This is a genomic window from Corynebacterium pyruviciproducens ATCC BAA-1742, from assembly GCF_000411375.1.
GTDB lineage: Bacteria > Actinomycetota > Actinomycetes > Mycobacteriales > Mycobacteriaceae > Corynebacterium > Corynebacterium pyruviciproducens.
The window spans coordinates 894,584-1,009,926 of the sequence record NZ_KE150446.1 but is presented as its reverse complement, the minus strand read 5'-3'; the positions used below and the strand labels follow the sequence as shown (position 1 = coordinate 1,009,926).

Here is a 115,343-nt window from a genome sequence, read left to right as displayed (position 1 = left end):
TGCCATCGGCCATCGTCTGGATGGGATGGGGACGCGAATGTATTGGAGACATGCCCCCTATACTAATTGGCTACAGTTGACGGTATGGCCACCATCACCTTCGACGTGTACATGCCGGCTGGGCAAGCACCCACGCTGCGCTCCGCATTCCTCCACACTGCCCGGGACCTGCCCGGTGTTGCGGGTACGCGGTTGAGCGTCAACGTTCTGCCTAAACCGGTGTTGCCGGAGGGGGCGGAGGAGCTGTTGGCCGCCACGTACGCCACCACGCGCCACAACCCCGCGGTGGACGAGGGGGAAAGCCCGACGGTGGTGCGCTTTGTCATCCTCGCGCCGGATTTCACGGGGTCGGTCAACCAGCTGGCGATGCGGCTGTCCCGGGTCCTCACCCCGGCGGTCAACCTGCCGGCGGACCGGGTGCTTTTGGAAAACGAGCAGGAATTTGAGGTGGCCGCTATTTATCCGTGGATGGTTGTGGCAGAGCGGTAGTCACCCACTCGGCCAGCGCCGTTGGTGTCCACTCGCGGCTGGTGCCCGCGCCGGTGAGCTCGATAACCTCGGCCCCAGTGCCTGCTGCCTTGCGTACCGCCCGGGTCAGCTGCGTGGGGTTGTCCTCCGGCGTGGCGGTGAGGACCGTCGCTCCCGCGGTGGATTCCACGGCGTTGCGGAGGGCCTGGTACGGCTCGGACACGGTGAGGGGGTTGAATACGACCACCTTGCCGGTTCCGGCGATCCCGGTGAGGTAGGTAAGCGCCAGGGGGAGTCCTCCGCCGGTGCCGGACGTCGCCGTCGGTTTCACACCTGTCATCTCACACAGCTTGTCGACGCTCCCCTGCACCTGGGCTAGGCTTTCCACGCCACTCACCGTGGGTGCGTAGACGATCCACGTGGGGCCGAGTGCCTGGGTGTTGAGGCCGGTGAGATCGATGCTGGCGAGCTTTTCCACGGGCCGTGCGCCGGGGCTGAGCCGGGAGCCGTGCTCGTCCTGGAGGAGCACGCCCAGCGCGGTGAGGATGCCGGCACCCAGGTCGTGGGCGCCGCTGTCGCCGGCCGCAAGGACGATGGTGGTGGCCCCGCGTGCCAGAGCATCGGCGATGAGGACGCCGGTGCCGTACGAATCCCCGTCCAGTGGATCGATGCCGTCGACCGGCCCGCTGGCCGCCGCGACATCGATGAACGCGGTGGTAATCGCCTCGTTATAGGTGTAGCTGGCCTCCGTCAGCCGGCCGGAGACCCCCGTGGTGGGCAAAGTGATGCGTGAGCCTTCGAAGTGCTGGGACGTGCCCAGGCGGGCGTCGAGAAGCGGGAAAGAAACCCCACCCACCGCGGCGGCGATGGCTGAGGCGGCCTCGGCGGGGGACAGTGGGGGGAAACGGTCGGGGGAGACGATGATCATGGGGTACACAGTAGTCGAACCAAAAACCGTACGAGCGTTACGCATTGTGCTACGATTTTCGTGGCGTCACAAGCGCGCACATCCCGCCGTTCGAGCCGACTGGCCACTCAGCGGAGCCGGAACCCCGGCACCTGCCGGTAAGAGCCGATGAAAGCCCCACGGCGAAAGGTAGTAAACACAATGGACTACCGCAAAAGCGAACTGTGATAAATGCAACAAACACAATTGCTTGCATATATACACCGTCGATTGGAAAATTATAACGTTCGAAACGCGACCTAGAAGGGCCTTACATGAGCAACGTCGACGAGAAAATCGCCAACTATTACGACCAGATTAAAAAGCGCAACCCCGGTGAGACCGAGTTCCACCAGGCTGTTGAGGAGATCCTCGGCTCCCTCAAGTTCGTCCTGCAGAAGGACCCCAGCTACGCAGATAACGCCCTCATCGAGCGCCTCGTGGAGCCAGAGCGGCAGATCATGTTCCGTGTTCCGTGGATCGATGACCGCGGCCAGGTGCAGGTCAACCGCGGCTTCCGCGTCCAGTTCAACTCCGCCCTCGGCCCCTACAAGGGTGGCCTGCGGTTCCATCCCTCGGTGAACCTCGGCATTATCAAGTTCCTGGGCTTCGAGCAGATCTTTAAGAACTCTCTCACCGGCCTGCCCATCGGCGGCGGCAAGGGCGGCAGTGACTTCGATCCCAAGGGCAAGTCTGATGCCGAAGTCATGCGTTTTTGCCAGTCCTTCATGACGGAGCTGTTCCGCCATATCGGCGAATACACCGACGTCCCCGCCGGTGATATCGGCGTCGGCGGCCGTGAGATTGGTTACCTGTTTGGCCAGTACAAGCGCCTCACCGCCCGCAACGAGGCCGGCGTGCTCACCGGCAAGGGGCTGACGTGGGGCGGCTCGCTTGTTCGCACGGAGGCCACCGGCTACGGCCTCGTCTACTTCACCGAGGAGATGCTCAAGTCCCACGGTGCCTCCTTCGACGGCGCCAAGGTGATCGTCTCCGGATCCGGCAACGTTGCCATTTACGCCATCGAAAAGGCGCAGGCGCTCGGAGCCACGGTCATCGGCTTCTCCGATTCCTCAGGCTGGGTGGAGTGCCCGAACGGTGTCGATCTTGAACTGCTCAAGGACGTGAAGGAGGTGCGCCGTGGCCGAGTGGCCGATTACGTCAAGGAGACCGACGGTGCCACCCTCCACACCGACGGCACCATCTGGTCGCTGCCGGCCGACATCGCACTTCCGTGCGCGACGCAAAACGAAATCACTGGGGCACACGCCCGCCTGCTGGTGGACAACGGCGTGAAGTTCGTGTGTGAGGGCGCCAACATGCCCTCCACCAATGAGGCGATCTCCATCTATCAGGAGTCCGGAATCAACTACGCGCCGGGCAAGGCTTCCAACGCCGGTGGCGTTGCCACCTCCGCACTGGAGATGCAGCAAAACGCCGGCCGTGACCACTGGACCTTTGAGGATACCGACGAGCGCCTCAAGCGGATCATGAAGAACATTTTCCGCACCGCGTCCGAGACGGCCGCCGAGTTCGGCCACGAGGGTGACTACGTCATCGGCGCGAACATCGCCGGCTTCAAGAAGGTTGCCGATGCCATGATCGCCCACGGCGTGGTGTAAAAACCAGGCATAAGCGACGAACCCGTGCACAGTAACCGTGCACGGGTTTCTTTCTGCATAGCCACAGTCAAAGCGACCATGCTGCCCCTTTCTCACAATGTGGGGCAGTATCAGTAACTCGCACGGGGTGATGCTGGTACGGCTGGGGGGCGATTGAGACACAGCTGGCGGGGCGACACTGGCGCGGCTGGCGGGGCGACACTGGCGCGGCCCGCGGGGTTTTAGCCCCATCAGCGAGAGTTTTTTCGTTCGCAGGGGGTGTTGTCATCAGTGCCACGTAATTTCCCGGTAACCTGGGAGCATGTTCAAAGTATTTGATTCGCTGGACAAGCTCGTTGACACCGTTGACCGCGCCTACGGCGTGCCCATGACTGCTAACTGCATGGTTCCCCGCGCCGAGATGCAGCAGTGGCTCGACGATCTCCGCGACGCTATACCACGAGAAATGGATGAAGCCCAAGACGTTCTCGATGAATCCGACCGCATCATCCACGATGCAGAGGAAAAGGCCTACCAGCTAGAAACGCAATCGGCTGCGGAGGCTGACAGGATTTTGGACGAAGCCCACGCGGAGGCAGAACGCCTCGTGCGCGAGGCCAACGAGAAGGCCCAGCGAACGCTCGACGATGCCTACCAGAAGGCAGACGATGTTACCGAGCGTGCCTCGCAGGAGGCCGATACTACCGTGCAGCGTGCCCGCGAGGAATCGGATGCGCTCATCCGCAAGGGCAACGATGCCTACCAGCGCAGCGTAGACGAAGGTCTTGCCGAGCAATCTCGCCTCGTTTCCGAGGCCGAGGTCGTACGCGTAGCAAAGGAAGAAGCACACCGGGTGGTGGACGAGGCCCACACCGAATCCAACCGGCTGCGTCGCGAATGCGACGAGTTCGTCGATTCCAAGCTCGCCGATTTCGAGGCTTCGCTGGAAACCACACTGCGCGCAGTCTCCCGTGACCGTTCCGCACTGCGCCGCGGGGCAGGAGCCTCCGGCGCGGCTGGCCGAGGCGACCGGTAACAGGAGTTCGCCATGACAAACCCACTGATTGTTGACTGCACCCGCTTCATGCGCGGGGTCACCGATCCCGAGCACGTCACCGTGACAGGCTCCAGCCCCGACCATATCGGGCTGGAGATGATGGCGATCAATAAGGGCGATGACATCACCCTCGACGTCGACCTCCTCCCGCTGGGCGAGGGCATTCACGCGCACGGCACTGTAACGGGCGTGGCCCATGCGCAGTGCTCCCGGTGCCTCACCGAGCACTCCGTCGACGTGAGCATCGCCGTTGACCAGATCTACGCGCTCACCGACACGTTCATCACCTCCCACGATGAGGATGACGATGAAGAGTCGGACGAGGACGAGGTGCCACGCGTGGAAAACAACATGATGGACCTCACCCAGGTGGTCATCGACGAGGCGGGGACAACGTTCCCGTTCAACCCCACGTGCGAATCGTTGACCGGCACGCCGTGCCCCGAAGACTCCGACGTGCCAGAATCACAAGACCCGGAAAATCTCATCGACCCGCGTTGGGCTGGACTGGAGAAATTTAAATGACCAAGAAGAAGCGTCTCACCGGCGAAGCCGCGCTAGAGGAGGCCTTCACCGCAATCGACCACAAGCCGCTGCTGGAAAAGCTCGGCACCACGCTCACCGACGAGCACCTGTGCTTGGCGCTCACGCACCGGTCGTTCGCCAACGAGAACGGCGGTCTGCCGAACAACGAGCGCCTCGAGTTCCTCGGCGATTCCGTGCTCGGCTGCTCGGTGGCGTACAAACTGTTTGAGACGTATCCCTCGTCTCCGGAGTCCGTCATCTCCAAGATGCGGGCCCGCATCGTGTCCCGCTACGGGCTGGCAGACATCGCCCGCGAGATCGGGCTTGGTGAGCATATCCTGCTCGGTCACGGCGAGATTCTCACCGACGGACGCAACAAGGATTCCATCCTCGCAGATACAACGGAGGCCCTGTTTGGGGCCATCTTCCTCGAGCACGGCTTTGAAACGGCACGCCACACAATCCTCACTCTGTTTAACGAGAAGATTGTGCACGCTTCCTCCGATTCGCTGCACACGGACTGGAAGACACTCCTGCAGGAGCGCGCAGCGGAACGCAAGCTTCCCATGCCCGAGTACCAGTCGAGCTTCACCGGGCCTGATCACGACCGCTTCTTTACCGCCACCGCCGTCATTGACGGCCAGGTTGTGGGAACCGGCCAGGGGCATAACAAGAAGTCCGCGGAGCAGCTGGCTGCCAAGCAGGCGGTGTCCATTTTGAGGGAACAAAACATTGCCCGAACTGCCGGAAGTTGAGTCGGTCCGCAGAGGGCTTGATTCTCACCTCGTCGGACGCACGTTCGGCGAGGTCACAGTCCTGCATCCGCGGGCCAGTAGGGACACCCCGAACCTAGCTGAGAGGCTCGCGGGCAGACGCATCGAGGGGACCGGGAGGCGCGGGAAGTTCCTCTGGCTTGTCCTCGACGATGCGGAGGCACTCGTCATTCACCTGCGCATGAGTGGGCAGGTGCGGATCACCGAGACCACCGTGCCCATCTCGCCGCACACCCGCATTGTGGCGCAGCTGGACGGCACTGTCGCCCAGTTTGTCGATCAGCGCACCTTCGGGTCGTGGTCGCTCAGCGATATCGACGAGCAGGGAATACCGGTGAGCCTTTCCCACATCGCACCCGATCTGCTAGACGCAGGGCTGGACCACAGGGGCGTCGCCAAGCGACTCAAAATGAGACGTGGGGAGCTCAAGCCGGCGCTGCTCGACCAGGGGCTGGTGAGCGGAATTGGAAACATTTACGCCGACGAGATGCTGTGGCGCGCGTGCCTCCACCCGCGGCAGCAGCCACGCCGGGTGAGTATCGCCCGGTTGACTGAGCTTCTGCACCGCGGTGAAGAAGTTATGCGGGAAGCACTCGCCCAGGGAGGCACGTCCTTTGACAGCTTGTACGTGCACGTCAACGGAGAGTCCGGGTACTTCGACCGGTCTCTTCACGCCTACGGGCAGGGGGGGGGCGAGCCATGCGACAGGTGCGGCGAACTGATGGTGAAGACGAAGGTGGGGGGACGAGGAACTACTTTTTGTCCGCGGTGTCAGCGGCGCTACTGACGTGGAGTGGCCACGTACACGATGATGGCGAGCATGATCGCTGTGCCGATGAGCAGCGTGGTGATGAGCCCCGCCCAGCCGTGATCCTGGTAGACAAGCCCCAGGGTGGAGCCGAGAATGGACGAGCCCATGTAGTAGCTAAAGACGTAGCTGGAGGAGGCCTCGGCGCGTCCCTTTTTAGCCAGGATTCCAACAGTCGCCGATGCCGTGGAATGGATGGCGAAGAACGAGGCAGTGAAGATGAGCAGCCCGATGATGAGCACGGGCAGGGACGGAATGTAGGCGAGGAAAAGCCCCGTTGCGGAGAGGATTCCTGAAAGAACCAAGACCTTGCCTGGCCCGATCTTGGAGGAGAGCTTGCCTGCCTGGGTGGAGGAGTAGGTACCGGAGAGGTAGAGCACGAAGAGGAACCCGACGAGTGCGGGCGGGAAGCCGAAATTCTCCGTCAGGTGGTAGCCGACGAAGTTGTACATCGTGACGAAGAGACCCAGGGCGAGGAACGGGACGGCGAAAAGTGCGACGAGTACGGGCCTGCGCCAGTGGACGAGGATCGCGCGGAACTCGCTGCCAAAAGTGATGGCGCGAGACACAAAGCGTCGCTGCTTGGGGAGCGCTCGCAGCGCGATAAGAGCCAGCACGACGGAAACCACGCCGTTGACTATCAGTGCCCACCGCCAGCCGAAGGCGTTGCTCACGAAGGCCGGGATGAGCCTGCCGGAGAGGCCACCAATTGAATCGGAGGCGATGTACCAGCCCATGACGATGGGCACATAGCCGGGGTCGATCTCCTCGGAAATCCACGCCATCGCTACCGCCGGCACACCGGAAATGGCTATTCCCTGTAGTGCACGGAGTGCGATGAGCATGCCCATGCTGTGAGATAACGGAAGGAGGAGGCCAACGAGGGTGGCGACGAACAAGGAAATACTCAGCACTTTGCCGCGCCCGAAGTGCTCGGAGAGGATGGACACGGGGATCACGCCAATTGCGATGGCACCAGTTGTGGCGGATACGGTGAGAGCCGCGGTGGACGGCGGGGCGGAGAATGCGTCTGACAGCTGGGGGAGGAGGGCCTGAGTGCAGTACATCGCGTTGAAAGCCGCGAACCCTACGAGGACCATCGCCAGCGTCGCCTGTTTGAACTGTTTATCGCCACGCTTGAGTCCACTTACCATGCGACCAATGTTTCTCCCCGGCTTTGTAGAATGCAACCTATGTCAGATGTCCAACTTTTAGCATTTGTCCACGGCCGAGTCCAAGGCGTGGGCTTTAGGTGGTGGGTGAAATCCCAGGCCTTGGAGCTAAAGCTGGCAGGTGAAGCCCGCAATAAGTGGGACGGGCGCGTGGAGATTGTTGCAGAAGGTGGCAGATCTCAATGTGAGGAGCTTCTTAGTCGCCTGCGGGAGTCGCCCTCGACACACAGGCGCCCGGGCAGGGTGGATGCAGTTGTAGAGCAGTGGAAGACGCCTCGCGGATTCGAGGGGTTCTACGAGGCGTAGCCCACTGAATGCAATCGCTTCTTAGGGGCGCTGCCGATGCTAACTTTGGCAAATTAACAAATTAACTCAGTAGGAACCTGAAGACGGCAGCCGCTGAAAACACCGGGCGGCTGCGGAATACGTGGGAATAGCGAACGGCCCGCACACCGAAAGTGGATGTGCGGGCCGTTTGGTGTAGGTGTTCTAGCCACCCACCGTGGCTATTCCACGGTGACGGACTTGGCCAGGTTACGCGGCTGGTCGATATCGAGCCCCTTGGCGCCTGCCAGGGCGCACGCGAAGATCTGCAGCGGCACTGTGGCCAAGAGAGGCTGCATGAGGGTAGCGCACTGCGGGATCCAGATGACGTGGTCAGCGTGCTCGAGGACGGCCTCGTCGCCTTCCTCTGCGATGACCGTGGTGATCGCGCCACGGGCCTTGATCTCCTGAATGTTGGAAACCACCTTGGCGTGGAGCTCGTTGCGCCCGCGCGGGGAGGGCACGATGACGAACACGGGCTGGCCGGGCTCGATGAGCGCGATCGGGCCGTGCTTGAGCTCGCCGGCGGCAAAGCCCTCGGCGTGGATGTAGGCGATCTCCTTGAGCTTGAGCGCACCCTCGAGGGCGACGGGGAAGCCCACGTGACGGCCCAGGAAGAGGACGCTCGTGGAGCCCGACAGGTCCCGGCCGAGCTTCTTGATCTCCTCCTCGCCGTCGATGACCTTCTGCACCTTTTCCGGCATCTCGGTGAGCGAATCGAGGATGTCCTTGATCTCGTCGGCGTACATGTTGCCGCGCAGCTGCGCCAGGTACAGGCCGAGGAGGTAGGCAGCGGTGATCTGCGCGAGGAACGCCTTGGTAGAGGCGACGGCGATCTCTGGGCCGGCGTGGGTGTACAGGTTGGCATCCGCCTCGCGGGGGATGGAGGAACCGTTGGTGTTGCAGATGGCGACCACCTTGGCGCCCTGCTCCTTGGCGTGGCGCACGGCCATGAGCGTATCCATGGTCTCGCCGGACTGGCTCAGCGCCACAACGAGGGTCTTCTCGTTGACGATGGGATCGCGGTAGCGGAACTCGTGGGCGAGCTCCACCTCGGTGGGGATGCGGCACCAGTGCTCGATGGCGTAGCGAGCCACCTGGCCGGCGTAGGAGGCCGTGCCACAGGCGATGACCACGATCTTGTCCACGCTGCGCAGCACGGACTCATCGATGTTGAGCTCGTCAAGCTGGATGTGGCCTTGCTCGTCGAGGCGTCCCATGAGCGTGTCGCGGACGGCGGCGGGCTGGTCGTGGATCTCCTTATCCATGAAGGAATCAAAGCCACCCTTTTCGGCCGCGGCCGCATCCCACTTCACTTCGAAGGGCTTGCCCTCAGCGGGGTTGCCCAGGAAGTCTGTGATCTCGTAGGAGTCAGCGGTGATGGTGACGATCTGATCGTTGCCCATCTCCACGCAGTGCTTCGTGTGGTCGATGAAGGCGGTGACGTCGGAACCGAGGAAGTTTTCGCCCTCGCCCAGGCCAATAACGAGCGGGGAGTTGCGACGTGCGGCGACGATCCGGTCCGGGTGGTCCGCGTGGATCGCCAGCAGCGTGAAGGCCCCCTCGAGCCTGCCGACGGCGAGCTGCATAGCGCGGGTGAGGTCGCCGTTGGCATCGTTGTTGTAATAGAAGGCGATGAGGTTGGCGGCAACCTCGGTGTCCGTATCGGAGTAGAAGTAAATGCCTGCCGCGCTGAGCTCGCGCTTGAGCTCCGCGAAGTTTTCAATAATGCCGTTGTGCACGACGGCGAGGCGGTTATGATCCACCACGTGCGGGTGGGCGTTGTTATCGGTGGGGCCACCGTGGGTGGCCCAGCGGGTGTGACCAATGCCGATGGGGGAAACCGGCAGCGGCGATGCGTCGAGCGCCTTCTCCAGCTCCGCTACTTTGCCCGCCTTCTTCCGGTAGGAGATGGCGTGGTCGGAGATAACTGCGACGCCCGCGGAATCGTATCCACGGTACTCGAGGCGGCGAAGGCCTTCGAGGCATACTTGGAGGGCGTCGTTGACTAAGTTTGAGTTCTCGGGATTACCGACGTATCCAACAATTCCACACATAAGCGAAAGAGTACACGGCACCGCCATGTGAACACAGTTTTACTCGCCGTATGTGCACTGAATTCGCTGCCCCGTGGGCGACAGCAAGAATTTGCGTTCCTCATCTGGTTGGACAACCACTGTTCTGTCAGGCGGGCACAAGCGTTACGAAATGCTCTTCCCGTTTGTTTTTGTTCCCCCCTTTGATCTCTGCCTACTTTTCCATGCACCCCGTGGCACCTAACACGAAAAGGTTTCATTAGGGCACGCCTCTGGCCGCTCGACGGTGCACTTCTCAGCCCAGCTTCCGGCTGCGTGGACTTTAAGAGTGATGACGGGGTGGGATAAAGTACGTGACGTGTATTTGAAATCCCTCACGCTCAAAGGCTTTAAGTCGTTTGCCTCGGCCACGACGATGAAGTTCGAGCCAGGGATTTGTGCCGTGGTGGGGCCTAACGGTTCCGGGAAATCCAACGTGGTTGACGCGTTGGCCTGGGTGATGGGGGAACAGGGCGCCAAGCAACTACGCGGCGGGAAGATGGAAGATGTCATCTTCGCCGGTGCCGGGGGCCGCAAGCCGCTCGGCCGAGCGGAGGTCACCCTTACTATTAATAACGATGACGGCGCGTTGCCCATCGAGTACTCGGAAGTGTCCATCACCCGGCGCATGTTCCGCGACGGTGCAAGCGAGTACGAGATCAACGGCTCCAAGGCGCGCCTCATGGATATCCAGGAGCTGCTCAGCGATTCCGGCATCGGTCGGGAGATGCACGTTATCGTGGGGCAGGGCAAAATCACCGAGATCCTCGAATCCCGCCCCGAGGATCGGCGTGCCTATATAGAAGAAGCCGCCGGCGTGTTGAAGCATAAACGCCGCAAGGAGAAGGCGCAGCGCAAGCTCACCGGCATGCAGGCCAACCTCGATCGCCTCACCGACCTCACCGAGGAGCTGAAAAGACAGCTCAAGCCACTGGCACGGCAGGCGGAGGCCGCCAAGCGAGCCCAAACCGTCCAAGCGGAGGTCCGTGAATCCCGCAGCCTCATCGCGGGCTACGAGCTCACGCGCCTGTTTACCGCCAAGATGGAGCACGAGGAAGCGCAGAAGGCCGCCAACGTGGAGCTCACGGCCGCAACTGCCGGCGTGCAGGAGGCGGAGCAGCAGCACCAGGACGCGGACGAGATTCTTGTGGCCGCCCAGCCCGTGGCGGCGGAGGCCAACCGCATCTGGTTCGAGCTCAGTGCGCTGAAGGAAAAGGTAGACGCGACGGTGCGGATTGCCTCCGATCGCGCCTCCCACGTGGAGGATTCGCGCTACCAGGGGCCGGACCCGGAGGTGACGCTTGCCCAGGCCGAGGATGCCGAGGCCCAGGTGGAGGCGCTGGAGGAGCGCGCGGAGGTGACCGAGGAGCGCCTGGAAACCATCCTTGACCAGGTGGAGGACGCAAAGGAGAAGGCCCGCGAGGCCGACGACGAGCACATGCGCCGGGTGCGCGCCATCGCCGATCGTCGCGAGGGAATCGTGCGTCTCGTTTCGGCAGATGAGCAGGCTCGCGCCGCCGTCGAGCGCGCGGAGGCCCGCGTACAGGAAGCGGCCGCGGAGTGCGACGCATCGCGGGAGCGCGCGAGAAAGGTCGATGCCGAGGCGCGAGAGGCGCGTAGAAAAGCCGAAGAACACGAGCAGCAGCGAGGGCCGTTGGAGGTGGCGCGCGTGCGCGCGGTGGCCGAGTCCGAGGCCGCCGAGTCCCGGCTGAAACAACTGCGCGACGAGGAGCGCGCGGGAGAACAGCAGGTGGCATCGCTCACGTCCCGCATCGAGACCCTCGAGGCGACCCGCGTGGACACCCTGCCGGACACTTCTCTCCAGCCGCTGGCCACCACTCTGCGCGTGGACAAAGGCATGGAAAAGGCCGTCGCCGCAACTCTGGGCAGGTTTTCTGAGGCCGTCATCGGCGCCCCCGCGGAGCACACAGGTGAGGGCTGGCCACGCACCGTGGTGGTGGACGATACGGCAGGCGATGCCTGGCACGTGGAGGTATCCGCGCTGCCCAGCGGCACCTCGTGGCTTACCGACCACGTTGCCGCGCCCCGTGCGGTGCGGCGGATCCTTGCGGATACCGTCGTCGTGGCCTCCGTGGAGCAGGCCTTCGACGTGGTCGCCCAGGACCCGCGCCTGCGCGCCGTGACCACGGACGGAACGCTCGTGGGCGAGGGCTGGGCCGAGGTGGGCGAGGGCACCCGGAGCCCGGTGGAGGTTTCCTCGCTTATCGACGACGCCACCGCCGCGCTTGCCACGGCCCGCGCGACCGTAGAGGAGATGGCGGGCACCGTCGCCGGAGCCGAGGACGCAGCAGAACAGGCGCGAGTGGAGGCCGCCTCGGCCACAGCCGCCATGCGCGAATTCCAGGCGGAGCACTCCGCCTTCGAACGCGAGGCAAGGAGCGCCGCCGCCCGCTCCGAAAACGAGCGGCACCAGCACAAAGCCAACGCGGACAAGCTCGCAGCCGCAGAACAGCGCGTGCAAAAGGCGAAAGAGGAAGCCGCAGAGGCGGCTGACAGGCTCGCCCGGGTGGAGGACACCGACGAGGGCGAGGACGTCTCCACGGAGGACAAGGATCGCGCCGCCGAGCGACTGGCACAGGTACAGGCCATGGAGATGGAGGCGAAAATCGCCGCGCGGTCAACCCGCGATGAGGTGGAACGCGCCACGCAGCGCGCTCAGGGCCTGCGCAGAAAAGCGGCAGCAGATGCGGAGAACAAGAAACGCTTCGAAGAACAACAAGAAAAGCGCCGCCGCGAGGTGGAAAAGGCCATCGCCGTGCGCGATGCAGCCGCCACAGTAGCCGCCCGCGTGGAAGATGCCCTCACGCGGGCCCACGACCAGCGTGAAGCTACCCGCCAGGAGGTGGCACGTGCCGAGGCCACGGTGAAAGAGAAGTCCGTCGCCGTTCACGATGCCCGGCAGCGCCTCTCCCGCGCCCAGACCGCCTACCACGAGGTGGAGATGAAAGCTGCGCAGTCGGCCGTCCGGTTGGAGGAAGCGGAGCGACGCGCCACAGGTGAGACGGGTGTTCCCGCCACTACCCTGCGTGAACAGTTCCACGAGCCCGAGGGGTTCTCCATCACCGAGGAGCGCAAGAAGCTGAAGAGCGCGGAAAAGGCGCTGGCCTCGCTGGGCAAGGTCAACCCTCTGGCTCTGGAGGAATACGCGGCCCTGGAGGATCGCTACTCGTTCCTTACCACGCAGCTCGACGATGTTATTCGGGCCCGTAAGGATCTCCACCAGGTGATTGAGGAGGTAGATGACAAGATCCTCACCCTCTTCACCGATGCCTGGCACGACGTTGAGCGGGAGTTCCCCGAGGTGTTTTCCACGCTGTTCCCCGGCGGCGAGGGCAAACTCCTGCTCACCGATCCCACAGACATGCTCACCACCGGCATCGAGGTGGAGGCCCGCCCGCCGGGAAAGAAGGTCAAGCGCTTGAGCTTGCTCTCCGGTGGGGAGAAAACGCTCACCGCCCTGGCCATGCTCGTAGCGATTTTCAAGGCTCGACCCAGCCCGTTCTACGTCATGGACGAGGTGGAAGCGGCCCTCGATGATGTCAACCTGCGACGCCTCATCGCCCTGTTTGAAAAGCTGCGCGCGACGAGCCAGCTCATCGTCATCACCCACCAGAAACCGACGATGGATGTGGCCAACGTTCTCTACGGCGTGACGATGCAGGGCGACGGCGTCACCCGCGTCATTAGCCAGCGCCTCCACCGGGTTGAGCAGTAGGCCGGCAGATGGCGCGCACCAGCATGCACGTAGAGCAGCAATTCATCGGCGCGACCCCATAGCCGTGGAATTACAAAGAAAGGTACTCCACTCACTAGCTTCTCCCCATATACTCAGTGGTAACAGCTTAAATGTTAGAGCCCAGGAGGTCCGACCAGTGAAACTTCGTGCGCTTTCCGTAGCAATGTGTTGCGCCCTCGCCAGTGTCATCGTTCCTGCGGGTGGCACAGGGGTGGTGCCTGGTGACGGGGCAGGCTCCCTCGTTGCCGTTGCCAGTGCGCAAAGTTTTGGCGGATTGGCCGATGCGACCTTATCTCCAGGGCAGGCGTTGAAGTACACGATTTCTGATACCGTCACCGACTTACGCGTGACAGCGGGGAACCAGTACGCGAAGTTTGTACAAGAAGATGCAAATGACGGTAAGCGTACCTGGCTCTTGAGATTTGCTGAAGGCATCCAACCTGGCACGTACACGCTGGGGTACAGCTGGACCGAGGCTGGGGAAACGAACTCCGGCTCGATGCGGGTGACTGTGACTAACTACTCGCTCAGCTACAAGCTAGAGGAGCCGCTGATCTTGTTGCCAGGGGAGGGGGTAACCGTCACTCCGACAGGGTACGCGCCGGCTGGAACGAAAATTCAGATTCACAGCACACCGTTGAAAGTGACCAGCACAAAGAAACCTGGAGGGGTTCATATTCAGGTACTCGCTGAGGCACACCCGGGCGAGTACACCGTGGGGCTCACCCTTACGTACTCCAATCACACCACACAGGAAGCGGAAATCCACCTCACGGTTGCACCACGGAAGATCACTTTCCCCGCGAGCGTCAACCTTGCCCGTAGTCAAACAGTGTGGGTGAACGCCAGCGGGGATGTACCACCGTGGCCGGATGGGGGAAGCATCCGGGCCGTGCCGTCTTCCTCGGCCAGGGGGCTCATCTCCACTGAGGTGGAGGGCCCCAAAGTTATGGTCAAGGCTGATCCCCAGACACCGCTGGGTGAACACACCGTCACTCTGATTGTGGATTTGCCTGGCCAGCAGCCGATCGTGCGTGAGATGAAGGTGAATATCACTCCTCACGAGTTCTTTACATTCGAGGAATGCTACGAGGCACGTCCAGGAGCCCTGCTCAACCTGGATACAATCGTTCTTCCTGAAGGCGCAGTGATGAAAGTCAATGCCGGCTCGAATAAGTATCTTCGCGTGATTCAGCTACCAGGAAGGCTGGAAATCCAAATCGCGAAGACGATTCCCGCAGGGGATCACAATGTCTACTTCCACATCACGTACCCGGGCCAGCCGGAAACGACGAAGGTTTTCCTGCTCCGTGTTGGGGGAAAATGCGTCAAAGAAACGACTACGCCAGAAACAACTACGCCGAGCTCGCCGGAGACCACCACTCCAGCAGAGCCGACGGTAACGACGGAGCCGACGGTAACGACGGACCCCACGGAGCCGACGAAGCCGACGGAACCTACGACCCCGGAGACACCGGACCCCACGGAGCCGACGAAGCCCACGACGCCGGAGACGCCGGGTAGTGAGAATCCACCAGCACTGGAAAGCGCTGTCTTCCCCAGCTCCGTGAGTATCAGCAGTTCCGGGACATCCGTGATTCGCCCTGTTCGCGGCACTCTGCGCGATTCCACTAGGCCAAAGATCACCGCGCCCGAAGGCTGGACAGTGACTGTGAAAGACGGTGCGCTCAACGTCACGCCCGTGCAGGGTGCAACGCAGGGCATCATCGGTGTCGAAGTAGGAGGTAAAGCACAGTACATCACCGTCACCGTGACCACAGATGACCCGGCCAACCCGGGAGGGAACACACCTGGTGGAACCAGCGGTGCCTGTGTCGAGCCACCCGCCGGCTATGCGGTTCCCCTTGCGTGGGTGATTCCGCTGCTCGGCCTGGCAGCCGTGCATTTCCCGTTACCCGGACTTCCACAGCCCCTCGCTAGCTACCAAGAGGGATTAGGCACGAACGTGTCCATGGGGATTGGTGCTGTGCTCAGCGTCATCGCTATCGCCTCCGCCATCGGATACGGAGTGTCCTGCTACGGCACCTCCACCGGGCAGGAGCCGTAGCGGCGCCATTAAGTCACGGTGCGCATCGCCTTAGTGGCACGTGGCGCTCACCTCATCAGACCCGTGGCACTAACATGGTGGCGTTACCAAACCGTGCGCTGGGTGAAAGTCGCGGTAGGCTAACTATCCACGGGCCACGATATTTTGACTAACAAGGGTTCTTACAAGAAAGGCGAATTTGGTGTCCACGGGCGTTCCTCAATCCCCAATCGCAGATCCGAACGATTCCCTCCTCGGATGGGCGTCACAAACAGAGCTTCAGCTCGCCGGCAGGCTCAAGGACATCGGCTGGTTCACCGATAGTGGCTTAGGGCACGACGAGTGCGAGGCGATTGAGAAGTTCTACGGCACATTCCTTGGGCGACAACTCGATTTCGGAGCCGATTTCGCAACCCTCATCTCCTCCACACCTGCGCTAACATCGACCACCCTGGTCTACCGCGCCTCCCGCATGGTGGAGCCAGACAACCTCTTCACCGAATACTTCGGTGGACTGGGCATTGGTGGCACGGAGGGGGCCAACGAGGACTTCCTCCGCGAAAACATCGCGGAACTCATGGCCAAGGTGGGCCTCACGGTAGCCGACGGGGCAGACCCGATCACCTTGCTTACCCTCCATGCGGGAATCACCAGCAGCGAGGTTCCCGCACTGTTGGAAGAACTCGATTTCGGTTCGTCCGACGATCCATTCGAGGCCTGTCCGCTTCTTCACTCCGGACACGACGTGGCACCCGAGAGGGCAACAGCCATCGTCGAGTCTGTGCGCAGGCTCCGGCAGCACACAGTGGACAACTCGGCAACGTGGCAGTTTGAGGATGACATTGAAGCACCGCAACTGGTGAAAGAGAAAGTCTTTGCAGAACTCGCCGAGCGGCCCGCCGGGACCGAAAACCGCCGCGATGCGGTGGGTGCGGGCCACCGCGAGGAACGCCCACGCCTCGTCCTCAACCTTAGGCAAGGAAAGGTGTGTGTGCGCCTGCCTGAGCAGATCCTCGACGAGGGCGAGGATGTCATCGACTGGCGCGTCTCCGTCGGCGGCACCACCGAGGTCTTCCGAACCAACCGCCCGTGGGGGAGCACCCGCAATTTGACCGAGTCTCTCGACCTCACACTGCGGCACCAGGTGAAAGACCTTCAGGTAGCGGATGTTACCAACCAACACACCTGGGTGGTACCCGTGGTGCGCAACGATGACCCGCTCCTCGTGTTTTCCACCCGTGGGCAAAACCTGACGGAGAAGCATTCGCTCCACCACGGTGAGCTCGCCGTCGTGTGCCCAGCTGACAGTCAGCTTATCGACGTTGTCACGGGCAAGGCCCTGCCCATCGTTGAGACTTTTGAGGTTGAGGGTTGGAACGGCTGGGTCGGTCACGTTCTGGACTGCTCTAGTGCCGATTCCATCCAGCTCCTGCGCGCCGGGGAGACCCCCAGCCCGATGAAAGCAGTGCGCAGCATCGACCCCCGCCAACGTGTGGTGTTCACCGAACCTGACAACGTTCTTCCCGATGTCCACTCGTCCATGGACCTTCCCGTTCACACCGAGTCCCTCGTGGTGGAATTCCCGCCCACGCAGTCGGGCACCACCGAAGAGTGGTACCTGACAATTTCCTCCTACGCGGGCGTTGACCAGCAGGGTACAGAAATCGCTCCGACGGAACCATTGGAAGTTCCCGCAGAAGGCGGGGTATTTGACGTGTTCGACCCGGAGGCCTACGACGCACCGTGGGTGGGGGAGTTCCTCGTCCGGATCCGTGGACCACGCGGGGAGAGCTTCCGCCACGAGTTTGCCCTCGTGGAGGGCGCGACCGCGGTTGTGGAAGGTTCCGGTCCCTCGCTGCGCATCCCGGCCCAGGGTGGGTTGTCTACCGCGAGCTTGCACCTGCGCCCCGGCGAAAAAGAGTTTGAGGTGGCCCCACGCGTGGTGGATGTTGCCCCCGAGGAGGCTGGCGCATACTTCACGGTAGAAACGGACGAGGGAACCTCTATGCCGATGCGGTTCTTCCCCTCACGCCTACGTTTCCAGCTTCCCATCAAGGAGTGTGGACCCATTTGGAGGACGACGCGCATTGTCACTCCGGCGACGGATATCGATCTAGCAGGGCGTTTCCGTGTCCGCGCGACGGGCGAGATTGGTAAGCCCCAGATGACGGTGCGTAACCGTACGGGCGCCCCGGTGCGAACCCTCAACCTCAAGCAGGAAGACTCGCGCACCTACTCGGTGGAGCTCGCTTCCCTCGGCACCGGACTCGTCGGGGTCAACGGAGGTCGCGTTGAATTTGCGTGGACCGACCCCGGCACCGACCGCAGGGTATCCGTCAACATTGCCATCCTGGATTCCACGCCCGTGGCTACTGGCGCGACCATCGAGGGTTCGACGATGAGCTTCACCGATCTTGCAACAACCACAGCTAACGGCTCACCGCGCACGCTCGCCGCATGGATCTGGCCGGACACAGCCCCGTGGGAAAATGCCATCTCCCTTCCTGTGGAGGATGGGACAGTGGAGCTCCCCGAGCGTTATGTGGGCACCGGCCAACTCTCCGTCTACCTGTACACCCCGGATCCCTTCAACACGGTTCGGCCACCGCTCAATCCACCGTCGACAAGCCTCAGCGCGGAACAGGAAGGCCACTTCCCCTCGTCGAGTCAGGGCTTTGACGAGCTGTCCGCCTTCCTTGCAGGCGAGACGGAAAACCCGCCCGCTGATCCGTCCATCATGCCGGTTTTGTGGGACAGTGCCATCACCGAGGGCGTATCCCGCAAGGCGATCGTCGCCGTGTTCACCGCGCACCCATCGGCCGCGCTGTCGGGCCTATCCGCCTCCCTCATCCCGGCGGAGAAGCAGCCTGCCAGGATCATCAGTTCGGGGCTCATCGGCTCGCTGTTCAATACCGGCGAAGAAGTGACCGATACGCACCGCGCGCCGTGGATCGGTGCGCTGCAGCTCATCGGGCAGCTCCGTGCAGGGATGGACGTTGATGATGACGAAGCAGCAGACAGTGCCACGGCGTCCGAAAACACCACTCCCGACGAGCCGTTTCCCGCGGTGCTTGACCCCAAGGAACGCAAACACCTCATCCGGCGCCTGACCGATGTGGGTGGCAAGCGCCTGGTGGAGACCCTCGCCACGGGACGTGATGCAACTCTTGACACCGCGTGCGTGGACAAGGGAATCGTGCAGATTTCGCACATGGACCCGGCGCAGCAGGAGACGCTGCTGAGCATGTTCTTCTCCTCCGCGGAGATTGTGCCGGGGTCCATCCTCGATGATTCGAGCCGTCTCCTGGCGGTGTACGAGACCTTCCAGCACCGCGCTGAGCTCAACGTGCTTCTTGCGGATCAGCAAATGATCAAGGCTGCAGTGGCGCTGTTGCGTGGCCTGCGTGGTGCGAACCGTCAGCTGTACACCTCGGCGCGCATCCGCTTTGACAAGCTCGATGGTGTAGATACCGAAAACCATGAGAACGTGTGGGCTCTCGCACCGGTGGTCTCACTGGTGTTTGCGCTGGCTGCCCGCATGCACGCGTACGGGCTCATCGGAAAGTCCAAGCAGCTCACGCAGGCTTCCCGTGGTTGGGCGAAGCTCGCCACCATCGTTCCCGAGCTCGTCACCGGCGACATTGTGTCTGCCGAGGCGATGGTGTGCGCGGTGACCTCTCCCGGAATTGTGGGATAAGGAGGTCAAATTGGTCATCAAATAGGTCTCTGTATCCCGGGGACCTCGTTGCAGTTCGTGTGGCAGAAGGCACCTGGCTACATGCCGTGTAGACGGCAGTGGCTGGTGGCCCCAGCGCGGGAAGCGATGGGACGAGTGGTGGAAGCGGAGTCTGCGCGGACGCTAGTAGGCGAACCTGTGTCATTAGTGTCAACGCTTTGCTGAGACCACCAGTAGCCCGCGTAATCTCGCGCGCAGTCGCACGTTGCGGGCGCGAGCCGGTAACGTGGGTTCCATGATTGATTCCACAACGTTGCCCTACTGGATCATTGGCCTCGTCATTGCGGTCATCGTCATCGCACTGATTATCTACTTTGGCCTCAAGAGGGGGAAGTCTAAGCAGGTCTCCTTTGAAAAGAAGGAGGAGAAAAAGGAGCTTACCCAGGCCGAAAAGTCGGGGAATTACCACGCCAAGAGTGGCTTCAACTTCGCGGCGGGAAATTCCGCAGAGAAGGAACCTGTGCTTCGCGATGGGCAGAAACTCTCGCCTGCGCAGTCTTCCTCGCCACAGCCTGCAGCGTCAGGTACTCCAACCACGCAGCGTGATTCTTCTACCGACACTCAACCCACATCCACCGCTGCGGATACCACGGCGGGTGCGTCCGCTGCAGAGCGCAGCACCTCCACCGCTGCCACGAAGGCGGGGGCGAGCATTGCAGGAGCTGCTGTGGCAGCGGCAGCTGGGGCAGGAGTAGCGAAGACAACCGGCGCGGACAAGAAGAATGAGACCGCGCAGGCTGGCGATGAGGCAACGGATCAGTCTCTCGAAACCGATTCGCGCGCCAACGCTGAGGCGGAACAGCCGGTTGGGGGCGAGGCGGAGCACACCGCCACAGTGGGCGGCGAAGAGCAAGCCACAGTGGCAGAACCTGTCACGCCGTCCGCGGACGGTGCTCAGTATGCGGAAACTGCACCGGCTGCCGAACCGTCCCACGAAGTGTTCCAGGTGGAGGAGCCCGAGGTTTCGCCCACCGTCGTTGACAGCGACGCCCACCCGGAGCCTGACGTGGTCGTCGAAAAGCCGGATACGGAAGAAAACGCAGCCAAGCCGGGCAGCGTTGACCAGGTGACCGACCCCGATGCCCCGCAACCCACTGCCACCAATATGCCGGCAACTGTCCCCACGCCGGGTGAGAAGGAAGATCACGGTGCGCAGGCCGTGCACACCGACGAGCCGGCGGAAGCAGCGGCACCGGAGGCTACCGAGCCACCGACGCAGGAAGAAATCGACGAGTCGGCGGCCGCTGCGGCCCAGCAGGTAGAGGCCGCCGAGGCCGCGCGTGCGCAGGAAGCGCCGCAGGCCTCAGAGCAGACCGTGACAGCCGAGCCCGAGCCTGCCGAGGTTCAAACTGAAGACATTGCTCCCGCGGAAGGTCGCTTGGGGCGCCTACGCGGCAGGCTGTCCAAGTCGAACAACGTCATCGGCCAAGGTGTGCTGGGGATTCTCTCCGCAGGCGACCTGGACGAGGACGCGTGGGAGGAGATCGAGGACACGCTCATCATGGCGGACCTCGGTGCCACCACAACTATGAAGGTGGTTGATTCTCTGCGTGAGAAGATCGCTGCCCGCGGCGTGAGCAACGAGGAGGAAGCACGCGCCATGCTGCGCGAAACCCTCATCGGGGCAGGCAAGCCAGAGCTTGACCGCTCCATCAAGGCGATGCCCTACGACAACAAGCCCGCCGTCGTCCTCGTTGTGGGCGTGAACGGCACGGGCAAGACCACCACCGTGGGCAAGCTCGGGCGCGTGCTCGTGTCCATGGGGCATTCGGTCATGTTCGGTGCAGCGGACACGTTCCGTGCAGCGGCCGCCGACCAGCTTGAGGCGTGGGGTCGCCGCGTGGGTGCCTCCACTGTTCGCGGCAAGGAGGGGGCGGACCCCGCGTCGGTGGCATTTGATGCGGTGGCCAAGGGTACCGAGGAGCACGTCGACGTGGTGCTCGTCGATACCGCCGGACGCCTCCACACCTCGACGGGCCTCATGGATCAGCTCGGCAAGGTCAAGCGCGTGGTGGAAAAGAAGGCCAAGGTGGACGAGGTGCTCCTCGTTCTTGACGCGACCGTTGGCCAAAACGGCATCATCCAGGCCCGCACGTTCCGCGACGTGGTGGACATCACGGGCGTGGTGCTCACCAAGCTGGACGGCACTGCCAAGGGTGGCATCGTGTTCCAGGTTCAGGAGGAGCTTGGTGTGCCGGTGAAGCTCGTGGGCCTCGGTGAGGGTGCCGACGACCTCGCACCGTTTGAGGTGGAGAGCTTTGTCGACGCTCTCCTGTACTAGCGTGCGGTAACCGCGACACTCGCGCTCGCGTACTGAGTTCTCGCCACCCCGTGCCCGCCCCATCCACCTGCGTGGAAAGGGCGGGCAACGTCATCTGCGCCTACAATGGCACCATGGCTGCAGAGCAGATGAAACGAATTCAGGTCAACGACGAGCGTCTGACACAGATCACGAGATTCAACAACGCCCACGAGAACTTCCCCGAGGACCTAGCTCAGGCGTGGGACACCCTCAAACCACTCATTGCGTACTACGAAGGTCAGTGGTCGCGCGACCTCGCCGAAACCGACGCCGCCTACGGGGTGCTCAGTGAGGACGGCGTGTGGAACGAGATGGGCAACTTCTACGATTTGCTCAAAGAGCTATCCCAGGTGAGCACGCGTATCATCGAGGAATACGAGGGAGAAAACGCTGTGGAGTAGCACCGCGTTCGGTGGAATATTCTGCGCCGATGACCGAATAAAAGCGCCGTTCGCGCCGTTGGCTACCATGTAAGAAGCTGTGTTACCGTACTGTCTCGACCACAGTAAGAAGGGATGTAAGTCGAGTGTTTGAATCACTGTCAGACCGCTTGAGCGATGCGCTCACCGGGCTTAGAGGAAAAGGCAAGCTCAGCGAGGCTGACATTAACGCCACAGCGAGGGAGATTCGCCTCGCTCTCCTTGAGGCCGACGTGTCCCTTCCCGTCGTGCGTGGGTTCATTAAGCGGATCAAGGAGCGTGCCGGTGGTCAGGATGTTTCCCAGGCGTTAAATCCCGCCCAGCAGGTGGTGAAGATCGTCAATGAGGAGCTGGTTCAGATCCTCGGCGGCGAGACCCGCCACCTCCAGCTGGCCAAGACCCCTCCGACGGTCATCATGCTCGCGGGCCTGCAAGGTGCCGGTAAGACGACACTGGCCGGCAAACTGGCCAAGCACCTGGCGTCCCAGGGACACACCCCGATGCTGGTTGCCTGTGACCTCCAGCGTCCCGGTGCCGTTCAGCAGCTGCAAATTGTTGGCGAGCGCGCCGGCGTTCCCACCTTCGCGCCGGACCCCGGCACCACGCTGGACACCACCGAGCACGAGATGGGCACGTCCCACGGTGACCCCGTGGCCGTGGCCAGGCAGGGTGTCGAGGAGGCCAAGCGCCAGCAGCGCGACGTGGTCATCGTCGATACCGCCGGTCGCCTGGGCATCGATGAAGAGCTCATGCGCCAGGCTTCCAACATTCGCGATGCCATCAACCCTGATGAGGTGCTCTTCGTCATCGACGCGATGATCGGCCAGGATGCGGTGCAAACCGCGCAGGCCTTCCGCGATGGTGTCGATTTCACCGGCGTGGTGCTCACCAAGCTCGACGGCGATGCCCGTGGTGGTGCGGCCCTGTCCATCCGTGAGGTGACCGGCAAGCCGATCATGTTCGCCTCCACCGGCGAGAAGCTCGACGATTTTGACGTTTTCCACCCCGAGCGCATGGCCTCCCGCATCCTCGGCATGGGCGATATCCTCTCCCTCATTGAGCAGGCCGAGGCGAACCTTGACCAGGAGAAAGCCTTTGAAGCTGCCACCCGGCTTGGCTCCGGAGAGCTGACGCTGGAGGATTTCCTCGATCAGATGCTCATGGTTCGGCGCATGGGGCCGATCTCCAACATCTTGAAGATGCTGCCCGGCGGCAAGCAGATGAACCAGATGGCGGACATGGTGGACGAGAAGCAGCTCGACCGCATCCAGGCCATCATTCGTGGTATGACTCCTCAGGAGCGGGCCGATCCGAAGATCCTCAACGCGTCGCGCCGTAAGCGCATCGCCAACGGCTCCGGTGTCACGGTGCAGGATGTCAACCAGCTGGTGGAGCGCTTCAACGAGGCCAAGAAGATGATGGGCAAGATGGCAGGCCAGATGGGTATGCCGGGCCTGGGTGGCTTCAACCGTTCTGCTACCAAGAAGCAGAAGAACAAGCGCAAGGGCAAGAAGGGGAAGAAGGGCAAGAACAGGCGCCAGTTTGGTTCCATGGCCCAACAGAACCAGCAGCCTACTGCACCGAAGATGCCGTCCATGGAGGAGCTGCAGAAACTGCAGAAGGAAATGGAAGAAAACGGCGGCATGCCGGACCTGAGCAACCTGGGCAAGGGCTTCCCCGGCATGGGTGGAAAGGGCTTCCCGGGCATGGGCGGTATCGATCCGACGAAGTTCGGCTTCCCTAAATAGAGGCTCCACACAGTAGTTGAACAACTCACCGTGTCGCCAATGCTGCGGCGGCATGGTGGGTTTTTCTGCAGTGCGGTTGGATCGGCTCGTGGGCCACGTTGTTTGCGCTGGCCGGCGCTCGCCTTAGCGCGTCATGCGATTTGAGCTGCTGACCGCCGAACGTGTATAGTACTTCAAGTTGTCTATGGCAACACTCAGTTTTCGCGTGAAAAGCGGGAATCGACGCTGTCCACGGCATGGCTCACAAGTATCTGCCACCGCTGGCTGCAACCGGCCCGCTGTCACCACGTGAAAACTGTGGAACTGTACATTTTGAAGGGTTGAAACCGGCCTGCCACGTTGTAGGCGCTGTACTGCCCAGTGACATACAAAGGAAGTTTTCACCATGGCTGTGAAGATCAAGCTCGCCCGTATCGGACGTCTGCACAACCCCCAGTACCGTATCGTCGTCCAGGATTCCCGTGGTCGCCGCAACGGTCGCGTCATCGAGAACCTCGGCATTTACCAGCCGAAGAATGACCCGTCCATCATCGAGGTCAACTCCGAGCGCGCACAGTACTGGCTGGGTGTCGGTGCACAGCCGACCGAGCCCGTGCTCGCCATCCTCAAGGTGACCGGCGACTGGCAGAAGTTCAAGGGCATCGAGGGCGCCGAGGGCACCCTCAAGGTTGCCGAGCCGAAGCGCTCCAAGCTGGACATCTTCAACGAGGCTCTCGAGGAGGCCAACAACGGCCCGACCGCCGAGGCCATCACCGAAAAGAAGAAGAAGGCTAAGGAAGAGAAGGAAGCCGCTGAGGCTGCTGCCAAGAAGAAAGCCGAGGAAGAGGCCAAGGCTGAGTCCGACGCTGAGGAGACCACCGAGGCTCCCGCTGAAGAGGCTGCAGAAGAGGCTAAGGACGAGGAGAAGTCCGAGTAGTCTTCGCGATTAGCTCATACAAGGCACCCGCCGCACGGTGGGTGCCTTTTTGCTGCTGCAAGTAACGGCGAAGAGGTCGCGCACACTGGTTTTTCCGATTCCTGCTGCAGCTCGCCGTGACTTTCAGGAAACCCAAATTTTTTCAACCCCAGCTATGTGGACTCACGTATTGGGGTTGTGGCGAAAGCCCTGCCATGTTCTCGTCGGCGTGGTTAACAGTAGAATGTCACGCATGGAGTACCGAATCGGACATGTGGTGAAAACCCACGGCATCAAAGGCGAGGTAGTGGTTCAACCGACCACCGACGAGGTGGAGAAGCGTTTCTTCGTGGGTGCCGTTCTTCACGGCCGTGCCGGTGGCGGGCGCGAGCGGGACCTTACCATCGAGTCCTTCCGTCCACACCAGGGGCGTCTGCTGGTGAAGTTTGAGGAGATCCCGGATCGCACGGCGGGGGAGTCCCTGCGTGGCACGCAGTTCTTTGCCCCGCCGCTGGAGCACGACCCTGCAGAGGACGGCTACTACGATCATGAGCTTGAGGGACTCACCGTTATCCACGAGGGGAAGGCGATCGGTGCGGTCACCGATGTCACCCACGGCCCAGCCGCAACGCTCCTTACCGTCACCCTCGACGAGGACTCCCGGGAGGTCCTCATTCCGCTTGTTAACGCCATCGTCCCGGCCATCGACCTCGACGAGCGCACCGCGACGATCACGCCTCCCGACGGCCTGTTGGATCTGTAGTCTCCTTTCTCACCCCTGCTCTGCCATCTTTGCCACGAAAGGTCTGTTTTACGCCGTGAAAATTGACGTCATCACCATCTTCCCTGAATACCTCGACCCGTTGCGCCACGCGCTGCTGGGCAAGGCGATCGAGGACGGGCAGCTGAGCGTGGACGTGCACAACCTCCGCGACTGGGCATCTGGCGTGCATCAGTCCGTGGACGATTCTCCTTACGGAGGCGGGCCCGGCATGGTCATGTTGCCCACGGTGTGGGGCGACGCCCTTGAGGATGTCGTTGCGGGTAAAGCGACAGGAATGGAACTCGATTCGGCGGAGCTCCACCGTGGTCAGCCACGGCACGATGAGGTGCACGATATTCAGTCGCGTGGTTACGATAGCCTGGCCAGCACGAGCGGTGACCACCGTCCGCTGCTTATTGTTCCCACTCCCTCCGGGACGCCGTTCACGCAGGACATGGCGCGGGAATGGTCCAACGAGGACCACGTGATCTTCGCCTGCGGGCGCTACGAGGGGATCGATCAGCGAGTTATCGACGATGCTCAGCGCTACGCCCGCGTGAAGGAGGTCTCCATTGGCGATTACGTCCTCATCGGCGGCGAGGTTGCCGTGCTCGTCATGACGGAGGCGATGGTCCGTCTCATCCCCGGCGTGTTGGGCAACAGCGAGTCCCACGAGGACGATTCGTTCTCGCACGGTCTTCTCGAAGGCCCGAGTTACACCAAGCCACGGGTGTGGCGGGGCATGGAAGTGCCAGAGCCGCTGACAAGTGGCAACCACAAGCGTATTGCCCAGTTCCACCACGAGGAGGCGGTGAAGAAGACGGCGCGCGTGCGCCCCGATATCTTCGCTGACCTCATCGAGCATGGCAAGCTCAGCAAGGAGGACATCCGCCTAGGCGCGGCGCAGTACCCGCTGCGCACCCGGATGCAGGTGCTCGTCCGCCAGCGGGACTTGGATGCGGCGCTCGCGAAGTTGGAAGGCTCACTGGAGCGCCATAACGTGTTCGTCTCCGATGTTCAGACCGCCCCGATGAATCTCGCGTGCGACCCGAGCCACGCGCTCATCGACGAATTTGAGCGCACCCACGATCGCCCTGCCACCAGTGAGGAAGTGTTCACCCTGGACATCCTCGTGGATTCGCTTGCTCCTGCCAAGGAGATCACCGGCTACGTCATGGAGCTCTTCCCCGCGGGAACCCCGTGGATGGGCACCACTATGCCAGCACTCGTCTCCGCCCCGCTCAACGTCGCCTCGGACGGCTGCACACCCCAGGCCTAACACCCGTGCCCCCAGCTCAATGAAGACTGCCCACAAGACAGCGCGTACGCGTCGACACGGTCCGGGGAATCCCGTTCTATGAGGCAACCAGGGGATGGATCGCAGGTGAGGTAGGTACGTTCAAAGCCACTGCAGCCGGTTCAGTGTGAGGATCCTGTAGTGCGGTAGCCGGCTAGATCCTGCGCTGAGTGTGTGTTCCTGCGATGAGTATGTGTGATTTTTGTCATGTTGTTGGGGGGAAAAGTGGTTTTAGGCTGTAAATGACAGGCAGTTTTACTGAAGGAGACTTCTTATGCGAAGGGTTTTGTGTGTTTGTGTGGTGGCATGTTTGACCTTTGCAGGGACTTCAGGGGCTGGTGCTGAGGAGTCGCATGTCGGTGCGTTTTCTTCTGCTGTGGAGGAGAGTGCAGTTCTCGGTTCAGATGACGCGGTTGTGGGTGAGGCAACAGCGGTTGGTGGAGGGGCGGGGTATGTGGCGTTCGTACGACGCTGCTACTCCCTCGATTGATCTGGATTCCAACGGAGGATCGAGTGTGTTTCCTTTCGATATTGTGAGTAGTCCGTTGTTACAGGAGTATTAAGTCGTGGTCAGTAATGGTAAAAAACACCGTGATGGTGTATTTCGTTGGACTCGCCGGTTGGGCTGTGGGTGCGGCGCTGTTTTCTTAGTGCTGCTTCTTATTGTCGCGATCATTATTGTCGTTGATTCAATTCCGTCTGAACGACATGACATGCCTGCATCTGCATGGCAGGGGCCGCCTCTGTTAGTTACCCTGCGTGAGAATAACTCGGGGATCCACAATGAAATTGCAGATATACGGCTTCTCAAGGATGGTGTGCTGACTCCTCTTGCACTTGTGCCCACTGATGGTGAGGAGTTCACAGCTGTTCCAGTTGATGGTGGATTCGTTGTTGTTACTGGACGTGCGTTGCGGACTTACAACTGGGAGGGGAAATTGCAGGAAAAACGTGATTTCCCCGGTTTTGATGGGGTGAAGTCGGCTGTGATTGAAGGCTTTGGCTATGCGGTGACGAGCATTCCTCACACTCGTGAGGATAAGAATGGGTGGTGGGTTGATTACGCCTTTATCGGACGACGCGGAGACATCCATATTGTCAGTATTTCTGGTAATTCTTCAGCGGTAGCGTTCTGTGGTGACAAGCGTTACATTGCGACCACCGTGTTGTCCAAGGACGATGCTCTTCCGAATGAGATTGCTGTGTATGAGCTATCACATGATTGGGTGATCGGCGAACCGCTGTTTAAGTCTGGTATTCCAGGGACCATAGACAGCGAAGCCGGGGTGACAGTTTTTACAGATCTCATCGTTCACTTGATGGGGTGTGGTCCGGGTGAAAGTCTTGTCGCTTTGATAGATGCCCCGGAAACCGATCCGACGGAGTTTTGGGAAAATCGTGAAAATATTTCGGTGACAATCGATATTGCGAATAAAACAGCTTCGTACGCACCAGCACCAGCCAAGTTATTGGAGTTCTCAAAGGGACAGTTTTCCCGAGGGAAAACCAGGATGGAAGGGGTCTCAAGTGAGGGAAAGACGCTGGACTATGATTTCGTCTCCGGAAAGTTTGAATCGCCATGGAGTGCCGAAATTATCCCGGATGGTAACAACTATGTGTATTCGATAACTCCCGAAATGGTTGTGGTCGCACCCTGGTATGACCCGAACGACCCAGATATGCTTCCATTCACGGCATACGATCGGCAGACCGGCCGTATGTTGACAAGGGTCGAAATTAAGTCAGATAACAGCCTTAGACAATCTGTGCAGGAAATTGAGATCATCCCGCCGGGGAGCGGAATCTAGAACCCGAGTGGGGATCTGTCTGGCTCGTTGTATCGAAAATGATATTTTGCACTCCGTTATTTGTGTGTGGGCTGCGAGAATCGCAGCGGACTTGACCAGGCCTCTTAGTGAGGCGAAGAACTCGGTTGCGGAGAATGGTAGCTAGAGGCATCTGGTGAGGACGCACCCGCAGACACAACTGGGTGAGGGAAGCAGTACATTTTCTTAGTACGAGTGGCCCGACGGGAAAATCCGAAATGGTAGTCACTACAATTGGGCGAATGATTGCAGCGACTATCGCACACGAACTGGGGGTGGACGTTGCCAAGGTAGAGGCGACAATTCGGCTCCTCGACGAAGGTAACACCGTCCCGTTTATCGCCCGTTACCGCAAGGAAATAACCGGCGGGCTCGACGACACACAGCTTCGCACGTTGGAGGAACGCCTTCACTACCTGCGCGAGCTGGAAGACAGGAAGCAGACGATCCTCGCGTCGATCGAAGAACAAGGAAAGCTCACCGATGAGCTGCGCGCCCTCATCCTCGAGTGCGATTCCAAGGCTCGCCTCGAGGATCTGTACCTGCCGTTTAAGAAGCGTCGCAAAACCAAAGCGGATAAAGCCCGCGAGGCCGGAATTGGCGCGGCGCTGGAGGAGATCGTCGACAAGCCAGGAGCAGACCCGGAGGAAATCGCGGCGCGGTATGTCACCGAGGGGTACGAGGACATCAAAGCGGTGTTTGACGGGGCGCGCGCCATCCTGGCCGCCGACCTGTCCGTCAACGCCGACCTCGTGGGCGACCTGCGCGACGAGCTCGCCAAGGAAGCCACGGCAGTCGTCGGAGTGGTTGAGGGCAAGGAAGCGGAAGGAGCCAAATACCAGGACTACTTCGAGTTCTCCCAACCCGCTAAGGACATGCCCTCCCACCGGGTGCTGGCCATCCTGCGCGGTGAAAAGGAAGGCGTTCTGCGGATGGAGCTGGACGGGGGAGACGATTCGCTCTATGAATCCATGGTGTTTGACCACGCCGGCTATCCGCACTCCGAGTGGCTCGACAACGCCGTGCATCGTGCGTGGAAGACCAAGCTTGAGGTGTCTGCGGCGCTCGACGTGCGGATGCGGATGAGCGAAAAAGCGGAGAAGGATGCCCTCGCCATTTTCGCGGTCAACCTCCGCGACGTGTTGCTTGCCGCGCCTGCAGGGCAGAAGTCCGTGCTCGGGCTCGACCCCGGCTATCGCAACGGCGTGAAGTGCGCCACCGTCGACGCCACGGGCAAGGTGCTGTCAACCACCATCGTGTACCCGCACCAGCCACAAAACCAGTGGAACAAGGCCGTCATGGAGCTCGCCTCCATCGTGGCGGAGCACCACGTGCAGCTCATCGCCATTGGCAACGGCACCGCCTCGCGGGAGACAACCAAGCTTGCGCGTGAGGTGGCGGACATGATTGGCAAGGCCGGGGGAGAAAAACCCGTCCCCGTGGTCGTCAGCGAGTCCGGCGCCTCCGTGTACTCGGCATCGGATCTGGCCGCCAAGGAGTTCCCAAACATGGACGTCTCGCTGCGCGGCGCGGTGTCCATCGCCCGCAGGCTGCAGGACCCGCTGGCGGAGCTGGTGAAGATCGATCCGAAGTCCATCGGCGTGGGGCAGTACCAGCACGACGTGAACCAGACGGAGCTTGCCCACACCCTGGACGCGGTGGTAGAGGATGCCGTGAACTCCGTCGGGGTGGACTTGAATTCCGCCTCGGTGCCGCTCCTCAACCGGGTGGCGGGCATTACCCCGACGCTAGCAAAGAACATCGTCACATACCGAGAGGAGAAGGGGGCCTTTGGCGCCCGGAAGGATCTTCTTTCCGTGCCTCGGCTCGGGCCCAAGGCCTACGAACAGTGCGCCGGCTTCCTCCGTATCCGCGGCGGGGACAATCCGCTCGACGCCTCTGCGGTGCACCCGGAGGCCTATTCGGTGGTGGAGGACATCGCCAAGAGTAGCGGCGTGGGCGTGCAGGAGCTCATTGGAAACACCCGTGTGCTGCACAAACTCAACCCCGCGGACTTCGCCACTGAGACCTTCGGCGTGCCCACTGTCAAGGACATCCTTGATGAGCTGGACAAGCCGGGCCGGGATCCGCGCCCCGATTTCCACACCGCCACCTTCAAGGAGGGCGTGGAGTCCGTCTCCGACCTCACCCCGGGGATGATCCTCGAGGGCACCGTCACCAACGTGGCGGCCTTTGGCGCGTTCGTGGACGTGGGAGTGCACCAGGACGGGCTCGTCCACGTCTCGGCGATGAGCCACAGCTTCGTGTCCGACCCGCACGACGTGGTGAAAAACGGCGACACGGTCAAGGTCAAGGTGCTTGATGTGGATGTGCCCCGCAAGCGCATTTCGCTCACCCTCAGGCTTGACGACGAACCGGGCGCGGGCGACAAGCAGCGGCGCGGAGGCGCGGACAAGCGCAAGACCTCACAGCGCGACCGTCGTGACGCACAGGACCGACGCGACGGACGCGGTGACAGAGGTCGTCGCGGAAACCGTGACCAGGGATCCGTCGGAAAGCGTGGGGCCCGTGGTAACGGTGGTACCGGCGGTTCCATGGCGGACGCGCTGCGCCGGGCAGGATTTGGGAAATAGCCGTTCGTGTGGCACAATCCCAAAGGTTAATGTAACGGATATGAACCAGCCGAGCACCGGGAAGCCGGAAGCGCCGCTAGGTTCCTCTTTCCTAGCAAGTTTGAAAGGGTTCTTTAAATGAACAACATCCTTGACAAGGTTGATGCAGCATCCCTGCGCGACGATATCCCGGAGTTCCGTCCCGGCGACACCGTCAACGTTGGCGTGAAGGTCATCGAGGGTTCCAACACTCGTGTGCAGTACTTCAAGGGCGTCGTCATCCGTCGCCAGAACGGTGGTATCCGTGAGACGTTCACCGTCCGCAAGGTGAGTTTCGGCATCGGTGTCGAGCGTACCTTCCCGGTGCACTCCCCGAACCTCGATTCCATCGAGGTTGTCACCCGCGGTAAGGTCCGTCGCGCCAAGCTGTACTACCTGCGCAACCTGCGCGGCAAGGCGGCCCGCATCAAGGAGCGCCGCTAGTAATCACCGCGCCCCCTCCCGCAGGAACCGCCCGGTACACGGCGTTTTCACACGGTGAAAACGTAGAGAGTGGTCTGCCCTGCAAGGCGGCGTGAGCGATCTGCAAACGTAACCCAGTGTCCCCGCTGTGTGGGGCGCTGGGTTTTTTGCTGGTACTATGTGCCAACGTGAGTAAGCAAGAAAAGCCCCAGCAGCCGTGGTACATCGAAATTCCCATCGTCATTATCACCACGCTGATTATTGTCTTCTTAATCCATACATTTGTGGGGCGCATTTACCTCATCCCCAGCCAGTCGATGGAGCCCACTCTCCACGGCTGCGCGGGCTGCACGGGCGACCGCATCGCGGTAGAAAAGGTCTCCTACGCGTTCACCGACCCCGAGCCCGGCGATGTTGTCGTGTTCAAGGGGACACCCGCGTGGAACACCAACTTCGTGTCCAACCGCTCGGATAATCCCGTGGTGAGGGGGCTCCAGAACGCGGGCTCCCTGGTGGGGCTCGTGGCACCGGATGAAAACGATTTGGTCAAGCGCATCGTGGCAAAGGAGGGGCAGACCATCCAGTGTCTCCCCGGTGACGAGGGTGTCAAGGTTGATGGTGAGCTCATTGATTCCTCCTACACGCTCAACCCGCCGGCGTACCCGGTGGAATCCTCGAGTGGCTCCGATGCGTGCGGCGGCCCGTATTTCGGCCCGGTGACGGTGCCTGAGGATAGTTTCTTCATGATGGGGGATAACCGTACCAACTCGCTGGATTCTCGCTACCATATGAGCGATGCTCTCCAAGGCACGATTCCAAAGGAAAATATTCGTGGGAAGGTGCAGGCGATTATCCTCCCAGTCAACCGCATCGGCGGCGTAGATAATCACCCGATTCAGCCACAGCAGCTCGAGGCCGCGAAGTAGCAAGTGCTCACTACATACGGCGGTCGGCCGGTGCGTCCCCTCAAGGGGATGCGCACCTACGAGGTCGCGCTGGACCGGGCTGGGTTGGGACCGGTTGCCGGAGTAGACGAGGCTGGCCGGGGCGCGTGCGCTGGTCCCATGACAATCGCCGCGTGTGTCCTCCCGCCCCGGTACATTCCGGAGCTGGAGCTTCTCGACGACTCGAAGAAGCTCACCCCGCGCCGTCGCGCGCTGCTCTACCCGCTCATCAAGAAATACGCTACAGCGTGGAGCATCATTCACATTTCGCCTGAGGATATCGATGCTTTCGGGGTGACCGAGGCGAATATTTCCGGGATGCGCAGGGCCGTCGGGTCACTCGCCGTCCATCCGGGGTATGTGCTTACCGATGCCTGGTGGGTCCCCGGGTTCAGTCAGCCCTCGCTGCCCATCATTGGGGGCGATGCCACCGCGCGCTGCATCGCCGCTGCGAGCGTGCTGGCCAAGTATTCCCGGGACTGCATCATGGTGGAATACGATACGGAATACCCCGACTACGGGTTCGCCTCCCACAAGGGGTATGGCACCGCCACACACATGGATGCGGTGCGCCACCACGGTGCAAGCCCCATTCATAGATATAGTTATTCCAACGTTCAACGTGCCCATAGTGACTGGATGGAAGTGCAATCATGAGTTCTGAGGACTTGGAAAACTACGAAGCAGAAGTGGAACTGAGCCTGTACCGCGAGTACCGGGACGTGGTGAGCCAATTCTCCTACGTTGTCGAGACTGAGCGACGTTTCTACCTGGCTAACGGCGTTGAGCTGATCCCGCACACCGAGGGGGGCGAGGTGTACTACGAGGTGCGCATGTCCGACGCCTGGGTGTGGGACATGTACCGCGCCGCCCGCTTCGTGCGTTACGTGCGTGTCATCACCTACAAGGATGTCAACATCGAGGAGCTGGACAAACCCGAAATGGTGATTCCGGACTAATTAGCGGGGCAACCGCAACGGACAGCAAACCCGGACACTAGCGACGGGGGAGCGTCGACAAGCCAGGGGTACGTGAACGTACCCCTTTTTTCTCAGCCAGTGCCTTTGTTGAGCCCTCTTTTAGGGCTTCCGCGAGCGTGGGACTGTGCGGTTGCTTTCGCTGAGGGGCGAAAAAAAACTAAGGCCGGAGGTCTCTTCGGGGAGGAAGGTGAGTCAGGGGAGGGATACTGCTCGCTCGTAGCCGGAACGCGTGACCCACCGCAGATTCCCTCGGCGGGGTGTGGCGAGGAGGCGGAACCTGAGCCTGTGGATAAATTTTTCCTACCAATAGTTCCGAAAGAGGGGGTTATCCACAGGGAACAGTATGGAGGGGTGACGGCGAGGCCGGTGTGCGCAATACTGGCACCACCGGCTGCGCGCCGCGCAACCGGGGAATACCACCACCGCACCGCCACGGCTTGTACCTGTGCCTCACACTGAGCCACGGTCGCCGCAACCGGTGCAACGAGACAAACCGGGGAGACATGAGCACCAAAAATGTGTTAGTGGGCAAACGGGGGGAAACCCGTGCCCGCAGGTACTACCAAGAAAAAGGCTATACGTTCGTAGCCGCCAACGTGAGGTACACGTGCGGCGAGATCGACCTCATCATGCAGCAGGGTGATACCACCGTGTTCGTGGAGGTCAAGACGCGAACGACGGGGGTGATGGGCGGCGCGGAAGCCGTCACACCGACCAAACTGCGGCGGGTGCACCGCGCCGCCATGCGCTGGCTTGAGGGGAAGGCCTACCGGCCGATCCGCTTCGACGTTGTAGAAATCATCGGTGGCACCGTCACCTGCTTCAAGGGGGTCGACCGTGGCGCTTGCTAGAACCGTCACCGTCGCGTTCGAGGGGGCAACAGCCACCATCGTCGATGTGGAGGCCAACGTGGGGCCCGGGCTCCCCGGCACATACATCGTGGGACTGGCGGATAAGTCCGTCGCAGAATCGCGCGACCGCATCAAACTCGCCACCCAGAACTCGGGTCTGGCGTGGCCCAAAACCAAGATCATCGTCAGCCTCTCGCCGGCGGCGCTCAAGAAATCGGGCTCACACTTCGACCTCGCCATGGTCCTATCCATCCTGTTCGCCTCCGACCACGATGCCTACGCCGAGACGATCCTCACCACCACCATGTTCCTCGGCGAGGCGAGCCTCAACGGGCGTATCCGACCGGTCGCCGGGGTGATACCCGCCATCCTCGCGGCCAAGAAGGCGGGCTTTACCAGGGTGGTCATCCCCGCGGAGAACGCCGCCGAGGCCGCCCTCTGCGAGGACATCGACATCTTCTGCGTCGAGTCACTGGCCCAGGTCGTGCGCTGCGTGACCGGGGACGAGGAGTGGGAGCCCATCGACCGAGGTGAGGTTGACCCGCCAATAAACCACAAGCAGTTGCTGGACATGCGCGACGTCGCGGGCCAGCCCGAGGCGCGTAGAGCAGCCGAAATCGCCGCTGCCGGCAAGCACAATTTTCTCATGATCGGCCCACCGGGCAGTGGAAAATCTATGCTCGCCGCGCGGATGCCGGGAATCCTGCCCGAGCTTACGCCGGATGAGAAGCTCGAGGCCACCGCGATTCACTCAGTGGCGGGCAAGGCATTCAACGGTCCCATCATGAGCCCACCGTACGTGGCACCACACCACTCGGTGACTCGGGCCGCTCTCATCGGAGGCGGATCCGGCAACCCCGTTCCCGGTGCGGTGTCTCTGGCGCACAGAGGTGTGTTGTTCCTCGACGAGGTCTCGGAGATCCCCGCAGCAATCCTCGATAGTCTGCGCACCCCGCTGGAACAGGGGTACGTGCGACTCATTAGGTCGCGCCGGGACGTGTATTTTCCCGCCAGGTTCCAGCTCATCATGGCGGCCAACCCGTGCCAGTGCGGGGCGGAGGAACCGTCAGCGTGCAGGTGTTCCGCCAACGCCCGGGCCCGCTACCTCAACAATGTGAGCGGGCCATTGCGTGACCGGTTGGACATGATCGTGTGTACCCACGCCCGGGGTGCGGTCATCCGCAGTGATGTGCAGGAATCCACGGCGATGATCCGAGATCGCGTCATCGAGGCGCGGGGGAGGGCCGGACACCGCTGGGCGCGGGCCGGGCGGCCAACCCTGAGTAACGGGGAGGTGGATGGCGCGTGGCTGCGGCGCGAGTATCCGGCAGATGAGGAAGCGATGGAGTACCTGGCGGTGTACCTGGCCAAGGGGGCGATCAGCCAGCGCGGAGTGGACCGGACGTTGAAAGTCGCCTGGACCATTGCCGATCTCGCCGGAGCCGAGGTGCCTGATATTGACCATGTCGCACAGGCTCTGGAACTGCACGATTACGGCTCGTGGGAGGTGGCAGCATGAGCGATTCCTCGTACCCGACTCAGTGGGATGCCGGCGGACGCTCTGGCGTAGCGGGTTCCGGGGGACGGAAGTCGGCCAACACCATGCCCACCAAGCGCCGTGAAGCGTGGGCGTATCTCTCGCGGGTGGTGGAGGGCCCCAGCCGTAGGCTCAACGAGCTGCTTTCCCAGGGAGTTGATGTGGAGGACATCGCTAGCGGTGTCTTCCACCAGCAAGAGTGGCTCGGCGATCTGTGCAAGCAGACGGCCACGAGACACGAGTGGCTGCGCCCCGCTGAAGACCTGGAAGCCATCGATGCCGTCGGCGGCCGGCTTATCACCCCGGAGGATCCTGAGTGGCCCGCAGATGAGTTGGGAGCAGCCTTTGGGTTTGCCGCCTCGGGGATGAGCGACCACTGTCGCTCCTACCAGGAGGATGCGGTGCCCCCGCACACATTGTGGGTGCGAGGTACAGAGCGCCTCGATGGACTCGTCTCGCGCAGCGTCGCCTTTGTGGGCACCCGCGGCGCGAGCAATTACGGGATTGCTGCCACGCGTATGATCGTCAACGGGCTTGCCGCCCACCAGTGGACAATCGTCTCCGGCGGGGCCAAAGGGGTGGATACCGCCGCGCACACGGAGGCCATCGATTCCGGCGGGAGGACCGTCATGGTTGCCGCCTGCGGGCTCGACGTGAACTATCCTTCGACCAACGCCGAACTGTTTGCTCGCATCGCCACGCACGGCGTACTCGTCAGCGAGTACCCGCCGGGTATTCACCCGGCTCGCCACCGTTTTCTCACTCGCAACAGACTGGTCGCGGCGTTGGCGCAGGGCACTGTCATTGTGGAGGCTGGTTGGCGTTCTGGCGCTCTCAACACGCTGAGCTGGGCGGAGGGGCTGGGCCGGGTGGCGATGGCGGTGCCGGGCCCGGTGACGGCGAACACGTCGCTGGGCTGCCACGCCCGTATCAAGGAGGGGTCTGCGCAGCTGGTGACCTCAGCCGACGATGTCCGTGAGCTCCTCGAGCCACTGGGCACGTGCGACCCGGACGGTCAGCGTGAGCTGGAGTTCCCAGGCTCGCCGGTTACCTCCCTTACCCGCACGGAAATGAGGCTTTATGATGCCTGTTCCACGGTGCCGCGTACCAGTTCCGACATTGCCCGCGACGCGGGGCTTCCCTTAGGGCTTGCGATGCACGTGCTCGTCGATCTTGCCCAGCGGGGAGTCATCGTGCGCAGCGGCAAACTCTGGTCGCGTGCCGGCGACTGCAGCTAGGTAAGCAGAGAGAGCGGATCGCCGGCGGCGGTGCCGGGAGCGCGCTTCATGTGGGTGGGCCATTACACTACGGGTATGGCCACACCTGATTTTGATGAACTCACCGAGGACTTCTGTGACCATCTGCGCTACAACGAGGGGAAGAGCGAGGCAACTATCCGTGGCTACCGCGCCGATCTTCATTCATTCCACCAGTTCGCTGGTGGGCTGGAGAACTTCACTCTCACGGCGCTGCGCTCGTGGCTGGGAGACGCTGTGGACAAGGGACGGGCCCGTGCAACGCTTGCGCGCCGGGGTGCCTCTGTGCGGAAGTTCTCCACGTGGGCTTGTATCCACGGATACCTGGACCGCGACGTTGCGCAGCGCCTGCGGGTTCCGTATCAATCACATCACCTACCCACTGTGCTCACCGGGGCGCAGGCAGCTGAGATGATGGGCAATGCGGGTTCGCATAGTGAACCCGAGTTTCTCAGAGACTCGGCGATTCTCGAATTGCTCTACGCCACGGGGATGCGTGTGGCGGAGTTGTGCAGCATCGATGTCGCCGACGTGTCAGACGGACAAAGCACTGTGCGGGTCACGGGAAAGGGGAACAAGCAGCGGGTGGTGCCGTTTGGTGAACCAGCTCGTGATGCGTTGGATGAGTGGCTTGCCAAGGGGCGTGGGCATTTTGCAACAAAGGAGAGTGGGGATGCACTTTTCCTCGGCGTGCGTGGTGGCCGTATTAACCAGCGGCAGGTGCGCCGTATCGTGGAGAAGGCCGCTGAGATCACCGGTGTTGATGGAATTACCCCGCACTCGCTTCGTCACACTGCGGCAACGCATCTTCTCGAGGGCGGCGCGGACCTGCGGGCCGTGCAGGAATTTCTCGGCCATTCCTCTCTCCAAACCACACAGAAATATACCCACGTTTCCGGTGAGCGTCTAAAGAAGATCTACAACCAGGCCCACCCGCGAGCCTAAAGGAGGCCGGCGACTGGTTAAGACTCCCTTATGTGGGTCGTAACCAATGGTGCTGATAGTACTGGCAATTTTTCATCCGTGATCGCCCATAGAGGTAATCTTCCCCTATGGGGCTCATGAATCCGCTCGGGTATTTGCCGAGGTTAGGGTGCATAGAATTGAGGCGCCTCGATAATCAACGAACGAGCCTAGGTAAACATTCATGCCCTGTGTCAACTATGCCATCTGCACTGGGATCTTCCTCGAAAACGAGGGGAAGCACGATGTTAGCAAAACTAGCCCGGCACATAGCGGGAACGGTGCGCAGTGAGGAGTGGTGGCACGTGTCACGGTGATGTGAGCGGTGACGCACGTCTGGAGTAACTAATCGTGCGCGAAGTTCGGGCCTGCTGGATATCAATGGGGACCGGGAGCAGCCTGATTTTGGGATCGTGCATGAGATCCAACGGGTCCATATACGTCTTCGGTCCGGTCTTGGCGCCCCAGTGGAGGCCTGTATGAGGAGAGGGGACGTTTGCGACCACGCCTATGGGCTGGCCTTTGTGAACGGGTTGACCAGGTGCCACCCATGCAGTAACTGGCTGGTAGGTGGTGATGATGTCCTGCGCATGGTAGATCGAGACCGTTGGTTGCGTGACCACAATACCTGCGAAGCGGACGACACCGTCGCCGGTAGCAAAAACAAGCGCGCCCGGGGCGGTGAGTACGTCGATTCCGCGGTGACCCGGAAGGTAGGGGTTGGGAAGTTCGTCAAAAGGGCGGGTCACTGTGGGCGGAAGGGACGTTCCTGTAGTGGGGCTGACGTATTCCCCCGGGTAGGTGGTTCCGGCAGCCGGGCCGGAAAGACAGGTTAGCGTGACCCCTACCGTGAGGAGAAACGCAAGAACCTTCCACGCCAGTGGTGCAAGAGGTAGTGGACCACGAGGGCGGAGGATTGGACGTTGAACTAGTGCAAACACACCATCAGTTCTTCCACTTCCTAGTGCGTCGCGCCGGGAGAGGGAACATTCTGTGGACAACTCCGCTGTTTCGGAAAGAGCAGGAGGAATTGTTATCCACAAGCGGTTCGGCCACACATAGCGCGCACACCGTGAGCTGACCGTGAACCGTCCCAAGAGAACGTCGAAAAGCCATTATCAAAAAGGTGAATGGAACGCAGACGCTCATTCCTCCGTTAATACGGATATCACAAGAACGCGTGATGCCCCGTGGCGCTGTCACGAGTCGCAATTTTCAGCATCGAAAATGGGGTGGAGGTGACGCATGTGAAAGGATGGAATGGTTGAGGTGAATGCCTAGATTCTTCCGTTGGAAAATTGTGATTTCCAACGAAGAACGTCTATACTCGTCTATCGCAGTGTGCCTATTTTGGGGAACCTTACCGCACAAGAGCGCGACGCGAAAGTCTACCGCGCTCATGTGCAGCACGTTTCCCAACGTAAGTAGCTGACTACGCGCGGCTTTCCGCAAAGTCCGATCACGTGGTCCCCTCGGGGTGTGGTTGGGCGGGAGTCGCTAGGGTGCAGGAAAAACCTGCACGTTGATACATTTTGTAACCACACAAGTAAAGGATCCATCATGGCAGTTGTAACCATGCGAGAGCTCCTCGACGCCGGTGTCCACTTCGGCCACCAGACCCGTCGTTGGAACCCGAAGATGAAGCGTTTCATCTTCACCGACCGTAACGGCATCTACATCATTGACCTGCAGCAGACCCTGACGTACATCGATCAGGCCTACGAGTTTGTCAAGGAGACCGTCGCCCACGGTGGCACCGTTCTCTTCGTTGGCACCAAGAAGCAGGCGCAGGAAGCCATCCAGAACGAGGCCGAGCGCGTCGACATGCCCTACGTCAACCACCGTTGGCTCGGCGGCATGCTGACCAACTTCCAGACCGTGTCCAAGCGCCTTCACCGCATGAAGGAACTGCAGGCCATGGACCAGGCCGAGGACGGCTACGCCGGTCGCGGCAAGAAGGAAATCCTCATGCTCACCCGCGAGCGCACCAAGCTGGAGCGCGTTCTCGGCGGCATTGCCGACATGAACAAGATCCCGTCCGCCATGTGGATTGTTGACACCAACAAGGAGCACATCGCGGTTTCCGAGGCTCACAAGCTGAACATCCCGGTTGTTGCCATCCTCGACACCAACTGCGACCCCGACGAGGTTGACTACCCGGTGCCGGGCAACGACGACGCCATCCGCGCCACCACCGTCCTCACCCGCGTCATCTCCACCGCTGTGGAAGAGGGCCAGAAGCTCCGCAAGGAGCGCGAGCTCGAGGCAGCCAAGAAGGCCGCCGGCGATGACAACAAGGACGAGGCAGCCGCCAAGAGCGAGACCTCCACCGAGGAAGTCGCCCCCAAGGTTGAGGAGACCAAGGAAGAGGTCGCCCCCAAGGTTGAGGAGACCAAGGAAGAGGTTGCTCCCAAGGTTGAAGAGACCAAGGATTCCGACAAGTAATTCTTAGGGTCATTCACACCCGGGAACGTTTAATTCCCCCACGGCCCTCACGTGCTTCGATTGCGTGGGGGCCGTTCCTGGATAACCGCGGTTCAGCCACCCGGCGAAGCCCGCGATTATCAAGTACGCTTTAGCAAGTACGCTTTTAGTAAGCGAAACGATCCACATATTTACACTCAAGGAGGATCGCCCCACAATGGCGAACTACACCGCTGCAGACGTGAAGAAACTGCGTCAGATGACCGGCTCCGGCATGCTCGACTGCAAGAATGCACTGGCAGAGACCGATGGTGACTTTGACAAGGCTGTTGAGCTGCTCCGCATCAAGGGCGCAAAGGACGTGGGCAAGCGCGCCGACCGCGACGCTGCCCAGGGCATCGTTGCTATTTCCGGCAACACCATGGTTGAGGTCAACGCTGAGACCGACTTCGTGGCTAAGACCCCCGAGTTCATCGAGTTTGTTGACAAGGTAGCCGCAGCAGCTGACAAGGCCAAGGCCAACTCCGCTGAGGAGCTCGCCGCCGTCGACGTTGACGGCCGTCCGGCAGCTGACGTGCTGCAGGAAATGTCCGCAAAGATCGGTGAGAAGCTGCAGCTTCGTCGCGCCGTCACCCTCGAGGGTGCCAACGTCGCAACTTACCTGCACCAGCGTTCCGCTGACCTGCCCCCGGCCGTCGGCGTGCTCGTCGCCTACGAGGGTGAGGGCGATGCAGCCAAGGAAGCCGCTCACCAGGTGTGCCTCCAGGTTGCAGCTCTCAAGGCTCAGTACCTCACCCGCGAGGATGTCCCGGCCGAGGTCGTGGAGAAGGAACGTTCCATCGCCGAGCAGATCACTCGCGAAGAGGGCAAGCCGGAGAAGGCTATCCCGAAGATCGTCGAGGGTCGCCTGGGCGGCTTCTACAAGGATGTCGTGCTCGTCGATCAGCCGAGCGTTGCGGATAACAAGAAGACCGTGGGCAAGCTCGCCGAGGAGGCTGGCATCACCCTCACCGGCTTCGTCCGCTACGAGGTTGGCCAGAAGTAACAGCACTTTTCACTCGTTACTTCTCCTGCTTGCTGGCGTAGGGCCTTAAACAGCGAGAGAAACGCGGGTAAATTGCGTAAGGCGCACTACCGGTTCCCATGGGATCGGCAGTGCGCCTTTGTCGTACGGTAAGATAAAGCCGATTGACAAGCTTCAAACGAACCTGGCAAGTGGGTCGACATAAGGAAGGACAGTTTCGTGGACGACGAGGTCGAAAGCGTATCCAACCGCGGCGGTTTCAAGCGCGTGATGCTCAAACTCGGCGGTGAGATGTTTGGCGGAGGCCAAGTAGGCATTGATCCCGATGTGGTGGAAAACGTGGCCAAGCAGATCGCCGAGGTATCCAACAACGGCACCGAGGTGTGTGTTGTCATCGGTGGCGGCAACTTCTTCCGCGGCGCCGAGCTGCAAAAGCGCGGGCTCGACCGGGCTCGAAGCGATTACATGGGCATGCTCGGCACCGTGATGAACTGCCTCGCGCTGCAGGACTTCCTCGAGCAGCAGGGTGTGGAAACGCGAGTACAAACTTCCATCAACATGGCTCAGGTTGCCGAGCCCTACCTCCCGTTGCGCGCCAAGCGACACCTGGAAAAGGGACGCGTTGTGATCTTCGGCTGTGGCATGGGTATGCCGTACTTCTCAACTGATACAACCGCCGCCCAGAGGGCTCTGGAGATCGACTGCGAGGTGCTGCTCATGGCGAAGGCCGTGGACGGCATTTACTCCGACGACCCGCGGACGAACCCCGATGCCGAGCTGTTTGACACGATCACGCCGGATGAGGTCATTCGCCGTGATCTCAAGGTCGCCGATTCCACCGCGTTCTCATTGTGCAAGGACAACGGGATGCCGATTCTCGTTTTCAACCTGCTGACGGAGGGCAACATCCGCCGTGCGGTCAGCGGTGAAAAGATCGGTACCCTCGTACGGAAATAGAAGTGGCCCGCACAGCGCCGGTTGTGGTTGCCAGTGCGGGTGCGCCAAACGCAGAGGCGCCTGTGGCGTGCCGGAGCACCGGTCGGCCCACCGCCCCTGCGTTACGTGTAAGACGAACAAATCTCGCCACCACCGATGCGTCAACGCGTACGATACGTACGTAAGTGGCAAAAACTAAAGGAGAAACGTTAGCTCATGATTAATGAAGTTATTTTGGAAGCCGACGAGCGGATGGAAGCCACGGTGGATCACACCCGTGAGGAGCTGTCCCACATCCGCACCGGCCGGGCCAACCCGTCGATGTTTAACGGCGTCATCGCCGAGTTTTACGGTCAGCCGACCCCCATTAACCAGATGGCTACCATCTCGGTGCCGGAGCCGCGCATGCTGCTCATCAAGCCGTACGACCTCAACTCGATGGATGACATCGAGCGCGCCATCCGCAACTCGGATTTGGGCGTCAACCCCACCAACGATGGCCAGGTGCTCCGTGTCACCGTCCCGCAGCTCACCGAGGAGCGCCGCCGGGAGATGGTGAAGGTGGCAAAGACCAAGGGTGAGGACGGCAAGATCGCCATCCGCAACATCCGCCGCAAGGGCATGGATCAGCTGAAGAAGATCCAAAAGGACGGCGACGCTGGTGAGGACGAGGTCCAGGCAGGCGAGAAGGAGCTGGACAAGGTCACCAAGAAGAACGAGTCCCGCGTGGAAGAGCTCGTTGAGGCCAAGGAAAAGGAGCTCATGGAGGTCTAACCCCTCCCTGTGCACAGTGGCTCGCGCGGGGTCCCAACAATCCCCAGCGAGCCACTAACCTCAGTAACCGGCGCACGGTGCCGTACGGGCACGTCCGGTTCGCGGGTGTTGGTGCGTAGCCCACTCGTTTCATGTCACCACCAAGGAATCACACGATCACAATGTCAGATCACCAGTTTTCCGGGTTTCCGCAGATCAAGCTATCTGAGATGAAGATGCCCCGGCCAAAGAACGACTCGGGACGCAACATGCCGGCCGCTATCGGCACAGGCGTTGTCCTCGGCGCGATCGTGTTGGTGGGAATCTTTGTCGGCCCACTGGCGTGGTACCCCATCGTAGCCCTCGCCATCGGCCTGGCCACGTGGGAGGTTCACCGGCGGCTGACGGAGGGCGGCTACGCCATGAGCCTGTCCATTCTCCTGTTCGGCGGCCAAATCATGGTGTGGGCCTCGTGGCCGTGGGGGCTGTGGGGCCTCATGGCGGGCTACGTGAGCAGCATTTTGCTGGTCATGTTCACCCGCCTGTTCCGCAACGGTGCCCACACCCCGCCGCGCAACTACTGGCGCGACATGTCCATGTCCACGTTCGTACTCACGTGGATTGCGCTATTCGGCTCCTTCATCGCGATGCTTTCCAACATCACGCGCCACGATATCCCGGGGCCGATGTTCATCCTTACCTTTATGCTCTGCGTCATCGCCAGCGATACGGGTGGGTTCCTCGCCGGTGTGGGCTTTGGCTCCCATCCGCTTGCTCCCGCAGTGAGCCCGAACAAATCCTGGGAGGGGTTCGGCGGCTCGCTCGTCGCCGGAATGGCAGTGGGGGCGGTAACCGTCCGTTTCCTCCTTCACGCCCACCCGCTTTTCGGTGTGCTGTTGGGGACGCTGCTTGTGGTGGCAGCCACCCTGGGCGATCTGGTGGAAAGCCAGTTCAAGCGCGAATTGGGGATCAAGGACATGTCGCGCATGCTTCCAGGCCACGGCGGACTGATGGACCGGCTCGACGGGATGCTGCCGGCCGGCGTTGTCACCTGGCTTATCCTGTCGATTCTGCAAACGTAGGAGAGCCGCCGCGCGGTACATAGCGGGGATCCTACGCTGCGCGTTCGACTAAGTTGGGGGAATGCGGGCGGAATCTGGCACAATGAGGGTTATTATGCCCACACCCGTTGTTTTGAACTTCAACCATGCTCGCCGTTCCATGCCGCCGAAGCATTTTGCGGATTACACCAAGCCCGAGAGGATCGAGATCCTCAAGGAGCTGGGGCTGCCCAAATTCCGCGATAACCAAATCGCCCGCCAGTACTACGGGCGTTTTCAGGCGGACCCGAAAAAGATGACGGATCTGCCGGAAAGCGTGCGGGAGAGGATCGCGGAAACCCTGTTTCCGCCGCTGATGGAGCCCGTCCGGGAGACCTCCGCCGACGACGGCAACACCCAAAAGATGTTGTGGCGCCTGCACGATGGCACGCTTTTGGAATCGGTCCTCATGGAGTACCCCGATCGGGCGACGCTGTGCATCTCCTCCCAGGCCGGGTGTGGCATGGCCTGTCCCTTCTGCGCCACGGGCCAGGGCGGCTTAGACCGCAACTTGTCCACTGGTGAGATCGTGGACCAGGTGCGGGCCGCGGCCGCGACGATGCAGGCCAAAGGTGGCCGGCTGTCCAACATCGTGTTCATGGGGATGGGGGAGCCACTTGCGAACTATAACCGGGTGCTCAGCGCCATCCACCAGATCACGCAGCCGTCGCCGGAGGGGTTTGGAATCTCGCAGCGGGGTATCACCCTGTCTACCGTTGGGTTGGCTCCGGCTATTCGACGCTTTGCCAAAGAGGGGTTGTCCTGTCGTCTTGCGGTGAGCCTCCATACGCCTGACGACGAGCTTCGCGATTCCCTCGTGCCCGCGAACAATCGCTGGCCGGTGGAGGAGGTACTCGATGCCGCCAAGGAGTACGCGGATGCCTCCGGTCGCCGTGTTTCTATCGAGTACGCGCTCATCAAAGACATTAACGACCAGCCCTGGCGGGCGGATCTTCTGGGCAAGAAGCTCCACGGCGCGTTGGGTGCCAAAGTGCATGTCAATCTCATTCCGCTCAATCCCACGCCTGGCTCGAAGTGGGACGCGAGCCCCAAGCGGGTGCAAGACGAGTTCCAGCGCCGCGTCATCGCCCGTGGCGTGACGTGCACGGTGCGTGACACGCGTGGGCAGGAGATCGCCGCGGCGTGTGGCCAGCTTGCGGCCGAGGAGCGCTCGGGCGCAGCCGCAGAGCTTGCAGCGAAGAGAACGAGCGAGGCGGCTCGTTCAACGGAGGAGATCCGCTCCCACGAAACACCCGCGCACTAGTCCCGTACGAGGAGGCACTGGGCCGGGACCACCAAGTGGCGATCGGGTTCAGTAGCAAAAAGCCACCTTCCGCGTGAGGCGGAAGGTGGCTTTATCCCTACTACTCCAAAAAGGAGGTCAGTGATGCTGCGTGGCCGTTACTGCTCTTCGATGACAGCGGTGGTCGTGGCTGCAGGTGCCGCGATGTGGCGTGCCTGCTCCTGCTCGCGGGTGCGACGCACGAGCTCAGGATCGTAGTTGAGGCTGCGGAGCTGGGAATCAGAAAGCTCGGTGTAAACACCGGTGAGGTGCTTCTGGTCGTAGTTCCAGTCACGCTCCACGTAGCCCTGGGGCTGGTTATTCGCGGTGACCTTACGAACCTGGTTGAGATCCGGTTTGAGGGCGAAGATGATGAGGCCGAGCGCGATGACAACGGCCAGACCGATGAGCCAGATGGTCTCCACGTGGCCACGGTGGTTACCGAAGTTGAACGCGAGCAGGAGGACAACGCCGAGCCAGCCACAGATCTGGATGACACCATTGCCGATACGGTGCCAGCCCCACTTGGCTGAGGGCTCATCGAGCGTGTTGACGCCGTTGTAAATCTCACCACCCTGGTCTGCCTGGACGGCAGGCTTACGGTTCTTGCGAGCCTTCTTCACTCGTACCTTCTTGCCTGGCTTGGCAGAATCGGCATTCACAGTGTGGGAACCAGCCACGGTAACTCCTTTTAAACGTATTGATGAGCGCTTTTACATCTGCTCGCCGATCTTTTTGGGAACCGGCGTAGCAGACATGCCTAACGCAGCATGTGCACTTTTTCTAGATACGCTAAATCTTTCCACACTTTTCCCACATCGTCGAACAACCGGGCGGGTATCCCCCAAATCTCCGCCTTTCGACGTACCCTATTGGGCTTCATTCGGGTGAAGTAGGGGTGCAGTAGAACCGCAACAGCACCGCAGAGGGACTACATGCACTCCACCGGACGTCGAGTTGCCTGCCGCGTTTCCTCCGAGGCGTTGCACGCGGCGCGATATGCACACGTGTGGCGTTGTACACACGTGTGGTGAAGCGCTAGCTGGGGCGCGAGCCGAGCCACCAGCGGAGCGGAAAGCCACGTAAGATTTGTCGTGGTTGCTTCTTTTCCCCGCGACCAGCCACCGTGCGGCCACGTTTCACGCGGTACAGCTAGTACCAACGGGTCACGCCCATGCGCGCATCGGCAATGCACACCATGCAATGGACGCATCTGCAATGCGCGCATGTGCAATGTGCGCACGGGCACTGCGCGCTATGGGAATTTGGTGGGTCGATGGGAAGAGAAGACAGGTTGTGACAGCTAGACAGGAGAGAACATGGCACGTACGGTCTTGATTCTCGGATCGACAGGGTCGATCGGGACGCAGGCACTCGAGGTGATAGCGGCGAACCCGGACAAGTTCACCGTCGTTGGCATCGCAGCAGGTGGTTCGCACACCGACCTCCTCATTGAGCAGGCAAGAAAGCTGGGCTTGTCACCCGACCGGGTGGCGGTCGCCTCCCACCACGAGGTGGTGGAGGATGCCCTGGGAGGGACAGTGATATCCGGGCCGGACGCGGCAGAGAAGCTGGTACGCGCGGTCCCGGCGGAAACCGTGCTCAACGGCCTCGTGGGTGCCATGGGGCTCGCAGCAACGCTGGCAGTGCTCGAGATGGGGGAAACCCTCGCACTGGCAAACAAGGAATCCCTCGTCGCGGGCGGAGACCTCGTGATGAAGACGGCACAGGCGGGGCAGATTGTCCCCGTCGATTCGGAGCACTCCGCGATGGCCCAGTGCCTTCGTTCCGGCACCCACGCCGAGATCAAATCCCTGGTGCTTACCGCCTCGGGCGGCCCGTTTAGGGGATGGACGCGGGAGCAGATGATGGATGTCACGCCCGAACAGGCGGCGCAGCACCCCACCTGGTCCATGGGACAGATGAACACGCTCAATTCGGCCACCCTGGTAAATAAGGGCCTGGAGCTCATTGAGGCCAGTTTGCTGTTCGGTGTTCCTGCTGAGCGGATCGAGGTAACCGTTCATCCGCAGTCCATCGTCCACTCAGCCATCACGTTCGTCGATGGTGCCACCATCGCGCAGGCATCGCCGCCTTCGATGAAACTGCCCATCTCCCTGGCCCTCAACTGGCCAGATCGCGTCCCCGATGCGGAACCGAGCCTGGACTTCTCCCAAGCGCATTCGTGGACGTTTGAGCCTGTCGACGAGGTCAATTTCCCCGCCGTGCGGCTTGCGCGGCAGGTAGTCACCGCCGGAGGCACGTGGCCTGCGGTGTTCAACGCCGCCAACGAGGAAGCCGCCGCCGAATTTCTCGCCGGCAGGCTTCGGTTCCCCCATATTGTCGACGTGGTGGAGGCCGTGCTAGACAAGGCAGCTGATTTCGCGGGGACGCCACGCGATTTCGATGATGTCATGGCAACTCAAGATGCCGCCCGCACGTGCGCCCACGATGTCTTAAACACGATGAGAAGCTAACTTTTAGCGGTGTGGCCAACGCGTCCGTGCGAGCGGGCGCGCTGGCTTTATTCTTGGTAAAACACGGGTTAGAGTTCGTAGAGATTTCTCACCACGCCTGCGCGCCACGAGCCCTGCAGTAAAAGTGGTGGGGAAACGAAATAACGATGAGAGAAAGAAGGGCCGGCGCCGGATGAGTTACTTTGTGGGAGTCTTCCTCTTCGCCCTCGGCATTGCGGTGACTATTGCGCTGCACGAGTTTGGGCACTTCGCCATCGCGCGTCTGTCCGGCATGCGGGTGCGGAGGTTCTTCGTGGGTTTTGGGCCCACGGTGTGGAAGTTCCGGAGGGGCAACACGGACTACGGGTTCAAAGCCCTCCCGCTCGGCGGGTTCTGCGACATCGCGGGGATGACGGCGCTTGATGAGATGACCCCGGAGGAAGAGCCCCACGCCATGTACAAGAAGCCGGCGTGGCGTCGGATCGCCGTGATGAGTGGCGGAATCGCGATGAATATTCTCGTCGGCACCGTTATCTTGTATGGGCTCGCGGTGACCACCGGGCTGCCAAACCCGAACCCCGATGTCACCCCGGTGGTTGCGGAGACAAAGTGCATCGGTGAGGGGTGCTCCGGAAACGGCCCCGCCTACGAGGCGGGTATCCGCCCCGGAGACGCGATTCGCACGGTCGCAGGCGTGGACACCCCATCTTTCCTGGACGTTCGCAACGAGGTGTTCCTTCACCCAGGCGAGACCGTGGACGTCACGGTCGAGCGCGATAACACGACGCTGACGTTCCCGGTTGCCATCGGTAGCGCCGAGGCAACCTTTCCCGATGACACCACCAAGACGGTGGGTGTCATGGGCGTGTCGAGCGCCCCGATCAAGGACGCGTACCTGACGTACGGCCCGGTTGAGGGGATTGGTGCCACGGCCTCCTACGCGGGTGACCTGTTCGTGGCTACGTGGGACGGTCTCAAGTCATTCCCCGGCAAGATTCCCAGTGTAGTGGCCTCCATTTTCGGCGGCGAACGAGACCAGTCCTCACCCATGAGCGTGGTGGGAGCGTCCCGAGTCGGCGGCGAGCTCGTGGAACGGTCCCTGTGGGCTATGTTCTGGATGCTGTTGTCCAACCTCAACTACTTCCTGGCGCTGTTCAACCTCATCCCGCTGCCCCCGCTCGATGGTGGGCACATCGCCGTGGTCATCTATGAGAAGATTCGCGACGCCATCCGCAGGTTGCGTGGACTTGCCCCCGCGGGCCCCGCGGACTACACCAAACTCATGCCCGTCACCTATGCCGCGAGCCTGGCGCTCCTCCTCATCGGTGGGCTAGTCATTGTGGCCGACGTAGTCAATCCCATCAAGCTGTTTTAGCCAAACGCAGGCGCGATGGGGGCCACCGGGCCCACGGCCAACGGACACCAGTGTGGCAGTGTAAACTGGTGCAACGAAAGTTTTCCCAGCTAGAGAATAGGTTTACGAATGTCAGCACCCATTGGACTTGGAATGCCTGAGGTACCACCAGTTCTTCACCCGCGCCGGAAGACCCGCCAACTCATGGTTGGAAACGTGGGAGTTGGTTCTGATTACCCGGTTTCCGTGCAGTCGATGACCAACACCAAGACGCACGATATCAACGCCACGCTGCAGCAGATCGCTGAGCTCACCGCGTCCGGTTGTGACATCGTCCGCGTTGCCTGCCCGAAGACAGTGGATGCCGAGGCTCTGCCGGCCATCGCGCAGAAATCCCCTATTCCGGTCATCGCTGACATTCACTTCCAGCCCAAGTACATTTTCTCTGCCATCGAGGCCGGCTGTGCCGCCGTTCGCGTGAACCCCGGCAACATCCGTCAGTTCGACGGCCGCGTCAAGGAGGTTGCCAAGGCCGCCGGTGACGCGGGTATCCCAATCCGCATTGGCGTTAACGCTGGGTCCTTGGACAAGCGCATTATGGAAAAGTACGGCAAGGCTACTCCAGAAGCGCTCGTTGAAAGCGCCATCTGGGAGGCCGGGCTGTTTGAGGATTGTGGATACGGCGATATCGCCATTTCCGTCAAACACCACGATCCCGTTGTCATGGTGGAGGCGTACCGCCAGTTGGCAGCCAAGACGGATTACCCGCTGCACCTCGGCGTGACCGAGGCCGGGCCCGCGTTCCAGGGCACGATCAAATCGTCTGTGGCCTTCGGCGCACTGCTTGCCGAGGGCATCGGTGACACCATCCGCGTGTCACTGTCTACAGAGCCCGTGGAGGAGATTCGGGTGGGTGACCAAATTCTGCAGTCGCTCAACCTGCGCCCGCGGAAGTTGGACATCGTCTCCTGCCCGTCCTGTGGTCGGGCCCAGGTGGACGTGTACAAGCTGGCAGAAGAGGTCACCGATTCGCTGCACGGAATGGATATTCCGCTGCGCGTCGCCGTCATGGGCTGCGTTGTCAATGGCCCAGGTGAGGCACGCGACGCCGATCTGGGTGTGGCCTCCGGCAACGGGAAGGGTCAGATCTTCATCAAGGGCGAAGTGATTAAGACCGTGCCCGAGGAGGAGATTGTGGACACCCTCATCGAGGAAGCAAAGAAGCTCGACGCGAAGATGAAGGCGGAAGCCGAGGCGTAACACCGCCGCGCAGCGAGCGTGAGCGCTTACAACAATGATGGCCACAGAGAACACTCTGTGGCCATCGTCGTTAGTACACGTGGGTCTTTAACTAGTAAGCAGTGCTACGGGGCCTGTGGTGAGAGCCCCACGCGATGCTTGCCCGTCACCCCGCGGGTTCGCGGTGGGGTGGCAGCGCTTGCTAAATCCCCCGGAGCAACCGCCACGGGCCTGCGAGCACCGGGCGTGGGTTAACGGGAGAGATTGGCATGGGAGGCGTAGTACTGCAGCCAGGCGTAACCGGGGGTGAAGCCGGAGATACCGCAGCCGGGGAAAAACTGTGTCTCGGTGATGGACGGCGGGCGTGGCGGATCACCCAGGAAGTTCATCTCAGGTGCGAGCCAATAGGACCGTATCGCCTTGTTGTAGCCGTGGATAAAGTCCACGTAGAGTCGCACAAAGCGTGGCGACTCGGTGGCAGCGGAAAGCTCGGCGAGTTGGTGCTTCAGGGCTTGCGTGGAGGCGCGTTGATCCTCCGTGAGGAATTCCTCCAGGTCCCTTTCAAGTAGACCGATGGTGTCCCCGCGAGATCCGGCAAGTCCGAGCTGAAAACCGTAGAGCTGTGTAATGGATTTCTCCGCGTTTTTCCATCCCTCCACCTGGGCAATAAACTCTGGCGCGTGGGCGAGTGCCTTGTGCCAGCGTGGATACGGGTGGTTGGGTGAGTACGTTGTCTCCCCAGTGCTGGATGTCTTTTCCCACACAGGTTCCCACGTCCCGTACTTCAGTTGGTGTTCGGCCTTTGTAAAATCGTCGCGCTCCTGCTGTAGTTGCGTGAGCTTGGAAAAGGAGGACTTCCATTCGCTTTTCACCGCTTCGGTGAGAAGCGGTGGCGTGAGCTTGCGGTATTTCTTGTTGGCTTCCTCATACGCCGCAATCACCTCATCGAGTGTTTCACTGGCATCATTGAGTGACGTTCCTTTTTCGCGGTTGCGGGTGAAAACCCCCATACGCCTGGTGAGAAGGATGACGATACCCACGTTGCAACAGATCACGCCGAGGACCGCGATTACGACGATTGCAATCCCAATCGGATCGGTATCGTTGTGTGGCACCTCCAGCAGTAGGAGGGAAAGAATGATCAGGATGGTACCGATTGTGATGCTCCACTGGGCCGGTCTCTGCAGCCTTTCTGTATCCATAACTTAAGTGTATGGCGATTAGACGTTTTCGCATTTCGGGGAGAATATGCGGAGACTAAGCGGTCGTGACCTCGGTGGGCGTGACCATCCGGGGGTAGCTACTGTTCTCACTGGGAAGCATCTGGGTCACTGTCCCGCGTACGGGCATCGGGCGGAAGTGACAATGTGAGTAGCCAACCGTGGTACGAGCTAGCGCTGGCGAGTAGCCCGCACCTGGTGCGCCGGTCTCACGGGTGAACCGGGGCACATGTACTCGGCGGGGGAACCCCGCTAAGGGGGCGTCACCGACTACATTGCGGGGGTATGAACAGGCGGATCATTGCGACATGCACGGTGTTGTTGGTTACAACTGCGGGGCTGTACAGCTGCACGCCCAAGCCGTCCACTGCAAACCCTGTCGTGGAAGAATTCGCCCAAGCTCTTAGCGACGAAGATTACGAGGCTGCAGCACAGCTCACGGATCAGCCAGAAATTGCGCTGGCCCAGCTCCAGCAATCTGCCCAGGGGTTGCAGGCGGAAGGCATCGAGGCGTCAGTGACCGGTGTGGACAATGCGGATACGCTCGCCACGGGGCATCTCGAAATGACGTGGGAATTGCCCCGCGACCGTGAGTTTTCCTACCAAGGAGAGGTCAGCCTTAACAAGGTGAATAAGAAGTGGGTGATCCGGTGGGTCCCGGCTGCCATTCATCCCACTTTGGGTACCAATCAGCACCTGGAGCTGCGCCCCATCGAGGCTCAGCGGGCCTCTGTTGTCACGCAGGATGGGGTAGAGATCCTCGTGCCGGGGGTGAAGCACCGGATTGTGGTGGATAAGTCCGAGACAACGAGCATTCCCGGGACGGTGACGAAGATTTCCACCGTCCTCACCGAGCTCGGCCAGCCGCCTCTCGCCGTGGCCGAGGTGGCGCGCAACATCGCGGAGACTGACGGAGTGTATTCCGTCGCGACGGTCCCGCAAGAGGTGGGCGAGGCGGTCAAGCAGCAGCTGGCAGGGGTGTCTGGCGTAACAATTAACGATGAGGCTGCGCTTGTGCGCCCCCTGCCGGATTTCGCGCCCGAGCTCGTCAGCGCCGTGGAGAAAGAGGTAACCGAGAAGGTCGAGGGGACCAACGGCTGGAAAGTGGTGACGGCGAACAATGACGGTGCCGTCATCGACACGCTCGATTCGCACGACCCGCAGCTCCAAGCCGCGGTGAGCGTCTCCCTTGACCACAAGGTTCAGGAGGCGGCCCAGGCCGCCGTGGACAGGCGGCCCGAGATGAAGGTCATGCTCGTTGCCATGCGGCCGTCGGACGGGGCGATCCTCGGCATTGCGCAGACCAAGAAGGCCGATGAGGATGGCAACCTGGCCCTCATGGGACTGTTCCCTCCGGGATCGTCGTTCAAGATCATCACCGCGATGACGGGAATGAATAGCCAGGGGCTCGTTCCCGGGTCAACCGTCCCGTGCCCCGGAACGATGGAGTTAGGCACGCGCATTGTCACCAACTACAACTCGTTTTCGCGCGGCATGACGAGCCTCACCGACGCGTTTGCCTCCTCATGCAACACGACCTTTGCGGATATCTCCTACCGCCTTGCCCCCGGCGAGTTGAAGCAGATGGGGCAGCGGTTCGGGCTGGGGGTGGACTACATAGTTCCGGGCCTCCAAACGGTGACAGGTTCGGTACCGGAGGGTGAGGAGCCGCTCGACCGCATCGATGCCGGTTACGGCCAGGGAGATGATTTGGTCAGCCCGTTTGGCATGGCACTCGTGTCCTCCACGGCCGCACACGGCTCCACACCCGTCCCGTGGCTTATCGGTGGGCTAGAAACAGAGGTGAAAAACCCGGCGGAGCCTCCCTCCCCGGAGCAGATCGCCGCTCTCCAGGGCCTCATGCGGGCGGTGGTCACGCAGGGCACGGCACGCGGAATGCAGGCCGGTGGGGAGATTCACGCCAAGACCGGTGAGGCCGAGTTCGCCGGAGGCTCGCACGCCTGGTTCACCGGGTACCGTGATGACCTCGCCTTCGCCACCCTCATCGTCGGTGGCGGTGGGTCTGAATCAGCCACCGCGGTCACCGACGCGTTCTTCACGGAACTCGACCGCCCCTCGTAGCCCCTCACTGCGCAGTCGGTGCTCTTGCACCGACCGCTTGTGCTTGGTCGGCTCCGCTGACTGCGCATGTGGGGCGTCGATAGCGACGGCTCTTTAGACGAGGTTGATGTGGAGGGTGTCCCTCACCCAGGTGACCACAGCATCGGCAGCCGTGCCGAGCAGCGCAGCGATGCCGCCAAGGGTCGCCAGCACGCCGGCGATGAAGCCTCCGATCACCCCGCCGACGATGGCCCCGGTGTCAGTCTGTGAGCTTGTCGACGTCTGGCCCTCGCCGTTTTCTTCACCCGTATCGGTGCCCTTGCCGTCACCGTTGTCGGAGGCGCGGGCGGTGAGCCACTGGTCGGGACCGAGCGGGTGATCGACGATGCGGACCTCGCCGATGGAGCCGAACCAAGGATCGACGGGCTTGCCGTCATCCATGGATGTACCCATGATCCACGTCGATTCACCGCCCAAACCAATGGGCCCGTAGCCATCGCGGAGGATGGGGGCGCCGTCAATGTACATGTTGACGGAGGCGGTCTTCGGATCGTTAACTATCGCCACGTGCATCCACTGGCCTGTGGGAACCTCGTGCGACCAGTTGGAAAAGCCCTCGTTGTTGGCGCCGTGCGACCAGTAACGGATCTCCCGCAGGTTGGACACGCCGAGCATCTGGGCCGGGTCAGTGTCGCCGTTGGAAGGATCCGCGTCCGTGACGCGCCCGCGGCGCATGAGCGCGTTGGACCAACCGTTATCGTCGCCGTTGAAGGCCCCGTCGAGCTTGACAAAGGCCTCCAGCGTGTAGCCCTCGGGGAAGTGCTCAGAGTTGATAGTTGCCCCGGTGGCTGTCTCGAAGAAGTTAACATCCAGCTTGCCAATGGGTTTCTTCCACGCCAGTGAACCGGAGTCGCTGGAAAGCGGGTGCTTGTCCGAGCTGAAAGTGATATCGTCCGTCACTCCGCCCTGCAGGGGTGCCCGGGTCATGTCGTTGGAGCCGGCGATGTCGGGAATGACGGTGCCAACCGGCGCCACCGCACCGTCGGCAAGCTGGGTGCCACGGTAGGTGGCCTTGCCCGGCCGCCAGTGAACCACGGTCCCCTCAACATGGACGTAGTCGTTATCGTTCTTCGGCTTGTCGGCCTCCGTGATGATGTAGGGCGTGTAGCCTGCCGAGACGATGGCGCGGGCCGTGGCTGCGTAGTCGGGGTCATTCTTGTCGCCCTCCTTCCACTTCGGGGCAAAGCCCGCGAACCACTCGGAGAAGTTGAGCGGCACGGTGTAGGAATCACCGGCACCCTCAGGCAACAGGTGATCAAATTGGGTGAGTTTCACCTGGTCCTTCTTTTGCACCCACGGGGAAAGCGCCGTCATATCCAGCTCGTTGCCCGTGAGGTCAAACTGGAGGAGCCCCATGAGGCCATTGCCGCCGAGGTAGGCCATCTGGTAATCCTGCAAGATGGTGACCACATCGTGGCCGTAGTTGTTCTTCAGCACCGAGTAACCTGCGCTGTGGTGGTGGCCCGCGATGGTAAGGAAGATCTGGTCATTGCGGGCGATGAAGCTATCCCACAGGTGCTGGCCGTACTCCGGCGTCAGCCCGATGTTGCCTTCTCCATCGATGTTGGAGATCTCATGCGAGGTGACGATAACCGGCAGCGTGGGGTTCTCGTCGATAACCTTCTGCGCCCACGCGAGGGTTTCATCGGGGGCGCGGAACCCGAGCGCGAAGAGGAGGTAGCGTTGGCCCTCGGCCTCAAAGATGTGGTATTCACTTTCTACGTCCTGGCCGTCCACCTGGCCCACAGTCCGTCCGCCGAAGGTGGAGTTCTCCTTCGCCCGGTCCTCGCCAAAGTGCTGAGTGAACGCGCTCGTCGCACCGTCCATTCTCAGATCGTGGTTGCCCGGCAGAATGGAGTAGTCCATCTTGCCGTCTTCAAGAACCTTCATCGCCTTGTCCGCCACATCCCATTGATCGGCAACGTCGGACTCATCGACCACATCGCCCAAGTGCGAGGTGAACGGGATATTGAGTGCCTTGGCGTTGTCCACAACAAAGTGTGTCTGGAATTCAAACGGGTTGGAACCGTACCTATCGGCAAACATCGAGCCGCCCGAGGGGGCGTCGTACCGTGAATAGAACTGCGTATCCGGAAGGATCGCGAGCGTAAAGCGGGACCCGAGTGCGTCGTCTGCCTGGGCACAGGGAACGAGAGCCAGGGTGAGAGCCGACACCGTGACCGCGGATGCAACGCGGGTGAAGACGCGGTTGCGCATACTTATGACCTCCAATTTTGCCTCATGATGTGTGCGCCGGTGCTTGCGTTCTGGCCCATGGCAGCACCGTGCCTTTCGAAAGGGCAGGAAACGAAGCTGGCCGGAACGTTTCCATCGAGTTACGTACGTATGACCGGCAGGGGAGCAGAACATGAACTTTAAGAAGACCTGCAAGTATCAACATTCGACGCGACCGCGTACCATGAAGCACATGGAAAAACGCGCACAAAAACCAGGAAAAATCGGTCCCATCCGGAAAGTCCCGAAGGACATTGAGCGCCCAGAGTACGTGTGGAAGGACGAGGTTCAAGAGGCCATCGGCGAGCCCTACGTGCAGACACCGGAAGTCATCGAGGCGATGAGGGAATCCTCCAAGATCGCCGCCAACGCCCTCAAGGTCGCCGGCGAAGCGGTCAAGCCCGGTGTCACCACCGACGAGCTGGACCGCATCGCCCACGAGTATATGTGCGATCACGGTGCCTACCCCAGCTGTCTTGGCTACCGCGGCTTTAAAAAGTCCGTGTGCACCTCGGTCAACGAGATCGTCTGCCACGGCATTCCGGACTCCACCGTTTTGCAGGAAGGCGACATTTGTAACATCGACGTCACTGCCTTCAAAAACGGCGTCCACGGCGACACCAACGCCACCTTCCTCGTCGGAGAGGTAGCCCCCGAGGTGAAAGACCTTGTTGAGCGCACCAAGGAAGCTATGATGCGTGGCATCAAGGTGGCCAAGCCAGGCCGTGAGGTCAACGTCATCGGCCGCGTCATTGAGACCTACGCAAAACGCTTCGGCTACTCCGTCGTCACCGACTTCACCGGCCACGGCGTTGGCCCCACCTTTCACAACGGCCTCGTTGTTCTCCACTACGATTCGCAGGTGTACCGCGACATCCTCGAGCCCGGCATGACGCTTACCATTGAGCCGATGCTCAACCTCGGTGGGCTTGACTACCGCATCTGGGACGACGGATGGACGGTGCAGAACACCGACCTCAGCTACTCGGCACAGTTCGAGCACACCCTTGTCATTACCGAGGACGGCAACGAGATCCTCACCATCCCGGACTAAAAACCGGCAGTGAACCCGAGCCGGAAATAACGGCGGGCCGGGGGTACCAACAAGCAAGAAAGGACGACAAGTGAGCGCCGTACTGATCTGTGGAACCACCTCCGATGCCGGGAAATCCGTGCTGGTCGCGGGGCTGTGCCGAGCGATCGCGCGCCGGGGTATCTCGGTGGCCCCGTTCAAGGCGCAAAACATGTCCAACAACTCCGCCGTGTGTCCCACAGGTGGGGAGATTGGGCGTGCGCAAGCCCTCCAGGCCTTCGCCAGTGGGCTGGAGCCAAGCGTGGAATTCAACCCTATCCTGCTCAAACCGGGCTCTGACCGGCGCTCGCAGGTCGTGGTGCTCGGCCACGCCGAAGGCGACGTGGGGGCGAAGGACTACTTTGGCCATCGGACGCGCATGCGCGAGATCGCAGCCGCATCGCTGAAAAACCTGGAAAAGAAGTATGACATCATCGTGTGCGAGGGGGCAGGGTCGCCTGCGGAGACGAATCTTCGTGCCACCGACGTGGCCAACTTCGGCCTCGCTGAGGCCTGTGACCTTGATGTGTACGTGGTTGGGGATATCGACAGGGGAGGAGTGCTCGCGCACCTGTTTGGTACGTACCATATTGTGGACAAGGCAGATCAGCAGCGCATTAAGGGTTTCATCATCAACAAGTTTCGGGGCGATCCCGATATTCTGAAACCGGGGCTCGACGATCTGGAGGCCCGCACCGGCGTGCCCACCATCGGCATCCTGCCGTTCATCCACGGCCTGTGGATCGACGCGGAAGATTCGCTGCAATCTGCAGAAGGGCGCATTGTCGGCAACGCGGCCACAGTGGCGCCAGGGGAACGTGCGCTCAGCGTGGCAGCCGTTCGGCTGCCCCGGGTGAGCAATGCCACCGATGTGGAGGCGCTCGCAGTCGAGCCAGCCACCACCGTGCAGTGGACGAGTGACCCGGGGCTCGTGCGCTCTGCTGACCTCGTCGTGGTGCCCGGATCCAAGGCAACGGTGTCTGATCTGGAATGGATGCGCAGCAACGGCATTGCTGAGGCGCTTTCGCACCGCACAAGTCCTATCCTTGCCATCTGTGGCGGGTACCAGATGCTCGGCACGACGATCAGCGACGATGTGGAGTCCCACAGCGGGGTGGTTAACGGCCTGGGCCTGTTTGATATGGATATCCGCTTCCACCCGGAGAAGACGCTGAAGCGGTGGACGGATGGAACCTATGAGATCCACCACGGTCGGGTTACCCGCAGCGGCGATCCCACCTGGCTTGACGGCGAGGGATCCCATGTCGGTAACGTGTGGGGGACGCACCGCCACGGCATCATGGATAACGACGAGCGCAGGAAGGACTTCCTGGAAGAGGTATTCGAACTTCCTCGGTCCTCCGCTTCGTCTGCCGGAGAGCGGTTAAAGCAGGTGGATCTCCTCGCTGATGCGGTGGAGGAGCACCTTGACGTGGACTCCTTCATCGACCGCTACAGCGGGCGGACCACGGCGTAGAGGCCAGCTCCGTCGAGTGGAGAGTAGAAAATAGAGAGCGGGCGTGGGTGCCCGCTTTCTTACTCGGTTGCTATGCGTTACCGGAACTGTCTGACACTTTCATCCACCTCTGGGGATCACCGACGCCGCGATGCCACAGCACCCACAAGGGGATTGTCACGAGGATGACAACGAAGAAAATCGTTCCGAAGTTTGCAGCGGGAGACCAGCTCGCTCCGAACACCTGCACGAGCGCTGCAAAGGACACCATGGTTGTGGTGCCCACAACACCCATGACCTGCAGCGCCGAGGCGACAAACCCGGTCTGCTGTGCCGAGGCGAGGCCGAGGGTGACGGAGTTGAGGCGCGGGTAGATGAAGCCCATGCCACCGGATGCGGTGCCCCAACCCAGAACGGTCACCAGCCAGTGCCACTGGAATATGGCGGTGCCAAAGCACAGGAGAACGCCGATTACCATGATGGTGAACCCGGTGCGGAAAACCTGCGGGGTGGGGATGGATTCACCGAAGCGAGATTGCGTTTCAGAGCCCGCGAACCACAGCAAGCCGGAGGCCGTGAGCGCCAGACCAGTCAGCGTGGGCCCCAGCCCGTACACCTGGGCGAGGAGCAACGGGATGTAGATCTCCACGGTGAAGAAAGTATCCATGAGACCGCGGGTGACGATGAGCCGCGGAATGCCATGGCGGGCGCGGATGGTGCCCTGCGGAACGAGGGGCAGCAACGAGAAGAACATGATCGCGAGGCCCACGACGACGAGGATGGCGCAGAGGGCCGGCGAGACCTGGGAGGATGCGTTGAAGATCGATGTGCCTGTTGCCAGGCACAACGCGGCGATGAGCATTTTTGCGCTCTTGCCGGAGGATTCACCCCGCTGAGCCTCCATGCCGGCAGTGGCCTTCACCACGATGAACAGGGACCCGATGAGCAAAATGGCGATGAATGCAAACACTGCATGCCACGTGAACCACACGGTGAGCAGGCCTGCGAGACCTGGTCCGATGAGGGAGGGGACGACGTAGGCACCCGCAAACGCGGAAAAGACCGCTGGACGAAGCCGGGGTGGGTAGACGACGGCGATGATCGCGTAGATGGCCACTATGAGTCCGCCGACACCGATCCCCTGCACGGCGCGGGAGAACAGGAATACAGCCATGTTGGGCGCGAAGATGGCCAGGATCAGGCCCGCGATGAGGATGATGGCCGAGCCGATGATGGAGGCCCGCGCGCCAAGCTTATCGGTAACGATCCCGCCGAGAACCATGCCGACAATGGAGGTGGCGTAGGTGGCGACGAACGTCAGTGAGTAGGCGTTGACGGAGCCGAGATCGGCCACGATGCGTGGCATGATCGCGGTGACGGCGGTTTGATCGAATGCACTGGCCACCATCAACACGATGAGACCGATAGTCATCCACGAGTACGGCCGGTGGTAGATTCCGCCACCGGAACGTGCCCCGTCCTTCCTAGAAATGGACAGGCCACGCCCGTTGCGTCGGAGGTCACGTCCGGTGGGAAGGCGAAGGAGGCGTTTCCTGCCACGGGCCAACCGTGCCTTGCGCACTTTTGTCGATTCGCTCTCCAGCAAGCGGGCCTTCTCCCGCTCCATCGCCGAGGCTGACCGCACTGACGACGAGCCGCTCGATTGGCTCGCGGGCGTCGTGTCCGTCGCGGGCTCGGGGCCCTCGTTCCCCGTGTGTTGCGTGCTCTCGTCTGCCACCGATTGTCCTCCCATCGTGCGTGTCGTGTGCTTTTCACTTCCGATACTATTCCGATTTTCCGCCAGCGCAGAAACTTCCAGCAACCCTGCTACAGAAAACAGAATTGCAGTGGCCGGTCAAGGCAGCTCTCCGACCCCTTGGGGAAGGAATTAGTCCAGGCCGAGCAGCGCGTTTTCCACCACCTCTGGCAACGCCGGGTGGATCCAATACTGGTTGTGTGCGAGCTCCTTGTAGCCGATATCCCACACAAGACCGGTGATAAACGTTTGAATGAGCGTGGTGGCTTGCGGACCAATTAGGTGCGCGCCGAGGAGTTTCCCAGTGGAGGAGTCACCGATGACCTTGACCAGGCCGGTCGTATCTTCCATCGCCCAGCCGAATGCCACATCGCCGTACTTTTGCACCTTCACCGTTACTGTGTCGCACCTGTTGCGCGCCTCTTCCTCGGTGAGGCCCACGGTAGCGATCTGAGGATGAGTAAAGATGCCTGCCGGGACGACATCGTGCGGGTACTCCTTGAGATCATCCGGGTGAAGAACGTTGTGAGCGACGGCCTTCGCCTCCGCGTTGGCGACGTGTTTGAGCTGGAACGTGTTGGAGGCATCACCCAGGGCCCACACACCCTCCGCGGAGGTGCGACCATACTTGTCCACGGTGATAAGCCCGCGTTCGTGTTTGATTCCTGCTGCCTCCAGGTTCAGGAGGTCACCGTTGGGTCGCCTGCCCGTCGCGGCGAGGAACACATCGGCGGTCACGGTAGTGCCGTCGTCAAGGACTGCAGTGATGGAGCCATCGGCACCCGTAGACAGGGATTCGATAGTGTGCCCCAGGTGCAGATCCCAGCGGGAGGCGGCAATCTCGTTAAACCGATCGCGGATATCCGCGTCGAGGTTCTTCAGCAGCTTCTCAGACCTGTTGATGATGCTCACCTTGGTGCCCAAGGCCGAAAAGACATGTGCAAACTCTGCTGCGATCACTCCACCGCCCTGGATAATCATGGACGCAGGCAGCTTCTCCATCCGCATGATGTCTTTATTGGTGTAGTAGCGGATGCCGGAGTTCTTCACCACGTCGAGCACGTTGGTGCGGGCTCCGGTGGCCAGGATGATGGTGTCGCCGGTGATTGTCCATTCCGTGGGGCCTTGGCCGGTGGCAAGGGTGCGGGGGCCAACAAAGCGAGCGTGCTGGTCAAAAACCGTGATGTTCGGGGTTTCATCACCCCGGCGGTACGCCTCACCGCCCGCGGCGATCGGGTCAATGCGCTTGCCAAAAACGCGCTCCTGCACGTCCGCCCAGTCGACGGAATCGTACGATGTGGTGAGACTCAGCGCGGAGGAATCGCTGGCCTCCAGTGCGCGGTCTGCAGCATAGACGAACATCTTGGTGGGAATACACCCCACGTTGAGGCAGGTGCCACCGAAGCGGTCTTCTTCAACGATGGCGATGGACAGATCGTCGAACCTGTCGTCGGGGATCATATTGCCGCTGCCCGTGCCTACGATGATGAGGTCAAAATGGGCCGTGCTTGTCATAGTGTCCACTCACTCTTTCTGTCTTGTCCACGCTCCCCATGACGAATATTCAGTCATGGTGCCACTAGGAATCAAGTCTACGAGATGAGTTCTCCCTCTGCCGTGGGGAAGTCGAACCGCAACTCGGGAGACAACCGTGTGGAGAACCACCAGTTGCGCGTCGACAAGCAAAGCCAAGGCAGGGAGGGTGCGCCACAGTGGTGGCGAATGAGAGGCGCGCCTTGAGGTACGGCGCGACGGGAGAAGAACGCTACGCCTGCAGGGCGCGAAGCCAGTCGAGTGTAAGCTCGAAAGCTTTCTTGCGCGGTGTGGGAAGCGACAGGAAAATATCGTGCCGTGCGCTTTCGATCTCCCGCAGGTCAACGGACGGGCCAAGCTTGGGTGCGTACGCGGCCACATCGTGCACGTTGAGAACAGCATCGGCAGTATCGGTAGCCGCCGAATACGGCTTATTCAGCCACGATTTAGCTGAGCTCAACACCAAGATAGGCAGGTCGCAGTGCACCTTTCCGTGTTGAATTGTGTCCTGGTAAGCCATGACGGTTGCAATGAACCCCCAGTAGACCGGGTGGCCCTCGACCGGTTTCATGGTCTCGTCAAACTCCCACTCGCCGTAGTGCGACTTACTCACGGACTTGCCGTAGGCAGACAGGCCGCCGCCGGGGGCTTTAATCTCCGTCATGGGGCTCACCCGCGACATGACGAGAGATGCCAGCTTCGCGCCGACCACGAGCGCCGGGTTGTACTGCATGCCGAGCCACGGGCTGTTGAGGATGAGTCCAGACAGCCTCGAAGCAAAGGGGAAATCGCCCTGTGCCGTGTGCTGAACATGGTCCACCCACAGCGGGAGAATGAGGCCACCGGTGGAGTGTCCCATGGGGATGAGGGAATCGTGGTGTGCGCAGATGATCGAGGCTGCCGCGGAAATCTCCTCAAAGTGGAAGGAAAGATCAGACACGTAGTGCCAGGTTTGGCCGGGGCGGTGCGAGCGGCCACACTTGCGCAGATCAAGACCGTAAAAAGCGAAGCCTTGATCTGTAAAAAACTCTGCCTCGTGAGTCTGGAAGAAGTAATCAGACAGGCCGTGAACGTAGAGGATCGCCGGACGCTCGTGCAACTGGCTTTCCGTCACCCCACCGGGGAGATGCCGGACGAGAGTCGCTACGATCTCACCTTCGCCATCTGGATCGTCGGCAAGCGGGATCGTTACCTGCTGAAAATCGGGGCCGAGGAGATCCTCTACCCAGTGGGGGGCGGCCACGTCATCGCTGAGATGTGCAGCCTCCGAACCGTGCTGTTCCCTCTTTTCTCCTGTCATGGGTGCAAGCATATTCCATTGCACCCCGCACGACCGGCATAACCCAGGGATAACTCGAGGCGCGCTGCCGGCGTGCGGCGTGCGTGCGTCGGGCGAGGCGGTAAACGTAGGGGAAACGGCCCCGGTAGCGCGAAGGCGTGATCAGCACAAAAACCTATGCTAGAAGTAAGAAACCGGGGGCCACACGCGGTGCCGCGGTGCGCCAAGTGTGAGATGGGGAACAAATTGCGCGGATGCGTGGCCGATAGTGAGGTAAGCAACGGTCGCATTCGCAACGTGAAATCATTCACCTCTATACACCCAATTAGGGGCAATAACGTGCCAATTTGGGGTCTCACTCACATAACCAGAACCCTGTGGGTGAGAGGTGGGGGTACACTCTGAAGCAACCGAAAGCACACACCTCGCACTCCAGTTCGGTACATAGTTGGAGTGTGTTGTAGCTATGTGGAGTGGCGTTCCATGCGGGGAAACTGAAGCTTCTGCGGGGCCGAACAGGTTGCGCGGGTAGGCCTCAGCTGCCGTAAACGGGACGTTGCCGGATGGTCTCCGGATTCCGTGTCGCACAGTTTCGGCCCCAGGGTGAGCTTGGGGACGGCGCGCCGGGTAGCGGTGCTTTCGACGGCGTGCGTTGATCATTTACGAGATGCAGGAAGTGGTTCTATATATGTTAGGTAACAAACTCCCGAAGAAAGTCAGTGACGAAGCAGATGTTGTCCTGATCGGCGGGGGCATTATGAGCGCCACTCTTGGTGCCATGATTCACGCCCTCGAGCCGGAATGGTCGCAGATTCTTTTCGAGCGCCTGGATGCGCCGGCTCAGGAGTCATCATCCCCGTGGAATAATGCGGGTACCGGCCACTCCGCGCTGTGCGAGCTGAACTACACCCCGGAGGTCAACGGCCGGATTGACGTGACCAAGGCGGTGACCATCAACGAGAAGTTCCAGCAGTCGCGTCAGTTCTGGTCTCATCAGGTGGAAACCGGAGTTCTCAAGGACCCCCGTGGATTCATCAACCCGGTCCCGCACGTGTCCTTCGCTCAGGGGCAAGAGCAAGTTGACTTCCTTCACAAGCGCTACGACACGCTGGTCAAGCACCCGCTGTTCCCGGGGATGCAGTTCTCGGACGATAAAGAGGTGTTCTCCGAGAAGTTGCCACTGATGGCCAAGGGCCGTAACTTCAACCACGAGCCGGTGGCCATCAGCTGGACGAAGATCGGTACGGATATTAACTACGGAAACCTGACCAAGCAGTTCCTTAACCACTCCGTTGAGCAGGGCACGCAGGTCTACTACGGGCACGAGGTGTTCAACCTGCGCAAGGATGGAACCGGCTGGAAAGTGTACGTAAAGAACATCCACACCGGCGACCAAAAGTGCGTGCACGCACACTTCGTGTTCGTGGGGGCTGGCGGTTATGCTCTTCCGCTACTCATGAAGTCCGGTATTCCGGAGATCCGCGGTTTCGGTGGATTCCCTGTCGGCGGCCAGTGGCTGCGCTGCACCAACCCCGAAATCGTGGAGCAGCACGAAGCAAAGGTCTACGGAAAGGCAAAGATCGGTGCACCGCCGATGTCTGTCCCGCACCTCGATACTCGCGTTATTGATGGCGAGCGCAGCTTGCTGTTCGGCCCGTACGCTGGGTGGACCCCGAAGTTCCTGAAGAAGGGCTCGTGGCTGGATCTTCCAAAGTCCTTCCGTCCTACCAACCTGTTCTCCATGCTGTCCGTTGGCGTCCAAGAAATGCCACTGACCAAGTACCTCATCGAAGAGGTACTCAAGGATCAAGACGATCGGATTGAGGCTCTCCGCGAGTACATGCCGACTGCCAAGGCGGAGGATTGGGAGCTCGTTGAGGCCGGGCAGCGTGTCCAGGTCATCGCCCCGGTGGTAGGCCCGAGCTTTGGTAAATTGCAGTTCGGCACGCAGCTTATCTACCACTCCGATGGTACGATTGCTGGTGTTTTGGGTGCGTCCCCGGGCGCGTCCATCACCCCGTCTATCATGATTGAGCTGTTGGAGCACTGCTTCGGCGATCACATGATTGAGTGGGGCGACAAGATCAAGGAAATGATCCCATCCTATGGTGTCCGTTTGACCAGCAACGTCGACCTGTTCAACGAGCAGTGGGAAAGGACACAGAAGACTCTCGAACTGGAGGACTAAACCCCGATGATCAACACCCTCTATCCGTTTACTGCTGTTGTTGGTCAGGATCAGCTCAAACTTGCGCTAATCTTGACTGCGATCAGCCCTCGGATTGGGGGTGTTGTTGTGCGCGGGGAAAAAGGCACCGCCAAAACTACGACCGCCCGTGGTTTTGCCGCGCTCATGCCTCAGGGGCAGCTGGTCAACCTTCCGTTGGGGGCGACGGAAGATCGCGTTGTTGGTTCCCTCGATCTGGAGAAGGTGCTCACCACGGGGCACGCGGAGTTTCGGCCCGGTTTGTTGAGTGAGGCCAACGGCGGCATTCTGTACGTCGACGAGGTTAACCTCCTCAGCGACCACCTTGTCGATATTCTCCTCGATGCCGCTGCAACCGGTCGCGTGACCGTGGAGAGAGACTCCATTTCTCACACTGAGCAGGCCCAATTTGTGCTGGTGGGAACGATGAATCCGGAGGAAGGGGAGCTGCGTCCTCAGCTGCTGGATCGCTTCGGATTGGCCGTTGATGTGGTGGCCTCCCACGACGTGGGTCAACGCGTTGATGTCATCCGGCGCCGGATGGAATTTGAGAGTGACCCCGAGCGATTTGTTGCGCAGTTCTGTGACGAGGAGAACGCGGTTTCGGCCGCGCTCGTCCGCGCGCAGGAAATCGTGGACGAGCTCGACTTAACAACGAACAATTTCCAACGCATTGCGATTGTCTGTGCGGGATTCGATGTCGACGGAATGCGAGCCGATCTTGTTATCGCCCGCGCAGCAGCAGCTCATGCCGCGTGGCGGTTGGCTCGTGCTGAGGCTGAGGGCGCTGCCAACCACAAGGAGCGGGGAATCACCGATGAGGATATTCGCGTGGCGGCCGAGCTTGCTCTCCCGCACCGCATGCGACGCAACCCCTTTGATAGCCCGGAGATGGATGAAGAAAAGCTCGATGAGCTTATGAATCAGCCGCTTCCGGAGGACCCGGGCGATGACGAGGACACGCCGCAGGCAGAAGACGAAAATAACGCCGAGCAAGCCGAAACGGATGAACAGCAGGTGGATGCGGAGCCGCAAGGCGAAAATTTGCAGGACGGCGGCGCCGGGGACACAACCGATAACCGATCGTCAGATAACGGTGCCCCAACACCGCCCGCTGCCAGCGCAGATTCGTTACCGTCGGCGTCGGCAGAGGACCCGGTGGACACCTCTACAACTGCTCCTCTGGCGAACAAGGAGGACCGCGCCGTTCAGGGCGCGCCCTTTCGTCCCTAGCCTCGTCACCAAGCAGGGTATGGGAGAAGGTGGCCCGCTGGGGCGTCGTTCTCGCTCCTACTCGCACCGAGGAGAGGCAGTGCGTCCGGCACCGCTGGGGCAGGGGCACGGTCTGCACCTACTGGGAACGCTTGTCGCGGCTGCGGAAAGAGGCGCGCATGTAGATGAGAGCGGGGTGGACTTTGAGCCTCGTGATCTGCGCGGCGCGATTCGCCTGGGGACGGAGGCTAACCTCGTTGTTTTCGTCGTCGACGCGTCGGGTTCGGTAGCTGCGCACGACCGGTTGAAGGCGGTCAGCGGTGCGTGTGTGTCGATTCTGCAGGATGCGTACCGGCGCCGTGACAAGGTTGCCGTGATCAGCGTGCGTGGCAAGAAGCCAACCGTTCTTGTCCCCCCGACGAGGTCAGTGGAGATAGCTAAGGAGCGCATCGCGAACGCGCGCATCGGCGGGAAGACCCCGCTCGCTGCGGGGTTGGAATGCGCCTATCGGATGGTTGAGCGAGAGGTGTTCAAAGCGCCGGGGCTTCGTTCGATCGCCATAGTTCTCACTGACGGGCGGGCAACGGATGGCTTGCGCCGAGTGAAGAAGGTGGGGCGTGCGTTCGCCGACCGCAGCGATACGGGGAGTCTCGTCATTGATTGTGAGACGGGGCGCGGGAGGGTCCGGCTGAACCTAGCCCACGATGTCGCTCACGCCATGAATGCTCCGGTGGTGTCCCTAACGGAGTTTGAAAGCGCAGCGACGAATTCCGTCCGAGCATTCTCGGTGTAAATGTAGTGTAAAACACAATTGGGGGTGATATTGTGGTTGAGAGATACCCCTGAAACCTGGGTTTAATGTAATAACCTTCAGCATTGAACCTTGCAGGGGGCGAGCATTCCGGCAATGGTCGGACCATATATTGAAACCCGGGGGCTAAGTTTTCCATTCGAAGGTGGGGGGGATGGAAACCTGTGAAATGAAAATATTCGGAAAAATAAGAAACGCCTGAGAAACTAAGGATTGATTGAATTCTTCCGTTAGGTGGATAAAAACCCTGCGCGTAGCACATTTTATGAACGTGGCAAGTTGTGAGAATCTAAGAAATTTTGATAGAGTTAATGTTAAAGCTAAGGAGTGGGTCAGGAATCTTAGAGAAGGTCCTTTAAGGGGCGTTCTCACGACGCTTTTGTTGCCCGAAGGCACAACCATGCGGTTGTGTCTTCGGGCCTGAAATGTGTGGCTGAGATTTTCTCAGATGAATGATCGTCACGTGTTGCCTGGCATGCTTCTCACGGCGAATCTGCCCCTAGAATGGCGGTATGAAGAAACAGTGAGTGGCTATAGCTGTAACGCGTGGTACATGAGTAGGTAAAAATTCAAGGAAAGGGCACTCGAGTGAGTTTCATAGTCCCCGTCATGCGCTTCGATGACGAACTCGATGAGGCGATTGACTTCTACGACCGTGCATTTTACAACGCTCGAGTAGAGAAGGTGTACCACTACCCAAGTGATCCGGACACCTGTGGCCTGTTGCACGAACACCCGGAGGTCGCTGGCCAAACGATGGGCGCCAAGCTGACCATCGGTAACTCCATCCTCTATTTCATCAACGCTCCTGTCCCAGTGGATACCGATGAGTCTGTCTCTTTCATCGCGAATTTTCAGGGAATCGATGATCCGCAGATGTATCACCGCGCCGAAGAAACGTGGGAGAAACTGTGCGATGGGGGAGAGGTTCTCGTCGACTTTGAATCCTTCCCCGGCGGCCGCAGTGCCGGCATCGTCAGGGATCGCTACGGCGTGACCTGGGAGATCATGGTCACCATTTCAGATGGTAAGAAGCGTCAATTCCTTGTCCCCTCCATCGCTTTCGGGGGACAATACCAAAACCAAGCTTCCGAAGCCGTCGATTTCTACACTGAGGTGTTCCCCGAGCACATTGTCGATGAAACACTGTGTTACCCAGAAGATGATGGACTTGTAACGAAGAAATCATTGTTGTTCTGCGCCGTGCAAGTTCTGGGGCAGTGCTTTGTGTTCCAAGACGCGGGTGTTCCTACCGAGTCCTCTCCCCGGCGCTCGACGGTGTTCGCCATCTTCTGTAAGGACCAGGAAGAGATCGACACTCTGTGGGATCAACTCGCCGCCAATGAAGAGCCCAGTGGATTCCCGGGGTTATGCACAGACAAGTACGGCATCAACTGGATGGTTGTTCCTGATCACATGGCCTCCAAGGCGGAAGACGGGCCGACGATGGAAAAACTCTGGTCCATGGAAAAAATCGAGTTGGCCGACCTGTAGAGCTACGCCTATCGTTTCCTTTCGGAACCGTATGAAGCGTGAGAATAGGTAAATAGGAAAACGCGACATGGGAGCAGTCAGTGCTTTGATGTCGCGTTTTTCCTTGTGTCCAGCACTGGCATCTTCCTCACTGACGTTTCCTTTTCACCTTCACGTGTGGCCCGTGTTTCAATACGGGCCGTCATGAGCAAGCCGGGCGTGTGGTGTCTGCTTCAGCTGCGTCTACGATGGGAGTATGCCTCAAGGACATGTAGATTCTCGCGCCTTGCCCAACGATGGGCTTACTACCCGCCAACGCCGGCAACTGCCGGTCACTGCTGTGTTCACCGGTGATGGGAAGGGGAAATCCACGGCAGCGTTTGGGATGGCGCTGCGCGCGTACAACCAAAAATTTTCCATCGGCGTGTTTCAGTTTGTGAAATCACCCAAGTGGAAAGTGGGGGAGGAGGCCGTTTTTACCACCCTCGCCGGGCTCGAGGGCGCCCCCGCCGTGGAGTGGCACAAGATGGGGCAGGGCTGGAGCTGGATTAAGAAGAAGTCCGACGGCATCGACCCCGCCGAGGCGGCCAAGCAGGGCTGGGACGAGGTGAAGCGACGGCTTGCCAACGAGACCCACGATTTTTACCTGCTGGACGAGTTCACCTACCCCATCGAGTGGGGATGGATCGACATCGACGATGTCTGCCACACCTTGACCCATCGCCCAGGGACGCAGCACGTGGTGATGACAGGCAGGCGTGCCCACCCGCGGCTTATCGAGGTGGCCGACCTGGTCACAGAGATGCGGAAAATAAAGCATCCCATGGATGAGGGGCGCAAGGGGCAGAAGGGCATCGAGTGGTAAGCGCGAATCCTCTGGTCACCACGGCCGTTGGTGGCGGACGGGCATCTCATTCGTCCCCGACTCTCGTTCCTGGCGTGGTCATCGCCGGTAGCGGTAGTGGCACTGGGAAGACGACCGTGGCCACGGGGCTCATGGCGGCGCTGGCGAAAGACCGCACGGTGGCGCCATTTAAGGTCGGACCGGACTTCATCGACCCCTCGTATCACGCGATTGCCACTGGCCGGCCGGGGCGAAATCTCGACTCGTTCCTGTGTGGGCGCGAGCTTATCGGGCCTCTGTACGCCCACGGTTGTGCGGGGGCGGAGATCTCCGTCGTTGAGGGGGTTATGGGGCTTTTCGACGGTCGAATAGCCACCCGCTCCCCGGAACCGGGCGACCGGGAACCTGGTGAGGCGCGGTTCCCGGGGTCCACAGCGGAAATCGCTGGTCTCATCGGGCTCCCCATTGTCCTCGTGCTCGGCGTCAGGGGCGTGAGTGCCACGGCGGGGGCCATCATCCATGGCCTGTCTACCTTCGATCCCGGTGTCCACGTCGCCGGAGTCATCCTCAACAATGTGGGCAGTACCAGACACGTGGCGGCCTGCACACGCGCTATCGAGGAGACAGGAATCCCTGTTGTGGGAGCGATTCCGCGGGTGAAAGACATCGCTGTGCCGTCACGCCACCTGGGGCTAATCACAGCTGAGGAATCCGGTGCTGCCGCAGAGCAAGCGGTCGCGCGAATGGGTGAGATAGTAGCAAACAATGTGGACCTCGACGCGCTGACGGGGCTTTCCTCTGTCTCGTACTCCGGCCCCGCGTGGAGCCCCACGGTGGACTCCCCAGTACACGGCCGAGTGCGTATCGCTCTCGCCGCTGGACCCGCTTTCACCTTTGTGTACTCGGAGTTGCCAGAGGTCCTCGAGGCCGCCGGGGCGCAGGTGATTCCCTTCGATCCTCTCACTGAGCAACTACCAAAGTGCGACGGGCTTATCATCCCCGGTGGTTTCCCGGAGGAGCACGTGGAACCCCTGAGCGCGAACACGCGGTTGCTGCACCACATCCACGACGAGGCCGCCCGCGGGATGCCCGTGTATGCAGAGTGCGCCGGCCTCCTCACACTGTGCGCGAGCCTCGATGGCAAACCAATGGCCGGGGTGATTCCCCGGAACGCTTCCATGACTGGCCGGTTGACGTTGGGGTATAGGCAGGCGCACGCGGAGAGCGAGAGCGTACTCTTTGCCGCCGGAGAGACCGTAGCTGGCCACGAATTTCACCACACGAGCCTTGTCCCCCAGGAGAACACCTCCGCTGTGGCGCGGACGAGCGATGCTGTGTCCCCAGCGTGGGGCTGGGAAACCTGGCAAGGTGATCGTGTAACCGAGGGGTTTGTCACACGCAACGTGCACGCAAGTTACCTGCACACACACCCTGCGGCAACAAAGAATAACCTGGGGAGGTTCGTGTCGGCCTGCTGGCGGTTCGGTCACTTGGCAGGAAGCTAATACACTGGATTCTTATGAAACACAGTGAGCACGAGGGCGTGGATGGTGCCCGCGGAGAATACGTGACCGAGTTCCGCCCCACACCCGGGATGGTTTTCCTCATCGGCGGCGGGCCGGGTGCCGCAGATCTCATCACGTTGAGGGGGCTAAAGGCGCTGGAAGCAGCCGATGTTATTCTCACGGACCACCTCGGGCCGTCGAGTGTGTTGGACGAGCTCATCGATACCACTGACAAGCAGGTGGTGGACGTGTCCAAACTTCCGTACGGGCGCAAAGTATCGCAGGAAAAGACCAATGAGATGCTCGTCGATTTCGCCCGCGAGGGGAAGATAGTCGCGCGCCTCAAAGGTGGCGATCCGTTCGTTTTTGGTCGCGGGTTCGAAGAGGTCCAGGTGCTCACGCAGGCGGGGATCAGCGTGCACGTCATCCCTGGGGTGACCTCAGCGATTTCCGTTCCGGCGGCCGCCGGAGTCCCCATCACGCAGCGCGGATTGGTACACAGCTTTACCGTCATTTCCGGCCACCTGCCACCCGGCCATGAGAAGTCGCTCAATGATTGGGCGGCGCTTGCGTGCACCGGTGGTACCCTGGCCGTCATCATGGGTGTGAAAAACGCACCAGCGATTGCCGCGAGCCTTATCGCCAACGGCCGGCCCGAAACCACCCCGGTGGCACTTATTGAGGAGGGCACGACCGACCGGCAGCGGTCCTTCCGGTGCCAGCTCGGGGAGCTGGGGTCCGTGATTGAGGCCAACGGCGTTCGCCCGCCCGCCGTCTACGTGATTGGAGAAGTCGCAGGTCTATGAGTCAATCGCAGCGCGTCGCCTACTCAGTAACCGGCTCGGCGTACGGCTGGCCGCTCATCGTGTTGTGTGCACTCCAACTCATGGTTGTGCTCGACGGGACAGTGGTCAACCTCGCTCTTGCACGTATTCAGCAGGACTTGGGGCTTACCGACGAACTCCGCAGCTGGGTGGTTACAGCGTACGCGCTGGCCTACGGTGGGCTGCTCCTGCTGGGCGGGCGCATCGGCGACGTGTTCGGCAGGAAGAAAGTGTTCCTCCTCGGCGTGGGGTTATTCACCCTCGCCTCTCTCGCGTGTGGCGTGACCACGAGCGCGGAGCTCCTTCTTGCCGCCAGGGTAGTGCAGGGGCTCGGCGCCGCGATCGCCTCGCCCACCGCGATGGCACTGCTCGTTGTCACTTTTGCCCCTGGTAAGGCACGCAACCAGGCGTTTTCTGTATTCGCCATGATGACGGGCTTAGGCTCGGTGCTCGGCTTGGTCATCGGTGGGGCCTTGACTCAGGCCTCCTGGCGGTGGATTTTCCTCATTAACGTTCCAATCGGCGTGCTCATCCTGCTGCTGGGTACCCGTCACCTGCGTCACGTGGGAGAGACTGCAAAGATGTCTCTTGATGTGCGGGGAGCGGTGCTCGCCACCGGTGCCTCCACGCTCCTCGTATTCGGACTGACCGCCGGTGGCAGCGGTGCCTCGCCACTCATCGTCGCGGCCCTTATCCTCGGCGTGATCGTTCTCGTTGCGTTCTTCCTCTCTCAGCGAAACGCCACCCACCCTGTTTTGCCTTTGAGCATGTTTGCCAACCGTTCGCGGGCCGCGGTGTTCGTGTGCCTGCTGCTCGTCGGCGCGCTCATGATGGCGATGACGGTGCAGGTGGCGCTCTTTGTGCAGGAGGTCCTGCAGTACACTCCGCTGCAGGCGGGGCTCGCGTTTATCCCGTTCGCGTTCGCCCTGGGTGCGGGCTCCGCACTGGCCGGCAAAGTCGCTGAAACGGTGGCACCGCGCTACATCGCTGCGGTGGGCGGTGCAATTCTCATCGGCGGCTTTGTTTACGGCTCCACCCTCGATACGAGCGCGTCGTACTGGCCCGATCTCCTCATTCCCATACTCATCATCGGTGCGGGAATCGGCATCGTCCTCATCCCGCTCACCCTGTCCGTCGTCGCCGGGGTGACCCCAGACGAAGTGGGGCCTCTGACAGCCACCTCGCTTGTGTGCCAAACGCTCGGTGGCCCGCTGGGGCTCGCCGGCGTGACGGCTTTCTCCGAGCGTGTTGCCCGCAGCGCTCTGGGCGACCCAGGTTTCGAGTCCCTCGACCGCAGCCTGCTTAACAACGTAGAGCGCGACGCGTTGGGAGCGGGATACACAGATTCGCTGCTCATCTGCGCGACACTAGCAGCACTTGTGGTGATCATCTGCCTCACTCTCGTGCGGTTCACGCCCGAGGACATCCGGGAAGGCAAGGTGGCCGAGGAGCTCGCCAACCAGGGCTAGTGGGAAGAAATCCGTCGCTAGAGGGTAATGTCTATACCCATGATTACTCGTTTGTCCACCCTCTTTCTCCGCACCCTGCGTGAGGACCCCGCTGATGCGGAAGTGCCATCCCACAAGCTGCTCGTCCGGGCAGGATACATTCGTCGCGTCGCCCCCGGCGTGTACACCTGGCTACCCCTCGGGCTGCGCGTCCTGCGCAAGATCGAAGGCATCGTCCGTGAGGAGATGAACGCCATCGGCGGCCAGGAGCTGCAATTCCCCGCTCTGTTGCCACGCGAGCCCTACGAGCTCACGCACCGCTGGACGGAGTACGGCAACTCCCTCTTCCGTTTGAAGGATCGCAAGGGCAATGACATGCTCCTCGGCCCCACCCACGAGGAAATGTTCACCCAGGTAGTTAAGGACATGTACTCCTCGTACAAGGACTTCCCGGTTCTCTTGTACCAGATCCAGACCAAGTACCGCGACGAGGAGCGTCCCCGTGCCGGCATCCTGCGCGGGCGCGAGTTTGTTATGAAGGATTCGTACTCCTTCAACATGGACGACGAGGGGCTCGCCGAGACGTACCGCCAGCACCGCCAGGCCTACCAGAACATCTTCAACCGCCTCGGCCTCGAATACGTCATTTGCCAGGCAACCTCGGGTGCCATGGGCGGCTCCGCCTCGGAGGAATTCCTGGCGGTGAGTCCTAACGGCGAGGATACATTCGTCCAATCCACGGACAAGACCTACGCCGCCAACGTGGAAGCAGTGGTGACTCCTCCCGCGCCCACCCGGCCCATTGAGGGGCAGCCGGAGGCCGTCATGCACGAGACGCCGGCGGCGGAGACCATCGATGCCCTCGTCGAGTGGGCCAACAACGAAGGCATCACTGTCGACGGCCACGCGGTTACCGGCGCAGATACGTTGAAGTGCATCGTGGTCAAGGTGGCAAAGCCTGGCGAAGAGCCGCAGCTGACCGCTGTGGTCCTCCCCGGCGACCGCGAGGTGGACATGGGTCGCCTCGAGGCGGCACTCGAACCATCGACCGTGGAGCTCGCCTCCGACGAGGACTTTGCTAACAGCGACTTCCTGGTCAAGGGCTATGTGGGGCCGGCCAGCTTTAACCAACAGGGGCTGACGGTTCTGGCCGATCCGCGCGTGGCCGAGGGCACCTCCTGGATCACCGGCGCCGATGTGCTCCAGCACCACGTTGTCGGCTGTGTGGCAGGGCGCGATTTCACCATCGACGGCTACATCGAGGCCGCCGAGGTACGCGAGGGCGACCCGGCGCCGGAGGGCAAGGGCACGCTCACGCTGCAGCGCGGCATCGAGATTGGCCACATTTTCCAGCTGGGCCGCAAGTACACCACGGCGATGGACGTACAAATTCTGGATGAGAACGGCAAGCGTTCCATTCCCACCATGGGCTCGTACGGCATCGGTGTGTCCCGTGCCATGGCCGTGGTGGTGGAGCAGAACTACGACGAGAAGGGCCTTGTGTGGCCGGTCGCCGTCGCCCCGTACCACGTCCACGTGGTGGTGGCTAACAAGGACAAGGCCGCCCAGGAGGCCGCCGAGGAGCTCGTGCGCGAGCTCGACACCGCCGGCATTGAGGTGCTGTACGACGATCGCCCCAAGGTGAGCCCCGGCGTGAAGTTCAAGGACGCCGAGCTGCTCGGCATCCCCTACACGGTGGTGCTCGGCCGCGCCTTCAAGGACGGCGAGATCGAGTTCCGTGTTCGCGCGGGCGAGACCTCCACCATCCCCGTGGATGGCGCGCTCGACCACATCGTGAAGACGGTGAAGGACGCGCTCACTAACAAGTAATCGCGTGGGCGGGCACGCGCAGTAAGCCCACGGTGTCCACCGTGTCCACGGTGGACACCGTATGAATTGTGTCCACGATGTCTACTGTGGCCACCTTATCCATATTGTGTCCACGGTGACGACCGTGGACACACTCCTCATGAGGTGAGCTGAGAACTAAGGCGCTCCCTGTGGGGAGCGTCTTGCTGTTAGCCGCGGTTGTGGCTGTTTTCCTGGCTGTAGGTGGTGAGGTGGGCGATGATGGGGTCGAAGTGTGCCTTCATGGCCTTCACGCAGGCTGCCTCGTCGCGGGATTCAAGCGCATCGACGATTGCACGGTGTCTCTGGGCGTGGGCGAACTGCTGCTTGCGGATGGTGGATTCAAACGGCACGCGAATATAAGCGTCGAAAAGCGCGGAGACAAGCGGAGCGTACAGGGCGTTGCCCAGCCTCTCGTAGAGGGCGACATGGAACTCGCGGTCGGTATCCGTGGTGACGTAGCCGGCGTGTTGCTCCGCATCCATGCGGGCGATGATGACCCTCAGCTCAGCGACGTTTTGTTCGTCCGCGTGGCAGGCGATCCTCACAAGACTCGTTTCCAACACCGAGCGCAGCTGAACCATGTCCCGCAGCGTGGAGTAGCCATCGTCGGCATCCCGTTGGGAGGCGAAGATGAGTTGGGTGGTGAGGGCCTCCAGGTTGATGTCATTGACAAAGGTACCGGAGCCCCGCTTGATGGAGACAAAGCCGAGCGCCTCCATCACCTTGAGGGCTTCCCGCACAGCGGAACGCGATGCGCCGGTGAGCTCAATGAGCTTGGACTCCGGGGGGATCGGCTCGCCAGCCTTGATGCCTTCCCGTAGAATATAGTCAGTGATCATCGTTCGCACCTGCTGCGTCCGGGACGGAACCCGAGGGTGGGTGCTACGACCAGCAGCGCCGAGTGTGGCGTTCATCGAAACTCTCCTTTGTCCGGGAGGGACTCGATTCGCCGTACACAGGGCCGAATACGCGGGGAGACAACACATTTCTCACCGCGAGCTTCGGGCTGAATCCGAGCCCATACATGATTCAAATATAAGCCATTGAGGGGGCTATATCCAACGCCTCACGCCTGTGGCAGGCCGGCCTCCTGCGGGGACATGCCTGCGGCCGTGATGAACGGCAGCGCGCGTTGCGCCGCCAGCCCGGCGGCACGAACGCACAGCTCGCGCCATGCGGGATCCTCTGCGGTGGAGGCAAGCTCGAGCCACATGCGGGTGGACTCCACCTCGGCAGTGACCGCGAACTGAAGCGCGGTGGGCTGGTCCACGGGGGTTACCTGCGGGGTGGAGTATCCGGCTGCGGCACCGGGGGTGGCATCGTGCACCAGTTCCTCCAGCAGGTGCTCGAGGTCCTCGTGGGCCCGTGCGGCCGCGACCATGGTATTTCCGCTATCCGGCGTGGCGAACGCGGCGGCGGTGGTAAGCCCGTACTGCGCCGCTTCCTGCCAGGCCAGGGCCCGGTTCAGTGACTGCTTGTCATTCGCGCCGAGTGTCACCTCACTTGAACAGCCACGAAGTGAGGGAAGCTGATCTGTCACAGGGATGCTTTGGTCTAGGGCGAGGCTCGGGATGTTGGGATTGGCCGCTGCCGCCTGGACGTAGAGCTGCGCGATGAGCGGGCGAGAGGATTCGTCCACCTGCGAGAGGCCGGTGAGAAGCGCGTTACGGGCGTCCTCCTCGGTGCTGGCGACCTGCTGGGACACCGCTACCGCGACCTTGGCGCAGGTGGTTGCGTCGATGGTGTACTCAGGAAGTGGCGGCTGAGGGAGCTTCTTTGCCGTGCGCTCGTGGTCTGAGCGGACCTCCAACGTACCCGGGTCCACCGTGTACTCGCAGCTGGACGGCGTTTCACCGTCGCGGGTGACACCGCACAGGCGGACAGCCTCGCCGTGGAGCTGCGTGGCGATGTCCGACCACTGGGCCGTGCCGTTTCCTGCGGCGACAGCGGTGGCGGTGCGCTCCAATCCGACGAGCGTCGCGTCCGGCACCGGGCCAGACACGAGGGAACAGCCACTGGCCGTAACGGCGACAATGCTGAAGGTAGCAAGAGCAGGGATCAAAGAACGCACGGGAGACACAGTGGAAAAGAGTACCTGTTCCACAATCCACGGACTAATAGTGTCCCCGGGGCAGCAACCGGTACCATCGACGGTATGGCACTTCCATCTGAACAAACTCTGCACGATATCGCGGCCGAGATCGGCACCCCGTGGGGAATTTTCCCGCTGCGGGTAAAGACCACTCTGGCCGGGGCGAAATCGACGGTGACCGTTGTAGTGGACTCCGAGAAGGAGCCAGACATCGACGCGGTGGGGGAGTTCTCCACTGCCTTGTCCCAGGAATTTGATGCCCGTGAAGAACGCGGGGAGCTGGACTTCGGTGCCGGGTACAACCTGGAAGTGACCACCCCAGGAATCGATGAACCGCTGGTGAAGCCATACCAGTGGGCGCGCAACCAGGGGCGCCTCGCAGCCATCACGCTCACCGATGGAACGACAGAAACGGTGCGTATTGGCAGCATGAGCCCAGATGGCGAGCGCCTCGCCGTGGTCTATTCCCAGGGCCCCAAGGGGAATAAGAAGGCGGCAAAGAAGATCGTGAATTTACGCGATATCGCCCGGGCCGTGGTAGAAATTGAGTTTAACGGGGCGCCGAAAAACGAGGCCGCTCTGTCCGCCGAACCATTCGAGGAGTAGCACGTGCCCACACTGACCCCCGCCACCAGCGGTGTGCAGGCGTGCGCGCCCCTCAACGGGAATCGTCGCGTGTGCGCAGTGCGTACACTGGGAACCGTCTGCACACGCTCACAACAACACAAGAGGATATAAACAAGTGAATATCGACATGTCCGCGCTTCGCGTGCTCGAGAAAGAAAAGGGCATCTCCGTAGAGGAGCTTCTGACCACCATCGCGCAGGGTTTGCACCGTGCCTACCTGCAGGCGCACCACCTCGACGATGAGGAGAGCGCCCGCGTGGAAATCGACCCGGACTCCGGCGTGGTGACAGTCTTTGCCATCGAACGGGACGAAGACGGGGAAATCATCGCCGAGCACGATGAAACCCCCCACGACTTCGGTCGCCTCGGCGCAAGCGTTGTCCGCGATGCCGTCTACCGCAAGATGCGCGAGGTGAAGACGGACCGCGACTTTGACGAGTACGCGGGCCTGGAAGGCAAGTGCGTCTCCGGCGTGGTGCAGGCCGATGCCCGTGCCAACGAGCGTGGCATCGCCGTCGTCCGCCTGGGCACGGAGCTCAAAGGCCAGGACGGCATCCTGCTTCCCAGCGAACAGATCCCCGGCGAAACCCTCAAGCACGGTGACCGCGTGAAGTGCTACATCGTCGGCGTGGGCAAGGGCCGTGGCTCCCTACAGATCAACCTCTCCCGCACACACCCGGAGCTCGTTCGCCGGCTATTCGAACTTGAGGTTCCTGAGGTGGAATCCGGTGACGTGGAGATCGTCGGGATCGCCCGCGAGGCAGGCCACCGTTCGAAGATCGCCGTGGCGGCCCGCACCAAGGGCGTCAACGCCAAGGGCGCTTGCATTGGCCCCAAGGGGCAGCGCGTCAACAGCGTTATGACGGAGCTGCGCGGCGAGAAGATCGACATCATCGATTACGACGAGAACCCCGCAAAGTACGTGGGTAACGCCCTCGCTCCGTCGAAGGTGGTCGACGTTGAGGTGCTCGATGCCGAGAACCAGATCGCCCGAGTGACCGTGCCGGATTACCAGTTGTCGCTGGCCATTGGCAAGGAGGGGCAAAACGCCCGCCTGGCTGCCCGGCTGACCGGTTGGAAGATTGATATCCGGTCCGACGAATCCTAAGGGGCACAAGGCTCATCACCAGCTACGCCACCGGCGCGGAATTTTCACAAAATACGCGCTGGTGGCGTAACATGTTTTAAGGCTCGTTGTTCACACCAGTGACCACGAGTTCTTTTATGGAGAAGACCGTTGGTTTTGTGGATTACTCATGCGGAGGTGCTGAGCTGACAGTGGCGAGTGAAACGGCTGCGAACGTCGACAAGCGAAAGTCTTACGAACGTTCGGTTCCCACTCGGCGCGTACGACAGCGCACCTGCATCGCCACAAGGAAAACGGTGGCTGATACCGAACTTCTCCGTGTCGTCCACGATCAGGGCACGCCTTCGCGTGTCATCCCTGATCCGAGGCGGCGGCTTCCCGGGCGCGGAGCCTGGCTCGCGCCCACCATGGAGGCCTACGAGATTGCAGAAAAGCGTCAGGCGTTTGGCCGGGCGCTGAGAATCGGGCGCAAGCCTGATACCTCACTGGTGCGCGAGTATATCTTGCGTGCGCACTCCGCCGAACTGGGGAATAACAACCGAGATTGCCCCGTTGTAGGCGGTATGACTACGACAAAGAAAGACCCTAGTAACTGATGAGCACACGATGAAGCATCAGCGATGAAAGTCCAGACCATGTCACGGTAGTCGCACAACTTGGCTTTTCGGGCCACACTACATTCCTCAGATGGTAGGTGGTGCCAACGATTGTGGGCTGCACGTGACCTAACCAGATTTACAAGGAGAACAGTGCCCGGAAAGCTACGTGTCCACGAGCTCGCCAAAGAGCTCGGGGTAACAAGCAAAGAATTGCTCGCCACGCTGAAGGAGCAGGGCGAGTTTGTGAAGACGGCATCGTCCACAATCCAACCGCCGGTCATCCGCAAGATGCGTGAGCATTACGCCGCGCAGGGTGGCGCAGACGACAAGGCCGCAGACAAGCCGGCCAAGGATGAGGCGAAGAAGCCCGCCAAGAAGACCACAAAGAAGGCGGCAAAGCCCGCCGCAAAGCCCGGCCCCAAGCCCGGCAAGCCTGCGGCGAAGGCACAGGACGCCAAGCCGGCGAAGCCGGCTGCACCTACGCCCGCGAGCGTTGCCGGGGATACCGCGCATTCCGCGTCCCGTACGGCACCCAAGCCGGGCGCCTCTACGGCCAAGCCCGGCCACAAGGCACCCACGCCGGCAACCGCCGCCCACAAGACGGCACAGGCACACGGCACTGCCGGCAAGTCCTCGCCCAAGCCGGGGCCGAAGCCCGGCATGCCACCGCGCCCGCGTGGTGGCGCGCCACGTGTGGCCAACAACCCATTTTCCACCAGCAGCTCAGGCACCCGTGCGCCCCGTCCCGGCGGCTCACGTGGCGGCCGTCCGGGTGCAGGCGGAGCCTCCGGCCAGGGTGGTCGCAGCGGTGGACCGCGCCCGGGTGGTACCCGCGGCACGCACCGCACGTCGAGCCCGTCCCGCGGAACGGGGTCGAGCCACGGTGGCAGGCGCCCGTCGCCGGCCTCCATGGCGGCGCATCCGAACCCGGCACAGATGCCGAGCCACTCCGCTACCTCTAACGAGAGCCGAGGCGGACGCGGCGGTCGCGGCCACGGCCACGGCGGTGGCAACTTCGGTGGCGCCGGTCCGCGCGGCGGTCGCGGCGGACGTCGCGGCGGTACCGCGGGTGCATTCGGGCGTCCGGGTGGCGCACCACGCAAGGGGCGCAAGTCTAAGCGTCAGAAGAGGCAAGAGTACGAGGCAATGAAGGCCCCGAAGGTCGTCGGCGGCGTCAAGCTGCCGGACGGCAAGGGACAGACCATCCGCCTTGCACGCGGTGCCTCCCTGGCCGATTTTGCGGACAAGATCGATACCGAGGCCTCGCAGCTCGTACAGGCGCTGTTCAACCTCGGCGAGATGGTGACGGCTACCGCCTCCGTCTCCGATGAGACGCTGCAGCTCCTCGGCGAGGAGATGAACTTCAAGGTGGAGGTCGTCTCGCCCGAGGATGAGGACCGTGAGCTCCTGGAGAGCTTCGACCTGCAGTACGGCGAGGACGAGGGCGACGAGGATGATCTCGAGCGCCGTCCGGCTGTCGTATCCGTCATGGGCCACGTCGACCACGGCAAGACCCGCCTGTTGGATACCATCCGCCACACCAACGTGGGCTCCGGCGAGGCCGGCGGCATCACGCAGGGCATCGGCGCCTACCAGGTCGAGGTCGAGGTTGAGGGCAAGCCCCGCAAGATCACCTTCCTGGATACCCCGGGCCACGAGGCGTTTACCGCCATGCGTGCCCGCGGCGCCAAGTCCACGGATATCGCCGTGCTCGTGGTTGCCGCCGATGACGGTGTCATGCCACAGACGGTGGAGGCGATCAACCACGCCAAGGCAGCGGACATCCCGATCGTGGTGGCCGTGAACAAGATCGATAAGGAGGGCGCGTCCCCGGACAAGATCCGTGGCCAGCTCACCGAGTACGGTCTCGTGCCAGAGGAGTACGGCGGCGATACGCAGTTTGTTGATATTTCCGCCAAGCAGAACGTCAACATCGACCAGCTGCTCGAGGCCATCGTGTTGACGGCCGACCTGCAGCTCGAGCTGTTTGCCAACCCGGAGATGGATGCCCAGGGCGTGGCCATCGAGGCCCACCTCGACCGTGGCCGTGGCCCCGTTGCCACCGTCCTGGTTCAGCGCGGTACCCTCCGCGTGGGCGATTCCATCGTCGTGGGCGATGCGCACGGCCGTGTGCGCCGCATGCTCGACGAGTACGGCAACGACGTGGAGGAAGCCCTCCCGTCCCGCCCCGTTCAGGTGCAGGGCCTCGATGCCGTGCCTGGCGCCGGTGACTCCGTCCTCGTGGTGGAGGACGACCGCGTCGCCCGCCAGATCGCCAACCAGCGCAACGCTCGCAAGCGCAACGCGCTGCAGGCGAAGCGGAAGAAACGCATCTCGCTCGAGGATCTGGATGCTGTGCTCAAGGAGACGCAGGAGCTCAACCTCATCCTCAAGGGTGACAACGCCGGTTCCGTGGAGGCCTTGGAGGATTCGCTCCTCAACATCGAGGTCGCCGATGATGTTGTACTCAACATCATCGACCGTGGCGTTGGTGCCGTGACGGAGACGAACGTCACGCTCGCGGCTGCATCGGATGCCATCATCATTGGCTTCAACGTCCGCGCCGAGGGCAAGGCCACCGAGCTCGCCCACCAGGAGGGCGTGGATATCCGTTACTACACGGTTATCTACGATGCCATCAACGAGGTGGAGTCCGCTCTCAAGGGTATGCTCAAGCCGATCTACGAGGAGAAGGAAATCGGCACCGCCGAGATCCGCCAGCTGTTCAAGGCGTCCGCCGTCGGCCTCATCGCAGGCTGCATGGTGGAAACCGGCAAGGTGCGCAGGAACGCCACGGTGCGCCTCACCCGCGACGGCAACGTCATCGCGGAGAAGGCCACCATCGACTCCCTGCGCCGCGGCAAGGACGATGCCACCGAGGTATCGGCCGGCTACGAGTGCGGCATGGTACTCAGCTACCCGGATATCGCCGTGGGCGACCAGATCCAGGTGTACGAGATGGTCGAGGTTCCGCGCGACTAGTCGCGCGAACCGACGGCTTAACTGAGAGCCGAATGAGGCCGGTCTGCTTTTCGCAGATCGGCCTTTTCGCATGTAATATGGCGGGGGCTTAGGTCACAATCGAGAAAAGGAGTTACTCATGGCTGATAAGGTACGCGCGGGGCGGATGGCGAAGAGGATCCAAACGATCGTGGCCACCGCGCTGGAACACGAGATCAAGGATTGGCACCTGGAGTTCGTCACTGTGACCGACTGCACTCTCACAGGTGACCTCCACGATGCCACGGTGTACTACACTGTAAGAGGTAAGACACTCGATGAGGAGCCCGATTATGCTGCGGCCGCCGAGTCTCTTAACCGTTGGAAAGGGCGACTTCGCAAAATTGTTGGGGACCAGCTCTCTGTGCGGTTCACCCCGACTCTTTCATTCGAACTGGACACAGTTCCGCAATCCCGCGCACACATGGAAGATCTCCTAGCCCGCGCCCGCGCGCGCGATGAGGAGGTGCGCAAGCTCGCCGAGGGAAAGAAGCCCGCCGGCGAGGACAACCCGTACAAGTAAGGAGAAAGTCATGTACACCACTTTTGCCAAGCAGTTCGCTGAGGAGCTTCCCCGGCTTGTCCGCGCCTCGTCGGTCGCCGTCGTCGGTCACATCCGACCCGATGGCGATGCCATCGGGTCCGTCACCGCCCTTGTTGCGCTGCTCCGGCAAAAGGGTGTCAACGCTCACGGTTTCATCGGCCAGCCTGAGCGTTTCTCCGAGGACTTGTACACCATCCCCGGCGCCGAGGACGTTGACACGGTGACGAGCTTCCCTAAGGACGTCACCGCGTGCATCACGGTGGACTGCTCCTCCCTTGACCGCACGGGTGCGCTGCAGGAGGAGATCGCTGCGCTGGAGAAGACGGTGGTTATCGATCACCACGATTCCAACACCGAGTTTGGGTACAAGAATTTTGTCATCCCGGAGGCCGAGGCGACAGCGGTCATGCTGTACTACGTCGTCGCCCCGCTCGGCGTGGAGCTCACCCAGGACATCGCCCACAGCCTCTACGCCGGTGTGCTCACGGATACCGGCAGCTTCCGGTGGGGTGGCCCGCACATGCACGCGGTGGCGGCTGAGCTGGTGAAAACGGGGATCGATCAGCAGGCGATTGCCTACGAGCTTGTCGACCGCATCACCACACAGGATCTGCGCTTCAACGGTGAGATCCTGTCCAAGCTGCAGGTGCTCAATGCCGGCGGGATTAAGATCGCGTCCCTCACAGCCACCCACGAGATGATCGAGGGCCGCCCGAAGTCCACCATCGAGTCCCTCATCAACTTCGTCCGTGCCACCGATGACACGGATATGGGCTGCGTGTTTAAAGAGCAGCACCCGGGGGAGTGGACCGTGAGCTTGCGCTCGCGCACCCTCGATGTTGCCGAGTACGCCCAGGCTCTCGGTGGTGGCGGACACAAGCCTGCCGCCGGCTACTCCGATACCGGCACCGCCGACGATCTTGCCCGCCACCTTGTGCAGGTGGTCGAGGAAATCGGCAAGAACGCGCAGTAGCTCACGGGCAGAAGGCTTGTGATACCTAAGGCTAACCATTAAACAGCTCTGTATACGGCACAATGAGGTCCATGGCGGAGCTCATATTCTCGTACTTGCTTCTATCAAGCTCCGGACTTCCCAGACCTATAGATTTTTAGCCCCTGTCCACCACCGGGGGTTCATCTCCGACCCCGTTTTCTACCGGCTTTAGAGTTTTTACTCCGTGTGTTTCGTTGGGGCGTCAATACTCACGGGTCGACCAGTTAGCCATTTTCACGTGAACAGAACTAAACGGTAGAGGTCAGTCAGCCCGCTGTGGTTTTTCGCGTCGTGACATCGATTACGTACACTGCAGTAGTTGATGTTTTCCCGTTGTGATGGAGAGTTTTTCTGTGGCAGATACAAGGCAGGTAGAGGGAGACCTTTCTAAGGTGACCTTTGGCACGATCCTCAAGCTGGCGCTGCCGGCGCTGGGGGTGCTGGCGGCATCGCCGCTGTATCTGTTGTTGGATACTGCGGTGGTGGGCAGACTCGGCGCCGTCGACCTGGCGGCGCTCGGCGCGGCGACGACGATCCAGTCGCAACTGACCACCAACCTCACGTTCTTGAGCTACGGCACCACAGCGCGAGCCTCCCGCAAGTTTGGTGCAGGGGACAAGAAGGGAGCCATCGCCGAGGGCGTGCAGGCCACGTGGGTGGCTCTCTTCGTGGGCATTGCCATCTGCCTGTTCGTGTGGATTACCGCGCCGTGGCTCACCCTGTGGCTGTCCAACGACCCGGGGGTCGCAGGCGAGGCCACCATCTGGCTTAGGGTGGCAAGCCTCGGCATCCCCATGATCCTCATTACGATGGCCGGAAACGGCTGGCTTAGAGGCATTCAGAACACCCGCACCCCGTTCTACTTCACGCTCATGGGGGTCATCCCCTCGGCGGTGTCCGTGCCGTTCCTCGTGGACCGGATGGGGATCGTCGGCTCTGCGTGGTCGAACCTCGCAGGTCAAACGATCACCAGCGTCTTATTCGTCGGGTTCCTCATCTACACCCACAAGGGTTCGTGGAAGCCACAGTTCAGCGTGATGAAGCAGCAGCTTGTTCTCGGGCGCGACCTCATCGCCCGGTCGCTCGCGTTCCAGATCGCGTTTATTTCCGCGGCGGCGGTGGCCGCGCGGTTTGGCACGGCATCGCTCGCCGCTCACCAGGTGCTCATCCAGCTGTGGAACTTCCTTGGTCTCATCCTCGATTCGCTAGCGATTGCCGCTCAAACGCTCGTGGGCGCGGCGCTTGGCACCAAGAACATTGGCTACGCCCGCAGCGTGGGGGACAAGGTTGCCCGCTACTCGGGAGTCTTCGGCGTGGCTCTGGCCGCCATTATCGCCGCCGGGTACTCACTCATTCCGGCAATTTTCACCCCCGTGGCCGAGGTACAGCACGAGATGCACGCCGTGTGGATCCTCTTTGTGGTCATGGTGGTGCTTGCCGGAGTGGTCTTCGGTCTCGACGGTGTGCTTTTGGGAGCCGCCGACGCGGCGTACCTGCGTAACCTCAACATCGCGGGCGTGGTCATCGGATTCCTCCCCGGGCTGGCGCTCGCCTACTACCTCGACGGCGGGCTGCCCGCAGTGTGGCTGGGATTGGGAATGTTCATCCTCATCCGCATGATCGGAGTCATCTGGAGGTTCCGCTCTATGAGGTGGGCGAAGTAACGACGTACCATAGTGGAAAGGCCAGGATTTTTCGGTAGAGAGGACGGCTCTCATGACGTCGTCGCAGAAGGCAACAAAGACGCTGTGGGCAGTGTCCGACCTTCATGCTGCGGTAAAGGCGAACCGTGACCCCATAGAAACGATCACCACGGATAACCCCGCCGACTGGCTCATTGTGGCCGGTGACGTGGCCGAGCGCACGGGTCTCATCATCGACGTGCTGCGCACCCTGCGTGCCAAGTTTGACAAGGTCATCTGGGTGCCCGGGAACCACGAGCTGTACTGCAGGAGCAAGGACCCGTTCACCGGGCGGAAAAAGTACGACGAGCTCGTGCAGGGGTGCCGGGACATCGACGTGCTCACCCCGGAGGATCCCTACCCGGTGTTCGGCGACCATACCATCGTGCCGCTCTTTACCCTCTACGATTACACCTTCCGGTTCCCCGGCATGACGGTGGAGCAAGCGATCCAAACCGCGCACGACCGCGAGATCGTCATGACCGACGAGTTCGCTATTGCGCCATTTGTGGATATCCGCGGCTGGTGCTGGGACAGGCTCGCCTACTCCATCAAGAGGCTGTCCAAGGTAGAGGGCAAGACGATCCTCATCAACCACTGGCCGCTTACCATCGAGCCGTGCGAGCGGTTACGGTACCGCGAGATTCAGTTGTGGTGCGGGACGCGGCACACCCGCACGTGGCCGGCGCGCTACCAGGCCACCGCCTGCGTGTACGGGCACCTGCACATTCCGGGGACGACGATGGTGGACGGCATCCCACACGTGGAGGTCTCCCTGGGGTACCCGCGCGAGTGGCAAAACCAGCCGGGCAGGTCTAAGCGCCCGTGGCCGTACCCTGTGTTGGAGGTGGAAGAGGATGCTTGACCCGTTGCTCTTCCCGTCCTCGGCGCACTACGCGTACATGTTCACCGATAGGGACACGCCGGACCTCACCCACTACAACAACCTGCACCCGCTGGAGAAGGCGCTCGTGTCGCACGCGGTGGATTCCCGCAAAGCGGAGTTTGGCGATGCGCGTTGGTGCGCGCACCGTGCGCTGAAAGAGATGAACCGTGACACCGGCCAGCCGATCCTCCGTGGCGATCGGGGCATGCCGCTGTGGCCGTCGTCGGTGTCCGGCTCGCTCACCCACACGGAGGGGCTGCGGGCGGCGGTAGTGGCCCCGCGTCTCTTAGTACGCTCCATGGGCATCGATGCCGAGCCCGCCGAACCGCTTCCCGCGGGGCTGGTTGATTCCATCGCTTTCGGTCCCGAGCTCGATTGCATCGAGGAGCTTGTCGACGACCTCCCGTTCGCCGATCGTCTCATGTTCTGCGCCAAGGAGGCGACGTACAAGGCCTGGTTCCCGCTTACCCACCGGTGGTTGGGGTTTGACGAGGCCAACGTCCTCCTGCGCGCCGACGGCACGTTCACCTCGGTTCTCCTCGCGCGCCCCACGCCGTTTCCCGCGATCGAAGGCAAGTGGGTGTGCCGCCACGGCTACATCATCGCCGCCACCGCGGTGGAGTAGCTGTAGCCAAGGCTACAGCTGTAGAAAAAGGTACAGCCACAGCTAAGGCTACAGCCGCAGCTAAGGCTATAGCTGCAGTTAGAGCGTCGACGGCCGCGCCACGAACACGGTGGCCAGGCGCTTGCCCTGTTCCTTGATGAGCGCGATAGCGCGACCGTCGGGGGCGACTGCTGCGTGGGTGCCCTTCAGTCCACGGGGCGTGAGCCACTTGCCTTCGCTTAACGCCTGCGCCTCCTCGTCGGTGACCGCGAGAGTGGGGTAGCAGGCCTGGAGCGCCTCGTCGAGGGTGAGGCTCAGCTCCGGATGATCCTCGAAGTGGGCGAGGGGGTGGGACCGTGAGATATCGAAGGGGCCGACGGTTAAGCGTCGCAAAGCAACAAGGTGCGCACCCACCCCGAGACCGTGACCCAGGTTGCGAGCCAGCGCCCGGATGTAGGTACCGGAAGAACAGTGGACCCGCACCCGCAGGTCCGTGCCCTCGCGGCCGAGAATATCAAACGAGTGGATCGTCACCGGGCGCGGCGGGATCTCCACCTTCTCGCCCTCGCGCACCAACTGGTGGGCGCGCTTCCCGTTAATCTTGATGGCGCTCACTGAACTCGGGCGCTGCATGATATCACCGGTGAGCCCCGCCACCTCGCGTGCGATCTCCTCGTCGGTGACACCCGAGGCATCCACCTCGCGGGTGATCTCACCATCGGCATCCTCTGTGGTGGTCTCCTGGCCCAGCCGAATCGTCGCCTCGTACGTCTTCGTCTCCGCCACCAGGTGTGCCAGGAACTTCGTGCCACGCTCCACGCCGACAACAAGCAAGCCGGTGGCCATCGGATCCAGCGTGCCCGCGTGGCCTACCTTCTTCGTACCAAAGTATCGACGAATCGCCCCCACCACGCTGTGTGAGGTCATCCCCCTGGGCTTATCCACTAACACGAGCCCGCCTAATCTCTTCTCATCGGTCATACCCCCAAAATATACGGAACAAGATAAGGCAGTACTGTCTAAGGGGTGAATATCTGGCCAGGATTAGACGAGTTCCCGCACGACATCGGGAAAACAGTAGTCACCATCGGCGTGTTCGACGGCGTCCACAGGGGGCACCAAAAGCTCATCTGTCGCGCCGTGGAGAAAGCACACGAACTTGGGCTGCCGTGCGTCATGATCACCTTTGACCCGCACCCGCTCGCCGTCATCCGCCCCCAGGCCATGCCGCCGATCCTCGGCACCGTGGAGCAGCGGGCGCGCCGGGCAGACGAACTGGGGGTGGACCACATCGTCGCCCTGCAGTTCGACCGGGCGCTCTCCAGCCTCGAACCGGAGGACTTTTTCGAACACGTGCTGCAGGACAAGATTCAGGCCGCAGCAGTCCTCGTGGGAGAGAACTTCACCTTCGGCCATAAGGCTGCTGGCACTACGGAGACCCTGCAAAAACTGGGGGAGAAGTACGGCGTGGAAGTGGACGTGGTGGAGCTCCTCAAAGACCACGGGGAACGGATTTGCTCCACGATGATCCGCAAAGCGCTGCTGCAGGGCGACATCAAAAAGGCCAACTGGGCGCTCGGCCGCCCATTCACCGTCCGCTCGCTGGTGGTCCGTGGCGCCGGCCGCGGCGGGGCGGAACTCGGCTACCCCACGGCAAACATGTACTTCGGCCCCGACGTAGCCATCCCCGCCGACGGCGTATACGCAGGCTTCTTCACCGTACTGGACGAGGCCCCTTCCACAGCTCCCATCGAGGGCACGATGAAGCCCGGGGTGCGGTACATGACGGCCGTGTCCGTGGGCAGCAACCCTACCTTCGGCGACGAGAGGCGCTCCGTGGAATCCTTCGTGTTGGACGAGCACGCCGACCTCTACGGCCGGTACTGTCGCGTGGAGTTCATCGACTTCATCCGTGGCATGGAGAAATTCTCCAGCGTGGACGAGCTGCTCACGCACATGGACCGCGACGTAGCCAAGGCACGCGAGATCCTCGCGGACGCGGACACGCCGGTGGAGAACCTGAAAGAAATCAACTAGTGAAACTCATCCTCGACCTGGACACCGGCATCGACGACGCTCTAGCCATCGCCTACGCGCTCGGCTCGCCCGACGCCGAGCTCGTCGGCATCACGGGGACGTACGGCAACGTGACGGTGGAGCAGGGCGTGGCCAACTCCCGCCGGCTGCTGGAGATCCTCGGCGCGCCGGGAATCCCGGTGCTCCCCGGCATTGGACACCCGTGGGGCAAGCGGGAGTTCGTACGCAAGGATGCCTCCCGGTTCATCCACGGCGATAACGGCGTGGGTGGGGTGGACATTGGTGCCCCAGAACCGCAGTTCCCCGCAGACAGGGAGGAGGCGATCGCATTCATCGCGGACCAGGTGCGTCTTATCGGAGAAGACCTCACCATCGTCCCCACGGGTGCGCTCACCACCATCGCGGAGGCGATGAAACGCCACCCGGAGGTGGCCCGTGCCCACATTGTGCTCATGGGCGGGGCCCTCACCGTGCCCGGCAACGTGAGCGCCGTGGCCGAGGCGAACATCTCCCAGGACCCGGATGCCGCCGATTACGTCTTCCGCCACGGAGAGAACGTGACGATGGTGGGGCTCGATGTCACGCTGCAGACGCTTCTCACCACCGCGCACACAAGCCTGTGGCGCGAACTCGGTACGGTTGCAGCAGCAACGTACGCGGACATGGTGGACTACTACATCGGGGCCTACGCCACGATGTCCCCAGACTTGGGTGGCTGTGGTCTGCACGACCCGTTGGCGGTGGCCGTGGCGCTTGACCCCACGCTGGTGACAACGCTTGATACCAACCTCAAGGTGGACCTCGGCGGGCGCACCATCGGCGACGAGGCGCGCCTTTCCGATCCGGTGAAAAACACCTACGTCGCGGTGGGCGTGGAAGCGAACCGTTTCGTGGGGGAGCTCATGGCACGCACGCTGCGCCTGTTCGATACAAAATGACCAAAATGACATAGCTGATTTGCCATGGGCGTGGCTTAGCGATTACTATGTCGAAAGTTCGTGTTTGTCTGCGGTCCGCAGCAGATGAGCACACGGAAACGTGAACTATCATGCGGAACTGAAATATAAGGGAGTTTAACCCATGGCACTGTCTTCCGAAGAGAAGAAGGAAATCCTCAAGGAGTTCGGCCTTCACGAGACCGACACCGGTTCGCCCGAGGCTCAGGTTGCGCTGCTGACGCGTCGCATCACCCAGCTGACCGAGCACCTGCGCACCCACCGTCACGATCACCACTCGCGTCGTGGCCTCATGCTCCTCGTTGGTCGCCGCAAGGGCCTGCTCAAGTACCTGGCTTCCCGTGACATCGACCGTTACCGTGACCTCATTGCACGTCTCGGTCTCCGCCGCTAAGAGCTTCACACACTAATGCGCTAGGTTTGCCTAGCGCATTTTTTGTGTGAGTAAGCAACATAGATTGCGGACGCAATCGTGGCGAGTGCTGTCTGCCGTAACCAACAGCAGGTCGATTTGCGCCGTTGCCTGTGTCTTTCGATCCCTCTGTTCGTGCATTTTGGTCATCAGTGATGCAGCGGCGTTCCAGTAATCCCTCGACACGTGCCAGAGGAATCTGGGTACAGCACGAATATGACTCTTGTAGTGCAAGGATACCTGGTGCGACTCATCCGGTGGAAAGAATTCTCCTCGTACAGCACTGCGGACACGAACCGGGACGATAGCGATATCAACAATTTGCTGTGTCGGCGTGGAGGAGTACTGTTGCGCCCTCAATACGACCTGCAGTTATCTAATTGACTAGCTCGATTTCTTGAATCCACAGTGATGGACCCATGTCTTTGGGAATGGCAACATGAGAGGTTTTCTCACCTGTGTTGGCATCGTAGGCGGTGAAATAGAACGTGTCCTCGTCGCTTGTACCTGTCACAACATAGTCTTGGGACAGCGTGCTTGCATACGGGGCATCCTCCGGCAGTGGATCAGTTTGCCATGTTGTTTCCAGGTGCGACGTGTGCCGGTCCCAGGAAGTCATTATACCGGGTCGATTCAGCCAGGAATAGTTCCCGTCACTGATTAGACTGTTATAGGGCGATAGCTCCTCATATTCCTCCAGCAGGGGAGCGAAAGCCGCAGACTTTCCTGCTATGTCGATATTCGCGCTCATCATGTGGCTTCGACCTTCCGGATCATCCATGCTGATAAAAACTGTGAGCAACCCGTCATCGTCGCAGCTAGCCATTTCTGTGAAGATTTGCGCTAGCGGACGTGGATCCCCCGGAAGCTCAACAGTAAACAGAGGATCCCCGATGGTCCACTCGTCGGATACTTCATAGACCTTGATGGAGCGACGTTTTGATTCGTATGTCGTCTCGTCATAATCGATTTCCACAGCAGCGATGTAGCGCTTTCCTCCACAAACCCCGGTGGCGCTGGAATTGCCGTTAACCGTAATGACATGAGTTTCACCTGTGCGGTTAATAAAAACATAATCATCCACCCACCCATCGGTATTCTCTCCTGAATGGGTGATGCTCGAAATTATGTACCACCCATCTGTTGTAGCGGAGCGCTTCACTGCATCGATTCCAGGAAAGTCCACATTACCGGTGAGGTTACCGTCCCAGTCGTAGAAGCTAATTGTTTCTGCGGTCACGAGGGCGAGCCCATGATCAAGGGGGACGGCGGTAAATTCCCCGCCGTGAGTTCCTGTCCACACCAAGGGGGTAAGCTTTCCATCTTTCAGAAGTCGCACGTCCGCAGTTTCCAGTCCAGTGCCGAAGAAACCTGTTTTTGTGTAATCGCTTTTTAGAGTTACTAACACGGGTGGACCGTCCCACGCCTCTGCTCCAACCTCCTGGGGCTTCGCCCCAAAAAAGTACGTTGCACCAACATTGGCGCCCATCAGGAGACCAATCAGAACCACTACGGTTATACAACCGAGACCGCAGCCCGCCAGCCAGCGTTTCGGACGCGACAAGCCTCTAAAAAAGCGCACAAGCTTAGACATCGCACCCACTAGTATTCCTCGAGTAAACCACTGCGCACGATGTTGAATGGATAGACTCCTGGGCCGCGGTTAGAGTCGAGATTGATTGTCGGTGCAGCTCGCATGTAGGCCCTCCATACCAGCTCGGAACAGTTTAGCTTGTCTTCTGCATGTGGTCCGAAACTCTTATTAAAGGCGAAGTTTAGATCGTAAGGAGTTTTATTACGAGCGTGAAACGAAGCGAAGGCGGTTGCAGAGGAAACTTGGCTACTGGATGCAGAGGGAACATGGAAATAGCGAAGCCCAGGGCGCAAAACATTATCAGGTGTAACGATGAAGCGTGCGGTTTTCCCGATTCCCTCGGCTTCAACGGCCGTGTTGGGATTCACAAAAATCCCAACGTGGCCGTAGTTAGCAGCAGTAGCCTTGCCTTCTTCAACAAGTTGTTGTTTGCTGCCCCGGCCAGCCCAGTTATAGTAAATGTCCCCACTTCGGCGCAGTTGTGCTTTGGTTTCTATGAGGGGTTTCTTGTCCTGAGGTTTTCGGGAAAAATCGAAAATCTGTGGGTTCGCACTTCGTTCGGTGGCGTAGCTGGTGGTGAGGGGTTGGCCGGTCATCTCTGCGAGTCCTTCTCTGAGAGCTGCGTTTAGTTTGGCGGGATCCCCATCGACGTACTCTAACGCTGCGCGAATAACCTCCGGCAGAATGGAAAAACCAGCCCACACCCCAATCGCAGACGCGGGGTTATTCCAACCCCGGTACCGACCACCCTGAAAATCCTGACTAATCATCGCAGTACCAGGATCCTCCACACCGTCAGAAGTTGGATACCCCCACGATCCCACCTCGTAGCCTTGCTCCTGCCACTGGCGAAACACACCAATATTGACCGGATGCGCACCAGTTGCCGGGTGCCAATAAATCCACCCATTTTCAAAACGGCTCATCCTGCCCACCCCATCAGGCAAACCAACCTCATCAGCAACAGGAAAACCCAACCATGAATTCTCTGCCCCCATCTGCTCATACTTTTTAAAAATCTCCCCATAGACCGCCACCCCCTGGTTCAACTTCCACAAAAGAGCACCATGCTCAAAATACTGCTTACGGCCCATAGGCACCCGCGTACCATGCTCATCACTCGTGGGGTACCCCAACGGGCCCTGTTCATAACCGGTCCTGCCCCACATCGGCATAAAATGCGTCGGCACACTCCACGCCCCTGTACGCGGATGCCAATAGATCATCCCATTGAGGAACTGGGTTCTCTTTCCCACCCCATCAGGGTTTGTCAGTTCATCCGAGACAGGGGTCAGGAGAAAACTGGTCGGCCCACCCAGTTGAAGGTACTTCTCCAAAATCGCCCCGCACACAGTCTTATTCAGTGGCGCAAAAACGGCACATCCCGCCACAGACCGTTGCCTCATCACCCGAAGAGAACGGTTAGCTTTCCGTAATGCTGCAAGCTCAGCATCCGAAAACTGAGGGACCGCACGCGTGGTCTGTTTATCCCGCTCAACTTGCTGCGGGTCGGTGAAATCATCCGTATTCAACACGTCCAACACCACATCCCCCGCCCCTCCACCAACCGAAGTTGCCTCACCCAAAACTGCGTCATCTGAACCGAGAACTACACTCTCCTCCAAAGCAGGAGAAAACGCACCAGCATCAGACTCCTCAGCACCAGCCCCTGAAGCCCCTGCAAAGGTCAAACATGCCACCACACAAACACACAAAACGCTTCGCATAAGAAGTCTCCTTCAGTAAAACAGCCTGTTATTTACAGCGTAAAACCACTTCCCAACCCAAAACAACATGACAAAAATCACAGTGGCGGAGGGTCTTCGCTAGGGTCTCGACCGTTCGAGGGTGCATCACTCGCTTTGTTGTACTCATTGGCATTTCGAACTCGATAACTGGCGTGGAGTACAGACAACGGAGCAAACGCCTCACTCTCAAAATAGGGTAAGGCGTTGTGCATCGTGGTCTCTCAAAGTGACGTACTTTATATTGATGAGAATCCTCCGTGTGATATTCGACATAAAGGGTGGCAAAAGAGAGTACTCACCTTCTTTAGGGCGTATTTTAGGTAAAAAGACGTTGCGACCTCAGGCTGGTGAATACATGCCTTCCTTCCTAATAAAAACTGGCCGTGACATTTTCCGCACGGTGAGAGAGCGGCTAATAAAAGGTCATCCTTATAGTGCTAGTGCGGAGGAATTTCGAGTTTTTGAGCTGACTATAAATTTGGTACAGACTTGCAAGGACCCGACCCCTTGGATGTGGACACCTGGGGTGAAAATTTGATTGGGTTTGATCTTAGCAGACGTGGTTAGGCGACACGGTACATCTGTTTCTCCTCGAAAGTGTTCGGGGCTTGATAGCCACACCAACTGTGGCGCCTGGATGTGTTGTAACGGGCACACCACCGGAACACTTCCCTACGGCATTCAAGCGGGTTTGCGAAGGTTTTCCGATCCTGAAGTACCTCTCTTTTCAACGTGGAGTTAAACGACTGAAGCAAACGCGTTATCAGCACTGGTTCCCACAGACCCCATCGATTGGGTGACACCAAGGTCACTGCAGGTTTTCTTAAACACATCCGAGGTGTACACACTGCCGTGGTCGGAATGAAACACCGATCCTGCAAGGCTTCTACGGGTGGCGCATGCATTGTTCAAGGCCTCAATCACAAGCAAGCTCCGCATGTGGTCATTGAAAAGCAAAGCCTACAAGCCTGCGAGAACAACAATCCAATACTGTCGCCAGATACATGTTCGACCCGTCAGCGATAGGCAGGTAGGTGATGTCCCCAACATAAAGTTTGTTGAGTCTATCGGCGTAGAACTTGCGGCGTACAAGGTCAGCAAACACGTTTCGGCCTTTGGCTCGCACGGTGGTTTTTACTCTTCGTCGCCTGGTATACCCGTAAAGGCCTACATTCTTCATGATCCTGGCCACACGCTTGTGGTTTAGGGGAGTAGAACCTGGATCATCATTAAGTTTAAGCCGTGATGCGTTTTGCACCGTAGCAGCCGTTTTCTTGCCGGAAGACCTCCGTGATACGCACCCCAAGAAGTGCATCTGACAAAGCCTTGTGATCCCGCCTTTCGCGTCTACTACGCCAGGCGTTGTAGCTACTGCGGTGGATTGTCAAAACGGCACACATCCGCTTGACCGAGTATTCGGTGCGGTGGTCATCAACAAACCGGAAGCGGATCACCAGTTTGTCTCTTCTGCGAAATATTTCGCGGCCTTGACCAAAATATCCCGCTCCTCACGAAGCCTCGCATTTTCTTTCCTTAACCTGCGGATTTCCTTTTCCACAGTGGGATCAACATCCGGCTTCTCCACAGCAACAGGTGTTGTCTTCTTACCTGTTCCAAACTGGTCAATCCAATAGCGCAGTGTGCCTCGATTGATCCCCAAATCCTTGGAGACCTGGTTCATCGACACATCGGGATTGTTCTCATACATCGCAACCGCATCACGTTTGAACTCCTTAAGAAAAACTTCTACGGGGCATGACAGTAGACTACCTTTCCCCCGACCCAACAAGCCGGGAATCAGGGTGTCCACACAAACGGGGTCAGCTCCGGCATTGTTTTCTACGTGGTTGCGGCAGCGGTTCTTGTGAGCATGGGACGCGACACGATTCATGGTACGGTCTCGATCGAAGCGCTCACAGCCGCGATCGCGTTTGTGCCCAAGCTAACTAACTCGCTGGCGATGATCTTGATGTCCGTCACTGCGCTTGGATCGAGTGTCCACACTGTCGATCGATTCCTGTGGCTGCGGGAGTTTATCAACACCGGACTCGAGCAGAAAGCGCCTGAGGACCAGGTTCCCGTGCCGGCGGAACTTAACCAGGGAATCGATATCCAAGGCCTCACCGTGACCTATGCGGGTCAAACCTCACCGGCACTCAACAAGGTGAACCTCCACATTCCCGCTGGGAGTGTGCTGGCGGTTGTGGGTGAAAACGGTGCCGGGAAGTCTACGCTCGCGCAGTGTCTTCTGGGGTTGATTGATTACGAGGGCTCCATCAAGGTCGATGGGCGGGAGCTCACCACAATCGACGGATGGAACAGTGCCACGTCGGCCGTACTGCAGGACTTTCTCAAACCACAGATGACTGCGGTGGAGGCCGTCACTCTTGGGCTCGGAACGAAGTTTGGCGATGAGGATGCAGCGCGGAACGCGTTAGATCGAGCCAACGTGGGGGACCTTTGCGAGGCGCTGCCGGAGGGATTTGCCACTCGCCTCGGATCGCTTGGTAAAGGCCAAGAACTCTCCGGTGGACAATGGCAAAAGGTGGCGCTCGCTCGCGGGTACGCGCGGCCGTCTCCGCTGCTCACCGTGCTCGATGAGCCCACATCGGCACTTGACCCGGAGTCCGAGAAGCGCTTGTTTTCCAGCTACCAAAAGATCGCGCGGGATAATGCCACCTACGGCGGTATCACCGTCATCATTAGCCACAGGCTGCCCACCTCGTTCCTCGCTGACACGATTGTGGTGCTTGACAACGGTGATGTAGCAGAAGTCGGTTCACATGTGCAGCTCATTCATCAGGACGGTCTCTACGCCGAGCTGTTCCGTATCCAGAGCGAGGGCTACACCAAGGAATAGGCAAGGAATACAAACCGCGCGCCCTCGTTTGCCCTTCAAACGTGGGGCGCGTCCATCGTGGTGCGGAGGCACTGTCAGTGCTCACGTATGGCAAGAATTGGGGTCTGGTTTAATGGGTGTCTGGTCTACAACGCTTGCCGTAAAGGAAAGGAAACTATACAATATGAATTGTAAATTTATTTCCTGTATAAGGAGATTTTCCTATGGCATCGAGAGAAGCATGGTTCCACCGCGTTCCTTCTTGTTGCTTATGTGCGCCTGGTGCGCGTGACGCTTAGGAGCGGATACCAGCTGTGGCCCTTGTGGCGATGGCTGCAACGCTACTGGCGGCGATCATCCGGTATAGGAGAGAGAAGACAAGGCGGGAAGAAATTGGGTGAAACTAGACCAAACTTGGTGCGCAAATACCGGCGGTGGGAAGAGCTGACGCAGGCGGAACTCGCTGAGAAAGTGGGCGTGTCGCGACAGACTATCGCGAATATTGAGCGCGGTAACTACTCTCCGTCCGTGCATCTTGCGCTGGACATTTGTGACGTGTTGAAGCAATCGGTGGAAGTCATCTTTGGTGGAAAGGATGCGAAATAATGAATCTTGGAGATCGGCTCGTCGCCCAATATGAAAGGGCTGTTGACGACGAATACGAGCGCCTCGTGGTGCACCAGGCATCGACGGTAGCGGTGCAAGTGAGAAATTCCATCACCATGATCTGCCTGGCCATCCTGGGCTGGGTGTTACCCGGGAAACTGGTGTGGTGGTCGTTGTTGCTCTTGGTGCCGGTAGTCGGTGGGGAACTGCTGTCGTTTTTCTGGTACAGGCGCAAGATTGCGATGCCACGGGCGATTGCGTACCCGTGGCAGGTCAACCTCGTGTTCCTCATACTTCTCGTGGTGTGGGGGACCGGTGTCGGGTTCAACACAGGAGTTCCGTTCGCCACGGCGATTGGCGGTGCCATCGGTTTCGCCGTGGCTCTCATCGTCGTCCCGCTGGCCCTCATGCACCGCCGCGAGCGCGACATCGTCTCCTTTGAAGGGGACGACTAAGCGGAGGGTGCCGTCGCAGTAGCGGTTAGCGTCCGTTCGCCCGGGGCATCCCCTCGAGGAAGCCGGAGGCGGACTGGACGCCAACGATGGCGCGCTCGTGGAACGATTCGAGGCTATCCGCGCCGGCGTACGTCATGGAGGAGCGCAGGCCGGAAATCATCCGGTCGATGAGGTCCTCCACGCCTCCCTTGTTCTTGTCCACGGTGATCTTCGCGGTGGAGATGCCTTCCTCAAACATCTTGCGGCGGGCCCGCTCGAACGGGTCGGTGGTGGCGTTCCGGTTTTTCACGGCTCGGCTCGACGCCATTCCGAAGGATTCCTTGTACCAGTTCCCCTCGCTGTCAACGTGAAGGTCGCCGGGGGATTCGAACGTTCCGGCGAAGAGGGACCCAACCATGACGTTGCTCGCGCCGGCCGCCAGTGCGAGCGCCACGTCGCGGGGGTTGCGCACCCCGCCGTCGGCCCACACGTGACCGCCGAGCGCACGGGCCTTCTCTGCGCACTCGAGCACGGCGGAAAACTGCGGCCGGCCCACGCCGGTCTGCATGCGCGTGGTGCACATCGCCCCCGGGCCCACGCCCACCTTGGCGATGTTCGCGCCCGCACCGAGGAGGTCCGCAACACCGTCGGCGGTGACGACGTTGCCGGCCACAATCGTGACGTCCGGCAGGGCCTTTCTTACCTTGTCGACGGCCCGGAGTGCGGTTTCCTGGTGACCGTGCGCTGTGTCCACCACAACGAGGTCCGCGCCACCGCGCACCAGCTCGCTCGCCCGCCCTGCCGGGTCACCGTTGATACCCACGGCTACGCCGACGCGGAGCTTTCCCTCCTCATCCACGGCGGGGGAGTAGAGCGTCGCGCGCAGCGCCGACTGCCTGGTCAACACGCCGACGAGGATGCCCTCACCGTCGATGACAGGGGCGACCTTGCGGGAAGCGTCGACAAGCAAACCAAAGGCAGCCTTGGGGTTGACGGAATCCGGAATCGTCATGAGCTCCGTCGACATGATGGCGCGCACCTGTGTGAAGTTGTCGCGGTTGGCCAGGTCCTTGTCGGTGACGAGGCCCACAGGGCGACCATCGGTATCGACGACGATGGCGGCGCCGTGCGCGCGCTTGTGGATCAAGTTTTTGGTGTAGCCCACCGTGTGGTGGGGATTGACGGTGATCGGTGTATCGAAGACGGTGTGGGAGGCCTTGACCTTACGGATCGTCTCCGCCGCGATGTCGGACGGAACGTCCTGGGGGAGGATCGCAATGCCACCGCGGCGGGCGACAGTCTCCGCCATCCGGCGACCGGCAACGGCCGTCATGTTGGACACCACCAGCGGGATCGTGGTGCCGGAACCATCGGTGGTGGCGATGTCAACGTTGCCTCGCGAACCGACCGCAGAGCGGGAGGGAACCATGAAAACGTCGTGGTAGGTCAGCTCGTAGGGCGGGGTGGAACCATTCAAAAACCTCATGTCCCTTACCCTATCGCGGTGCCCCAGTCTCCGGGACCGTGACACGGGAAGGGCACCGGAAGAAGGACACCGGAGGTAGGGCACCGGAAGCGGTTCTCGCGCCAGAGTAAATTGCCTGCTAGAATGGTTCGCGGTCTGAAAACCATAAGAAAGCTAATGAGGGCAGCACCGACGATTGCCCGAGAGGATTACTGGATACGAGGAGTGAACTCGTACATGAACGATGTACAGACTTTTGTCGATCAAGAGGTCGGCACCTTTGAGGCCACGGCCACTATTGATAACGGTGACTTTGGTACCCGCACCATCCGCTTTGAGACGGGCCAGCTAGCCCGCCAGGCGGACGGTTCCGTCACCGCCTACCTTGACGATGACACCATGATGCTCGCCACCACCACGGCGAGCAACAACCCCCGCGAGGGCTTCGATTTCTTCCCGCTGACAGTTGATGTGGAAGAGCGCATGTACGCCAAGGGCAAGATCCCTGGCTCCTTCTTCCGCCGTGAGGGCCGCCCCTCCACCGACGCGATCCTCGCCTGCCGTCTCATCGACCGCCCGCTGCGCCCGACCTTCCAAAAGGGCCTGCGCAACGAGGTCCAGGTTGTTATCACGGTGCTCAGCGTTGACCCCGAGGAGTTTTACGACGTGGTCGCCATCAACGCCGCGTCGGCCGCAACCCAGCTGTCCGGCCTTCCCGTGTCCGGTGCCGTCGGCGGCGTGCGCATGGCCCTCATCGCCGATGAGGACCACAAGGACGGCCAGTGGGTCGCCTTCCCCAACGCGCAGCAGCACGAGGACGCCCTCTTCGAGATGGTCGTCGCCGGCCGTCGCGTGAAGAAGGGGAAGAAGAACGACGTTGCCATCATGATGGTGGAGGCCGGTGCCACCGCCGGCGTGCTGGACAAGGTGTCCGACGGTGCTCCCGCACCGACCGAGTCCGTCGTTGCTGAGGGTCTCGAGGCCGCCAAGCCGTTCATCGATACCCTGTGCCGCGCGCAGGATCAGCTGAGCAAGCTTGCCGCCAAGGAGAAGAAAGAATTCCCGATCTTCCCCGATTACACCGACGAGATCCTCGAGGCAGTGCGCAAGTCCGCCTCCAAGAAGATCCGCGAGATCATGTCCATCCCCGGCAAGCAGGAGCGCGACGGCGCGACGGCCGAGCACATGGACGAGATTGTGGACAAGCTTCTTCCCCAGTTCGAGGAAGAGGACGAGGGAGCAGAGAAGAAGATCCGTGCCGCCTACAACGCGGTGACCAAGGAGATCGTCCGCCACCGTATCCTCACCGAGGGCTTCCGCATCGACGGTCGCGATGTCAAGCAGATCCGTGACCTCTCCGTTGAGGTTGAGCTCGTACCGCGCGCCCACGGTTCCGCTCTGTTCGAGCGTGGCGAGACCCAGATCCTCGGCGTCACTACGCTGGATATGCTCAAGATGGAGCAGCAGATCGATTCTTTGACCCCTGTGACCTCTAAGCGTTACATCCACCACTACAACTTCCCGCCGTACTCCACCGGCGAGACCGGCCGCGTGGGTTCCCCCAAACGCCGCGAGATCGGCCACGGCGCACTCGCCGAGCGCGCCCTCGTCCCGGTCATTCCGTCCAAGGAAGAGTTCCCGTACGCCATCCGCCAGGTCTCTGAGGCGCTGGGCTCTAACGGCTCTACCTCCATGGGCTCCGTGTGTGCGTCCACCTTGTCCCTGCTCAACGCGGGCGTCCCGCTCAAGGCGCCCGTTGCTGGCATTGCTATGGGCCTTGTCTCCGACAAGATCGACGGCAAGATGCATTACACCGCTCTGACGGATATCCTCGGCGCCGAGGATGCCTTTGGTGACATGGACTTCAAGGTTGCCGGTACCTCCGAGATTGTCACCGCCCTGCAGCTCGATACCAAGCTCGACGGCATTCCGTCCAACGTTCTCGCCGCAGCTTTGCAGCAGGCCCACGAGGCCCGCATGGAGATCCTCTCCACCATGGCTGAGGTTATCGATGGCCCCGATGAGATGAGTGAGTTCGCTCCGCGGATCACCTCCATCAAGGTGCCGGTATCCAAGATCGGTGAGGTCATCGGGCCGAAGGGGAAGAACATCAACTCCATCACCGAGGAAACCGGCGCGGATGTCTCCATCGAGGAGGACGGCACCGTTTACGTGTCCGCCACCACCGGTTCTGCTGCGGATGCCGCGATTGAGAAGATCAACGCGATCGCCAACCCGCAGATGCCCAAGGTGGGCGAGCGCTTCCTCGGCACCGTGGTGAAGATCGCCAACTTCGGCGCGTTCGTCTCCATCCTGCCCGGACGCGACGGACTGATCCACATCTCCAAGCTCGGTGGCAAGAAGCGCATCGAGAAGGTGGAGGACGTTATCAACGTGGGTGAAAAGGTCGAGGTGGAGATCGCGGACATCGATAACCGCGGCAAGATCTCCCTCATCCCCGTCGATGGCCACTAATTTAACGTTGGCTGCCTAACCGGTAGCCTTCCTTGCACTGCCGTCACTTGGCTTCCAGGTGGCGGCATTTCTTGTGCTGTACCAGGCTGGCCATGGAAGCTAGTAGGATGTAGACCATGTCTTTGTTGAAAGTTGGAGTTGTAGGTGCACACGGCCGTGTAGGCCAGGCAGTTGTGGAGGGCGTCCAGGCGGCTGAGGATCTCGAGCTGGTCGCAGCAGTCGACCGGGACGATTCCCTGGAAGAGCTCACCAAGGCGGGGGCAGAGGTCGTAGTGGATTTCACCACACCCGCCGTAGTGATGGATAACCTGCACTTCTACATCGACAACGGGATCAACGCCGTGATCGGCACCACCGGCTTCGACGATGACCGCATCGCTACCGTCAGCTCCTGGCTGGAGGGCAAGGAGAACCAGGGTGTTCTCATTGCGCCGAACTTCGCCATTTCAGCAGTTCTCACCATGGTGTTTGCCAAGCAGGCCGCCCGGTTCTTCGAATCCGCCGAGGTGATCGAGATGCATCACCCGAACAAGCTCGATGCCCCCAGCGGCACGGCTATCCACACCGCCGAGGCGATCGCCGCCGGCCGTGAGGCTACGAGCGAGCCCGATGCGACGGAAAAGAGCCTGGACGGTGCCCGTGGTGCCGATGTCAAGGGCGTTCCGGTGCACGCCATCCGCATGACGGGTGCCGTCGCGCACGAGACGGTCATCTTTGGTACGCAGGGCCAGTCTCTCACCATCAAGCAGGATTCCTACGACCGAACAAGCTTTATCCCCGGCGTGCTTGTTGGCGTGCGAAACATTGCCCAGCACCCGGGGCTCACCGTCGGCTTGGACAAGTACCTGGGGCTGTAGGACATGGCCCAGCACGCAGACCTTTCAGTGCAACTTATCGCCCTGACGGAGTTCCATCCACCGCAGGATGTGGAGTGGACCACGGATGCCGAGGATTCGCCCGAGGCCTTGGTGGAATTCGCCGGTCGCGCCTGCTACGAAACGTTTGACAAGCCAAACCCCCGTACTGCCACCAACGCCGCCTACCTTCGCCACATCATGGAGGTAGGCCACCTGTCCTTGCTTGAACATGCTTCGGCGACGATGTACGTGCGTGGTATCTCGCGCTCGGCAACGCACGAGCTGGTCCGGCACAGGCACTTCTCGTTCTCGCAGCTCTCGCAGCGCTACGTACACCCGGGGGAGACGGAGGTTGTTGTCCCCGCGGAGATCGCGGGCGACGAGGAGCTGGAGAGGCTCTTCATGCGCACCGTGGATGACACGCGCTTTGCCTTTGAGGAGATCTTGTCTTCGCTGGAGGAGAAGCTTGCCGACGAGCCCAACGCGTTGCTGAGGATGAAGCAGGCGCGCCAGGCTGCCCGTGCGGTGCTGCCCAACGCGACCGAGTCCCGCATCGTCGTCACCGGAAACCTGCGCGCGTGGCGGCACTTTATCGGGATGCGGGCGACGGAACACGCCGATAAGGAAATCCGCACTTTGGCGGTGGAATGTTTAAAAATACTGGCTAAGAAGTGTCCCGTCGTGTTTGGTGATTTTGAGGTCGCCACGCTGTCGGACGGATCCGAAATGGCAACGAGTCCGTACGTAACCGATTTCTAGGAACTATCAAGATTTAAGGAGCGCTCATGAGTAACACATTTGGAACAGTCGCCGTAGCGATGGTGACTCCGTTCGATTCCGCTGGCGACTTCGACGAGGCTGCGAGCCGAAAGCTGGCCGCACACCTGGTTGACGGTGGGTGCGACGAGCTCGTTCTCAACGGGACTACGGGAGAGTCGCCCACAACAACTGTTGAGGAAAAGGTAGCGCTTATCCGGGCAGTCAAGGATGAGGTAGGGGACCGTGCAGTCATCGTCGCGGGGGCCGGGACCAATAACACCCGCACGTCCATTGAGCTTGCAAAAGAGTCAGCGAAGGCAGGGGCGGATGGGCTCCTCGTTGTTACGCCGTACTACTCCAAGCCGAGCCAGGAAGGCCTCAAGCAGCACTTCACTGCAGTAGCCAATGCGACAGATCTGCCGGTTATCCTGTATGATATTCCGGGTCGCTCTGGTATCCCCATTAAACCGGATACAATTCGGGCATTGGCCGAGCACCCACGAATCAAGGGTATGAAGGAAGCAAAGGGCGATCTTGCATCCGCCGCAGCTCTCATTCCCGAGACTGGACTGGAGTACTACTCCGGTGATGATTCGCTCAATCTCCCCTGGTTAGCGGTGGGAGCACGTGGGTTCATCTCCGTTGCTGGCCACATTGCACCGCAGCTTCTACGAGAACTGAAAACGAGCTTCGAGGCCGGCGACCTCGCCCGTGCACGGGAAATTAACGCCACGTTAGCACCGCTGTATGCCGCTCAAGCACGACTTGGGGGTGTCAGCCTAAGTAAGGCTGCTCTGCGTTTGCAGGGCATTGAAGTGGGAGACCCCCGCCTGCCACAGGTGGCAGCAACACCTGAGCAGGTGGAGGAGCTCCGCTTGGAACTAGAAAAGGGTGGATTCCTTTAAATATGACCGAAACTCGCAACCGGAGGCGTCGCGCGGAGCGGAAGACTGGCTCTGCCGACGCTCCTTCGAACGTCGACACCTCGGCGGCTACCAAGAAGCGGAGTAACAGCCGCCGTGCCACAAGCTCACACAACCGTGGCAACGGTGGGTCTAACAACTCCGCACAAAACAAGAACGCGCGCAACAACAACGGCGCGAAAGCCAACAACAACAAGAAGTCGGGCCGGCAGCACGGGCGCAACGTTGTCCACTCCATGCAGGGCGCGGATCTGACCCAGCGTCTGCCCGAGCCCCCGAAGGCCCCCAAGAACGGGCTTCGTATTGTGGCCCTTGGTGGCATCTCGGAGATCGGCCGTAATATGACCGTCTTCGAGTACAAGAACCGCATTCTGCTGGTCGATTGTGGTGTTTTGTTCCCGAGCTCTGGCGAGCCGGGCGTGGACCTCATCCTGCCGGACTTCTCTTACATTGAGGACCGCCTCGACCAGGTGGAAGCCCTGGTTATCACCCACGGCCACGAGGACCACATTGGGGCGATCCCGTTCCTGCTGCGTCACCGGCCGGACCTGCCCATCCTCGCGTCCAAGTTCACGTGTGCGCTCATCTCGGCCAAGTGCCAGGAGCACCGCCAGCGTCCGAAGCTCATTGAGGTGAATGAGCTTTCTGAGGTTGACCGCGGACCGTTTAACATTCGCTTCTTTAACGTGGGGCACTCCATTCCGGACTGCTTGGGCATTGTTCTCAAGACCGGTGCAGGCACGATTTTGCACACCGGTGATATCAAGCTGGATCAGACCCCTCCGGACGGCCGTCCGACCGACCTGCCGGCCATCAGTCGGTACGGTGATGAGGGCATTGACCTGCTTATGTGCGATTCCACCAACGCCACCACGCCGGGTATTTCCGCCTCGGAGGCGGATGTGGCACCGACCATCAAGCGTCTCGTGATGGGTGCAAAGCAGAGGGTCATCCTGGCCTCGTTTGCCTCCAACGTGTACCGCGTTCAGGCTGCTGTGGATGCCGCCGTGGCCGCTGGCCGCAAGGTTGCTTTCAACGGCCGCTCCATGATCCGCAACATGGATATCGCGCAGAAGCTCGGCTACTTGCAGGCCCCGCGTGGCACCTTTGTCACCATGGATGAGGCTGCGAAGATGGCGCCCCACAAGGTCATGCTCATCACCACTGGTACGCAGGGTGAGCCCATGGCTGCGCTGTCCAGGATGGCGCGTCGTGAGCACCGCCAGATCACGGTGCGCGACGGCGACCTTATTATCCTGAGTTCCTCCCTCGTGCCCGGCAACGAGGAGGCAGTGTTCGGCGTGATCAACATGCTGGCGCAGATCGGCGCCACGGTTGTCACCTCGCGCGATGCACAGGTGCACACCTCCGGCCACGGCTACGCCGGCGAGTTGCTGTTTATCTACAATGCGGCCCGCCCGGTCAACGCGATGCCGGTGCACGGCGAGTGGCGTCACCTGCGCGCCAACAAGGAACTGGCAATCTCCACGGGCATCGATCCCTCGCGTGTTGTGCTCGCACAAAACGGCGTGGTTGTGGACCTTGTCGACGGCCGCGCACAGGTTGTTGGTCAGATCCCGATCGGCCACCTGTACGTCGACGGCACGACGATGGGTGACGTGGGTGAGCACGTGCTCGCCGACCGCACCGAGCTGGGGGAGAGTGGTCTTATCGCTCTCACCGCCGTGATCGATAACCGGTCCGGACGTCTCCTTGAGCGTCCGACGGTCCAGGCTCGCGGCTTCTCCGAGGACGCGAAGTCCATGATGCCGGAGATCGCGGAGCTTGCGGAGAACATCATGCTCGATCTTGCCGGCGAGGGCGAGAACGATACCTACCGTATGGTTCAGCAGCTCCGCCGCAGAATCCGGAAGTACACGGAGAAGAAGTGGTCGAGGAGCCCGATGATCGTCCCCACGGTCGTCCAGATGGCTAGCCAGACCGATTCTCTCGATGACGACGACGTCGCCCAGACCGTCGAGTCGAGGTAACAACAAAAACGACCACCGCCGCACTTTCGTGCGGCGGTTTTTGCTTAGGCTCAGAGGCTTAGGTTCAGAGGGTCGTTGCAACGCTAGCTCTTTGCGAGTGTGTTGTTGTGGTTGTGGGTGCTGGCCCGTTTCATTCGCTGACTGAGTCTGATCGTGTTCAGTTGATTGCGGCGGTTGTGATGAGGCGGTCTTTCGGCGGAGCCTGCAGTGCGGGCTCTCGCCGCGCGGACTGTGGTGGCTATCCCTGATCGGGCTAGCCTTTCGAAGGCGCGGAGGGCGATGCTCGAGCGCGGACGGCCCCGGCGTTGGTCCTATGTGCGAGGTACACTCGTCCTATGAAGTTTGCAGAAGTGGAACGTCGCCGTCTAGCCGAGACACTACTTTCCGTGGGGCCCGATGCGCCCACTTTATGCGAGGGGTGGACAACCCTGGACCTGGCCGTGCACCTGTACGTGCGCGAAAATCGGCTCGATGCTGCAGCGGGGATCTTCATACCGCTGTTCAAGGACCGGCTGGAGACCGTGTCCCGTGAGGTTGTCTCGTGGGGGTATGAGAGCGTGGTGAAGAAGTGGGCCAAGGGCCCGCGGTGGCCCGTGCCGGCGCAGATGAACACGGCTGAGCACTTCGTCCACCACGAGGACGTGCTTCGCGCGCAGGAGGGCTGGAATGGCCCGCGCGCCCTCAACGAGTCCGAAGAAAAGGAACTCTACGCCTCGCTCAAGATGATGGCCCCGATGCTGCTCAAGGATCAGCCGGTGCCGGTTGTGGTGGAGCCCACCGGTTTTGGCCGCTTCGTGGCGGCTGACAAGCACGGCGTGGCGGAAAACGGCAGCGATGTTCTCCGTGTCAGCGGCCCGGTGGGCGAGATCTTCATGTGGGCCTTTGGGAGGAACGTGTACCGGGGACTCATTAAGTCACGGTAATTTCCGCTTTCACACGGCGTTGCCTGTGTGAAAAATGTTGCATGAGGGGTTATTGTTACTTACATGACTGTGCGTAACTCCTCTGCAAGCCGTAGAAAGAAGGCAGAAACCGGCCCGTCTACCCGTAGACCCGCCGGGGACTCTCGTACGCACCCGCGTTCCTCTGCTTTTCGCGCCGCCGATACGGCCGGCGAAAGGACGGGCAGCGCCACCCGTGCCACCGCCAAGGGCGTGAGCACGCTGCTGAGCGCCGTGGCGCACGGCTCCGCCAACATCGTGCGCTCCATCGCAAGCCCGAAGCCGAACCCCGAGGAGTTTGAGGAGGACGATTTCTGGAACGAGGAAGACGATTTCGCCCTCGACGAGGAAGAACCTCAGCGCCCCCCGCGGCGACTGAGAAAAAGAAAGAACTCTCCTGAACCTGTAGAGGAGGCCGACACTACGCCCACTCCAGAACGGGGCGATCCCGCCCCGCGAGCCAGCGCACGCGACAGCGAGCCCACACCGAGCTCCGACGGCATTGCGCTGACGCTGTTGGGCCTCGCCGTAGTCCTTGCCGCCGCAGTGTGGTTCAACCTCGCCGGACCGGTGGGGGAGTGGATCTCGGTAGGGGTCGGCTCCGTCATCGGTGCCGCCCGGTGGCTTCTTCCCATCGCACTCGTCGCCCTGGCGTGGATCCTGTTTTCGGGCAAGCAGGTGACGTTTGAGAGACGGAAGGAGATCGCCCTCGGCGGCACCATCATCGTCGCCTGTGTCCTCGGGATCCTCCACATTTTTGCTGGGCTGCCGGGTGATTGGCCCGGCCGTATTGAAGCGGGTGGCGCCGTGGGGCTCATCGTGGGCCAGCCGCTGGCGCTCGGTTTCTCCCGCTACATCGCCATCCCGCTGCTTATCCTCGCCGTCATCTACGGTGCCGTTGTGGCAACGGGAACCACCGTGAAGGATTTCGCCACGGAACTGTGGAACTACCTGGGATTCGGCTCCGCAGGCGGTGGAGATTTATCCGCCGAGGACGACGATCTCTACGGTGATGCCAGCGATGAGATAGATGCGCTGGCCGAAAACCGCCCGCTTCCTCGCCGGTCCGAGCGTGCACGCGATGTGAGGCCACCGCTGCCTCAGCGCGGCAGTCGGGGCCACACCACGCCGTCCCCGCGGCGTCTGTTCACAGCCTCCACCGAGCCCGAGCCGGAGACCACCGCGCCGGAGACCGCCGCGATGCCCGCCGTACCGACGGGTGAAACGGCGGCAGCAGCTGCCCCCGAACCCCAGCCAGAGCCTGAGCCTCGGCGCGCACCCAAGCCACAGCCGGCGCCGGAGCGTCGACAAGCCACCCCCAAGCCACAGCCGGCGCCGGAGCGTCGACAAGCCACCCCCAAGGCAGCCTCGGTGAGCGAGGAGGACACCGACGAGGAGGACGATTCGGCGCCCGCTATGGACATGGTGTCCTCCCATGCGAACTACGTCCTGCCATCGACGTCACTGCTCATCCCGGGCAAGCCACCGAAGGCACGCTCTGCTGCCAACGACCGGATCATCGATGCCATCGACGAGGTGTTCCGCGAGTTTAAGGTGGGCGCCCAGGTCACCGGGTTCTCCCGCGGGCCGACAGTGACCCGCTACGAAGTGGAGCTGGCGCCGGGCGTCAAGGTGTCCAAGATCACCAACCTCCAGGCGGACCTCGCCTACGCCGTGGCCACGGATAACGTGCGCTTGCTCGCCCCTATTCCGGGCAAGTCCGCCGTGGGCATCGAGGTGCCTAACAGCGACCGTGAGATGGTGAGGCTTTCCGACGTCCTCAACGCGCCCGCCGTGCAGAAAAACGACGACCCGCTGGTCATCGGGCTGGGCAAGGATATTGAGGGCAACTTCGTCAGCCACTCTATCCAAAAGATGCCCCACCTGCTCGTTGCCGGTTCCACCGGTTCCGGTAAGTCCGCGTTTGTTAACTCGATGCTCGTCTCGCTGCTTACAAGGGCCACCCCGGACCAGGTGCGGCTCATCCTCGTTGACCCGAAGATGGTGGAGCTCACCCCGTACGAGGGCATCCCGCACCTCATCACGCCGATTATCACGCAGCCGAAGAAGGCCTCGGCGGCCTTGCAGTGGCTGGTGGAGGAGATGGAGCAGCGCTACCTGGACATGAAAGCCGCGCGCGTGCGTCACATTAAGGACTACAACAAGAAGGTTCTCAGCGGAGAAATTCAGGCCCCGGCCGGTTCCGAGCGGGAGTACCGCCCGTACCCGTCCATCGTGTGCGTGGTGGATGAGCTTGCCGACCTCATGATGACGGCCCCAAAGGAGATCGAGGATTCCATCGTCCGCATCACGCAGAAGGCCCGCGCCGCCGGCATCCATCTCGTGCTCGCCACGCAGCGCCCATCGGTGGACGTGGTGACGGGACTTATCAAGACCAACGTCCCCTCCCGCCTCGCCTTTGCCACGAGTTCGCTCACGGACTCCCGCGTGATCCTCGATCAGGGCGGCGCCGAGAAGCTCATCGGTATGGGCGACGGCCTGTTCATCCCGCAGGGCGCCGGTCGCCCCCGCCGTATCCAGGGTGCCTTTGTCACCGACGAGGAAATCCAGGCCGTGGTCGACGCCGCCAAGCAGCAGGCCGAGCCCGAGTACGCCGAGGGCGTGACCGAGGAGAAAGAACCGGAGAAGAAGGCCATCGACGAGGAGATCGGCAAGGATATGGATGACCTTCTCGAGGCCATCAATCTGGTGGTGACCTCCCAGCTGGGCTCGACCTCCATGCTGCAGCGCAAGATGCGCATTGGCTTTGCCAAGGCAGGCCGGCTCATGGACTTGATGGAGTCCCGCGAGATCGTCGGCCCCTCGGTGGGCAGCAAAGCCCGCGACGTGCTGGTCAAGCCGGAGGAGCTCGACACCGTCATCTGGCTTGTCAAGGGTGCCGACCCCGCGACTGCCCCCAAGGAAGTAGCCGAGGAGGACACCGTCGACGGCGAGGTCGTCTCCGAGGAAGTCGCCACCGCAGACCCGCAGACCACGACGGTTGAGGTAGCTCGCCCCACCAACGGAGTGTTTTAGGGGCCGCCGGCGCGTGTCGCTACGCAATGCCCGTGCCACGCCGCGTTGGCGCAAACAGGCGGGTGTGGGCTAAAGTCGGTACAGTTGTGACGAGGGGAGTAACCCGCAACGGCGTGAACGTCATCACGGTGCACCGCAAACCGGTGGCGCATCCGGGCACGTCGGCCACGCACGTGGTGGGTAAGACCTCACAGGTACTTTTGTCTTACCGGAGGTCTATTCATTCATGGAAGTACACCTAGTAACGTGGATCATCACCATCGTGGTGTTGCTCGGGTTCATCGTGTTTGATTTTTACTCACACGTCAAAAGCCCCCACGAACCGACGATGAAAGAAGCCGGCGGGTGGATGGCGTTTTACATGAGCCTCGCCGGGCTGTTCACCATCTTCCTCTGGTTTAACTGGACGCACGAGCACGCGCTCGAGTTCTTCAACGGTTACATCACCGAGCTGTCGCTGTCCATCGATAACCTGTTTATCTTCGCCCTCATCATCGGCTCGTTCAAGACCCCGCGGGCCTACCAGCAGAAGGTGCTGCTCATCGGCATCGCCCTGGCGCTGGCCATGCGGCTCATCTTCATCCTCCTCGGCGCAGCCGCCATCAACGCCTGGAGCTGGGTGTTCTACATTTTCGGCGCGTTCCTCCTCTACACGGCCATCAAGCTCGTTGTTGACGAGGTCAAAGGCGATGACGATACGGACATCGATGACATGTTCGTGGTGAAGACCGCCCGCAAGGTGATCCCGGTTTCTTCCAAGTTCCACGGCGATCACCTGTTCACCGTGGAGAACGGCAAGAAGATGGTGACCCCGCTCATGCTCGCGCTCGTCTCCATCGGTTTCATCGACCTGATGTTTGCCTTCGATTCGATCCCGGCGATCTTCGGCCTCACGCAGGAGCCGTACATTGTGTTCGCCGCCAACGCGTTCGCCCTCATGGGTCTGCGCCAGATGTTCTTCCTTCTCGACGGCCTGTTGGAGCGGTTGGTGTACCTCCCTTACGGTCTCGCCACCATCCTCGCCTTCATTGGCGTGAAGCTCGTCCTCCACGCCCTGCATGAGAACAAGCTCCCGTTTATCAACGGCGGTGAAGGCGTGGAGGTCCCGGAGATTGGAAACATCACCTCCCTCTTCGTCATCGTCGGCGTGCTGGCTGTCACGGCCATCGCCTCGATTATCAAGACCAAGCGTGATGAGGCTCAGGGGGCGGTTGCCCCGGACTGGAACCCGGCGTCGCACACGCCAAAGGATGAGGACGCAGAACAGCAAAGCGCCTCCGAGGCTCCTACTTCCTCCGAGATACACCCCCGGCGTTAGTTCGCGCCACAAGGCAAGGCTCCCGTCCCCAACGAGGGACAGGAGCCTTCTTCATTGTCTAAGAGATGGCTGCGTTAGAAGACGCGGAGGACCGGGTCCCAGGCCACGATTCTGCGGACTGCGATCCTGTTCTTGCGGTTGAACGGGTCGTCATCCATCACGGCCTCGGCGTCGGCCACGGTGGCGCCATCGCTGAGGGAGAGGACGATAAGCGCCTCACCGGGTTCGGTCTCCTTGAGTGGCCCGGATCCTACGAGCATGCCCTTCTCCTTGAGTCCCGCGAGGAACTGACGGTGTTCGGGGCGCACAGGGGAAACCGCCTCGGCATCGGTAATGTATGTGTAGAGGACTGCAAAGTATGTCATGGCATAGAGTGTAGTGAGTACGTGATGAAAATCCTGTCAGTGAAGGTGGTTAAGTGGCTGCTTCTGAGCACACGGTGACAACGTCTACAACGTCGCCGAAACAATCCAATGTCAACCTCCCCAACGCACTGACCACGTTGCGCATCATCGCCGTTCCCTTCTTCGGGTGGGCGGTGCTCAAGAGCGGAGGGACCGATTCCACGTGGATGTGGTGGTCGCTTGCGATCTTCGTGGCCGCCATGATCACCGACAAACTCGACGGCGACATTGCCCGGGCGCGCGGGATTGTCACCGATTTTGGCAAGATCGCCGACCCGATTGCAGATAAGGCGCTCATGATCACCGCGCTGGTCACGCTCAACATTGTGGGCGGGCTTCCGTGGTGGATCACGGTGGTGATTGTCGTCCGTGAGCTGGGAATTACCCTGTGGCGGATGGTGAAGTTGCGCGACGGGCAGGTTGTGCCCGCGTCCAAGGGCGGAAAGATTAAGACCACGCTTCAGGCGATCGCCGTGGGACTCTACCTCGCGCCGCTACCCGGGTGGATGGATATTCCGTCCCTCGTGGTGATGCTGGCGGCGGTGGTTGTCACCGTATGGACGGGTATTCAGTACCTTGTCGACGCCAAGAAGCTGAAAGGATAGGTAGTCACCGTGAAGGAGCCTCTTCCTGTCGCCGTGGAGCTCGTGCGGGTTTTGCGCGAGAGCGGTCAGACTGTGGCGTTTGCCGAGTCACTCACCGCCGGCCTCGCCGCTGCTTCCGTTGCCGATGTGCCCGGCGCCTCCGCAGTGTTGCGCGGTGGGGTGGTTAGCTATGCCACCGATGTGAAGCGCGATCTGCTCGGAGTCGATGCAGATGTGTTGGACAGCGTGGGGCCGGTGTCGAAGCAGTGCGCGGAGCAGATGGCCGCGTCCGTGCGGGCGCTTCTCGGAGCAGATTGGGGCGTGAGCCTGACGGGGGTGGCAGGGCCGGATACCCAGGATGGGCACGCGGTGGGGGAGGTGTGGATCGGCCTTGCTGATCCCCACGGTTATGCCGTGGCGTTGAGGGCCTACCCTAAGCGCCATCACCGGTGGATTCTGGTGCCCGGTGAGGAGACACCCGTCGCGGTGGTGGATGGCGATAGGAACACGATTCGCGCCGCCTCCGTGGAGGCTGCTCTGGACGAATTGCTCACCCTGGTGAACTTGATGAACGAGGATGAAACGGGAGGACACGACGCTTAGGGGCGCTAGCGGAACAAAATCGGCACCCCGCTCGTTGAAGTAAGTGATGGTAACAACAATTTCCCCTGTGAAGATAGAAGCGATGTCGGCTCACGGAGAGCACAGCGGCAATCACGCGCCGCAGGTGCCCAGCCGTCACCGCAGTCCCGATATCCTGCTGCGTGAGGCTTTGGGCACCGCGCTGCGTACCTTCCGTGCGGACAGTCACTTGACGCTGCGCCAGCTCGCTGACCTGGCTCGGGTTTCTCCCGGCTACCTTTCTGAGCTGGAGCGTGGGCGCAAGGAAGTGTCGTCCGAATTGCTCGCGTCCGTGTGCCGGGCGCTGGGCGTCTCGGTGGCGGATGTCCTCATCGAGGCAGCCGGCACCATGGCGATGGTGGATGCAGCGGCCGAGCTCGAGCACGTCTAAACTCGAATGGTGATTGCCTCGGTGCTCCCGCTGACGGCGGGCTAACGAGGGTCTACACTTAGGTATCAACACAACGAAACTAACTGTGCATACGCACGCTGCCCGAATTTAGCGGCAGTGAATGACGAAAGGCTGGATAACTCACCGATGGCTAATCCCTTTGTGAAAGCGTGGAAATACTTCATGGCTCTCTTCGATTCTAAGATCGAAGAGAATGCTGATCCGAAGGTTCAGATTCAGCAGGCTATCGAGGAAGCGCAGCGTCAGCACCAGGAGCTGTCCCAGCAGGCTGCTGCGGTCATTGGCAACCAGCACCAGCTGGAGATGAAGCTGAACCGCAACCTCGGCAATATTGAGAAGCTTCAGGGCAACACCCGCCAGGCTTTGCAGCTGGCTGACAAGGCTCGGGCCGAGGGCGACGTGCAGAAGGCACAGGAGTACGAGAACACGGCCGAGGCTTTCGCCGCACAGCTGGTGACCGCTGAGCAAGAGGTTGAGGACCTCAAGGCGATGCACGACCAGGCTCTGCAACAGGCGGCTGCCGCTAAGCAGGCTGTGGAGCGTAACTCCATGCAGCTCCAGCAGAAGGTGAACGAGCGCACCAAGCTGCTCTCGCAGCTTGAGCAAGCGAAGATGCAGGAGAAGGTATCCGAGTCGATCCAGTCGATGAACTCTCTCACCGCTTCCGGTTCCACCCCGAACCTTGATCAGGTGCGTGAGAAGATTGAGCGCCGCTACGCCAACGCTTTGGGCAAGGCGGAGTTGGCTCAGAACTCCGTGCAGTCCCGTATGGCGGAGGTTGAGTCCGCTGGTTACCAGCTGGCCGGTCACAGCCGTCTGGAGGAAATCCGTGCGGAGATGAAGGGCGAGCTGTCCTCCGGTTCCGGCAGCACCAAGCAGCAGCTGACCCAGGGGGATACTGCAGAAAAGCAGCAGTAGTTCCCGCTCGGCTACGTTGTGATGGCGCACGTTCGCGTGCGCCATTTTTGCGTCTTCTACCGCGTTCAATTTCGGGTACCCGCTGGCGAAGCACAAAGCAAAGCACCTTAAGGGAACTCAAGAGCGGGGAGGAGCGGTGCCGCACTCGGTGATGCCGACGATGGAGGATGCGGCATTCTTCTTCCCACGGCCCAGGCCGAGGGGGCAACAAAAACCTCAACGTGGACTGTTTCCCCAATGAGGAGAGAATCCGCCGTCAGAGTGCAAACTGGGTCTATCGAAGCCGGTTTGCGGAATAGCAGGTCGAACGTAAACCTGGGTGAAACAAAGAGCCCGGGTGAACGAGAAAACCTGGTTGAACCAAAAAACCTGGTTGAAC

92 protein-coding genes and 1 pseudogene (1 of these 93 cut by a window edge) are annotated in these 115,343 nt (G+C 61.0%); 74 read left to right on the top strand and 19 right to left on the bottom strand.

Going from position 1 to position 115,343, the window contains the following annotated elements; translation table 11 throughout:
* On the bottom strand, nt 1-52 hold the 5' end (the start) of the coding sequence (locus HMPREF1219_RS04335; protein WP_016459289.1) for a DUF4921 family protein. Its footprint begins 1,271 nt before the window's first position; 52 of the gene's 1,323 nt are visible here — the first part of the coding sequence; its start codon is at nt 50-52; its stop codon lies beyond the left edge, outside the window.
* A gap of 32 nt (nt 53-84) precedes the next feature.
* Between HMPREF1219_RS04335 and HMPREF1219_RS04330 the strand changes: the two genes are divergently transcribed.
* Nucleotides 85-489, top strand: coding sequence for a hypothetical protein (locus tag HMPREF1219_RS04330; RefSeq protein WP_016459288.1), 405 nt, complete (start codon nt 85-87; stop codon nt 487-489).
* On the opposite strand, the gene HMPREF1219_RS04325 is transcribed toward HMPREF1219_RS04330, so the two are convergent.
* Nucleotides 455-1,441: a glycerate kinase gene (locus HMPREF1219_RS04325; RefSeq protein ID WP_016459287.1), complete on the bottom strand. Its 987-nt coding sequence runs from the start codon at nt 1,439-1,441 to the stop codon at nt 455-457. The two genes, HMPREF1219_RS04330 and HMPREF1219_RS04325, sit on opposite strands and share 35 nt — an antisense overlap.
* A gap of 248 nt (nt 1,442-1,689) precedes the next feature.
* Between HMPREF1219_RS04325 and gdhA the strand changes: the two genes are divergently transcribed.
* From gdhA to mutM, 5 genes are all read left to right on the top strand, one after another.
* Entirely contained in the window at nt 1,690-3,036 is a 1,347-nt protein-coding gene (gene gdhA, locus HMPREF1219_RS04320) for an NADP-specific glutamate dehydrogenase (RefSeq protein ID WP_016459286.1), read from the top strand.
* Nucleotides 3,037-3,337: 301 nt separating this feature from the next.
* Nucleotides 3,338-4,051 carry an SPFH domain-containing protein gene (locus HMPREF1219_RS04315; RefSeq protein WP_016459284.1) on the top strand — a complete coding sequence of 238 codons (714 nt, stop codon included), beginning with the start codon at nt 3,338-3,340 and terminating at the stop codon, nt 4,049-4,051.
* Nucleotides 4,052-4,063: 12 nt separating this feature from the next.
* Entirely contained in the window at nt 4,064-4,597 is a 534-nt protein-coding gene (locus HMPREF1219_RS04310; protein ID WP_016459283.1) for a YceD family protein, read from the top strand.
* A complete protein-coding gene (gene rnc / locus HMPREF1219_RS04305) occupies nt 4,594-5,352 on the top strand; it encodes a ribonuclease III (protein WP_016459282.1) in 759 nt (252 codons plus the stop codon). The genes HMPREF1219_RS04310 and rnc overlap by 4 nt, the downstream gene beginning before the upstream one ends.
* Complete coding sequence (mutM, locus tag HMPREF1219_RS04300) at nt 5,330-6,157, top strand: bifunctional DNA-formamidopyrimidine glycosylase/DNA-(apurinic or apyrimidinic site) lyase (protein ID WP_016459281.1); 828 nt, start codon at nt 5,330-5,332, stop codon at nt 6,155-6,157. The genes rnc and mutM overlap by 23 nt, the downstream gene beginning before the upstream one ends.
* Here the strand turns inward: mutM and HMPREF1219_RS04295 are convergent.
* Complete coding sequence (locus tag HMPREF1219_RS04295; RefSeq protein WP_016459280.1) at nt 6,151-7,332, bottom strand: MFS transporter; 1,182 nt, start codon at nt 7,330-7,332, stop codon at nt 6,151-6,153. The genes mutM and HMPREF1219_RS04295 overlap by 7 nt on opposite strands.
* A 39-nt stretch (nt 7,333-7,371) precedes the next feature.
* Between HMPREF1219_RS04295 and HMPREF1219_RS04290 the strand changes: the two genes are divergently transcribed.
* Nucleotides 7,372-7,656: an acylphosphatase gene (locus HMPREF1219_RS04290; RefSeq protein WP_180805457.1), complete on the top strand. Its 285-nt coding sequence runs from the start codon at nt 7,372-7,374 to the stop codon at nt 7,654-7,656.
* A 200-nt stretch (nt 7,657-7,856) separates the two neighbouring features.
* Here HMPREF1219_RS04290 and glmS read toward each other — a convergent pair whose 3' ends face one another.
* Nucleotides 7,857-9,731: a glutamine--fructose-6-phosphate transaminase (isomerizing) gene (gene glmS / locus HMPREF1219_RS04285; RefSeq protein WP_040427245.1), complete on the bottom strand. Its 1,875-nt coding sequence runs from the start codon at nt 9,729-9,731 to the stop codon at nt 7,857-7,859.
* A gap of 337 nt (nt 9,732-10,068) precedes the next feature.
* On the opposite strand from glmS, the gene smc reads away from it, so the two are divergent.
* From smc to HMPREF1219_RS04185, 19 genes are all read left to right on the top strand, one after another.
* The gene (gene smc / locus HMPREF1219_RS04280; protein ID WP_040427243.1) at nt 10,069-13,485 is read left to right on the top strand and encodes a chromosome segregation protein SMC; all 3,417 of its coding nucleotides are present in this window, start codon (nt 10,069-10,071) and stop codon (nt 13,483-13,485) included.
* Nucleotides 13,486-13,921: 436 nt separating this feature from the next.
* Nucleotides 13,922-15,574: a hypothetical protein gene (locus HMPREF1219_RS12155; protein WP_156823202.1), complete on the top strand. Its 1,653-nt coding sequence runs from the start codon at nt 13,922-13,924 to the stop codon at nt 15,572-15,574.
* 181 nt (nt 15,575-15,755) lie between these two features.
* Nucleotides 15,756-19,250 carry a hypothetical protein gene (locus tag HMPREF1219_RS04270; RefSeq protein ID WP_016459275.1) on the top strand — a complete coding sequence of 1,165 codons (3,495 nt, stop codon included), beginning with the start codon at nt 15,756-15,758 and terminating at the stop codon, nt 19,248-19,250.
* 274 nt (nt 19,251-19,524) lie between these two features.
* The gene (ftsY, locus tag HMPREF1219_RS04265) at nt 19,525-21,570 is read left to right on the top strand and encodes a signal recognition particle-docking protein FtsY (protein ID WP_016459274.1); all 2,046 of its coding nucleotides are present in this window, start codon (nt 19,525-19,527) and stop codon (nt 21,568-21,570) included.
* A 113-nt stretch (nt 21,571-21,683) separates the two neighbouring features.
* Nucleotides 21,684-21,992: a DUF4298 domain-containing protein gene (locus HMPREF1219_RS04260; protein ID WP_040426893.1), complete on the top strand. Its 309-nt coding sequence runs from the start codon at nt 21,684-21,686 to the stop codon at nt 21,990-21,992.
* A gap of 125 nt (nt 21,993-22,117) precedes the next feature.
* Complete coding sequence (ffh, locus tag HMPREF1219_RS04255; RefSeq protein WP_016459272.1) at nt 22,118-23,758, top strand: signal recognition particle protein; 1,641 nt, start codon at nt 22,118-22,120, stop codon at nt 23,756-23,758.
* 385 nt (nt 23,759-24,143) lie between these two features.
* The gene (gene rpsP / locus HMPREF1219_RS04250) at nt 24,144-24,674 is read left to right on the top strand and encodes a 30S ribosomal protein S16 (protein WP_016459271.1); all 531 of its coding nucleotides are present in this window, start codon (nt 24,144-24,146) and stop codon (nt 24,672-24,674) included.
* A 232-nt stretch (nt 24,675-24,906) separates the two neighbouring features.
* The gene (gene rimM, locus HMPREF1219_RS04245) at nt 24,907-25,416 is read left to right on the top strand and encodes a ribosome maturation factor RimM (protein WP_016459270.1); all 510 of its coding nucleotides are present in this window, start codon (nt 24,907-24,909) and stop codon (nt 25,414-25,416) included.
* A 55-nt stretch (nt 25,417-25,471) separates the two neighbouring features.
* Nucleotides 25,472-26,695 carry a tRNA (guanosine(37)-N1)-methyltransferase TrmD gene (gene trmD, locus HMPREF1219_RS04240; protein ID WP_016459269.1) on the top strand — a complete coding sequence of 408 codons (1,224 nt, stop codon included), beginning with the start codon at nt 25,472-25,474 and terminating at the stop codon, nt 26,693-26,695.
* Nucleotides 26,696-27,279: 584 nt separating this feature from the next.
* Complete coding sequence (locus HMPREF1219_RS04230) at nt 27,280-28,521, top strand: hypothetical protein (RefSeq protein WP_016459268.1); 1,242 nt, start codon at nt 27,280-27,282, stop codon at nt 28,519-28,521.
* Nucleotides 28,522-28,781: 260 nt separating this feature from the next.
* Nucleotides 28,782-31,133 (top strand): Tex family protein, encoded by a 2,352-nt coding sequence (locus HMPREF1219_RS04225; protein ID WP_040426888.1) that lies wholly within the window; start codon nt 28,782-28,784, stop codon nt 31,131-31,133.
* 117 nt (nt 31,134-31,250) lie between these two features.
* Entirely contained in the window at nt 31,251-31,595 is a 345-nt protein-coding gene (gene rplS / locus HMPREF1219_RS04220) for a 50S ribosomal protein L19 (RefSeq protein ID WP_016459266.1), read from the top strand.
* A 167-nt stretch (nt 31,596-31,762) separates the two neighbouring features.
* On the top strand, nt 31,763-32,500 hold the full coding sequence (gene lepB / locus HMPREF1219_RS04215) for a signal peptidase I (RefSeq protein WP_040426886.1): 738 nt from the start codon (nt 31,763-31,765) through the stop codon (nt 32,498-32,500).
* Nucleotides 32,501-32,503: 3 nt separating this feature from the next.
* Nucleotides 32,504-33,175 (top strand): ribonuclease HII, encoded by a 672-nt coding sequence (locus HMPREF1219_RS04210; RefSeq protein ID WP_016459264.1) that lies wholly within the window; start codon nt 32,504-32,506, stop codon nt 33,173-33,175.
* The gene (locus HMPREF1219_RS04205; RefSeq protein ID WP_016459263.1) at nt 33,172-33,477 is read left to right on the top strand and encodes a DUF2469 domain-containing protein; all 306 of its coding nucleotides are present in this window, start codon (nt 33,172-33,174) and stop codon (nt 33,475-33,477) included. The genes HMPREF1219_RS04210 and HMPREF1219_RS04205 overlap by 4 nt, the downstream gene beginning before the upstream one ends.
* 524 nt (nt 33,478-34,001) lie before the next feature.
* Complete coding sequence (locus HMPREF1219_RS04200; RefSeq protein WP_040426884.1) at nt 34,002-34,349, top strand: YraN family protein; 348 nt, start codon at nt 34,002-34,004, stop codon at nt 34,347-34,349.
* Entirely contained in the window at nt 34,336-35,868 is a 1,533-nt protein-coding gene (locus HMPREF1219_RS04195; RefSeq protein WP_016459261.1) for a YifB family Mg chelatase-like AAA ATPase, read from the top strand. Before HMPREF1219_RS04200 ends, HMPREF1219_RS04195 begins: the two co-directional genes overlap by 14 nt.
* Before the next feature lie 83 nt (nt 35,869-35,951).
* Nucleotides 35,952-37,124, top strand: coding sequence for a DNA-processing protein DprA (gene dprA / locus HMPREF1219_RS04190; protein ID WP_040427236.1), 1,173 nt, complete (start codon nt 35,952-35,954; stop codon nt 37,122-37,124).
* A 75-nt stretch (nt 37,125-37,199) separates the two neighbouring features.
* Complete coding sequence (locus HMPREF1219_RS04185; RefSeq protein WP_040426882.1) at nt 37,200-38,087, top strand: tyrosine recombinase XerC; 888 nt, start codon at nt 37,200-37,202, stop codon at nt 38,085-38,087.
* A 326-nt stretch (nt 38,088-38,413) separates the two neighbouring features.
* Here the strand turns inward: HMPREF1219_RS04185 and HMPREF1219_RS04180 are convergent, their stop codons facing one another.
* A complete protein-coding gene (locus tag HMPREF1219_RS04180) occupies nt 38,414-38,854 on the bottom strand; it encodes a M23 family metallopeptidase (protein WP_016459258.1) in 441 nt (146 codons plus the stop codon).
* A gap of 811 nt (nt 38,855-39,665) precedes the next feature.
* Here HMPREF1219_RS04180 and rpsB point away from each other — a divergent pair.
* The 6 genes from rpsB to rlmN all read left to right on the top strand — a co-directional run bounded on the left by rpsB (nt 39,666) and on the right by rlmN (nt 45,606).
* Entirely contained in the window at nt 39,666-40,550 is an 885-nt protein-coding gene (gene rpsB, locus HMPREF1219_RS04175) for a 30S ribosomal protein S2 (protein WP_016459257.1), read from the top strand.
* A gap of 196 nt (nt 40,551-40,746) precedes the next feature.
* Entirely contained in the window at nt 40,747-41,574 is an 828-nt protein-coding gene (gene tsf / locus HMPREF1219_RS04170) for a translation elongation factor Ts (RefSeq protein WP_016459256.1), read from the top strand.
* 249 nt (nt 41,575-41,823) lie between these two features.
* Nucleotides 41,824-42,510 (top strand): UMP kinase, encoded by a 687-nt coding sequence (gene pyrH / locus HMPREF1219_RS04165; protein ID WP_219350868.1) that lies wholly within the window; start codon nt 41,824-41,826, stop codon nt 42,508-42,510.
* Nucleotides 42,511-42,705: 195 nt separating this feature from the next.
* Nucleotides 42,706-43,263, top strand: a complete 558-nt coding sequence (gene frr, locus HMPREF1219_RS04160; RefSeq protein WP_016459254.1) for a ribosome recycling factor — start codon at nt 42,706-42,708, stop codon at nt 43,261-43,263.
* Between the two features lie 161 nt (nt 43,264-43,424).
* On the top strand, nt 43,425-44,324 hold the full coding sequence (locus tag HMPREF1219_RS04155; protein WP_016459253.1) for a phosphatidate cytidylyltransferase: 900 nt from the start codon (nt 43,425-43,427) through the stop codon (nt 44,322-44,324).
* 94 nt (nt 44,325-44,418) lie between these two features.
* The gene (rlmN, locus tag HMPREF1219_RS04150; protein ID WP_016459252.1) at nt 44,419-45,606 is read left to right on the top strand and encodes a dual-specificity RNA methyltransferase RlmN; all 1,188 of its coding nucleotides are present in this window, start codon (nt 44,419-44,421) and stop codon (nt 45,604-45,606) included.
* A gap of 137 nt (nt 45,607-45,743) precedes the next feature.
* Here rlmN and HMPREF1219_RS04145 read toward each other — a convergent pair whose 3' ends face one another.
* Nucleotides 45,744-46,247, bottom strand: coding sequence for a DUF2631 domain-containing protein (locus HMPREF1219_RS04145; RefSeq protein WP_308216977.1), 504 nt, complete (start codon nt 46,245-46,247; stop codon nt 45,744-45,746).
* 696 nt (nt 46,248-46,943) lie between these two features.
* On the opposite strand from HMPREF1219_RS04145, the gene dxr reads away from it, so the two are divergent.
* From dxr to ispG, 3 genes are all read left to right on the top strand, one after another.
* Entirely contained in the window at nt 46,944-48,101 is a 1,158-nt protein-coding gene (gene dxr, locus HMPREF1219_RS04140; protein WP_016459250.1) for a 1-deoxy-D-xylulose-5-phosphate reductoisomerase, read from the top strand.
* A gap of 172 nt (nt 48,102-48,273) precedes the next feature.
* Nucleotides 48,274-49,455 (top strand): M50 family metallopeptidase, encoded by a 1,182-nt coding sequence (locus tag HMPREF1219_RS04135; protein WP_016459249.1) that lies wholly within the window; start codon nt 48,274-48,276, stop codon nt 49,453-49,455.
* Nucleotides 49,456-49,563: 108 nt separating this feature from the next.
* On the top strand, nt 49,564-50,694 hold the full coding sequence (gene ispG, locus HMPREF1219_RS04130) for a flavodoxin-dependent (E)-4-hydroxy-3-methylbut-2-enyl-diphosphate synthase (RefSeq protein ID WP_040426875.1): 1,131 nt from the start codon (nt 49,564-49,566) through the stop codon (nt 50,692-50,694).
* Between the two features lie 230 nt (nt 50,695-50,924).
* Here ispG and HMPREF1219_RS04125 read toward each other — a convergent pair whose 3' ends face one another.
* Entirely contained in the window at nt 50,925-51,875 is a 951-nt protein-coding gene (locus HMPREF1219_RS04125; RefSeq protein WP_016459247.1) for a BAR domain-containing protein, read from the bottom strand.
* 303 nt (nt 51,876-52,178) lie between these two features.
* Here HMPREF1219_RS04125 and HMPREF1219_RS04120 point away from each other — a divergent pair, with 303 nt between their 5' ends.
* Nucleotides 52,179-53,975: a penicillin-binding transpeptidase domain-containing protein gene (locus tag HMPREF1219_RS04120; protein ID WP_016459246.1), complete on the top strand. Its 1,797-nt coding sequence runs from the start codon at nt 52,179-52,181 to the stop codon at nt 53,973-53,975.
* Nucleotides 53,976-54,068: 93 nt separating this feature from the next.
* On the opposite strand, the gene HMPREF1219_RS04115 is transcribed toward HMPREF1219_RS04120, so the two are convergent.
* Nucleotides 54,069-56,231 (bottom strand): LamG-like jellyroll fold domain-containing protein, encoded by a 2,163-nt coding sequence (locus HMPREF1219_RS04115; RefSeq protein ID WP_016459245.1) that lies wholly within the window; start codon nt 56,229-56,231, stop codon nt 54,069-54,071.
* 202 nt (nt 56,232-56,433) lie between these two features.
* On the opposite strand from HMPREF1219_RS04115, the gene map reads away from it, so the two are divergent.
* A complete protein-coding gene (gene map / locus HMPREF1219_RS04110; RefSeq protein WP_040426873.1) occupies nt 56,434-57,303 on the top strand; it encodes a type I methionyl aminopeptidase in 870 nt (289 codons plus the stop codon).
* Nucleotides 57,304-57,373: 70 nt separating this feature from the next.
* Nucleotides 57,374-58,798: a cobyric acid synthase gene (locus HMPREF1219_RS04105; RefSeq protein ID WP_016459243.1), complete on the top strand. Its 1,425-nt coding sequence runs from the start codon at nt 57,374-57,376 to the stop codon at nt 58,796-58,798.
* A 70-nt stretch (nt 58,799-58,868) separates the two neighbouring features.
* Here the strand turns inward: HMPREF1219_RS04105 and HMPREF1219_RS04100 are convergent, their stop codons facing one another.
* From HMPREF1219_RS04100 to HMPREF1219_RS04090, 3 genes are all read right to left on the bottom strand, one after another.
* Nucleotides 58,869-60,515 (bottom strand): MFS transporter, encoded by a 1,647-nt coding sequence (locus tag HMPREF1219_RS04100; RefSeq protein ID WP_016459242.1) that lies wholly within the window; start codon nt 60,513-60,515, stop codon nt 58,869-58,871.
* Between the two features lie 150 nt (nt 60,516-60,665).
* A complete protein-coding gene (mtr, locus tag HMPREF1219_RS04095; protein ID WP_016459241.1) occupies nt 60,666-62,048 on the bottom strand; it encodes a mycothione reductase in 1,383 nt (460 codons plus the stop codon).
* 250 nt (nt 62,049-62,298) lie between these two features.
* Nucleotides 62,299-63,366: an alpha/beta hydrolase gene (locus HMPREF1219_RS04090; protein ID WP_016459240.1), complete on the bottom strand. Its 1,068-nt coding sequence runs from the start codon at nt 63,364-63,366 to the stop codon at nt 62,299-62,301.
* Between the two features lie 667 nt (nt 63,367-64,033).
* On the opposite strand from HMPREF1219_RS04090, the gene mqo reads away from it, so the two are divergent.
* The 9 genes from mqo to HMPREF1219_RS04045 all read left to right on the top strand — a co-directional run bounded on the left by mqo (nt 64,034) and on the right by HMPREF1219_RS04045 (nt 75,498).
* Nucleotides 64,034-65,533 carry a malate dehydrogenase (quinone) gene (mqo, locus tag HMPREF1219_RS04085; protein WP_016459239.1) on the top strand — a complete coding sequence of 500 codons (1,500 nt, stop codon included), beginning with the start codon at nt 64,034-64,036 and terminating at the stop codon, nt 65,531-65,533.
* Nucleotides 65,534-65,539: 6 nt separating this feature from the next.
* On the top strand, nt 65,540-66,784 hold the full coding sequence (locus HMPREF1219_RS04080; RefSeq protein ID WP_016459238.1) for a magnesium chelatase ATPase subunit I: 1,245 nt from the start codon (nt 65,540-65,542) through the stop codon (nt 66,782-66,784).
* A 19-nt stretch (nt 66,785-66,803) separates the two neighbouring features.
* Nucleotides 66,804-67,556 carry a VWA domain-containing protein gene (locus tag HMPREF1219_RS04075; protein ID WP_040426868.1) on the top strand — a complete coding sequence of 251 codons (753 nt, stop codon included), beginning with the start codon at nt 66,804-66,806 and terminating at the stop codon, nt 67,554-67,556.
* 606 nt (nt 67,557-68,162) lie between these two features.
* Nucleotides 68,163-69,068 (top strand): VOC family protein, encoded by a 906-nt coding sequence (locus tag HMPREF1219_RS04070; protein WP_016459236.1) that lies wholly within the window; start codon nt 68,163-68,165, stop codon nt 69,066-69,068.
* Between the two features lie 235 nt (nt 69,069-69,303).
* Nucleotides 69,304-69,912: a cob(I)yrinic acid a,c-diamide adenosyltransferase gene (cobO, locus tag HMPREF1219_RS04065; RefSeq protein ID WP_040426864.1), complete on the top strand. Its 609-nt coding sequence runs from the start codon at nt 69,304-69,306 to the stop codon at nt 69,910-69,912.
* An 11-nt stretch (nt 69,913-69,923) separates the two neighbouring features.
* A complete protein-coding gene (locus tag HMPREF1219_RS04060; protein WP_051120511.1) occupies nt 69,924-71,396 on the top strand; it encodes a cobyrinic acid a,c-diamide synthase CobB in 1,473 nt (490 codons plus the stop codon).
* 14 nt (nt 71,397-71,410) lie between these two features.
* Nucleotides 71,411-72,202 (top strand): uroporphyrinogen-III C-methyltransferase, encoded by a 792-nt coding sequence (cobA, locus tag HMPREF1219_RS04055; protein ID WP_016459233.1) that lies wholly within the window; start codon nt 71,411-71,413, stop codon nt 72,200-72,202.
* Entirely contained in the window at nt 72,199-73,689 is a 1,491-nt protein-coding gene (locus tag HMPREF1219_RS04050) for an MFS transporter (protein ID WP_016459232.1), read from the top strand. Before cobA ends, HMPREF1219_RS04050 begins: the two co-directional genes overlap by 4 nt.
* A 39-nt stretch (nt 73,690-73,728) precedes the next feature.
* Complete coding sequence (locus HMPREF1219_RS04045; protein WP_016459231.1) at nt 73,729-75,498, top strand: proline--tRNA ligase; 1,770 nt, start codon at nt 73,729-73,731, stop codon at nt 75,496-75,498.
* A gap of 188 nt (nt 75,499-75,686) precedes the next feature.
* Here the strand turns inward: HMPREF1219_RS04045 and HMPREF1219_RS04040 are convergent, their stop codons facing one another.
* Both HMPREF1219_RS04040 and HMPREF1219_RS04035 read right to left on the bottom strand, forming a co-directional pair.
* A complete protein-coding gene (locus tag HMPREF1219_RS04040) occupies nt 75,687-76,433 on the bottom strand; it encodes a FadR/GntR family transcriptional regulator (RefSeq protein WP_016459229.1) in 747 nt (248 codons plus the stop codon).
* Nucleotides 76,434-76,585: 152 nt separating this feature from the next.
* Nucleotides 76,586-77,590: a DUF4439 domain-containing protein gene (locus tag HMPREF1219_RS04035; protein ID WP_051120476.1), complete on the bottom strand. Its 1,005-nt coding sequence runs from the start codon at nt 77,588-77,590 to the stop codon at nt 76,586-76,588.
* A gap of 84 nt (nt 77,591-77,674) precedes the next feature.
* Between HMPREF1219_RS04035 and HMPREF1219_RS04030 the strand changes: the two genes are divergently transcribed.
* The 9 genes from HMPREF1219_RS04030 (at nt 77,675) to HMPREF1219_RS03990 (ending at nt 87,655) form a co-directional block, all read left to right on the top strand.
* On the top strand, nt 77,675-78,217 hold the full coding sequence (locus HMPREF1219_RS04030; RefSeq protein WP_016459227.1) for a ribosome assembly cofactor RimP: 543 nt from the start codon (nt 77,675-77,677) through the stop codon (nt 78,215-78,217).
* A gap of 136 nt (nt 78,218-78,353) precedes the next feature.
* Nucleotides 78,354-79,346 (top strand): transcription termination factor NusA, encoded by a 993-nt coding sequence (nusA, locus tag HMPREF1219_RS04025; RefSeq protein WP_016459226.1) that lies wholly within the window; start codon nt 78,354-78,356, stop codon nt 79,344-79,346.
* A gap of 257 nt (nt 79,347-79,603) precedes the next feature.
* Complete coding sequence (locus HMPREF1219_RS04020; RefSeq protein WP_051120510.1) at nt 79,604-79,921, top strand: YlxR family protein; 318 nt, start codon at nt 79,604-79,606, stop codon at nt 79,919-79,921.
* 153 nt (nt 79,922-80,074) lie between these two features.
* Nucleotides 80,075-82,906, top strand: a complete 2,832-nt coding sequence (gene infB / locus HMPREF1219_RS04015) for a translation initiation factor IF-2 (protein ID WP_016459224.1) — start codon at nt 80,075-80,077, stop codon at nt 82,904-82,906.
* A 118-nt stretch (nt 82,907-83,024) separates the two neighbouring features.
* A complete protein-coding gene (rbfA, locus tag HMPREF1219_RS04010) occupies nt 83,025-83,447 on the top strand; it encodes a 30S ribosome-binding factor RbfA (RefSeq protein ID WP_016459223.1) in 423 nt (140 codons plus the stop codon).
* Nucleotides 83,448-83,457: 10 nt separating this feature from the next.
* Nucleotides 83,458-84,441: a DHH family phosphoesterase gene (locus HMPREF1219_RS04005; RefSeq protein ID WP_016459222.1), complete on the top strand. Its 984-nt coding sequence runs from the start codon at nt 83,458-83,460 to the stop codon at nt 84,439-84,441.
* Between the two features lie 359 nt (nt 84,442-84,800).
* The gene (locus HMPREF1219_RS04000; protein ID WP_040426862.1) at nt 84,801-86,126 is read left to right on the top strand and encodes an MATE family efflux transporter; all 1,326 of its coding nucleotides are present in this window, start codon (nt 84,801-84,803) and stop codon (nt 86,124-86,126) included.
* Nucleotides 86,127-86,178: 52 nt separating this feature from the next.
* A complete protein-coding gene (locus tag HMPREF1219_RS03995) occupies nt 86,179-87,009 on the top strand; it encodes a metallophosphoesterase family protein (protein WP_016459220.1) in 831 nt (276 codons plus the stop codon).
* A complete protein-coding gene (locus HMPREF1219_RS03990; RefSeq protein ID WP_016459219.1) occupies nt 87,002-87,655 on the top strand; it encodes a 4'-phosphopantetheinyl transferase family protein in 654 nt (217 codons plus the stop codon). Before HMPREF1219_RS03995 ends, HMPREF1219_RS03990 begins: the two co-directional genes overlap by 8 nt.
* Before the next feature lie 78 nt (nt 87,656-87,733).
* Here HMPREF1219_RS03990 and truB read toward each other — a convergent pair whose 3' ends face one another.
* On the bottom strand, nt 87,734-88,615 hold the full coding sequence (gene truB, locus HMPREF1219_RS03985; RefSeq protein ID WP_040426860.1) for a tRNA pseudouridine(55) synthase TruB: 882 nt from the start codon (nt 88,613-88,615) through the stop codon (nt 87,734-87,736).
* 45 nt (nt 88,616-88,660) lie between these two features.
* Between truB and HMPREF1219_RS03980 the strand changes: the two genes are divergently transcribed.
* The 3 genes from HMPREF1219_RS03980 (at nt 88,661) to rpsO (ending at nt 91,021) form a co-directional block, all read left to right on the top strand.
* On the top strand, nt 88,661-89,671 hold the full coding sequence (locus HMPREF1219_RS03980; RefSeq protein WP_016459217.1) for a bifunctional riboflavin kinase/FAD synthetase: 1,011 nt from the start codon (nt 88,661-88,663) through the stop codon (nt 89,669-89,671).
* Nucleotides 89,671-90,609: a nucleoside hydrolase gene (locus HMPREF1219_RS03975; protein WP_016457733.1), complete on the top strand. Its 939-nt coding sequence runs from the start codon at nt 89,671-89,673 to the stop codon at nt 90,607-90,609. The genes HMPREF1219_RS03980 and HMPREF1219_RS03975 overlap by 1 nt, the downstream gene beginning before the upstream one ends.
* A gap of 142 nt (nt 90,610-90,751) precedes the next feature.
* Complete coding sequence (gene rpsO / locus HMPREF1219_RS03970; RefSeq protein WP_005389675.1) at nt 90,752-91,021, top strand: 30S ribosomal protein S15; 270 nt, start codon at nt 90,752-90,754, stop codon at nt 91,019-91,021.
* 394 nt (nt 91,022-91,415) lie between these two features.
* Here the strand turns inward: rpsO and HMPREF1219_RS03965 are convergent, their stop codons facing one another.
* The 3 genes and pseudogenes from HMPREF1219_RS03965 to HMPREF1219_RS03955 form a co-directional block, all read right to left on the bottom strand.
* Nucleotides 91,416-92,633 carry a hypothetical protein gene (locus HMPREF1219_RS03965; RefSeq protein ID WP_016457732.1) on the bottom strand — a complete coding sequence of 406 codons (1,218 nt, stop codon included), beginning with the start codon at nt 92,631-92,633 and terminating at the stop codon, nt 91,416-91,418.
* 8 nt (nt 92,634-92,641) lie between these two features.
* Nucleotides 92,642-94,360: a hypothetical protein gene (locus HMPREF1219_RS12150; RefSeq protein ID WP_016457731.1), complete on the bottom strand. Its 1,719-nt coding sequence runs from the start codon at nt 94,358-94,360 to the stop codon at nt 92,642-92,644.
* 584 nt (nt 94,361-94,944) lie between these two features.
* Nucleotides 94,945-96,089, bottom strand: a pseudogene (locus HMPREF1219_RS03955) (IS3 family transposase).
* A gap of 162 nt (nt 96,090-96,251) precedes the next feature.
* Between HMPREF1219_RS03955 and HMPREF1219_RS03945 the strand changes: the two are divergent.
* The 3 genes from HMPREF1219_RS03945 (at nt 96,252) to HMPREF1219_RS03935 (ending at nt 98,281) form a co-directional block, all read left to right on the top strand.
* Nucleotides 96,252-97,241 carry an ATP-binding cassette domain-containing protein gene (locus HMPREF1219_RS03945; RefSeq protein WP_016457727.1) on the top strand — a complete coding sequence of 330 codons (990 nt, stop codon included), beginning with the start codon at nt 96,252-96,254 and terminating at the stop codon, nt 97,239-97,241.
* A 372-nt stretch (nt 97,242-97,613) separates the two neighbouring features.
* Nucleotides 97,614-97,826, top strand: a complete 213-nt coding sequence (locus tag HMPREF1219_RS03940; RefSeq protein WP_040426854.1) for a helix-turn-helix transcriptional regulator — start codon at nt 97,614-97,616, stop codon at nt 97,824-97,826.
* A complete protein-coding gene (locus tag HMPREF1219_RS03935) occupies nt 97,826-98,281 on the top strand; it encodes a hypothetical protein (RefSeq protein ID WP_016457725.1) in 456 nt (151 codons plus the stop codon). Before HMPREF1219_RS03940 ends, HMPREF1219_RS03935 begins: the two co-directional genes overlap by 1 nt.
* A 25-nt stretch (nt 98,282-98,306) precedes the next feature.
* Here the strand turns inward: HMPREF1219_RS03935 and HMPREF1219_RS03930 are convergent, their stop codons facing one another.
* The gene (locus tag HMPREF1219_RS03930; RefSeq protein ID WP_016457724.1) at nt 98,307-99,746 is read right to left on the bottom strand and encodes a GuaB1 family IMP dehydrogenase-related protein; all 1,440 of its coding nucleotides are present in this window, start codon (nt 99,744-99,746) and stop codon (nt 98,307-98,309) included.
* A gap of 216 nt (nt 99,747-99,962) precedes the next feature.
* Here HMPREF1219_RS03930 and HMPREF1219_RS03925 point away from each other — a divergent pair, with 216 nt between their 5' ends.
* From HMPREF1219_RS03925 to HMPREF1219_RS03890, 8 genes are all read left to right on the top strand, one after another.
* Nucleotides 99,963-102,200, top strand: a complete 2,238-nt coding sequence (locus tag HMPREF1219_RS03925) for a polyribonucleotide nucleotidyltransferase (protein WP_016457723.1) — start codon at nt 99,963-99,965, stop codon at nt 102,198-102,200.
* 116 nt (nt 102,201-102,316) lie between these two features.
* Nucleotides 102,317-103,057, top strand: a complete 741-nt coding sequence (gene dapB, locus HMPREF1219_RS03920) for a 4-hydroxy-tetrahydrodipicolinate reductase (protein ID WP_016457722.1) — start codon at nt 102,317-102,319, stop codon at nt 103,055-103,057.
* Between the two features lie 3 nt (nt 103,058-103,060).
* Nucleotides 103,061-103,816 (top strand): FAD-dependent thymidylate synthase, encoded by a 756-nt coding sequence (thyX, locus tag HMPREF1219_RS03915; protein WP_016457721.1) that lies wholly within the window; start codon nt 103,061-103,063, stop codon nt 103,814-103,816.
* A 26-nt stretch (nt 103,817-103,842) separates the two neighbouring features.
* Nucleotides 103,843-104,721 carry a 4-hydroxy-tetrahydrodipicolinate synthase gene (gene dapA / locus HMPREF1219_RS03910; protein WP_016457720.1) on the top strand — a complete coding sequence of 293 codons (879 nt, stop codon included), beginning with the start codon at nt 103,843-103,845 and terminating at the stop codon, nt 104,719-104,721.
* Nucleotides 104,722-104,723: 2 nt separating this feature from the next.
* The gene (locus HMPREF1219_RS03905; RefSeq protein WP_016457719.1) at nt 104,724-106,730 is read left to right on the top strand and encodes a ribonuclease J; all 2,007 of its coding nucleotides are present in this window, start codon (nt 104,724-104,726) and stop codon (nt 106,728-106,730) included.
* A gap of 335 nt (nt 106,731-107,065) precedes the next feature.
* Complete coding sequence (locus HMPREF1219_RS03900; RefSeq protein WP_016457718.1) at nt 107,066-107,653, top strand: TIGR03085 family metal-binding protein; 588 nt, start codon at nt 107,066-107,068, stop codon at nt 107,651-107,653.
* A gap of 63 nt (nt 107,654-107,716) precedes the next feature.
* Nucleotides 107,717-110,707, top strand: a complete 2,991-nt coding sequence (locus tag HMPREF1219_RS03895) for an FtsK/SpoIIIE family DNA translocase (protein WP_016457717.1) — start codon at nt 107,717-107,719, stop codon at nt 110,705-110,707.
* A 226-nt stretch (nt 110,708-110,933) separates the two neighbouring features.
* Nucleotides 110,934-112,025 (top strand): TerC family protein, encoded by a 1,092-nt coding sequence (locus HMPREF1219_RS03890; protein WP_016457716.1) that lies wholly within the window; start codon nt 110,934-110,936, stop codon nt 112,023-112,025.
* A 74-nt stretch (nt 112,026-112,099) separates the two neighbouring features.
* On the opposite strand, the gene HMPREF1219_RS03885 is transcribed toward HMPREF1219_RS03890, so the two are convergent.
* Entirely contained in the window at nt 112,100-112,390 is a 291-nt protein-coding gene (locus HMPREF1219_RS03885; protein ID WP_016457715.1) for a YciI family protein, read from the bottom strand.
* 53 nt (nt 112,391-112,443) lie between these two features.
* Here HMPREF1219_RS03885 and pgsA point away from each other — a divergent pair, with 53 nt between their 5' ends.
* The 4 genes from pgsA to HMPREF1219_RS03865 all read left to right on the top strand — a co-directional run bounded on the left by pgsA (nt 112,444) and on the right by HMPREF1219_RS03865 (nt 114,964).
* The gene (pgsA, locus tag HMPREF1219_RS03880; protein WP_016457714.1) at nt 112,444-113,034 is read left to right on the top strand and encodes a CDP-diacylglycerol--glycerol-3-phosphate 3-phosphatidyltransferase; all 591 of its coding nucleotides are present in this window, start codon (nt 112,444-112,446) and stop codon (nt 113,032-113,034) included.
* 9 nt (nt 113,035-113,043) lie between these two features.
* On the top strand, nt 113,044-113,616 hold the full coding sequence (locus tag HMPREF1219_RS03875; protein ID WP_016457713.1) for a CinA family protein: 573 nt from the start codon (nt 113,044-113,046) through the stop codon (nt 113,614-113,616).
* 82 nt (nt 113,617-113,698) lie between these two features.
* A complete protein-coding gene (locus HMPREF1219_RS03870; RefSeq protein ID WP_051120474.1) occupies nt 113,699-114,025 on the top strand; it encodes a helix-turn-helix domain-containing protein in 327 nt (108 codons plus the stop codon).
* A 147-nt stretch (nt 114,026-114,172) separates the two neighbouring features.
* Nucleotides 114,173-114,964 carry a PspA/IM30 family protein gene (locus HMPREF1219_RS03865; protein ID WP_016457711.1) on the top strand — a complete coding sequence of 264 codons (792 nt, stop codon included), beginning with the start codon at nt 114,173-114,175 and terminating at the stop codon, nt 114,962-114,964.
* The last annotated feature ends 379 nt before the right edge of the window (nt 114,965-115,343 follow it).

Bases quoted from the DNA above. Each gene is read 5' to 3' on its own strand.
- HMPREF1219_RS04330 (WP_016459288.1), top strand. From the start codon at position 85: ATGGCCACCATCACCTTCGACGTGTACATGCCGGCTGGGCAAGCACCC.
- HMPREF1219_RS04325 (WP_016459287.1), bottom strand. From the start codon at position 1,441: ATGCGTAACGCTCGTACGGTTTTTGGTTCGACTACTGTGTACCCCATG.
- gdhA (WP_016459286.1), top strand. From the start codon at position 1,690: ATGAGCAACGTCGACGAGAAAATCGCCAACTATTACGACCAGATTAAA.
- HMPREF1219_RS04315 (WP_016459284.1), top strand. From the start codon at position 3,338: ATGTTCAAAGTATTTGATTCGCTGGACAAGCTCGTTGACACCGTTGAC.
- HMPREF1219_RS04310 (WP_016459283.1), top strand. From the start codon at position 4,064: ATGACAAACCCACTGATTGTTGACTGCACCCGCTTCATGCGCGGGGTC.
- rnc (WP_016459282.1), top strand. From the start codon at position 4,594: ATGACCAAGAAGAAGCGTCTCACCGGCGAAGCCGCGCTAGAGGAGGCC.
- HMPREF1219_RS04295 (WP_016459280.1), bottom strand. From the start codon at position 7,332: ATGGTAAGTGGACTCAAGCGTGGCGATAAACAGTTCAAACAGGCGACG.
- HMPREF1219_RS04290 (WP_180805457.1), top strand. From the start codon at position 7,372: ATGTCAGATGTCCAACTTTTAGCATTTGTCCACGGCCGAGTCCAAGGC.
- glmS (WP_040427245.1), bottom strand. From the start codon at position 9,731: ATGTGTGGAATTGTTGGATACGTCGGTAATCCCGAGAACTCAAACTTA.
- ftsY (WP_016459274.1), top strand. From the start codon at position 19,525: ATGATTGATTCCACAACGTTGCCCTACTGGATCATTGGCCTCGTCATT.
- HMPREF1219_RS04260 (WP_040426893.1), top strand. From the start codon at position 21,684: ATGGCTGCAGAGCAGATGAAACGAATTCAGGTCAACGACGAGCGTCTG.
- rpsP (WP_016459271.1), top strand. From the start codon at position 24,144: ATGGCTGTGAAGATCAAGCTCGCCCGTATCGGACGTCTGCACAACCCC.
- rimM (WP_016459270.1), top strand. From the start codon at position 24,907: ATGGAGTACCGAATCGGACATGTGGTGAAAACCCACGGCATCAAAGGC.
- HMPREF1219_RS04225 (WP_040426888.1), top strand. From the start codon at position 28,782: ATGATTGCAGCGACTATCGCACACGAACTGGGGGTGGACGTTGCCAAG.
- rplS (WP_016459266.1), top strand. From the start codon at position 31,251: ATGAACAACATCCTTGACAAGGTTGATGCAGCATCCCTGCGCGACGAT.
- HMPREF1219_RS04205 (WP_016459263.1), top strand. From the start codon at position 33,172: ATGAGTTCTGAGGACTTGGAAAACTACGAAGCAGAAGTGGAACTGAGC.
- HMPREF1219_RS04200 (WP_040426884.1), top strand. From the start codon at position 34,002: ATGAGCACCAAAAATGTGTTAGTGGGCAAACGGGGGGAAACCCGTGCC.
- dprA (WP_040427236.1), top strand. From the start codon at position 35,952: ATGCCCACCAAGCGCCGTGAAGCGTGGGCGTATCTCTCGCGGGTGGTG.
- HMPREF1219_RS04185 (WP_040426882.1), top strand. From the start codon at position 37,200: ATGGCCACACCTGATTTTGATGAACTCACCGAGGACTTCTGTGACCAT.
- rpsB (WP_016459257.1), top strand. From the start codon at position 39,666: ATGGCAGTTGTAACCATGCGAGAGCTCCTCGACGCCGGTGTCCACTTC.
- tsf (WP_016459256.1), top strand. From the start codon at position 40,747: ATGGCGAACTACACCGCTGCAGACGTGAAGAAACTGCGTCAGATGACC.
- pyrH (WP_219350868.1), top strand. From the start codon at position 41,824: ATGCTCAAACTCGGCGGTGAGATGTTTGGCGGAGGCCAAGTAGGCATT.
- frr (WP_016459254.1), top strand. From the start codon at position 42,706: ATGATTAATGAAGTTATTTTGGAAGCCGACGAGCGGATGGAAGCCACG.
- HMPREF1219_RS04155 (WP_016459253.1), top strand. From the start codon at position 43,425: ATGTCAGATCACCAGTTTTCCGGGTTTCCGCAGATCAAGCTATCTGAG.
- rlmN (WP_016459252.1), top strand. From the start codon at position 44,419: ATGCCCACACCCGTTGTTTTGAACTTCAACCATGCTCGCCGTTCCATG.
- dxr (WP_016459250.1), top strand. From the start codon at position 46,944: ATGGCACGTACGGTCTTGATTCTCGGATCGACAGGGTCGATCGGGACG.
- HMPREF1219_RS04135 (WP_016459249.1), top strand. From the start codon at position 48,274: ATGAGTTACTTTGTGGGAGTCTTCCTCTTCGCCCTCGGCATTGCGGTG.
- ispG (WP_040426875.1), top strand. From the start codon at position 49,564: ATGTCAGCACCCATTGGACTTGGAATGCCTGAGGTACCACCAGTTCTT.
- HMPREF1219_RS04125 (WP_016459247.1), bottom strand. From the start codon at position 51,875: ATGGATACAGAAAGGCTGCAGAGACCGGCCCAGTGGAGCATCACAATC.
- HMPREF1219_RS04120 (WP_016459246.1), top strand. From the start codon at position 52,179: ATGAACAGGCGGATCATTGCGACATGCACGGTGTTGTTGGTTACAACT.
- HMPREF1219_RS04115 (WP_016459245.1), bottom strand. From the start codon at position 56,231: ATGCGCAACCGCGTCTTCACCCGCGTTGCATCCGCGGTCACGGTGTCG.
- map (WP_040426873.1), top strand. From the start codon at position 56,434: ATGAAGCACATGGAAAAACGCGCACAAAAACCAGGAAAAATCGGTCCC.
- mtr (WP_016459241.1), bottom strand. From the start codon at position 62,048: ATGACAAGCACGGCCCATTTTGACCTCATCATCGTAGGCACGGGCAGC.
- HMPREF1219_RS04090 (WP_016459240.1), bottom strand. From the start codon at position 63,366: ATGACAGGAGAAAAGAGGGAACAGCACGGTTCGGAGGCTGCACATCTC.
- mqo (WP_016459239.1), top strand. From the start codon at position 64,034: ATGTTAGGTAACAAACTCCCGAAGAAAGTCAGTGACGAAGCAGATGTT.
- HMPREF1219_RS04080 (WP_016459238.1), top strand. From the start codon at position 65,540: ATGATCAACACCCTCTATCCGTTTACTGCTGTTGTTGGTCAGGATCAG.
- HMPREF1219_RS04075 (WP_040426868.1), top strand. From the start codon at position 66,804: ATGGGAGAAGGTGGCCCGCTGGGGCGTCGTTCTCGCTCCTACTCGCAC.
- cobO (WP_040426864.1), top strand. From the start codon at position 69,304: ATGCCTCAAGGACATGTAGATTCTCGCGCCTTGCCCAACGATGGGCTT.
- cobA (WP_016459233.1), top strand. From the start codon at position 71,411: ATGAAACACAGTGAGCACGAGGGCGTGGATGGTGCCCGCGGAGAATAC.
- HMPREF1219_RS04050 (WP_016459232.1), top strand. From the start codon at position 72,199: ATGAGTCAATCGCAGCGCGTCGCCTACTCAGTAACCGGCTCGGCGTAC.
- HMPREF1219_RS04045 (WP_016459231.1), top strand. From the start codon at position 73,729: ATGATTACTCGTTTGTCCACCCTCTTTCTCCGCACCCTGCGTGAGGAC.
- HMPREF1219_RS04040 (WP_016459229.1), bottom strand. From the start codon at position 76,433: ATGAACGCCACACTCGGCGCTGCTGGTCGTAGCACCCACCCTCGGGTT.
- HMPREF1219_RS04030 (WP_016459227.1), top strand. From the start codon at position 77,675: ATGGCACTTCCATCTGAACAAACTCTGCACGATATCGCGGCCGAGATC.
- rbfA (WP_016459223.1), top strand. From the start codon at position 83,025: ATGGCTGATAAGGTACGCGCGGGGCGGATGGCGAAGAGGATCCAAACG.
- HMPREF1219_RS04005 (WP_016459222.1), top strand. From the start codon at position 83,458: ATGTACACCACTTTTGCCAAGCAGTTCGCTGAGGAGCTTCCCCGGCTT.
- HMPREF1219_RS04000 (WP_040426862.1), top strand. From the start codon at position 84,801: ATGGAGAGTTTTTCTGTGGCAGATACAAGGCAGGTAGAGGGAGACCTT.
- HMPREF1219_RS03995 (WP_016459220.1), top strand. From the start codon at position 86,179: ATGACGTCGTCGCAGAAGGCAACAAAGACGCTGTGGGCAGTGTCCGAC.
- HMPREF1219_RS03990 (WP_016459219.1), top strand. From the start codon at position 87,002: ATGCTTGACCCGTTGCTCTTCCCGTCCTCGGCGCACTACGCGTACATG.
- truB (WP_040426860.1), bottom strand. From the start codon at position 88,615: ATGACCGATGAGAAGAGATTAGGCGGGCTCGTGTTAGTGGATAAGCCC.
- rpsO (WP_005389675.1), top strand. From the start codon at position 90,752: ATGGCACTGTCTTCCGAAGAGAAGAAGGAAATCCTCAAGGAGTTCGGC.
- HMPREF1219_RS03965 (WP_016457732.1), bottom strand. From the start codon at position 92,633: ATGTCTAAGCTTGTGCGCTTTTTTAGAGGCTTGTCGCGTCCGAAACGC.
- HMPREF1219_RS12150 (WP_016457731.1), bottom strand. From the start codon at position 94,360: ATGCGAAGCGTTTTGTGTGTTTGTGTGGTGGCATGTTTGACCTTTGCA.
- HMPREF1219_RS03945 (WP_016457727.1), top strand. From the start codon at position 96,252: ATGGGACGCGACACGATTCATGGTACGGTCTCGATCGAAGCGCTCACA.
- HMPREF1219_RS03935 (WP_016457725.1), top strand. From the start codon at position 97,826: ATGAATCTTGGAGATCGGCTCGTCGCCCAATATGAAAGGGCTGTTGAC.
- HMPREF1219_RS03930 (WP_016457724.1), bottom strand. From the start codon at position 99,746: ATGAGGTTTTTGAATGGTTCCACCCCGCCCTACGAGCTGACCTACCAC.
- HMPREF1219_RS03925 (WP_016457723.1), top strand. From the start codon at position 99,963: ATGAACGATGTACAGACTTTTGTCGATCAAGAGGTCGGCACCTTTGAG.
- dapB (WP_016457722.1), top strand. From the start codon at position 102,317: ATGTCTTTGTTGAAAGTTGGAGTTGTAGGTGCACACGGCCGTGTAGGC.
- thyX (WP_016457721.1), top strand. From the start codon at position 103,061: ATGGCCCAGCACGCAGACCTTTCAGTGCAACTTATCGCCCTGACGGAG.
- dapA (WP_016457720.1), top strand. From the start codon at position 103,843: ATGAGTAACACATTTGGAACAGTCGCCGTAGCGATGGTGACTCCGTTC.
- HMPREF1219_RS03905 (WP_016457719.1), top strand. From the start codon at position 104,724: ATGACCGAAACTCGCAACCGGAGGCGTCGCGCGGAGCGGAAGACTGGC.
- HMPREF1219_RS03900 (WP_016457718.1), top strand. From the start codon at position 107,066: ATGAAGTTTGCAGAAGTGGAACGTCGCCGTCTAGCCGAGACACTACTT.
- HMPREF1219_RS03895 (WP_016457717.1), top strand. From the start codon at position 107,717: ATGACTGTGCGTAACTCCTCTGCAAGCCGTAGAAAGAAGGCAGAAACC.
- HMPREF1219_RS03890 (WP_016457716.1), top strand. From the start codon at position 110,934: ATGGAAGTACACCTAGTAACGTGGATCATCACCATCGTGGTGTTGCTC.
- HMPREF1219_RS03885 (WP_016457715.1), bottom strand. From the start codon at position 112,390: ATGACATACTTTGCAGTCCTCTACACATACATTACCGATGCCGAGGCG.
- HMPREF1219_RS03870 (WP_051120474.1), top strand. From the start codon at position 113,699: ATGTCGGCTCACGGAGAGCACAGCGGCAATCACGCGCCGCAGGTGCCC.
- HMPREF1219_RS03865 (WP_016457711.1), top strand. From the start codon at position 114,173: ATGGCTAATCCCTTTGTGAAAGCGTGGAAATACTTCATGGCTCTCTTC.